General features: G+C 71.5%; 101 protein-coding genes, 2 pseudogenes and 1 riboswitch (1 of these 104 running past the window's edge). Of the genes and pseudogenes, 45 read left to right on the top strand and 58 right to left on the bottom strand.

Annotation, left to right across the window (positions count from 1 at the left end):
* Positions 1-253: the 5' end (the start) of a PH domain-containing protein gene (locus IG78_RS0113270; protein ID WP_030562544.1), read on the bottom strand. The gene continues 530 nt to the left of window position 1, outside the view; only the first 253 of its 783 coding nucleotides appear in the window; the start codon lies at positions 251-253; its stop codon lies beyond the left edge, outside the window.
* A gap of 122 nt (positions 254-375) precedes the next feature.
* Here IG78_RS0113270 and IG78_RS0113265 point away from each other — a divergent pair, with 122 nt between their 5' ends.
* The 4 genes from IG78_RS0113265 to IG78_RS0113250 all read left to right on the top strand — a co-directional run bounded on the left by IG78_RS0113265 (position 376) and on the right by IG78_RS0113250 (position 6,469).
* Entirely contained in the window at positions 376-2,709 is a 2,334-nt protein-coding gene (locus tag IG78_RS0113265; protein ID WP_078965455.1) for a glycosyl hydrolase family 18 protein, read from the top strand.
* A gap of 442 nt (positions 2,710-3,151) precedes the next feature.
* A complete protein-coding gene (gene deoC / locus IG78_RS0113260) occupies positions 3,152-4,135 on the top strand; it encodes a deoxyribose-phosphate aldolase (protein ID WP_051852601.1) in 984 nt (327 codons plus the stop codon).
* A 5-nt stretch (positions 4,136-4,140) separates the two neighbouring features.
* Positions 4,141-5,577, top strand: coding sequence for an aldehyde dehydrogenase family protein (locus IG78_RS0113255; protein WP_030562538.1), 1,437 nt, complete (start codon positions 4,141-4,143; stop codon positions 5,575-5,577).
* Entirely contained in the window at positions 5,570-6,469 is a 900-nt protein-coding gene (locus IG78_RS0113250) for an aldehyde dehydrogenase family protein (protein WP_030562536.1), read from the top strand. The genes IG78_RS0113255 and IG78_RS0113250 overlap by 8 nt, the downstream gene beginning before the upstream one ends.
* 49 nt (positions 6,470-6,518) lie before the next feature.
* Here IG78_RS0113250 and IG78_RS0113245 read toward each other — a convergent pair whose 3' ends face one another.
* Positions 6,519-6,968, bottom strand: coding sequence for a hypothetical protein (locus IG78_RS0113245; protein WP_030562534.1), 450 nt, complete (start codon positions 6,966-6,968; stop codon positions 6,519-6,521).
* 278 nt (positions 6,969-7,246) lie between these two features.
* On the opposite strand from IG78_RS0113245, the gene IG78_RS0113240 reads away from it, so the two are divergent.
* Complete coding sequence (locus tag IG78_RS0113240) at positions 7,247-7,885, top strand: uridine kinase family protein (protein ID WP_037686046.1); 639 nt, start codon at positions 7,247-7,249, stop codon at positions 7,883-7,885.
* Between the two features lie 271 nt (positions 7,886-8,156).
* Here IG78_RS0113240 and IG78_RS0113235 read toward each other — a convergent pair whose 3' ends face one another.
* Positions 8,157-8,933, bottom strand: a complete 777-nt coding sequence (locus IG78_RS0113235) for a SigE family RNA polymerase sigma factor (protein ID WP_030562530.1) — start codon at positions 8,931-8,933, stop codon at positions 8,157-8,159.
* 211 nt (positions 8,934-9,144) lie between these two features.
* Between IG78_RS0113235 and afsQ1 the strand changes: the two genes are divergently transcribed.
* The 5 genes from afsQ1 to IG78_RS0113210 all read left to right on the top strand — a co-directional run bounded on the left by afsQ1 (position 9,145) and on the right by IG78_RS0113210 (position 13,002).
* Positions 9,145-9,822 carry a two-component system response regulator AfsQ1 gene (afsQ1, locus tag IG78_RS0113230; RefSeq protein WP_030562528.1) on the top strand — a complete coding sequence of 226 codons (678 nt, stop codon included), beginning with the start codon at positions 9,145-9,147 and terminating at the stop codon, positions 9,820-9,822.
* Positions 9,819-11,426, top strand: a complete 1,608-nt coding sequence (locus IG78_RS0113225; protein ID WP_030562526.1) for a sensor histidine kinase — start codon at positions 9,819-9,821, stop codon at positions 11,424-11,426. The genes afsQ1 and IG78_RS0113225 overlap by 4 nt, the downstream gene beginning before the upstream one ends.
* Entirely contained in the window at positions 11,423-12,031 is a 609-nt protein-coding gene (locus IG78_RS0113220; protein ID WP_030562524.1) for a hypothetical protein, read from the top strand. The genes IG78_RS0113225 and IG78_RS0113220 overlap by 4 nt, the downstream gene beginning before the upstream one ends.
* A gap of 121 nt (positions 12,032-12,152) precedes the next feature.
* The gene (locus tag IG78_RS0113215; protein WP_225882199.1) at positions 12,153-12,662 is read left to right on the top strand and encodes a VanZ family protein; all 510 of its coding nucleotides are present in this window, start codon (positions 12,153-12,155) and stop codon (positions 12,660-12,662) included.
* Between the two features lie 139 nt (positions 12,663-12,801).
* The gene (locus IG78_RS0113210; RefSeq protein WP_030562520.1) at positions 12,802-13,002 is read left to right on the top strand and encodes a PspC domain-containing protein; all 201 of its coding nucleotides are present in this window, start codon (positions 12,802-12,804) and stop codon (positions 13,000-13,002) included.
* Positions 13,003-13,097: 95 nt separating this feature from the next.
* Here IG78_RS0113210 and IG78_RS0113205 read toward each other — a convergent pair whose 3' ends face one another.
* Positions 13,098-13,571, bottom strand: coding sequence for a hypothetical protein (locus IG78_RS0113205; RefSeq protein ID WP_030562518.1), 474 nt, complete (start codon positions 13,569-13,571; stop codon positions 13,098-13,100).
* A 132-nt stretch (positions 13,572-13,703) separates the two neighbouring features.
* On the bottom strand, positions 13,704-14,897 hold the full coding sequence (locus tag IG78_RS0113200) for an adenosine deaminase (protein ID WP_037686043.1): 1,194 nt from the start codon (positions 14,895-14,897) through the stop codon (positions 13,704-13,706).
* A 102-nt stretch (positions 14,898-14,999) separates the two neighbouring features.
* Here IG78_RS0113200 and IG78_RS0113195 point away from each other — a divergent pair, with 102 nt between their 5' ends.
* Complete coding sequence (locus IG78_RS0113195; RefSeq protein ID WP_030562514.1) at positions 15,000-15,761, top strand: alpha/beta hydrolase; 762 nt, start codon at positions 15,000-15,002, stop codon at positions 15,759-15,761.
* Positions 15,762-15,861: 100 nt separating this feature from the next.
* Here IG78_RS0113195 and IG78_RS0113190 read toward each other — a convergent pair whose 3' ends face one another.
* The 4 genes from IG78_RS0113190 to IG78_RS47990 form a co-directional block, all read right to left on the bottom strand.
* Complete coding sequence (locus tag IG78_RS0113190; protein WP_030562512.1) at positions 15,862-16,317, bottom strand: lasso peptide biosynthesis B2 protein; 456 nt, start codon at positions 16,315-16,317, stop codon at positions 15,862-15,864.
* Entirely contained in the window at positions 16,314-16,577 is a 264-nt protein-coding gene (locus IG78_RS0113185) for a lasso peptide biosynthesis PqqD family chaperone (RefSeq protein ID WP_030562510.1), read from the bottom strand. Before IG78_RS0113185 ends, IG78_RS0113190 begins: the two co-directional genes overlap by 4 nt.
* Positions 16,574-18,475, bottom strand: coding sequence for an asparagine synthase-related protein (locus IG78_RS0113180; RefSeq protein WP_037686039.1), 1,902 nt, complete (start codon positions 18,473-18,475; stop codon positions 16,574-16,576). The genes IG78_RS0113185 and IG78_RS0113180 overlap by 4 nt, the downstream gene beginning before the upstream one ends.
* Positions 18,476-18,540: 65 nt before the next feature.
* Positions 18,541-18,678: a lasso RiPP family leader peptide-containing protein gene (locus tag IG78_RS47990; protein WP_107054895.1), complete on the bottom strand. Its 138-nt coding sequence runs from the start codon at positions 18,676-18,678 to the stop codon at positions 18,541-18,543.
* 316 nt (positions 18,679-18,994) lie between these two features.
* Here IG78_RS47990 and IG78_RS0113170 point away from each other — a divergent pair, with 316 nt between their 5' ends.
* Positions 18,995-19,366: an STAS domain-containing protein gene (locus tag IG78_RS0113170; protein WP_225882198.1), complete on the top strand. Its 372-nt coding sequence runs from the start codon at positions 18,995-18,997 to the stop codon at positions 19,364-19,366.
* On the opposite strand, the gene IG78_RS0113165 is transcribed toward IG78_RS0113170, so the two are convergent.
* Complete coding sequence (locus tag IG78_RS0113165; protein ID WP_030562504.1) at positions 19,277-20,254, bottom strand: sigma-70 family RNA polymerase sigma factor; 978 nt, start codon at positions 20,252-20,254, stop codon at positions 19,277-19,279. The genes IG78_RS0113170 and IG78_RS0113165 overlap by 90 nt on opposite strands.
* Before the next feature lie 143 nt (positions 20,255-20,397).
* Entirely contained in the window at positions 20,398-21,714 is a 1,317-nt protein-coding gene (locus IG78_RS0113160; RefSeq protein ID WP_030562502.1) for an MFS transporter, read from the bottom strand.
* Positions 21,715-21,776: 62 nt separating this feature from the next.
* Here IG78_RS0113160 and IG78_RS0113155 point away from each other — a divergent pair, with 62 nt between their 5' ends.
* A complete protein-coding gene (locus IG78_RS0113155; RefSeq protein ID WP_030562500.1) occupies positions 21,777-22,739 on the top strand; it encodes a LysR family transcriptional regulator in 963 nt (320 codons plus the stop codon).
* Positions 22,740-22,988: 249 nt separating this feature from the next.
* Here the strand turns inward: IG78_RS0113155 and IG78_RS0113150 are convergent, their stop codons facing one another.
* The 12 genes from IG78_RS0113150 to IG78_RS0113095 all read right to left on the bottom strand — a co-directional run bounded on the left by IG78_RS0113150 (position 22,989) and on the right by IG78_RS0113095 (position 39,334).
* Positions 22,989-24,269, bottom strand: coding sequence for a thymidine phosphorylase (locus IG78_RS0113150; protein ID WP_030562499.1), 1,281 nt, complete (start codon positions 24,267-24,269; stop codon positions 22,989-22,991).
* Between the two features lie 143 nt (positions 24,270-24,412).
* Positions 24,413-24,811: a cytidine deaminase gene (locus IG78_RS0113145; RefSeq protein ID WP_030562497.1), complete on the bottom strand. Its 399-nt coding sequence runs from the start codon at positions 24,809-24,811 to the stop codon at positions 24,413-24,415.
* Complete coding sequence (locus IG78_RS0113140; protein WP_030562495.1) at positions 24,808-26,070, bottom strand: ABC transporter permease; 1,263 nt, start codon at positions 26,068-26,070, stop codon at positions 24,808-24,810. The genes IG78_RS0113145 and IG78_RS0113140 overlap by 4 nt, the downstream gene beginning before the upstream one ends.
* Positions 26,067-27,206 (bottom strand): ABC transporter permease, encoded by a 1,140-nt coding sequence (locus IG78_RS0113135; protein WP_030562493.1) that lies wholly within the window; start codon positions 27,204-27,206, stop codon positions 26,067-26,069. Before IG78_RS0113135 ends, IG78_RS0113140 begins: the two co-directional genes overlap by 4 nt.
* A complete protein-coding gene (locus IG78_RS0113130) occupies positions 27,203-28,918 on the bottom strand; it encodes an ABC transporter ATP-binding protein (protein WP_051852598.1) in 1,716 nt (571 codons plus the stop codon). Before IG78_RS0113130 ends, IG78_RS0113135 begins: the two co-directional genes overlap by 4 nt.
* A gap of 279 nt (positions 28,919-29,197) precedes the next feature.
* Positions 29,198-30,250 (bottom strand): BMP family lipoprotein, encoded by a 1,053-nt coding sequence (locus tag IG78_RS0113125; protein WP_030562489.1) that lies wholly within the window; start codon positions 30,248-30,250, stop codon positions 29,198-29,200.
* A 318-nt stretch (positions 30,251-30,568) separates the two neighbouring features.
* Positions 30,569-31,615, bottom strand: coding sequence for a BMP family lipoprotein (locus IG78_RS0113120; RefSeq protein ID WP_051852597.1), 1,047 nt, complete (start codon positions 31,613-31,615; stop codon positions 30,569-30,571).
* A 278-nt stretch (positions 31,616-31,893) separates the two neighbouring features.
* The gene (locus IG78_RS0113115) at positions 31,894-33,150 is read right to left on the bottom strand and encodes an amidohydrolase (protein ID WP_030562484.1); all 1,257 of its coding nucleotides are present in this window, start codon (positions 33,148-33,150) and stop codon (positions 31,894-31,896) included.
* A gap of 415 nt (positions 33,151-33,565) precedes the next feature.
* On the bottom strand, positions 33,566-34,855 hold the full coding sequence (locus tag IG78_RS0113110; protein ID WP_037686036.1) for a hypothetical protein: 1,290 nt from the start codon (positions 34,853-34,855) through the stop codon (positions 33,566-33,568).
* A 663-nt stretch (positions 34,856-35,518) separates the two neighbouring features.
* The gene (locus tag IG78_RS0113105; protein WP_030562480.1) at positions 35,519-36,454 is read right to left on the bottom strand and encodes an N-acetylneuraminate synthase family protein; all 936 of its coding nucleotides are present in this window, start codon (positions 36,452-36,454) and stop codon (positions 35,519-35,521) included.
* Between the two features lie 13 nt (positions 36,455-36,467).
* Positions 36,468-37,778, bottom strand: coding sequence for an N-acylneuraminate cytidylyltransferase (locus IG78_RS0113100; RefSeq protein WP_030562478.1), 1,311 nt, complete (start codon positions 37,776-37,778; stop codon positions 36,468-36,470).
* Between the two features lie 155 nt (positions 37,779-37,933).
* On the bottom strand, positions 37,934-39,334 hold the full coding sequence (locus IG78_RS0113095; RefSeq protein ID WP_030562476.1) for a DUF6716 putative glycosyltransferase: 1,401 nt from the start codon (positions 39,332-39,334) through the stop codon (positions 37,934-37,936).
* A 198-nt stretch (positions 39,335-39,532) separates the two neighbouring features.
* Here IG78_RS0113095 and IG78_RS0113090 point away from each other — a divergent pair, with 198 nt between their 5' ends.
* From IG78_RS0113090 to IG78_RS0113070, 5 genes are all read left to right on the top strand, one after another.
* On the top strand, positions 39,533-40,513 hold the full coding sequence (locus tag IG78_RS0113090; protein ID WP_030562474.1) for a glycosyltransferase family 2 protein: 981 nt from the start codon (positions 39,533-39,535) through the stop codon (positions 40,511-40,513).
* 71 nt (positions 40,514-40,584) lie between these two features.
* Entirely contained in the window at positions 40,585-41,991 is a 1,407-nt protein-coding gene (locus IG78_RS0113085) for an alpha-2,8-polysialyltransferase family protein (RefSeq protein ID WP_051852588.1), read from the top strand.
* Between the two features lie 235 nt (positions 41,992-42,226).
* Positions 42,227-43,159 carry a class I SAM-dependent methyltransferase gene (locus IG78_RS0113080; protein ID WP_030562469.1) on the top strand — a complete coding sequence of 311 codons (933 nt, stop codon included), beginning with the start codon at positions 42,227-42,229 and terminating at the stop codon, positions 43,157-43,159.
* Between the two features lie 92 nt (positions 43,160-43,251).
* Positions 43,252-43,794, top strand: a complete 543-nt coding sequence (locus IG78_RS0113075; RefSeq protein WP_078965453.1) for a MarR family winged helix-turn-helix transcriptional regulator — start codon at positions 43,252-43,254, stop codon at positions 43,792-43,794.
* A gap of 107 nt (positions 43,795-43,901) precedes the next feature.
* Positions 43,902-44,876, top strand: coding sequence for a L,D-transpeptidase family protein (locus IG78_RS0113070; RefSeq protein ID WP_225882197.1), 975 nt, complete (start codon positions 43,902-43,904; stop codon positions 44,874-44,876).
* A 326-nt stretch (positions 44,877-45,202) separates the two neighbouring features.
* On the opposite strand, the gene IG78_RS49160 is transcribed toward IG78_RS0113070, so the two are convergent.
* The 10 genes and pseudogenes from IG78_RS49160 to IG78_RS0113020 all read right to left on the bottom strand — a co-directional run bounded on the left by IG78_RS49160 (position 45,203) and on the right by IG78_RS0113020 (position 57,286).
* Positions 45,203-46,783 (bottom strand): hypothetical protein, encoded by a 1,581-nt coding sequence (locus IG78_RS49160; RefSeq protein ID WP_157855787.1) that lies wholly within the window; start codon positions 46,781-46,783, stop codon positions 45,203-45,205.
* On the bottom strand, positions 46,783-47,454 hold the full coding sequence (locus IG78_RS0113060; protein ID WP_030562462.1) for an RNA polymerase sigma factor: 672 nt from the start codon (positions 47,452-47,454) through the stop codon (positions 46,783-46,785). Before IG78_RS0113060 ends, IG78_RS49160 begins: the two co-directional genes overlap by 1 nt.
* A gap of 920 nt (positions 47,455-48,374) precedes the next feature.
* Positions 48,375-49,043 carry a class I SAM-dependent DNA methyltransferase gene (locus IG78_RS0113055; protein ID WP_030562458.1) on the bottom strand — a complete coding sequence of 223 codons (669 nt, stop codon included), beginning with the start codon at positions 49,041-49,043 and terminating at the stop codon, positions 48,375-48,377.
* 72 nt (positions 49,044-49,115) lie between these two features.
* Positions 49,116-49,628 (bottom strand): hypothetical protein, encoded by a 513-nt coding sequence (locus IG78_RS0113050; RefSeq protein WP_030562456.1) that lies wholly within the window; start codon positions 49,626-49,628, stop codon positions 49,116-49,118.
* A gap of 429 nt (positions 49,629-50,057) precedes the next feature.
* The gene (locus IG78_RS0113045) at positions 50,058-51,266 is read right to left on the bottom strand and encodes a helix-turn-helix domain-containing protein (protein ID WP_030562454.1); all 1,209 of its coding nucleotides are present in this window, start codon (positions 51,264-51,266) and stop codon (positions 50,058-50,060) included.
* 306 nt (positions 51,267-51,572) lie between these two features.
* Positions 51,573-52,346 carry a hypothetical protein gene (locus tag IG78_RS0113040; protein ID WP_030562452.1) on the bottom strand — a complete coding sequence of 258 codons (774 nt, stop codon included), beginning with the start codon at positions 52,344-52,346 and terminating at the stop codon, positions 51,573-51,575.
* A gap of 563 nt (positions 52,347-52,909) precedes the next feature.
* Positions 52,910-53,287, bottom strand: a pseudogene (locus tag IG78_RS42065) (hypothetical protein); the annotation flags it as partial.
* 687 nt (positions 53,288-53,974) lie between these two features.
* Positions 53,975-54,478, bottom strand: a complete 504-nt coding sequence (locus IG78_RS0113030; RefSeq protein ID WP_030562444.1) for a hypothetical protein — start codon at positions 54,476-54,478, stop codon at positions 53,975-53,977.
* Positions 54,479-54,654: 176 nt separating this feature from the next.
* Entirely contained in the window at positions 54,655-55,422 is a 768-nt protein-coding gene (locus IG78_RS0113025) for a DUF4328 domain-containing protein (protein WP_030562442.1), read from the bottom strand.
* Positions 55,423-55,549: 127 nt separating this feature from the next.
* A complete protein-coding gene (locus tag IG78_RS0113020; protein ID WP_078965449.1) occupies positions 55,550-57,286 on the bottom strand; it encodes a beta-N-acetylhexosaminidase in 1,737 nt (578 codons plus the stop codon).
* Between the two features lie 401 nt (positions 57,287-57,687).
* Between IG78_RS0113020 and IG78_RS0113015 the strand changes: the two genes are divergently transcribed.
* The 6 genes and pseudogenes from IG78_RS0113015 to IG78_RS45690 form a co-directional block, all read left to right on the top strand.
* On the top strand, positions 57,688-58,272 hold the full coding sequence (locus tag IG78_RS0113015; RefSeq protein WP_078965458.1) for a 2-oxo-4-hydroxy-4-carboxy-5-ureidoimidazoline decarboxylase: 585 nt from the start codon (positions 57,688-57,690) through the stop codon (positions 58,270-58,272).
* 148 nt (positions 58,273-58,420) lie between these two features.
* The gene (gene sdhC / locus IG78_RS0113010) at positions 58,421-58,801 is read left to right on the top strand and encodes a succinate dehydrogenase, cytochrome b556 subunit (protein WP_078965447.1); all 381 of its coding nucleotides are present in this window, start codon (positions 58,421-58,423) and stop codon (positions 58,799-58,801) included.
* Positions 58,802-58,809: 8 nt separating this feature from the next.
* A complete protein-coding gene (locus tag IG78_RS0113005) occupies positions 58,810-59,304 on the top strand; it encodes a succinate dehydrogenase hydrophobic membrane anchor subunit (protein WP_030562433.1) in 495 nt (164 codons plus the stop codon).
* A 25-nt stretch (positions 59,305-59,329) separates the two neighbouring features.
* The gene (sdhA, locus tag IG78_RS0113000; protein WP_030562432.1) at positions 59,330-61,084 is read left to right on the top strand and encodes a succinate dehydrogenase flavoprotein subunit; all 1,755 of its coding nucleotides are present in this window, start codon (positions 59,330-59,332) and stop codon (positions 61,082-61,084) included.
* On the top strand, positions 61,084-61,854 hold the full coding sequence (locus tag IG78_RS0112995; protein WP_030562427.1) for a succinate dehydrogenase iron-sulfur subunit: 771 nt from the start codon (positions 61,084-61,086) through the stop codon (positions 61,852-61,854). Before sdhA ends, IG78_RS0112995 begins: the two co-directional genes overlap by 1 nt.
* A gap of 197 nt (positions 61,855-62,051) precedes the next feature.
* A pseudogene (locus tag IG78_RS45690) lies at positions 62,052-62,273 on the top strand (Uma2 family endonuclease); the annotation flags it as partial.
* On the opposite strand, the gene narI reads toward IG78_RS45690, so the two are convergent.
* From narI to IG78_RS0112975, 4 genes are read right to left on the bottom strand one after another with little or no spacing between them, the layout of a single operon-like run.
* Positions 62,270-62,986, bottom strand: a complete 717-nt coding sequence (gene narI / locus IG78_RS0112990; protein WP_030562421.1) for a respiratory nitrate reductase subunit gamma — start codon at positions 62,984-62,986, stop codon at positions 62,270-62,272. The pseudogene IG78_RS45690 and the gene narI sit on opposite strands and share 4 nt — an antisense overlap.
* A complete protein-coding gene (gene narJ / locus IG78_RS0112985) occupies positions 62,986-63,573 on the bottom strand; it encodes a nitrate reductase molybdenum cofactor assembly chaperone (RefSeq protein ID WP_030562416.1) in 588 nt (195 codons plus the stop codon). The genes narI and narJ overlap by 1 nt, the downstream gene beginning before the upstream one ends.
* Positions 63,570-65,315, bottom strand: coding sequence for a nitrate reductase subunit beta (gene narH, locus IG78_RS0112980; RefSeq protein WP_225882196.1), 1,746 nt, complete (start codon positions 65,313-65,315; stop codon positions 63,570-63,572). The genes narJ and narH overlap by 4 nt, the downstream gene beginning before the upstream one ends.
* 2 nt (positions 65,316-65,317) lie before the next feature.
* Entirely contained in the window at positions 65,318-69,019 is a 3,702-nt protein-coding gene (locus IG78_RS0112975; protein ID WP_107054893.1) for a nitrate reductase subunit alpha, read from the bottom strand.
* Between the two features lie 118 nt (positions 69,020-69,137).
* Here IG78_RS0112975 and IG78_RS0112970 point away from each other — a divergent pair, with 118 nt between their 5' ends.
* Positions 69,138-70,151 carry a tellurite resistance/C4-dicarboxylate transporter family protein gene (locus IG78_RS0112970; protein ID WP_078965445.1) on the top strand — a complete coding sequence of 338 codons (1,014 nt, stop codon included), beginning with the start codon at positions 69,138-69,140 and terminating at the stop codon, positions 70,149-70,151.
* A gap of 21 nt (positions 70,152-70,172) precedes the next feature.
* On the opposite strand, the gene IG78_RS0112965 is transcribed toward IG78_RS0112970, so the two are convergent.
* A complete protein-coding gene (locus IG78_RS0112965) occupies positions 70,173-70,508 on the bottom strand; it encodes a cupin domain-containing protein (protein WP_030562409.1) in 336 nt (111 codons plus the stop codon).
* Between the two features lie 125 nt (positions 70,509-70,633).
* Here IG78_RS0112965 and IG78_RS0112960 point away from each other — a divergent pair, with 125 nt between their 5' ends.
* On the top strand, positions 70,634-71,050 hold the full coding sequence (locus IG78_RS0112960; RefSeq protein ID WP_030562407.1) for a VOC family protein: 417 nt from the start codon (positions 70,634-70,636) through the stop codon (positions 71,048-71,050).
* A gap of 224 nt (positions 71,051-71,274) precedes the next feature.
* Here IG78_RS0112960 and IG78_RS47980 read toward each other — a convergent pair whose 3' ends face one another.
* On the bottom strand, positions 71,275-71,700 hold the full coding sequence (locus tag IG78_RS47980) for a hypothetical protein (RefSeq protein ID WP_030562406.1): 426 nt from the start codon (positions 71,698-71,700) through the stop codon (positions 71,275-71,277).
* Between the two features lie 280 nt (positions 71,701-71,980).
* Here IG78_RS47980 and IG78_RS0112950 point away from each other — a divergent pair, with 280 nt between their 5' ends.
* Positions 71,981-72,754 carry a response regulator transcription factor gene (locus IG78_RS0112950; RefSeq protein ID WP_078965442.1) on the top strand — a complete coding sequence of 258 codons (774 nt, stop codon included), beginning with the start codon at positions 71,981-71,983 and terminating at the stop codon, positions 72,752-72,754.
* Positions 72,755-72,840: 86 nt separating this feature from the next.
* Positions 72,841-74,355: a sensor histidine kinase gene (locus IG78_RS0112945; protein ID WP_404827725.1), complete on the top strand. Its 1,515-nt coding sequence runs from the start codon at positions 72,841-72,843 to the stop codon at positions 74,353-74,355.
* Here the strand turns inward: IG78_RS0112945 and IG78_RS0112940 are convergent.
* Entirely contained in the window at positions 74,321-75,646 is a 1,326-nt protein-coding gene (locus IG78_RS0112940; RefSeq protein WP_030562395.1) for a metallophosphoesterase, read from the bottom strand. The two genes, IG78_RS0112945 and IG78_RS0112940, sit on opposite strands and share 35 nt — an antisense overlap.
* Before the next feature lie 2 nt (positions 75,647-75,648).
* Positions 75,649-75,891 (bottom strand): SCO4848 family membrane protein, encoded by a 243-nt coding sequence (locus IG78_RS0112935; RefSeq protein WP_030562393.1) that lies wholly within the window; start codon positions 75,889-75,891, stop codon positions 75,649-75,651.
* A gap of 115 nt (positions 75,892-76,006) precedes the next feature.
* On the opposite strand from IG78_RS0112935, the gene IG78_RS0112930 reads away from it, so the two are divergent.
* Positions 76,007-77,245 carry a D-alanyl-D-alanine carboxypeptidase family protein gene (locus tag IG78_RS0112930; RefSeq protein ID WP_030562391.1) on the top strand — a complete coding sequence of 413 codons (1,239 nt, stop codon included), beginning with the start codon at positions 76,007-76,009 and terminating at the stop codon, positions 77,243-77,245.
* Here the strand turns inward: IG78_RS0112930 and IG78_RS0112925 are convergent.
* Genes IG78_RS0112925 through IG78_RS0112910 form a run of 4 tightly spaced genes read right to left on the bottom strand, consistent with a single transcriptional unit; the run spans position 77,214 to position 80,182 of the window.
* The gene (locus tag IG78_RS0112925) at positions 77,214-78,173 is read right to left on the bottom strand and encodes a YihY/virulence factor BrkB family protein (protein ID WP_037686033.1); all 960 of its coding nucleotides are present in this window, start codon (positions 78,171-78,173) and stop codon (positions 77,214-77,216) included. The two genes, IG78_RS0112930 and IG78_RS0112925, sit on opposite strands and share 32 nt — an antisense overlap.
* The gene (locus IG78_RS0112920) at positions 78,161-78,646 is read right to left on the bottom strand and encodes a GtrA family protein (protein ID WP_404827724.1); all 486 of its coding nucleotides are present in this window, start codon (positions 78,644-78,646) and stop codon (positions 78,161-78,163) included. Before IG78_RS0112920 ends, IG78_RS0112925 begins: the two co-directional genes overlap by 13 nt.
* Positions 78,647-78,648: 2 nt before the next feature.
* Positions 78,649-79,638, bottom strand: a complete 990-nt coding sequence (locus tag IG78_RS0112915) for a decaprenyl-phosphate phosphoribosyltransferase (protein ID WP_030562386.1) — start codon at positions 79,636-79,638, stop codon at positions 78,649-78,651.
* Positions 79,631-80,182 (bottom strand): phosphatase PAP2 family protein, encoded by a 552-nt coding sequence (locus IG78_RS0112910; protein WP_225882194.1) that lies wholly within the window; start codon positions 80,180-80,182, stop codon positions 79,631-79,633. Before IG78_RS0112910 ends, IG78_RS0112915 begins: the two co-directional genes overlap by 8 nt.
* A gap of 142 nt (positions 80,183-80,324) precedes the next feature.
* Between IG78_RS0112910 and dprE1 the strand changes: the two genes are divergently transcribed.
* Positions 80,325-81,704: a decaprenylphosphoryl-beta-D-ribose oxidase gene (gene dprE1 / locus IG78_RS0112905; protein ID WP_030562382.1), complete on the top strand. Its 1,380-nt coding sequence runs from the start codon at positions 80,325-80,327 to the stop codon at positions 81,702-81,704.
* Positions 81,705-81,778: 74 nt separating this feature from the next.
* A complete protein-coding gene (dprE2, locus tag IG78_RS0112900; protein WP_030562380.1) occupies positions 81,779-82,534 on the top strand; it encodes a decaprenylphospho-beta-D-erythro-pentofuranosid-2-ulose 2-reductase in 756 nt (251 codons plus the stop codon).
* 104 nt (positions 82,535-82,638) lie between these two features.
* On the opposite strand, the gene IG78_RS0112895 is transcribed toward dprE2, so the two are convergent.
* Positions 82,639-83,220, bottom strand: coding sequence for a 2'-5' RNA ligase family protein (locus tag IG78_RS0112895; protein WP_030562379.1), 582 nt, complete (start codon positions 83,218-83,220; stop codon positions 82,639-82,641).
* A gap of 185 nt (positions 83,221-83,405) precedes the next feature.
* On the bottom strand, positions 83,406-84,443 hold the full coding sequence (gene trpS, locus IG78_RS0112890) for a tryptophan--tRNA ligase (protein WP_030562377.1): 1,038 nt from the start codon (positions 84,441-84,443) through the stop codon (positions 83,406-83,408).
* Positions 84,444-84,616: 173 nt separating this feature from the next.
* Between trpS and IG78_RS0112885 the strand changes: the two genes are divergently transcribed.
* Together IG78_RS0112885 and IG78_RS0112880 are read left to right on the top strand one after the other, a co-directional pair.
* Complete coding sequence (locus IG78_RS0112885) at positions 84,617-85,183, top strand: RNA polymerase sigma factor (RefSeq protein WP_030562376.1); 567 nt, start codon at positions 84,617-84,619, stop codon at positions 85,181-85,183.
* Positions 85,184-85,805: 622 nt separating this feature from the next.
* Positions 85,806-86,633, top strand: a complete 828-nt coding sequence (locus IG78_RS0112880) for a hypothetical protein (RefSeq protein WP_318657879.1) — start codon at positions 85,806-85,808, stop codon at positions 86,631-86,633.
* Here IG78_RS0112880 and IG78_RS49155 read toward each other — a convergent pair.
* Positions 86,630-86,803 (bottom strand): hypothetical protein, encoded by a 174-nt coding sequence (locus IG78_RS49155; RefSeq protein WP_157855786.1) that lies wholly within the window; start codon positions 86,801-86,803, stop codon positions 86,630-86,632. The genes IG78_RS0112880 and IG78_RS49155 overlap by 4 nt on opposite strands.
* Before the next feature lie 275 nt (positions 86,804-87,078).
* Between IG78_RS49155 and IG78_RS42060 the strand changes: the two genes are divergently transcribed.
* Complete coding sequence (locus IG78_RS42060) at positions 87,079-87,771, top strand: hypothetical protein (RefSeq protein WP_051852584.1); 693 nt, start codon at positions 87,079-87,081, stop codon at positions 87,769-87,771.
* A gap of 29 nt (positions 87,772-87,800) precedes the next feature.
* Here the strand turns inward: IG78_RS42060 and IG78_RS0112870 are convergent, their stop codons facing one another.
* Positions 87,801-89,069: a serine hydroxymethyltransferase gene (locus IG78_RS0112870; protein ID WP_030562372.1), complete on the bottom strand. Its 1,269-nt coding sequence runs from the start codon at positions 89,067-89,069 to the stop codon at positions 87,801-87,803.
* A gap of 41 nt (positions 89,070-89,110) precedes the next feature.
* Positions 89,111-89,201: riboswitch (ZMP/ZTP riboswitch) on the bottom strand.
* A gap of 241 nt (positions 89,202-89,442) precedes the next feature.
* Here IG78_RS0112870 and rocD point away from each other — a divergent pair.
* Positions 89,443-90,645, top strand: a complete 1,203-nt coding sequence (rocD, locus tag IG78_RS0112865; protein WP_030562369.1) for an ornithine--oxo-acid transaminase — start codon at positions 89,443-89,445, stop codon at positions 90,643-90,645.
* A 218-nt stretch (positions 90,646-90,863) separates the two neighbouring features.
* Here the strand turns inward: rocD and IG78_RS0112860 are convergent, their stop codons facing one another.
* The gene (locus IG78_RS0112860) at positions 90,864-94,484 is read right to left on the bottom strand and encodes a BTAD domain-containing putative transcriptional regulator (RefSeq protein ID WP_051852583.1); all 3,621 of its coding nucleotides are present in this window, start codon (positions 94,482-94,484) and stop codon (positions 90,864-90,866) included.
* A 177-nt stretch (positions 94,485-94,661) separates the two neighbouring features.
* Between IG78_RS0112860 and IG78_RS0112855 the strand changes: the two genes are divergently transcribed.
* From IG78_RS0112855 to IG78_RS0112845, 3 genes are all read left to right on the top strand, one after another.
* On the top strand, positions 94,662-95,681 hold the full coding sequence (locus tag IG78_RS0112855; protein WP_030562364.1) for an NADP-dependent oxidoreductase: 1,020 nt from the start codon (positions 94,662-94,664) through the stop codon (positions 95,679-95,681).
* Complete coding sequence (locus tag IG78_RS0112850) at positions 95,681-96,277, top strand: NAD(P)H oxidoreductase (RefSeq protein WP_225882193.1); 597 nt, start codon at positions 95,681-95,683, stop codon at positions 96,275-96,277. Before IG78_RS0112855 ends, IG78_RS0112850 begins: the two co-directional genes overlap by 1 nt.
* Before the next feature lie 129 nt (positions 96,278-96,406).
* Positions 96,407-97,273, top strand: a complete 867-nt coding sequence (locus tag IG78_RS0112845; RefSeq protein ID WP_030562360.1) for a polysaccharide deacetylase family protein — start codon at positions 96,407-96,409, stop codon at positions 97,271-97,273.
* A gap of 67 nt (positions 97,274-97,340) precedes the next feature.
* Here the strand turns inward: IG78_RS0112845 and IG78_RS0112840 are convergent, their stop codons facing one another.
* Positions 97,341-97,745 carry an ATP-binding protein gene (locus tag IG78_RS0112840; RefSeq protein WP_051852582.1) on the bottom strand — a complete coding sequence of 135 codons (405 nt, stop codon included), beginning with the start codon at positions 97,743-97,745 and terminating at the stop codon, positions 97,341-97,343.
* Between the two features lie 148 nt (positions 97,746-97,893).
* Between IG78_RS0112840 and IG78_RS0112835 the strand changes: the two genes are divergently transcribed.
* From IG78_RS0112835 to IG78_RS0112820, 4 genes are all read left to right on the top strand, one after another.
* On the top strand, positions 97,894-98,730 hold the full coding sequence (locus tag IG78_RS0112835; RefSeq protein ID WP_030562356.1) for a helix-turn-helix domain-containing protein: 837 nt from the start codon (positions 97,894-97,896) through the stop codon (positions 98,728-98,730).
* Positions 98,727-98,900 (top strand): DUF397 domain-containing protein, encoded by a 174-nt coding sequence (locus IG78_RS44885; RefSeq protein ID WP_063760744.1) that lies wholly within the window; start codon positions 98,727-98,729, stop codon positions 98,898-98,900. Before IG78_RS0112835 ends, IG78_RS44885 begins: the two co-directional genes overlap by 4 nt.
* A gap of 192 nt (positions 98,901-99,092) precedes the next feature.
* Positions 99,093-99,434, top strand: a complete 342-nt coding sequence (locus IG78_RS0112825) for a hypothetical protein (RefSeq protein WP_030562354.1) — start codon at positions 99,093-99,095, stop codon at positions 99,432-99,434.
* A 168-nt stretch (positions 99,435-99,602) separates the two neighbouring features.
* Positions 99,603-99,953: a hypothetical protein gene (locus IG78_RS0112820; RefSeq protein WP_157855785.1), complete on the top strand. Its 351-nt coding sequence runs from the start codon at positions 99,603-99,605 to the stop codon at positions 99,951-99,953.
* Here IG78_RS0112820 and IG78_RS0112815 read toward each other — a convergent pair.
* On the bottom strand, positions 99,941-100,891 hold the full coding sequence (locus IG78_RS0112815) for a LysR family transcriptional regulator (RefSeq protein ID WP_030562350.1): 951 nt from the start codon (positions 100,889-100,891) through the stop codon (positions 99,941-99,943). The genes IG78_RS0112820 and IG78_RS0112815 overlap by 13 nt on opposite strands.
* A gap of 375 nt (positions 100,892-101,266) precedes the next feature.
* On the opposite strand from IG78_RS0112815, the gene IG78_RS0112810 reads away from it, so the two are divergent.
* On the top strand, positions 101,267-101,611 hold the full coding sequence (locus IG78_RS0112810) for a hypothetical protein (protein ID WP_030562348.1): 345 nt from the start codon (positions 101,267-101,269) through the stop codon (positions 101,609-101,611).
* 822 nt (positions 101,612-102,433) lie between these two features.
* On the opposite strand, the gene pdxR is transcribed toward IG78_RS0112810, so the two are convergent.
* Complete coding sequence (pdxR, locus tag IG78_RS0112805; protein ID WP_030562346.1) at positions 102,434-103,855, bottom strand: MocR-like pyridoxine biosynthesis transcription factor PdxR; 1,422 nt, start codon at positions 103,853-103,855, stop codon at positions 102,434-102,436.
* A 47-nt stretch (positions 103,856-103,902) separates the two neighbouring features.
* Between pdxR and IG78_RS0112800 the strand changes: the two genes are divergently transcribed.
* Positions 103,903-104,442 (top strand): carboxymuconolactone decarboxylase family protein, encoded by a 540-nt coding sequence (locus IG78_RS0112800; protein ID WP_078965439.1) that lies wholly within the window; start codon positions 103,903-103,905, stop codon positions 104,440-104,442.
* Positions 104,439-105,173 carry an isocitrate lyase/PEP mutase family protein gene (locus IG78_RS0112795; protein WP_030562342.1) on the top strand — a complete coding sequence of 245 codons (735 nt, stop codon included), beginning with the start codon at positions 104,439-104,441 and terminating at the stop codon, positions 105,171-105,173. Before IG78_RS0112800 ends, IG78_RS0112795 begins: the two co-directional genes overlap by 4 nt.
* A gap of 162 nt (positions 105,174-105,335) precedes the next feature.
* On the opposite strand, the gene IG78_RS0112790 is transcribed toward IG78_RS0112795, so the two are convergent.
* From IG78_RS0112790 to IG78_RS0112770, 5 genes are all read right to left on the bottom strand, one after another.
* Positions 105,336-106,301: an ABC transporter substrate-binding protein gene (locus IG78_RS0112790; protein WP_030562340.1), complete on the bottom strand. Its 966-nt coding sequence runs from the start codon at positions 106,299-106,301 to the stop codon at positions 105,336-105,338.
* Position 106,302: 1 nt separating this feature from the next.
* The gene (locus tag IG78_RS0112785) at positions 106,303-108,279 is read right to left on the bottom strand and encodes an ABC transporter permease (RefSeq protein WP_030562338.1); all 1,977 of its coding nucleotides are present in this window, start codon (positions 108,277-108,279) and stop codon (positions 106,303-106,305) included.
* On the bottom strand, positions 108,279-109,427 hold the full coding sequence (locus tag IG78_RS0112780; protein ID WP_078965437.1) for a quaternary amine ABC transporter ATP-binding protein: 1,149 nt from the start codon (positions 109,425-109,427) through the stop codon (positions 108,279-108,281). The genes IG78_RS0112785 and IG78_RS0112780 overlap by 1 nt, the downstream gene beginning before the upstream one ends.
* Positions 109,424-110,959, bottom strand: coding sequence for a GMC family oxidoreductase (locus tag IG78_RS0112775; RefSeq protein WP_030562327.1), 1,536 nt, complete (start codon positions 110,957-110,959; stop codon positions 109,424-109,426). Before IG78_RS0112775 ends, IG78_RS0112780 begins: the two co-directional genes overlap by 4 nt.
* 257 nt (positions 110,960-111,216) lie before the next feature.
* Entirely contained in the window at positions 111,217-112,746 is a 1,530-nt protein-coding gene (locus tag IG78_RS0112770) for an aldehyde dehydrogenase family protein (protein ID WP_107054891.1), read from the bottom strand.
* Positions 112,747-112,822 lie beyond the last annotated feature (76 nt).

The raw sequence follows: 112,822 nt of genomic DNA, 5'->3' as shown, positions 1-112,822 counted from the left end.
CGCCGAACCAGACACCGATCGCGAGCAGCAGCACGCCACCGGCGATGGCTGCGGGGGAACGGTGCACTCGGTCCTTGTACGCGGGGTCCTGGTGCGCGGTGTCCTTCTGCACGGCGTCCGGGTGCGCGGCGTCCGGGTGCGCGAGGTCCTGGTGCGCGGAGTCCTGCTGCGCGGAGTCCTGCTGCGCGGAGTCCTGCTGCGCGGGGTCCGCCGAGCCCTGCTCCGGCGGTGTGGGCTGCGGGTCGCTCGTCATGGGGCCGATTCTGCCTGACGTACCGGCCGGGACCCCGCGCGCGGCGGGGGTATGGGGATTGGTCCAGACCTAGTACGGTCGAGGGTTGTCATGTACGCCTAATCTCTCACCCCTGGAGAGTCATGACCCGCACCGGAAGAGGAACCAGGAACCAACCAGGACTCTTACGAAGAGTGGCCACAGCCCTGCGCGGCCGGACCGCCGTGCTGTGCGCGGCCCTGCTGCTCCCCGCCTCCCTGCTCACCGCCCTGACCGCGAGCGCGGCCCCCGCGGCGGGCACCCTCACCGCTGCCTTCAGTACGGAGGGCAGCGGCTCGTCCTGGCAGGGCAAGTACGTCGTCCGCAACAGCGGCTCCGCCGCCGCCTCCGGCTGGACCCTGGAGTTCGACCTGCCCGCGGGCGTCACCGTCGGCGGCCACACGCACGGCGAGGCCACCGTCTCGGGGCGCCACGTCACCGTGAAGAACGCGTACTACAACGGACGGGTCCCCGCGGGCGGCACGACCGAGCCGTACAGCTACTTCTTCACGGGCAACGGGCCGATCGGCGCGCCCACGGGGTGCACGATCAACGGCGACAAGTGCGACGGCTCGCCCGACAAGCCGCCGTCCGCCCCCGGCGCCCCGACCGTCACCACCGCCACCTCCCGCACCATCTCCCTGACCTGGCCCCCTGCCGGCGCGGGCGACTATCCCGTGACCACGTACGAGGTCCTCAGCGGTGACCGCGTGGTCGCCTCCTCCGCGACCAACGGCGCCACCGTCACCGACCTGACCCCCGCCACCCGCTACACCTTCACCGTCCGCGCCAAGGACCGGCGCGGCAACACCAGTCCCCTGAGTCCCGCGGTCACCGCGACCACCGTCGACCCCGCGACCGACCCGGCCCCACCGAGTGCGCCCGGCGCCCTGCGCGCCACCGGCAAGACACAGGTCTCGGCGACGCTGGCCTGGGAGAAGTCCACGGACAACGTGGCCGTCGCCGCCTACGACATCTACCGCGGCGGCACGTTGGCCAAGACCGTGCCCGCCTCGGCCACCACCGCCACCGTCGAGGGGCTCACCCCCGCCACCGCCTACACCTTCACCGTGAAGGCGCGTGACACCGCCGACAACGAATCGCCCGCCTCCAACGCCGTGAAGGTCACCACGGACGACGCCGCCGGGCCCGGCAACCACCTCGCGGTGGGCTACTTCTCGCAGTGGGGCATCTACGGCCGCCAGTACTTCGTGAAGAACCTGGACACGTCCGGTGCCGCCGCCAAACTCGACGTCATCAACTACGCCTTCGAGAACGTCGACCCGGTCAACCACACCTGCCTGGCCGGAGTGACCAAGGGCGGCTCGGGCAATCCCCAGGACCCCGACGAGGGCACCGGCGCGGGGGACGCCGAGGCCGACTACGGCCGCGCCTTCTCCGCCGCCCAGTCCGTGGACGGCGTCGCGGACGACGGCTGGGGCAAGCTGCGCGGCAACTTCAACCAGCTCAAGAAGCTCAAGGCCAAGCATCCGCACCTGAAGGTCGTCGTCTCGCTCGGTGGCTGGACGTTCTCCAAGTTCTTCTCCGACGCGGCGGCGACGCCCGCGTCCCGGGCGAAGTTCGTCAAGTCCTGCGTCGACACCTGGATCAAGGGGGACCTGCCCGTCGCCGGTGGCGCGGGGGGTCCCGGGACGGGGGCCGGTGTCTTCGACGGCATCGACATCGACTGGGAGTGGCCCGGGGCGGAGGGCCACCCCGGCAACCACTACGGGGCGGCCGACAAGGACAACCTGACGGCGCTGCTCGCCGAGTTCCGCAAGCAGTTGGACGCCACCGGTGGGGCGCACAAGCTGCTCACCGCCTTCACCCCCGCCGACCCCGCGAAGATCGAGGCCGGGTGGGACATCAAGAAGATCTTCGACTATCTGGACTTCGCCAATGTCCAGGGCTACGACTTCCACGGCTCCGGCAGCGACAACTCCTGGGAGCCCAAGCGCACCGGGCACCAGGCGAATCTGCACCGTGACGCCCAGGACCCGTACGCCTTCGACTTCAGCGTCGAGCGGGCCGTCCAGACGTACCTGGACGCGGGGGTCAATCCGCGCAAGCTCACCATCGGCTTCCCGTTCTACGGGCGTGGCTGGAAGGAGGTCGCCGACGGGGGCGCCAAGGGCGAGTGGCAGGCCGCCAACGGGGCGGCTCCCGGGCAGTTCCCGGAGGAGTCCGGGATCAGGGGCTATCACAATATGATGGTGAATGTTCCTAATCTCACCATTCATCATGATGAGCAGTCCATCTCCACCTATGGCTACACCGGCAACGGCGGGCAGTGGTGGAGCTTCGACGACGCCTGGTCGATCGGCAAGAAGACCGCGTGGCTCAAGTCGAAGGGGTTGCTCGGCGGCATGGTCTGGGAAATGTCCGGCGACACCCCTACGGGGACGTTGATGACGGCCCTGGACAACGGGCTGAAGTGACGCCCCTGCCTTGATACTCCCCGTCGCCTGCACTGACGGTTTTCGCCTTTCCGTTTGTGGGGGTGGCGGGGTCGTGGCGGGATGGCCGTGCTCGCGTAGTGGACACTGCCTCGTTCACCGCACCGTAAGTGTGTCGCTTGGCACGCTGCGCTCGGTCATCCCGCCACGACCCCTCCGGCCGCGACAGCGTCTGCGGCCCGGTGGATCTTGCGGCTTCCGCCGCCCCCTCGCCCCCCTTCTGTGGGCAACTGGTCCGCCAGGGGCGAGGGGGGTACCTCCCTGCTCGAGCGGAGCCGAGAGCTTGGGGGAGGGTGGGCACAGCCCAAACCGCCGGGCTCCCGTTATGCAGGGAGAAGGGCACAGCCCCACCGCTGAGTGCCAGGGGCAAGCAAAGGCACCCTGTACAAGCCGCTACGCGCGTAGATATGCTCCCCTCGTGACCATGCGGACGACTCCATCCACAGAGACAGACGAGGCCGGCGGGGCCACCCCCCGCACCCTCGCCGACGTGCCCACGTCGGCGAGCACGCTGCGCCGCTTCCTGCACGGCCTGCCGGGCGTGGACGCGGTGGGCCTGGAGGCCCGTGCCGCCTCGCTCGGGACGCGTTCGATCAAGACCACGGCGAAGGCGTACGCCATCGACCTGGCCATCTCCATGATCGACCTGACGACCCTGGAAGGCGCCGACACCGCGGGCAAGGTCCGCGCGCTCGGTGCCAAGGCCGTCCACCCGGACCCGACGGACCGCTCCACGCCGCGCACGGCGGCGGTCTGTGTGTACCCGGACATGGTCGCCACCGCCAAGGAGGCCGTCGCCGGCAGTGGCGTCAAGGTCGCCTCGGTCGCCACCGCCTTCCCCGCGGGCCGCGCCGCCCTTGGCGTGAAGCTCGCCGACGTACGCGACGCCGTCGCCGCCGGAGCGGACGAGATCGACATGGTCATCGACCGCGGCGCCTTCCTCGCGGGCGACTACATGAAGGTGTACGAGGAGATCGTCGCCGTGAAGGAGGCCTCGGGGCCCGCCCGCCTGAAGGTCATCTTCGAGACCGGCGAGCTGTCCACGTACGACAACATCCGGCGCGCCAGTTGGATCGGCATGCTCGCCGGCGCGGACTTCATCAAGACCTCGACCGGCAAGGTCGGAGTGAACGCGACCCCCGCGAACACCCTGCTCATGCTCGAAGCCGTCCGCGACTTCCGCGCGCAGACCGGCGTCCAGGTGGGCGTGAAGCCCGCGGGCGGCATCCGTACCGCCAAGGACGCCCTCAAGTTCCTGGTCCTGGTCAACGAGACCGCGGGCGCGGACTGGCTGGACAACCACTGGTTCCGCTTCGGCGCCTCCAGCCTGCTCAACGACCTGCTGATGCAGCGCCAGAAGCTGGCAACCGGACGCTACTCCGGACCTGACTACGTGACGGTGGACTGATCATCATGGCATCGATTTTTGAGTACGCGCCCGCGCCCGAGTCCCGTTCGGTCGTCGACATCGCTCCGTCCTACGGCCTGTTCATCGACGGTGAGTTCGCCGACGCCGCCGACGGGAAGGTCTTCAAGTCCGTCTCCCCGGCCACCGAGGAAGTTCTCTCCGAGGTCGCCCAGGCAGGTGAGGCCGACGTCGACCGTGCGGTGCAGGCCGCCCGCAAGGCCTTCGAGAAGTGGTCCGCCCTGCCGGGTGCCGAGCGCGGCAAGTATCTGTTCCGGATCGCCCGCATCATCCAGGAACGCAGTCGCGAGCTCGCCGTCCTGGAGACCCTCGACAACGGCAAGCCCATCAAGGAGACCCGCGACGCGGACCTCCCCCTGGTCGCCGCCCACTTCTTCTACTACGCGGGCTGGGCCGACAAGCTCGACCACGCGGGGTACGGGGCCGATCCGCGGGCGCTCGGCGTTGCCGGGCAGGTCATCCCGTGGAACTTTCCGCTCCTTATGCTGGCCTGGAAGATCGCTCCCGCGCTCGCCACCGGTAACACCGTGGTGCTGAAGCCCGCCGAGACCACTCCGCTGTCCGCGCTCTTCTTCGCCGACATCTGCCGTCAGGCGGGACTCCCCAAGGGCGTCGTCAACATCCTGCCGGGGTACGGGGACGCGGGCGCCGCTCTCGTCGCCCACTCGGACGTGAACAAGGTCGCCTTCACCGGCTCCACCGCCGTCGGCAAGCAGATCGCCCGCACGGTCGCCGGCACCGACAAGAAGCTCACCCTGGAGCTCGGCGGCAAGGGCGCCAACATCGTCTTCGACGACGCCCCCATCGACCAGGCCGTCGAAGGCATCGTCACCGGCATCTTCTTCAACCAGGGACAGGTCTGCTGCGCCGGTTCGCGGCTCCTTGTGCAGGAGTCCGTTCAGGACGAGGTGCTCGATGCTCTGAAGCGGCGGCTCACCACGCTGCGGCTCGGTGATCCGTTGGACAAGAACACCGACATCGGCGCCATCAACTCCGCCGAGCAGCTCGCCCGCATCACCGCCCTCGCCGACACCGGCGAGGCCGAGGGCGCCGAGCGCTGGAGCGCCCCTTGTGAGCTGCCGAGCTCCGGCTACTGGTTCGCGCCCACCCTGTTCACCAATGTCACCCAGGCGCACACCGTCGCCCGGGACGAGATCTTCGGCCCCGTGCTCTCGGTCCTGACGTTCCGTACGCCCGACGAAGCCGTCGCCAAGGCCAACAACACGCAGTACGGGCTCTCGGCCGGTATCTGGACGGAGAAGGGCTCGCGCATTCTCGCCGTCGCGAACAAGCTCCGCGCCGGGGTCGTCTGGGCCAACACGTTCAACAAGTTCGACCCGACCTCGCCCTTCGGCGGCTACAAGGAGTCGGGCTTCGGCCGCGAGGGCGGTCGCCACGGCCTGGAGGCTTACCTCGATGTCTGACGCGCGTCTCAGTGTTCTGAAGACCTACAAGCTGTACGTGGGCGGCAAGTTCCCGCGGTCCGAGAGTGGACGGGTGTACGAGGTGACCGACCTCAAGGGCAAGTGGCTCGCCAATGCTCCGCTGTCCTCCCGCAAGGACGCCCGTGACGCGGTTGTCGCCGCGCGCAAGGCGTTCGGCGGGTGGGCGGGTGCGACCGCCTACAACCGCGGTCAGGTGCTCTACCGCGTCGCGGAGATGCTGGAGGGCCGCCGCGAGCAGTTCGTCCGCGAGGTCGCCGACGCGGAGGGCCTCTCGAAGTCCAAGGCCGCCGCGGTCGTCGACGCGGCCGTGGACCGCTGGGTCTGGTACGCGGGCTGGACCGACAAGATCGCTCAGGTGGTGGGAGGGGCGAACCCGGTCGCGGGCCCGTTCTTCAATCTGTCCACGCCCGAGCCGACCGGTGTCGTCGCCGTCGTGGCGCCCCGGGAGTCGTCCTTCCTGGGCCTGGTGTCGGTCGTGGCCCCCGTGATCGCGGCCGGTAACACGGCCGTCGTCATCGCCTCCGAGAAGGCACCGCTGCCCGCTCTCAGCCTTGGCGAGGTCCTGGCCACGTCCGACCTGCCGGGCGGCGTCGTCAACGTACTCAGTGGCAGGGCCGCCGAACTCGCGCTGCCGCTGGCCGCCCACCAGGACGTGAACGGCATCGACCTGGCCGGTGCGGACGCCGACCTGGCGAAGGAGCTGGAAGTCGCCGCGGCCGACAACCTGAAGCGCGTGCTGCGTCCACAGGCTGTGGACAGCGACGCGGACTTCACCGCCGCGCCCGGCACCCGGCGCCTGACGTTCTTCCTGGAGACCAAGACGGTCTGGCACCCGACCGGCTCTCTCGGCGCCTCGGGCTCCGCGTACTGAGCACGCTGCCGCGGGGCCCCGTCCCCGCGGCAGCAGTCTTTCGCCCGGACTATTCGGGCAGCGTCCCGGTGACCCGGTCCACCACCGGCAGCTCCGCGAGCGAGCTGCCCCGCGTCAGCGGCTTCGTCACCGTGGCGGTGGACACCGGCTTGAAGTCGGCGATCTGTGTGCCCACGGAGTTGTCGAGCGGATCCGTGTCGGTGCCGGCCAGCGGGTTGAGCCGTAGGTCCTTGACGGGCCCGAGGCCACCGACCGTGGCCCGCTGCAATCCGTTGAGCAGCGCGTTCCCGGCTGTGGCCACGCCCGCCACACCCGCGTCACCGGCCACCGTCTCCAGCCCCCGGGCCGGTGGCGCCGCGGCGCTCGCAGCCGTCGCCCCGAGGCCGATGGCCGCCCCCGCCGCCGACACCGTGAGTCCTGCGCGCAGCAGCGCCCGGGACGCGGAGAAACTCTTCGGCGCCGAATGCCGCGCCGCTTGCCGTGCAGGGTTTCGAACCATCAGACCGCCTCAAAGAAACATACTTAAGTAATCGAGCGTGCGCGAAGAGTAGTGGACGTGGGGTGTCCGTATCAAAGACCCGCTTCGCTCGTGCACCCCTCTTCGCGCGTGCCCTGTCCGGCCTGCCCCCGCCCGCGGGCATTCGCGCCGCCCCGGGTCTGGGCACCCCGGGGGCCCCGGTTGATAATGTCCCGGACCACCGCCGACGAGCGGCGTCGGGAGAAGCGCCAGCGACCTCCGACCCATCGGCATTACCCCTGGTGAGAAGGTTCACAGCTTTGGGTTCCCATCCCGCGATACCCACCCGCGTCGTGCTGCTCGCCGGCCCCTCAGGCTCGGGCAAGTCGTCGTTCGCGGCCCGCTCGGGGCTGCCCGTGCTGTGCCTCGACGACTTCTACAAGGAGTGCACCGACCCGTCGCTCCCCCAGGTCCCCGGCACGTCGGACATCGACTGGGACTCGCCGCTGTCCTGGGACGCGGACGTCGCCCTCGCCGCGATCGGCGAGCTGTGCCGTACGGGCCGTACCCGCGTCCCGGTGTACGACATCGCGACGAGCTCACGAGTCGGCGAGGAGGCGCTCGACATCGAGCGCACGCCGTTGTTCATCGCGGAGGGCATCTTCGCCGCCGACATCGTGGAGCGCTGCCGTGAGATGGGTGTCCTCGCGGACGCGATCTGTCTGCGCGGCCGTCCCTCGACGACGTTCCGCCGTCGGCTCCTGCGCGATCTGCGTGAGGGCCGCAAGTCCGTGCCGTTCCTGCTGCGCCGCGGCTGGCGCCTGATGCGCGCGGAGCGCTCCATCGTGGCCCGCCAGACGGCGCTCGGCGCGCACCCCTGCGGCAAGGACGAGGCCCTCGGCCGCCTCACGGACGCCGCCGCCGGGCGCTGCGTCAAGGCCCGCGCGGCGGCCGCCTGACCCGGGCGCCTGACCCGGGCGCCCGGCCCGGGCACGTCACTCGTACCCGTACCCGTACTCGACCCAGCCCGGCCCGGCACACGCCCGGCACGCCCACAGCGAGCACAACAAAAACAGCGGGCCCGGAAAGACCCCCCGGCCCTCCGGTCCCGCTGCCCGTGCCCCCGTGCTCCCCCCGTGTCCCCCCTCGTGCGAGGCCCCGAACCCCCCGGTTCCCCCGGGCCTCGCTCCTGCTTCCGCCGCTTCCCCCGAAGCGGCGGTCCCCCCGTCCTCAGGCCACCAGCTCGCCGAAGGACTCCTCCTGGTCACGGCCGAAGCTGAGGACCTCGTCCTCGCGCAGCCGGCGGAGCGACCGCCAGATGCTGGACTTCACCGTGCCCACGCTGATGTCGAGGATGTCCGCGATCTCCGGGTCCGTGCGGCCCTCGTAGTAGCGGAGGACCAGCATGGTGCGCTGGAGCTCGGGCAGCCGGGCCAGGGCCTGCCACAGGACCGCGCGCAGCTCGGTGCCGCGCATCGCGTCCGTGTCGCCCACCGTCTCCGGCAGTTCCTCGGTCGGGTACTCGTTGAGCTTGCGGCGCCGCCAGGCGCTGATGTGCAGGTTCGTCATCGTGCGCCGCAGATAGCCGCCGACGGCGGCCTTGTCGCTGATGCGGTCCCAGGCCCGGTAGGTCGAGAACAGCGCGCTCTGCAGCAGGTCCTCGGCGTCGAACCGGTCACCGGTCAGGTGGTAGGCGGTTGCGTACAGAGAGGCACGGCGCTCCTGGACGTATGCGGTGAACGCCGCTTCGGCGTCCTCGCTGCCCGTCCGGGGCTGCGCCCGCTCCCCCGAGGCCTCCCTGTACGCGGCTCCCCCGTGAGCTCCCCCGTCACCGCCGCCCTTGAGTGCGTCAACCACCGTCATGTACGTGGTGTGCTGACGCCCGGTGCCGCGAGCGCACCCCCGCCCGCTCACGGCACCGGACTTCTCGTACTTCTCAGAACTCCTGCCGACGTCGTGCAGACGCGTGACAACTGCGCTTGAGCTGGTGCTGTGCAGCGTGTTCATCTCGCGCCCCCCGTCGTAGAGTCTGGGATTTCCGTGTGACCAGAACTCTGCCGGAGCCACTTCATGGCGTTGTCCGCCGACTGTCACAGGCCTGCAACAGGGCTCGTGGCGCGCTCGTGGGCCGGTGGAGCGCCGCTGACTCGTGTGGGTGCGGTGTGAGACGCCGGCCAACAGTCGAACTGGGCCCGCACCATGGGACAGAATGACGTTTGTGCCTTCCCTGTTGCTGATCGAGGACGACGACGCCATCCGGACGGCCCTGGAGCTTTCGCTGACGCGCCAGGGCCACCGGGTGGCCACCGCTGCCACCGGCGAGGACGGTCTGAAGCTGCTCAGTGAGCAGCGTCCTGACCTGATCGTGCTGGATGTGATGCTGCCCGGCATCGACGGTTTCGAGGTGTGCCGCCGCATCCGGCGCACCGACCAGTTGCCGATCATCCTGTTGACCGCGCGCAGCGACGACATCGACGTGGTGGTCGGCCTGGAGTCCGGCGCCGACGACTATGTGGTCAAGCCCGTGCAGGGGCGGGTGCTCGACGCTCGTATCCGCGCGGTGCTCCGCCGTGGCGAGCGGGAGGCCAACGACGCCGCGACGTTCGGTTCGCTGGTGATCGACCGGGCCGCGATGACGGTGACGAAGAACGGTGAGGACCTGCAACTGACGCCGACCGAGCTGCGGCTGCTCCTGGAGCTGAGCCGCAGGCCGGGCCAGGCCCTGTCCCGCCAGCAGTTGCTCCGCCTGGTGTGGGAGCACGACTACCTCGGTGACTCGCGGCTCGTCGACGCCTGTGTGCAGCGGCTGCGCGCGAAGGTGGAGGACGTGCCGTCCTCGCCGACGCTGATCCGTACGGTGCGCGGTGTGGGATACCGGCTGGACACGCCTCAGTGACCAAAGCGCACGACAAGCTCCACGGCCTGCCCGCGGCCCGCAAGGCGATCCTGTCCGGGCTGCGCTTCACCAGCCTGCGGCTGCGTCTGGTGGTCGTCTTCGCCCTGGTGGCGCTGACCGCGGCCGTGTCCGCGTCCGGCATCGCGTACTGGCTCAACCGCGAGGCCGTCCTCACGCGCGCCCAGGACGCGGCGCTCAAGGACTTCCGGCAGCAGTTGCAGGCCCGCGCGGGCGCCCTCCCGCCCCATGCCACGCAGGACGAACTACAGGTCGCCGCCGGTCAGATGGCGACGAGCAGCCAGCGCTACAGCGTGCTCCTGATCGGTGAGGACGCCTCGGGGAAGCGGGTGTACGGGTACTCCGACCTGGACGGCTTCACCCTCGCCAAGGTGCCGAAGGCCCTGCGGGACGCGGTCAAGAAGCAGCAGGCGGTCTCCTCCGGCAACCGGAGCCCGTACCACCTGTACTGGCAGCGCAGCACGGACCACGGCACGCCGTACCTGGTGGGCGGGGCGAAGGTGATCGGCGGCGGGCCCACGGGCTACATGCTCAAGTCGCTCGAACCGGAGGCCAAGGACCTCAGCTCCCTCGGCTGGTCCCTGGCGATCGCCACAGCCCTCGCCCTCGTCGGCGCCGCGCTGCTCGCGCAGGCGGCCGCCACGACCGTACTGAAGCCCGTGCACCGCCTCGGGGTCGCCGCGCGCAGGCTCGGCGAGGGCAAGCTGGACACCCGCCTGCGGGTGTCGGGCACCGACGAACTCGCGGATCTGTCCCGGACGTTCAACCGCACCGCGGAGAACCTGGAGAAGAGGATCGCGGACATGAGTGCCCGCGACGAGGCGAGCCGTCGCTTCGTGGCGGACATGTCGCACGAGCTGCGCACCCCGCTGACCGCGATCACCGCGGTGACGGAGGTCCTGGAGGAGGAGCTGGACGCGGAGACCGGCTCCGTCGACCCGATGATCGAGCCCGCCGTGCGCCTCGTGGTCAGCGAGACCCGGCGCCTGAACGACCTGGTCGAGAATCTGATGGAGGTCACCCGCTTCGACGCGGGCACCGCGAGGCTCGTCCTGGACGACGTCGACATCGCCGACCAGATCACCGCGTGCATCGACGCCCGCGCCTGGCTCGACGCCGTCGAGCTCGACGCCGAGCGCGGCAGCACCGTCCGCCTCGACCCACGCCGTCTCGACGTCATCCTCGCCAACCTCATCGGCAACGCCCTCAAGCACGGCGGCTCCCCGGTGAAGGTGTCGGTACGCCTGGACGGCGAGAGCCTGCTCATCGCCGTACGGGACGGGGGTCCGGGCATTCCCGAGGACGTCCTGCCGCACGTCTTCGACCGCTTCTACAAGGCCAGCGCGTCCCGGCCGCGCTCGGAGGGCAGCGGGCTCGGGCTCTCCATCGCCCTGGAGAACGCCCACATCCACGGCGGCGAGATCACCGCCGCGAACTCGCCGGGCGGGGGCGCGGTGTTCACGCTGTGCCTGCCCCGGGACCCCTCGCCGCTGACGGCCGATCCCGGACCGGACGGGGACGCCGACCCGGAGGCCGACGGGGGCCCGGACGGGGACCGCCCCGAGGAAGGCAGGGAGAAGTCATGACCGGGCGACGGCTGAGTGCCGCGCTTGCCACCACGGTGCTCATGGCCGCGCTCGGCGGCTGCGGCATCCGCTCCACGGAGGTGCCGACGGACTTCGGCCCCGCGCCCTCGCGGGTGCCGTGCGTGGCGTCGGGCTCGGGCATCTCGGCGCGGGACGAGGCCACGGGCGTACCCGTACAGATCTTCCTGGTGTGCGCGTCCCAGCTCGTGACCGTCGACCGGACGGTGCGGATTCCCCATGAGAAGGCCACGACGGACCGGGTCCGCATCGCGCAGACGCTCCTCGACGAGCTGTCCACGCCGCCGTCCCAGGCCGCCAAACAGGCCGGGTACGCCACCGACGTACGCCGCGGCATCACCGTCTCTGGGCCCCAGCGCAGCGACCCGGACGTGGCGCTGCGACTGAGCTCCCGCCCCGAGGACCTGTCGTCCCTGGCGCTCGCGCAGATCGTGTGCACCTACGCGGACGGCGCGGTCGCGGACAGCGACGGCACGGTCGTCATCGGCGGCCCCGCCGGCACCCCGCTGCTGCGCTACGAGTGCACACAGGCGGTGCGCTCCCGTCCGGGCACGGTGCCGCCGCCGTCGCAGACGGTGGAGCGGTAGCCGAACGGGCTCCTTCCACAAGCGGACGCACCGTTGCGGAACCGATCCCGCCGCGCCCGGCGTCTTGGGGGGCGTGCGTCAAGGCTCGGGCGGGCGCGGAGCCGCCATTCGCTTTCGCGCGGTGGGAGGGATCCTCCTCGCCGCGCACTTCCTGGTCGTCGCGTGGATCACGCTGCGCCCGCTCGACGTGCCCTGGGTGAGCGCGGCGAACCTGGAACCCCTCGCCGGCATCAAGGCGGACCTGGAGCGCGGCCCGGAGCAGGCGGCCCGGCAGATCGGCGGGGCACTGCTGCTCCTGGCGCCGCTCGGGGTGCTGCTGCCGCTGGCCGGGGGGCGGCTCACCGTCTCCCCGCTGGCTTCGCTCGCGCGCACGGTCGCCGTGGGCGCGCTGCTCTCGCTGGGCATCGAGCTGTTGCAGACCGGGGTGCCGGGACAGGTGGTCGACGTCGACTCGCTGCTGTTGAACACCCTCGGCGTCGCACTGGCACATCTGGCCGTGGTGCCCGCCGTGCGGGCCCAACTGCGGCGCCGCCGGGGCGGAGGCGGACGGTCGCCGACCGTTGCCCGCCGCAGCCAGGAGCCCTCTCAGGGGCCGACCCCGAAGATTCCCAGGGTCGGCGTCGCCCCCTAGCCTGACGCTTTGCCCGTTTCGCGCGCCTACCGTGGAGTCATCGGGGCGTCGGACGAGCCGCCGCTCCGGCCCACCATCGCGCACGGTCCTGGAATCGTGAACGGCCCCGGGATCGTCGACGGTCCACGAAGGAGTCCCCATGTCCGCCCTTGCCCGCCCCACCGACGGCCGCATGATCGGCGGTGTGTGCGCCGCCCTCTCCCGCCGCTTCGGCATGTCCGCCACGACCGTGCGCGTGCTGTTCGTCGTGTCCTGTCTGCTGCCGGGACCGCAGTTCCTGCTCTACATCGCCCTGTGGATCCTGCTGCCCACCGAGAACCGGACGAAGACGGCCTGGTGACGGCGGCGCGGCCTGGCCTGCGCCGGGCCCGTCGTGGTACGCCGACGGGGCGCGTCCCCGTGCGGGTGCGCCCCGTCGTGCGTGTGCGGTGCGGCTCAGCCGAGCGGGAGACCGCCCGTCGGCAGGGCTTGCAGCGGCAGAGCCTTGAGGGGCATGCCGCCCGTCGGCAGGGAGTTGTTGGCCAGGGCCTGCTTGACCGGGAGGCCGCCGAGGAGGCCGGAGAGCGGGTCCGCGGCGGGCTGGGGGGCGGGCTTGGTGCTCCTGGCTGCCTTGTCGGCGGCGCCGCCGTTCTCGCCCTCGTCGTCGCCCAGCGGCACCATCCGGTCGACGGTGGGCTGTACGGCGGTCAGGCCGGTGTTGAGCGCGCTCTGGCCGGCGGCGAGGGACTGGGGTGCGCCGTCGGGCAGGGTCTCGGCTAGCTCGCCGACCGGTGCCGCCGAGGTGACCGAGGCAACGGTCCCCGCGGCGTCCGGCACGGCCGAGGCCGCGTTCGCCGCACCGGCGCCCGTGGCGGCGAAGGCGGCACCGAGGGCGGCGACACCGAGGGTCTTGGCAGCAGACTGCTTCATCTTCAATGCGTCCTTGATGACGGGGGCGTTGAGCGGTGCTCGACCGTAAACACCCTCAAGGTCACCCCGCAAACAACCGAAAACGGCCGGGGATTCATGTCCCCGGCCGTCCCTTTGGCGCAGTCCCGCCGGTCAGGAGGCGGGAGATCCGCTGGTCGAAGTGGTCTGACGGAACAGCCACTCGGACTTCAGTTCGGCATAACCGGGCTTGATGACGTCATTGATCATGGCCAGCCTTTCATCGAAAGGAATGAACGCCGACTTCATCGCATTGACGGTGAACCACTGCATGTCGTCGAGCGTGTAGCCGAAAGTGTCGACCAGGTGCTCGAACTCGCGGCTCATGCTGGTGCCTGACATCAGCCGGTTGTCGGTGTTCACCGTCGCCCGGAAGTGCAGCTTGCGCAGCAGGCCGATGGGGTGGTTCTCGTACGAGGCCGCCGCACCGGTCTGCAGGTTGGAGCTGGGGCACAGCTCCAGCGGGATGCGCTTGTCGCGTACGTAGGACGCGAGCCGGCCGAGCTGGACCGTGCCGTCCTCGCCGACCTTGATGTCGTCGATGATGCGCACGCCGTGGCCGAGCCGGTCGGCGCCGCACCACTGGAGGGCCTGCCAGATCGAGGGCAGGCCGAAGGCCTCACCGGCGTGGATGGTGAAGTGGTTGTTCTCCCGCTTCAGATACTCGAAGGCGTCGAGGTGGCGGGTGGGAGGGAAGCCTGCCTCGGCCCCCGCGATGTCGAATCCGACGACGCCCAGATCACGGTAGCGGTTGGCGAGTTCGGCGATCTCCAGGGCGCGGGCGGCGTGCCGCATGGCGGTGAGCAGCGCGCCCACGCGGATGCGGTGGCCGTTCTCGCGGGCGCGGCGCTCGCCCTCGCGGAAGCCCTCGTTCACGGCCTCGACGACCTCTTCGAGGGTGAGTCCCGCCTCCAGGTGCTGCTCGGGGGCGTAGCGGATCTCGGCGTAGACGACGCCGTCCTCCGCCAGGTCCTCGGCGCACTCGGCGGCGACGCGGAAGAGGGCGTCGCGGGTCTGCATGACGGCGCAGGTGTGGGCGAAGGTCTCCAGATACCGCTCCAGGGAGCCCGAGTCGGCCGCCTCGCGGAACCAGACGCCGAGCTTGTCGGGGTCGGTCTCGGGCAGGCCCTCGTAGCCGCATTCCCGGGCCAGGTCGACGATGGTGCCGGGGCGCAGGCCGCCGTCGAGGTGGTCGTGCAGGAGGACCTTCGGGGCGCGCCGGATCTGCTCCGGTCCGGGGGTGCCGGGGTGACTCGGGCGGCTCGTGGGGCCGCCCGCTGCGCTGATCTTGCTGGTCTGGCTCGTCATTTCGGCACTGTAGCGCCTACGCGCGTAGATCTCACTGGTCGATATGTAACAGTGACCCTGCGGACGGGTGGCACGCACCATGACTTCTGACACTGTTCTGCCATGGCACAGCAAGCGACGTCCCGTCCCGTGCGTACGGCCAGGCTCGGGCGTGTGGTGGGCACGCGCCCCTCGGCGGTGAGCGCGGTGGCGCTCCTGTTGCCCGGCGGCCACGAGACCTCCGCCCGCAAGCCTTCCTTCCTCGCCGCTGCGGCGGTCCGTTCGCTCGGGCGCGGGCTCGCCCGCGCGGGGCGCGACGACGGGCTCGCGGTGCACGCCGTGCACTATCGCGTGGGCGGCTGGAACGGCGCGGAGGCGCAGCTCGCGCGGGACGCTCAGTGGGCGGCCGACGAGGTCGTGCGCCGCTACGGGGACGTGCCCGTGTGCTTCGCCGGGGTCGACATGGGCGGGCGTGCGGCGCTGCGGGCCGCCGGTCACAGCGCGGTCGAGTCCGTGGTGGCCCTTGCCCCTTGGCTGCCCGAGGAGGATGTGGCCGCGCCGCCCGAGCCCGTGCAGCAGTTGGTGGGGCGGCGGGTGCTTGTGGTGCACGGCACCAACGATGAGCGGACCGACCCCGAGTTGTCCTTCCGGCTCGCCGCGCGGGCGAAGAAGGTGAACCGGGATGTGTGCCGGTTCGAGGTGCACTCCGATGGGCATCGGCTCAGCCAGCACCACGCGGAGGTGCTTGCCCTTGCGGCGAATTTCGTGCAGGGGTCGCTGTTCGGGCATCCGCTGGCGCGGCCGGTGGAGGACGCGTTGGCTGCGCCGCCTCCGCTGGGGTTGCGGATGCCGCTGGCTGCGGGGTTCGGTAGGTCTTTGCGCTGAGGCGGTGTTCCCTCCCGGGGGGGTGTTTCCCTGCGGGGCGGACAGCTTGCCGTCGATCGGCCTTCGGCCTCGTCCTCAAACGCCGGACGGGCTGGAAAACTCAAACGCCGGGGGGCCTGGAATCGCAAGCGCCGAAGCGGCTGTCAGTCGCCGGTACCACCAGTAGGCGGTGGTACTCCCCCGGACGGTGTGGTTCGCCTACTGGGAGGCCGTCCACCTCTACCCAGGCGTGGGCTCGGAACGGGGACGTGCGGACGCCGGTGCACCAGTCCGGCCAGGTTCCGCGCATCCGGCACAGGAGGGCGGTGGCCACGGAACGCTGGAGGCAGCCCTCGCCCGCGCAGCGGGCGCTGACGGCTACGACGGCCTCGCGGGCGGCGAGCGCCTGGGCGGTGGTGGCGGGGGCGGCACCGCGTCGGACCACGGACAGGACGCGGCGGATGCGGCGCGGCTTGAGGGTGGCGATCAGGCGGGCCGCCGCCGTGGCGAGCAGGACCGGGGGGCGGTGGCGCAGGGGCAGTTGGGCGCGGGTGGCGGCCACCATGGGCTGGCTCATCGGTTCGTCACCAGGCGGGCCGCGAGCAGTTCGCCGGTGATCGAGGCCGAGTCGGCGGCGGCGCGCTCCGCGGTGAGCCGGGGGTACGCCGCGCGCAGCACGCGGGCGGTGTCCGCGGGCCTGCCGCCGTCGAGGAGGCTGCGCAGGACGAGTGCCGCGGTGCGGTTGAGCTGCCAGTACCGGCCGGTGACCTCGTCGAGCAGCACCATGCCGTCATCTGTGTCCGTCGCGCGGACGTCGGGTCGCAGGGTCAGGGTCACGGTGCTCCTTCGGTGACCGGGGTGACCCCGGTGCTCGGTGGGCGGGGGTGCGCGGCGCGGGCGCGCAGCCAGATCTCGCTGCCCAGGCTGGAGCTGAGGGAGCGCAGTCCGTCCGGGCCCGGGTGCACCCCGAGCAGGGACGCCCGGAGCGCGGCGTCGTCGATGAGTCCGGCGGCGGCGAGCAGCGAGCCGTCGAAGAACTCGACCAGGGGGCCGCGGTTGCGGCGCAGGGCGGCGTGGAAGTCCGTGCTGTACTCGCCCTTGGTGCGGCGGCACAGTACGTCCTCGGGCACGGTGCCGCGCACCGCCTCCGCGAGCACCGGCTTGTACAGGACCGGCGTGCCGCGCTCGGCGACGCGGACGGCCAGGGCGGCCTCGATGACATGGTCGTCGAGGTAGGGCCCGGCCTGGCCCAGACCGCTCGCGGAGGTCACCTGGTCGAGCTGGCGCAGGCCGCGCCCGCCGGTCCGTACGCAGGCGAGTGCCAGGTGCTGTCCGCGCTCGGCAGCGAGGGGCCCGGCGGTGGCGGCGGCTTCCAGGAGCAGGCTCCGTACGGCCTCGGCCGCGTCCCGGGTCGCCCACGGCGGCATGCGCAGGTCCGCGCCCCACGCCGTCGAGGGGGCGCCGCGGGTCAGGGCCACGGAGGGGCGTGGTGCGGTGGTGAGGCCCCGCGCCCACGCGGTCAGCCACTGACCGTACGTGCTGCGGTCCGCGAGCTGCCGCAGGAGTTGCCCGAGCGGCCAGTGCTGGGAGGCGCGGTGCGTACGGATACGGGTGTACGCCGCGAGCGGGCGGCGGCGCGCCAAGTCGTGCAGATGCGCGGGGAACGTACCGAACAGTTCGTCCGCGCCGCCGCCCATCAGGTGCAGGCGGGAGCCGCGGCCGGTCATCAGGCGGCAGAGCGCCGCCATCCTCGCGCCGTCGCGGACCCAGGGGCCCGGCTCGTCGGTGGGGGCCGCGTCGCCGGTGAGGGTTGTCAAGTCGTCGTACCAGGACGGCCATTGTTCGGGGGCGGGTACGACGTGCTCGATGCCGGGCAGGTGGGCCACGGCCCGCGCGGCCCAGGTCGCGTCGTCGTTCTCCGGGTCGAGGCTCTGCCAGCGCAGCGTCACCAGCTTCGCCCCGGGCTGCCGGGTCCGCTCCTGTTCCCGCGCGGCCAGGAAGCACAGGCTGGTGGAGTCCATGCCGCCCGACAGGTCCGCGCTCACCGTGCCACCGCCCGCCGTGCAGGAGCCGACGGCCGCGGTCAGGGCGGCGCGTACCGCGGGCACCCCTTCCCGCCGGGGCAGTTGGGGCTCCGGCGGGGCCCACCACGGCCGGGTGCGGGCCCGTCCGTCCGCGTCGAGCAGCAGACAGTCGTAGGTCGGCAGGGCCCGCACGCCCTGCCACACGCACAGGTCGTCCAGCGGGTACGGGAGCGGTGAGGAGAGCAGATGGGCGGCCAGGACCCGTTCGTCGGGGGCCGCTCCGGTCAGGGCGGCGAGGCGGTCCGACCGGTCGGCGGCCACGGTCGTTCCGGCCACCCGGGTGTGGAAGAGGCGCCGTACCCCGGAGGCGCTGCCCCTGGCCCGGACGGTGCCGTCGATGGAGGCGAGGAGGTGGAAGCTCCCCGTCAGACCGGCGGCGATGCCCTCCATGCCGCCGCTGTCCTGGACGTCCCGCAGTTGTCCGGCCCGCGTGCACAACTCGTCGGCGGTGACCGGGCACCGCCCGATCACCGCGACTCGCCGCGCCCCTGCCCTGCCCACCGTCACCCGTCCGGCCGGCCAGCTTCCGAGCAGCCACGGCCGGCCGGAGTGGTGATCGACGGTCTCGGTGGCCCAGGGGCGCAGGAGCCGCGCCGCGGCCGCGCCCGCTTCACCGTCCGGCAGGACGGCGAACCACGCGTCACCGCTCATGGCGCATCACCTCATGTGCTGTCGGCCCCGACGACCGGCCGTTCCGATGTGCTGACGGGCTGGGATCAGTTGGGGCCGAGGTACCACTCGTAGGGAGGGAAGCCGCCCTCGTAGTGCGCGCCAAGCGCCTCACCCCGGGTCAGCTCGGTGAAGTCGCCGACTTCCACCATGGCCGGTGGTTCGTACACCTCGTCCTGCTGCATGCAGGTCCTCCTCTGCTTCCGCTGGTGGCGTGGGACCCACGCCGCTGCGGAGGCTGCCCAGGGCGTCTCGGCGTCACGCCCGACGGGCCCTCGCCCCACCCGATTCGGTGAACCGAGCGGATTCACCGCTTTCGGCGGGGGCACGGAGACGGGACCGCGTGCGCCCGTGCGCGCCCCGAGCCCGCGGGCGCCGGAGTGCGGAGAGGTCTGGGGCGCGGAAGGGGCCGGAGCAGGAAGCGAACCGGGTGCGGACAGGGCACGGGAAAAGGCCGTGGGCCTACCGATGAGTTCCGGTCGCGGGCGCGGTCCCCCTGATGTGGCAGTCTCCGAAGTGCGTGCGCCGAACCTCCTGGTCGTGACGGGGCCCGTCCGCCAGGACGACATTCCCCGGCTCGTCGCCGGCCTGTGCGCCGCCGCGCGCGCACCCGCCACCGGCGAGGTGATCTGCGACGTCGGCGGGATCACCACCGCCGACCTCGGCACCGTGGAGGCCGTGGCACGGCTGAGACTGGCCGCCCGCGGGGCGGGGGTGGGGCTGCGGTTGCGGGACCCCACCCCGGCCCTGTGGGCGCTGCTCGGGCTCGTCGGCCTCGCGGAGCTATGCGTCGAGGTGGAGCGGCACCCCGAAGAGCGGGAACCACCGCTCGGTGTCGAGGAAGCAGTGGAACCCGGCGACCCGGCCCGCTGAGATCTCGATGACCTGGATCGCCCAGGGCAGGTAGCCGCCGTTGTCCGGGTCGGGCTTGTACTGCGCGAAGCCCGGGGTGCCGTTGACCGCGACCGGGAGGAGGCGGGAGCCCGCGCAGGCCGCGCCGATGGTCGACATGAAGCCCGTGATGTCCTGCGGGCCGCGCAGCCACAGGTCGAACGGGGGCATCGTCATCACGGCGTCCTCGTGGAGGAGGGCGGTGAGGGCCGCCATGTCATAGCCCTCGAATGCCGTGACGTAGCGGTCGAGGAGCTTTTGCTGTTCGTCGTCCAGCGGGTCGGACGTCGCCGTGTCGTCGGCGGGGCGCTCGGCGAGGGTGGCGCGGGCACGCTGCAGGGCGCTGTTGACCGAGGCGACCGTCGTACCGAGCAGGTCGGCGACCTCGCTCGCCTTCCACGCGAGGACCTCGCGCAGGATGAGCACCGCCCGCTGCTTGGCGGGCAGTTGCTGGAGTGCGGCGATGAAGGCGAGGCGCACGGACTCCTTGGCGACGGCGGCCTCGGCGGGGTCGCCGACCGTGGGCAGGACCCGGCCGTCCGGTATCGGCTCCAGCCAGACGTTGTCCGCGCGGGGGGTGAGGGCCGCCTGGGCCAGGGGCGTCGAGGCGGTGAGGTCCATGGGGCGGGCGCGGCGGTTGCCCGCGTTCAGCATGTCCAGGCAGACGTTCGTCGCGATGCGATACAGCCAGGAGCGGAGGCTGGAGCGGCCCTCGAACTTGTCGAAGCTGCGCCAGGCGCGGACCATCGTGTCCTGCACGGCGTCCTCGGCCTCGAAGGCGGAGCCCAGCATCCGATAGCAGTACCCCGTCAGCTCGGTGCGGTGCTTCTCCAGGCTCGCGTCCAGCTCCACCGTCGCGCTGTCACTCATCCCAACCCACCCCTGTGCCTCTGCGTGCCCATGTGCGCCCGTGTCGTAGCGGCTACGGAAGTTCCAGCACCTCGGAAGCTACCGCAGCCCACTGACAATGGCCCGCGGAGCGGCGAAAACGGCAGTTCAGCGCGATAGTTGTGTTAAGCGGTGCGGGCCGTGAGGCGTTCCACGCGCGCCACCCGGCTCCCGTACAGCGTGATCGACACGACGCCGACAACGGCGAGGACACCGAGGCCGACCGTGCCGCCCCAGCCGCCCGCGTGGAAGGCCATGGCGCCGAGCGTGCCGCCCACGCTGGAGCCCACGTAGTAGGCGGACTGGTAGAGCGCGGAGGCCTGGGCGCGGCCGGTGGTGGCCGTGCGGCTCACCGAGGAGGACGCGACGGCGTGGCCCGCGAAGAAGCCCGCCGTGATCAGGACCAGGCCGAGCAGGACCATCACCAGGGAGTCGGACAGGGACAGGAGCAGACCGCCCGCGGTGGTGGACACGGCGAGGTAGAGGGCGCCGCGCCTGCCGAGCCGGGCCACGAGCTTTCCGGCGGCGGCCGAGGACGCCGTACCGACGAGGTAGACCAGGAAGATCGAGCCGATGACGCCCTGCGGGAGGGAGAACGGCGCCTCGCTGAGGCGGTATCCGATCACCGTGTAGACCGCGCCGAAGACGGTCATGAACAGCGCGCCGATCGCGTAGAGACGGCACAGGAGCGGGTTCGACAGGTGCGAACGGACCGTGCGGCCGAGCGACTTGGGGCTGAGGGTGCCCGGCGTGAAGTGGCGCGGGGCGGGCAGCAGCGCGCGGAAGGCGAGCACGCAGACGACCGCGAGCAGGCCGACCACGCCGACGGCCCAGCGCCAGCCCCAGGCCTGCGCGGCCCAGCCGGTGACGATACGGCCGCTCATGCCGCCGATGGAGTTGCCCGCGACGAACATGCCGATCGCGGCCACGAGCGCCTTGGGGCGCACCTCTTCCGCGAGGTAGGCCATCGCGGACGCCGGGAGCCCGGCGAGTGCGGCGCCCTGCACGGCGCGCAGCACGATCAGCGCCCCGACCGACGGTGCGAACGGTACGAGCAGGCCCACCGCGACGGCGACGCTCAGCGAGACCGTCATCAGCGTCCGCCGCCCGTACCGCTCCGACAGGGCGCTCAGCGGCAGCACGAACAGGGCGAGCGCGCCGGTCGCGGCCGACACCGTCCAACTTGCCGTGGACGCGCTCGCGCCGAAGTCGGCGGAGATCAGCGGGAGCAGAGCCTGGGTGGAGTACAGGAGCGCGAAGGCGGCCATGCCCGCGAGGAACAGCGCGAAGCTCATACGGCGAAAGCCCGGGCCTCCCGGTGCCATGCGCGTGTCGTGGGCGGCAGTGGATTCGATGGGCGCGGCGGTGGGCTGGGAATCGGGGGACGACGGGGTGCGGGCGACCGCGTGGCTCGCGGTCGCCCCGCTACTGGCAGGAGGCATGCAACGAACGTACGACCACGATTTTCATGCGTCCAATGCATGGAATCGTCATAATCGTTCCTATGCAGCATCAGCAAAGGTCAGAGGCTCGTCTGTCGCAGAACAGTGACACAGAGGACACAGATCACATTGTGCGGCTGCTCGCGCCGCGGCTCGCGTACTTCGCCGGGGTCGCCCGTACCGAGCACGTCACGCGGGCCGCGCAGGAGTTGGGGGTGCCGCAGTCGACGCTGTCGCGCGCCCTCGTCAGGCTCGAACGGGACCTGGGCGTCGACCTGTTCGCCCGGCACGGCCGCACGGTGTCGCTGACGCCGGCGGGCCGCACCTTCCTCGCGTCGGCCGAGCGGGCGCTCGCGGAGGTGGGGCGGGCCGCGGAGTCCGTTAGGGCCGACGCGGACCCGGCCACGGGGAAGGTGGCGTTCGGCTTTCTGCACACCATGGGCTCCGAGACCGTCCCCGGTCTCATCCGCGCCTTCCGCGTGGATCACCCCCGGGTCCGGTTCAGCCTCGTGCAGAACTATGGCGAGGCCATGCTCGAACGGCTGCGGGCCGGGGAACTCGACCTGTGTCTGACGTCCCCCGTCCCGGACGCGCCCGGCCTCGTCGCCCGGCGCCTCGACGAGCAGCGGCTGCGTCTCGTCGTCCCCGACGACCACCGCCTCGCCACCCGCAAGCGCGTCCGCCTCGCCGAAGCCGCGGACGAGGCGTTCGTGACGCTGGAGCCCGGGTACGGGCTGCGGCGCATCACCGACGCGCTGTGCGCCGAGGCCGGGTTCAGGCCGCGCATCGCCTTCGAGGGCGAGGAGGCCGAGACGCTGCGCGGCCTGGTGGCGGCGGGGCTCGGGGTGGCTCTGCTGCCGCCGCCCGCCGTCGCCCGGCCCGGCGTCGTCGAGCTCACCGTCACCGGGCAGCGGGCCGTCCGCGAGATCGGCGTCGCCTGGCTCGAAGGTCACCCGGACACGGCCCCGGTGGCGGCGTTCAAGAAGTTCCTGCTGGGGCGGCGGGGGCGGTTGCTGCCGGAGTGATCTTCTCCCCCACCCCCCGCCCCTCCCCGAAAACCACGGGGCTGCGCCCCCTGGACCCCCGCGGGCCCGGACCCCTGAGGCCCCGGCCCCCTCGGGCCCGGGGCACCGCCGATCGCGCTCCGCGCTCGTCCTCAAACGCCGGACGGGCTTGGACCTTGCCGCGCGGGCTGGGATCTCACCGAGGGAGGGGGCGGGTGGGTGGGGGCAAGAGGCCCGCACGGCGCTTGGCGGTGACGCGGGGGCGTGTGGTCAAAGGGAGACGCGCTCCAGGACGATCGGACGGGGCGTGAACTCCGTACCCGGCGGGGAGACGTCGTACGCGGACTCCAGGGACTTCAGGGCGTACTCGAACCGCTCGGGGGTGTCCGTGTGCAGGGTGAGAAGCGGCGCGCCCGCTTCGACGGAGTCGCCCGGCTTGGCGTGGAGTTCGACGCCGGCGCCCGCCTGCACGGGGTCCTCCTTGCGGGCCCGCCCCGCACCGAGCCGCCACGCGGCGACGCCGACGTCGTACGCGTCCAGACGGGTCAGGACCCCGGACGAGGGAGCCGTGACGACATGGGTCTCGCGGGCCACGGGCAGCGCCGCGTCCGGGTCGCCGCCCTGCGCCGCGATCATCCGGCGCCAGACGTCCATCGCGGAGCCGTCGGCGAGGGCCTTCGCCGGGTCGGCGTCCGGCAGGCCGGCGGCGGCGAGCATCTCGCGGGCGAGGGCCAGGGTCAGGTCGACGACGTCGCAGGGGCCGCCGCCCGCCAGGACCTCGACGGACTCGCGGACCTCCAGGGCGTTGCCCGCGGTCAGGCCGAGCGGCGTCGACATGTCCGTGAGCAGGGCGACCGTGCGGACGCCGTGGTCGGTGCCGAGGCCCACCATGGTGGAGGCCAGCTCGCGCGCGTCGTCGAGGGTCTTCATGAACGCGCCGGTACCGACCTTCACGTCCAGGACCAGGGAACCCGTACCCTCGGCGATCTTCTTGGACATGATGGAGGACGCGATGAGGGGGATCGCCTCCACCGTTCCCGTCACGTCACGCAGGGCGTAGAGCTTCTTGTCGGCGGGGGCCAGGCCGTCGCCCGCCGCGCAGATGACGGAGCCCGCGCCGTTCAGGACGGCCAGCATCTCCTCGTTGGAGAGCAGGGCGCGCCAGCCGGGGATCGACTCCAGCTTGTCGAGGGTGCCGCCGGTGTGGCCGAGGCCGCGCCCGGAGAGCTGCGGGACGGCCGCGCCGCAGGCCGCCACCAGGGGCGCGAGCGGAAGCGTGATCTTGTCGCCGACGCCGCCCGTGGAGTGCTTGTCGGCGGTGGGACGGGAGAGGGACGAGAAGTCCATGCGCTCGCCGGAGGCGATCATCGCCGCCGTCCAGGTGGCGATCTCGCGGCGGTTCATGCCGTTGAGCAGGATCGCCATCGCCAGGGCCGACATCTGCTCGTCGGCGACGGCGCCGCGCGTGTAGGCGTCGATGACCCAGTCGATCTGCTCGTCGCTCAGCTCGCCCCGGTCCCGCTTCGTACGGATGACGGAGATGACGTCCATGGCAGAGATCCCTTCCAGCGGTGGCGGTCGTCAGTGACCGGCGTGCGTCGATCGCGACTCTACGCGCATAGAGCGAGGGACGGGAAAGACCCCCGCCAACTCGGCGGGGGCCGTTGCCAGTTGCGGTCTGTTCGGGTGCCGGGTCAGTTCAGGTGCTCGGGCCCGAACGCGTCCGGCAGCATGTCGCCGAGGGACCGCACCCCGGACGACGTCTCCAGGAGGAGGGCCGTACCCCCGAACTCGTACAGGAGCTGTCGGCAGCGGCCGCACGGCATCAGGATGTCGCCCTTGCCGTCGACGCAGGTGAAGTGCGTCAGGCGGCCGCCGCCGGTGAGCTGGAGCTGGGAGACCAGGCCGCACTCGGCGCACAGGCCGAGGCCGTACGAGGCGTTCTCGACGTTGCAGCCGGTGACGGTGCGGCCGTCGTCGACGCGGGCCGCGGCGCCGACCGGGAAACCCGAGTAGGGCGCGTACGCACGGGACATGGCCTCGCGCGCGGCTTCCCGCAGCTCGTCCCAGTCGGCCTCCGCGGCAGTGGTCATTTCCCTTGTCCCTTCCGGTACGGCATCCCGTCCGCCTTCGGCATCCGCAACCGCTGGGCGGAGAGCGAGAGCACAAGGAGCGTCACGACGTACGGCGTCGCCGTCACGACCTGGTTCGGCACCTCGTCGGTGAGGGCGTACCAGAGGAACATCAGCGCCGAGACCGCCGCGGTGATCACCGCGGGGACATAGCGCTTGCGCCAGATCAGATAGGCCGCACCGATGACGAGAAGGATGGCGATGAGAAGCAGCAGGGCGTGGACATTCGTGCCGCCGCCCCGGAGTTTCAGGCTGTCGGTGTAACCGAACAGACCGGCACCGAGCGCGAGGCCGCCGGGCATCCAGTTGCCGAAGATCATGGCGGCGAGGCCGATGTAGCCGCGGTTGCCGGTCTGGCCCTCCAGGTAGATGTTGGAGGCCACCAGGGACAGGAACGCGCCGCCGAGGCCCGCGAGGCCACCGGAGATCACAACCGCCAGATACTTGTACTTGTAGACGTTGACGCCGAGCGACTCCGCCGCGATCGGGTTCTCGCCGCAGGAGCGCAGCCGCAGGCCGAAGGCGGTGCGCCACAGGATGAACCAGCTCAGCGGCACCATCGCGACGGCGATGAGGGTCAGCGGGGAGACGTCGGTGAGCAGCCCGCCGAGCAGGCCCGCGAGGTCGGAGACCAGGAACCAGTGCTTGTCGTTGAGGTCCTGGAGCCAGTCGGACAAGCCGGGGACCGAGAACTTGCCGAGCGAGTCGACACCCGGCGACTGCTTCGAGGTGCCGCCCTCCTCGCCCTCGAAGGCGAAGGTGGAGAGGTAGCGCGTGGTGCCGAGGGCCAGGATGTTCAGCGCCACACCGGAGACGATGTGGTTGACGTTGAAGGTGACCGTGACGATCGCGTGCAGCAGCCCGCCGAGCGCGCCGCCGAGGACACCGAAGACGATGCCGACCCACGGGCCCCACTGGAAGCCCGCCCAGGCACCGAACCAGGTGCCGAGGATCATCATGCCCTCAAGGCCGATGTTGACCACGCCCGCGCGCTCGGCCCACAGACCGCCGAGACCGGCCAGGCCGATCGGTACGGCCAGGCGCAGGGCGCCGGACACCTGGCCGGTTGAGGTGATGCCGTGGGCGTCGGTGATCAGGCGGACCACGGACGTCAGTACGAGGACGCCCGCGATGACCAGGAGCAGGACGGGCAGCGAGATGCGGCGGCGGCCCGGAGCGGGCTCGGCCGGCGCGGCCTTGGTGACGGTTGCCGTACTCATCGGGCAGCCACCTCCTTCACGGAGTCGTTGTTGCCGTTGCTTCCGCCACCGGCGGCGCGCGCCGCGGCGGCGAGTTCCGCACCGACCCGCTGCTGCTGGCGGCTCAGACCCCAGCGGCGTACGGCCTCGTAGGAGACGACGACCGCGATCACGATCAGGCCCTGCATGATGACCGCGATCTCCTTGTCGTACCCCTTGTAGTCGAGCGCCTGGGACGCCTTGACGAGGAAGGCCCAGAGCAGCGAGGCGAGGGCGATGCCGACCGGGCTGTTGCGGCCGAGCAGGGCGATGCCGATACCGGTGAAGCCGAGCCCGGTCGGGAAGCTCAGGCTGTACGTGTGGACGTCGCCGAGCAGGATCGGCATGCCCGCGAGGCCCGCGACCGCGCCGGACACGAGCATGGCGGTGAGCATCATGCGCTTGGCGTTCACACCGGAGGCCGCGGCCGCGGACGGCGATGCGCCGGTGGCGCGCAGGTCGAAGCCGAAGCGGGTGCGGTTGAGGATCAGCCAGTACAGGACGCCCGCGAGGGCGGCGATGATGACGAAGCCGTAGATCTCGCCGGACTCGCCCATGTCGATGCCGGGGAACCAGCCGGACTTGTGCATGACGCCGGTGGTGTTGTTGTTGCCGACGGGGACGCCGAAGTTCTCGTCCAGCGTGAGGTAGGCGATGACGCTCGTCGCGATGGCGTTCAGCATGATCGTCGCGACGACCTCGCTGACGCCCCGGGTCGTCTTGAGGATGCCCGCGATGCCTGCCCAGAAGGCGCCGGTGAGCATGGCGACCAGGATGAGGAGCGGGATCTGGAGCCCGGCGGGCAGCGAGATGTGTGCGCCGACGACGGCGGTGACCATCGCGGCGAGCCGGTACTGGCCGTCCACCCCGATGTTGAACAGGTTCATCCGGAAGCCGATGGCGACGGCGAGCGCCGCCAGGTAGTACATCCCGGCCTCGTTGATGATGAGCACCTGGACGTCGGAGAACGTGGCCTGCTCGAACATCAGGCTGTACGGCTCGACCGGGCTCTTGCCGGAGGCGACCAGGACGACCGAGGTCAGCACCATGGCCGCGACGAGCGCGATGACCGGTCCTGCCACCGCGAGGAGCAGGCGCTCCTTGTCGAACTTCTTCATCGGGCCTCGTCCTCCGGGGCTTCGGCTGCGTCCTTGGTCGCCGGGGCTTCGGCTGCGTCCTTGGTCGCCGGGGCTTCGGCTGCTTGCGCGGGGGCGGGAGCGTCCGCGGGGGCGTCGGGCGCGGGGGCGTCCGCGGGGTCCTCGGTGTGCTCCAGGTGGCCGGATGCCGCGCCCGTCATCGCCGAGCCGAGCTCCTCCGGCGTGACCGACGCGGGGTCGGCGTCCGCGACCAGACGGCCCCGGTAGATCACCCGCAGGGTGTCCGAGAGGCCGATCAGCTCGTCCAGGTCCGCGGAGATCAGGAGCACCGCGAGGCCTTCGCGGCGCGCCTCGCGGATCTGGTCCCAGATCTGCGCCTGCGCGCCGACGTCCACGCCGCGCGTCGGGTGGGCGGCGATGAGGAAGCGCGGCTTGTGGCTCATCTCGCGGCCGACGATCAGCTTCTGCTGGTTGCCGCCGGACAGCGAGGCCGCCGTGACGTCGATGCCGGGCGTACGGACGTCGTACTCCTCGACGATGCGCCGGGTGTCGGCCTGCGCGCCCTTGATGTCGAGGAGGAAGCCGCCCTTGCCGCGCGAGTTGGGCTTTTCGGTGACATGGCCGAGGATGCGGTTCTCCCAGAGGGGGGACTCCAGGAGCAGGCCGTGGCGGTGCCGGTCCTCGGGGATGTAGCCGACGCCGCCCTCGCGGCGCGTGCGGGTCGACCGGTCGGTGATGTCCTCGCCGGCCATCCGGATGACGCCGGAGTCGGCGCGCTTGAGGCCGATGAGGGCGTCGATGAGTTCGGTCTGGCCGTTGCCCTCCACGCCCGCGAGGCCGAGGACCTCGCCCTCGTGGATGGTGAAGGAGATGTCGTCGAGCAGCGCCCGGCCGGAGCCGCCGTCGGCGAGCAGCTTGAGGCCGTCGACCTCGATCATCGGGCGGTCGGTGACCGTCGACTCGGCGGTCTCCGGCGTCGGCAGCTCGCTGCCCACCATCAGCTCGGCGAGCTGGCGCGGGGTGGTCTTCGACGGGATCGCGGTGCCCACCGTCGTACCCCGCCGGATGACGGTGATGTCGTCGGCGACGGAGAGGACCTCACCCAGCTTGTGCGAGATGAAGATGACGGAGAGGCCCTCGGACTTGAGCTCGCGCAGGTTGTCGAAGAGCGCGTCGACCTCCTGCGGCACCAGGACGGCGGTGGGCTCGTCGAGGATGAGGGTGGTGGCGCCGCGGTAGAGGACCTTGAGGATCTCCACGCGCTGGCGGTCGGCGACGCCGAGGTCCTCGACGTAGGCGTCGGGCCGCACGCCGAGGCCGTAGCGGTCGGAGATCTCGGTGATCCGGCGGCGGGCCCTGGCACCGATGCCGTGCGGCTTCTCGCTGCCGAGCACGATGTTCTCCAGGACCGTCAACTGGTCGGCCAGCATGAAGTGCTGGTGGACCATGCCGATGCCGAGCGCGATGGCGTCGGCGGGGCTGGTGAAGGAGACCTGGGTCCCGTCGACGGCGATGGTGCCCTCGTCCGGCTTCTGCATGCCGTAGAGGATCTTCATCAGGGTCGACTTGCCGGCGCCGTTCTCGCCGACGAGGGCGTGCACGGTGCCCTTGCGGACGCTCAGATGGATGTCGTGGTTGGCCACGACGCCCGGGAACCGCTTGGTGATGCCGCTGAGTTCGACGGCACAGGCCGTCGTGCGGTCGGTGGGCGGAGGGCTGGTGGACGCGTCGATGGCGCACTCTCCTCGGACACTGAAGGAAAGGGGCCCGCGCCGCACCCGCGGTGTGGCCCTGATCTTTTCGGCTGGGGGTCGGGGAGTTGTTCCCCGGGGTCTTTTCGTCTGGAGACCGGGGAGTTGTTCCCCGGGTCCTTTTCGGCTGAGGGTCCGGGAAGACGATCCCCGGGAAGGTGCTCGCGGGCTCTGCCGCGGGAGCGGGGCGCCTCGGCCGTGCGAACGGGGCGCGAGGAAGCTTCCCTCCTCACACCCCGTTCCGCGGCCGTGGAGCCGCCGTCACAGCTTCGTCTTGACCTTGATCTTTCCGCTGGTGATGCCCTGCTCGGCCTTCTTCAGGTCGGCCTGCAGGTCCTTCATCTTCAGGAACTCGGGGTTGGAGTCGGCGAGGCCGACACCGCCGGACTTGAGGTCCGCGCGCACGATGCCGCCCTTGGCCTTGTCATCCTGGACCGCCTTCACCAGGTTGTACACCGCACCGGCGACGTCCTTGGTGGCCGAAGTGAGGATGTGCTTCTTGTACTTGGCGAGGGCCGCCTGCTTGTACTGGTCGGAGTCGACGCCGATCGCCCACACCTTCTTGGCGGCGGCGGCCTCGATGACGCCCTGACCGGAGAGGCCCGCCGCGTGGTAGACCACGTCGGCGCCGCCCTCGATCTGGCCGCTGGCCGCCTCCTTGCCCTTGTCCGGGCTGGAGAAGCCGCCGTCCTCGGGCTTGTCGGCGAGGTACTGGCGCTTGATCTTGACCGACTTGTCGGTGGCCTGCACGCCCTGGACGAAGCCCGCCTCGAACTTGCGGATCAGCGTGTTGTCGACACCGCCGACGAAGCCGACGGTCTTGGACTTGGTGGCCCTGGCGGCGGCGACACCGGCCAGGTACGAGGACTGCTCCTCGTTGAAGACCAGGTCCGAGACGTTCTTGGCGTCGATGGTGGCGTCGTCGACGATGCCAAAGGTGGTGTCGGGGTTCTTGGCCGCGACCTCCTTGACGGCGGGCGCGTAGGCGAAACCGACGCCGATCACCGGGTTGTAGCCCTGCTTGGCCAGCTCGGTGAGGCGCTGGATCTTGTCGGCGTCGGACTCGCCGTCGGTCGGCTCGACGGCCTTCTTGCCGACCTTCAGCTCCTTGGCGGCCTTGTTCATGCCGGCGGTCGCGGCGTCGTTGAAGGACTGGTCGCCCTCGCCGCCGATGTCGTACGCGAGGGCGACGCCCTTGCTCTTACCGTCGTCGCTCTTGGCGGCGTCGCTTGAGGTACCGCCACAGGCGGAGACGGACACGGCGAGGGCGGCGGTCGCGACAGACGCGAACGCGATTCGGGACACCCGGCGCATAGAGACGAACTCCTTATGTACAAGGACGTGAGTACGTACGCGACTCGTCGACCTGGGGACACGTGCTGTGCCGCATACGTGCAGTGCGCCTCACCCGGCGCTGATTTCGCCGCAGCGTAACGCGCGTAGACCTGACATAAGAACCCTTCTGTCCGCTCCGTTATCGAGCTGTGGCCACCAGGCGTCGCCCGGGTGACACCCGGGCGACGCGGCCTCGCGGGGGCCGGAGCGTTCCGGCTCAACGGGTTATACGTACGACGCCGAGGAGAAATTCAGCCCGTCCGGTGTTTGAGGACGAGGCCGAAGGCCGACAAACGGTCACGGACGCGCCGAGACCTTCACCTTTCCGCTCACGACGTCCCGCTTGGCCTGCTCGACAGCGGCGACGACATCCCTCATCTCGCGATAGGCAGGATTGGAGTCAGAGAACCCCACCCGCCCCGACCGGAGGTCGTACCGCTGGGTGCCGGTCATCGGCTTGCCCTTGACGACGGACTTGGTGAGGTCGTAGACGGCGCCGCCGACGTCCTTCAGGGCCGAGCCGAGGATGTACTTCCGGTACTTGGCGAGGGCCTTCTGCTTGTACTGGTCGGAGTCGACGCCGATCGCCCACTTCTTCTGCGAACCGGCTTCCTGGATCACGCCCTGCCCGGAGAGCCCGGCCGCGTGGTAGAGCACGTCGGCGCCCGCTTCGAGCTGACCGCTCGCGGCGTCCTGCCCCTTGTCGGGGCTGGCGAACCCGCCCTCCTCCGGTTTCTCCGTCAGATAGCGCTTCTCAATTTTGATCTTCGGGTCGACGGACTTCACGCCCTGGACGAACCCGGCCTCGAATTTATGGATGATCGGAATGTCCACCCCGCCGATGAATCCGACATGGCCGGCCTTGGTCGCCTTCGCCGCGGCGACTCCGGCGAGATAGGAACCCTGTTCCTCGTGGAATACAAGATCGGCGACGTTGTCGGCCTTGACGGTGTTGTCGTCGACGATGCCGAAGGTGGTGTCCGGGTGCTTCTTCGCCACTTCCTGAATGGCGGGCGCGTAGATGAACCCGACACCGATCACGGGGTCGTAGCCCTGCCGGGCGAGCTGTTCGATGCGCTGCACCTTGTCGGCGCTGGACTCGCCGTCGCCCGGCTCCATGTCGACGCCGCCGATCTTGAAGTCCTTGCGGGCCCGCTCGTAACCGGTGTACGCGGCGTCGTTGAACGACTGGTCGCCCTGGCCGCCGATGTCGTACGCGAGCCCGATGCCCTTGCCGTCGTAGCTGCCGGAACTTCCCTTGCCCTTGCCGCCGTTGTCGTCGTCCTTGGCGGCATCGCTGCTGGTCTCGCCGCACGCGGTGGCCAGGAGAGCGAGGGCGGCCATCGCCACGAACAGACGGGCCACTGGTTTCTCTGGACGTACTGGAAGCACTTGACGCACCCCTTACGTTCCCCAACGCACCGTCGTGGGCGCTGATTTCGGCGCACATTAACGCGCGTAGAAAGGGAGGGGAACGGGTCCGGCGGCGGCCGTTATCGATTCGTGGCGGATCGTGACGGGCGGTATTACGCCCGCGCGAGCGGGGTCACGCGGGCGCAATGAACGGGGTCCCGCATTCCGCCGAACGGGCCGGGCACGTCGGGCCGGCGCTTCCTGAGGGGTCAGACGGAACGTTCGCTCCCGTCGATGAGGGCCGCGGCGGTGAAGAGTTCGACGCCCACGGTGATCGCGTGCTCGTCGGCGTCGAAGTCGCCCTGGTGCAGGTCGCGTACGCCGCGTTCGCCCGGGGTGCGCACGCCGAGCCGGGCCATCGCGCCCGGCACGTGCTCCAGGTACCAGGAGAAGTCCTCGCCACCGAGGCTCTGCTCGGTGTCCTCGACGGAGGCGACACCGCGCCGGGCGACCATGGCGTCCCTGAGCAGGTCCGTGACGACCGGTTCGTTGACGACGGGCGGGACGCCGCGGATGTAGTTGATCTCGGACTTGGCGCGGTAGAGGTCCGCGATCTCCTGGATGGCGCCGTGTACGAGGTCGGGGGCCTGCCGCCAGGCCACGAGGTCGAGGCAGCGGACGGTGCCGGACAGCTCGGCGTGCTGCGGGATGACGTTGGGGGCGTGCCCGGACTCGATGCGTCCCCAGGTCACGGAGAGGCCGGAGCGGGCGTCGATGCGGCGGCCGACCAGGGCGGGGACGTCGGTGGCGACCCGGGCGGCGGCGGTGACGAGGTCGGTCGTCAGGTGCGGGCGCGCGGTGTGGCCGCCGGGGCCGCCGAGCGAGACCTCCAGGCGGTCGCAGGCGGAGGTGATGGGGCCGTTGCGCAGGCCGATGCGGCCCGCGTCGACGCGGGGGTCGCAGTGCACGGCGACGATCCGGCCGACACCGTCGAGGGCACCGCTGGCGACGGCGTCGGCCGCGCCGCCCGGGAGGACCTCCTCCGCGGGCTGGAAGATCAGCCGTACGGGGTGCGGGAGCTGCCCCTTGGCGGCGAGGTCGGCGAGGACCAGGCCGGCGCCGAGGACGACGGTGGTGTGCACGTCGTGGCCGCAGGCGTGGGCGCGGTCCGGGACGGTGGAACGGTACGGCACGCCCGTCTTGGTGTCCGGGATGGGCAGGGCGTCGATGTCCGCGCGCAGGGCGAGGGCGGGGCGGCCCCGCTGTGGCCCGCCGCCGATGTCACAGATGAGCCCGGTGCCGACGGGGAGCACACGGGGCGTGAGCCCGGCCCGCTCGAGCCGGGTCTTGAGCGCCGCGGTGGTGCGGAACTCCTGGTTGCCGAGCTCGGGGTGCATGTGCAAGTCACGGCGGAAGGCGATGAGTTCGGCGCGCAGCGCGTCGGGCAGCGCGCCCGGCATATCCCCCGGCTGGTCTCCGGGGGACGCGGACTCGGATTCGGCGTCGGCCTTGGGCTCGCGGGACATCAAATGGTTCACCCTGTGAAGGGTAGGGCGATCGAGGGGTCAACTAACCCTCGAACAAAAAAAGTTCAGCCAGATTGAGGTAAGAAACTAGGCCCCCGAGCGCATGCCTGGCTGGTACGGAGGGTAGAAAGGATAGTTACCCTCCGCTTGCGGAGGGGTATCTCCGCAGGTCAGCCCGGAGCTCCGGGAGGATGAGATGTCATCCTCGGGGTGGAGGGCGCTGCTGTGCACCGCCTTTGCGTCCGGGTGGACGGGACAGGGGCGGAGGCGGGGGTTCCCGCCGTTCTGCTCTTACTGCTCCTGCTGTGTCCTTGCCGGTGACCTTTTGGGGGCCCTTGCCCGGATCTCGCCTGTGGGGTCGCCATGGCGTACTGGCGCCGATGATAACCCCTTATAGGAGGATTTTGGCCGACCACTACGCCGGTGCCGTCTGCTGTCCCGCCGCTCTGGCCGCGGGCACCCCCGGCGCCTCCGGCCCTGCCGGGTCTCCCGGGGCGGTCGGGCCGTCCGGGGCCGTCGAGTCGTCCGGGGCCGTCGGGCCGCCCGGCGCGGTCGGCGGCTCCGGTGCCGTGAGCCGCTGCACGTCCCGCGCCGTCCCCGTCACCCCCGCCAGGAACCCCTGCGCCCGCGGTGACGCGGAGTCCGTGAGCCAGGCCGGGTCGATGTCCATGACGGCGACCTTGACCTCCGTGCCGGCCAGGGCGAGGGGGAGGGTGTGGACGACCGTGGAGGGGAAGCTGAGGATGGTGCTGCCGATGGGGCCGCGGCGGGCGATGAGTTCCAGGGGGAGGTCGGGGCGTACGACCTGGAGGCCGGTGTCGACGGCCAGGCGGTGCAGCTTCTCCGCGCTCTCGCGGCGGTGGGCGAAGTAGCGGGTCGCGCCGTGCGTACGGGCCAGCTTGTCCACCGCTTCCACGTAGCGGTCGAGGTCCACCACACCCGTCTCCACCAGTGAGGTGCCGACCAGGTCGGCGCCCTTGGTGATGCGGGGCGGGCCGAACCGGGCCCGGGTCCAGGCGAAGGAGTTGACCGTGAGGCTCACCCCGTCGGGCACGGACTCGATCGGCATGGACGAGAAGACCTCGACGCGGCGGTGCCCGCTCGGGCTCGGGGTGAGACGGCGGCGCGCCTTCGCCGACACCGGCATGAACACCAGGTCCCTGGCACCGGGGCGGCCGCCGCGGCGGTGCCAGCGCACCAGGCGTTCACCGCTTGCCAGTTGCGAGACGAACTCCATCGTCGCCGTGCCGTCGTCCACGACGACCAGGTCACGGGCGCGCGTGATGGTCAGGAGCAGTTGCACGTACCGCGAGAAGGGGTCGCCGATGACGATCCGGTCGGCCCTGCGCAGCGGCCCCGCGAGGCCGCCGATGGTGTGGAAGGGCGCGGAGGCCCCGCCACGCGCCTCCTCCCAGCGCACCTGGAAGCCCTCGCGGCGCGCCAGCTCGGCCATGCGGCGCAGTTGGCCGCGCGTCATGGGGTCAGTGGGCGAGAGGACGACCAGGGTCAGCTCGCCGTCCGGCGCGCCCTGTTCCGGCCCCGCTCCCCCGCCGTGGCCCCGGAACGCTTCCGCCGGGCGCCCCGACTCCCCCGCCGCGTAGGCCCATTCCAGGACATTGAGCAACTGCACCGGCGACTCCACGAACGCCAGCGTGCCGCGTCCGGTCGTCGGGGCGGCGGCGCGCCGTCCGCTTCGTACTGACATGAGTCCTCCCGTGCACAGCGGTGTGGCGGTCCCCCGTGGAACCGCCGAAGCCCCGGCCACCGGGGCCGGAGCCGACAAAGCCGCGGGCCGGTGCCCCGGGGGTCCCGGGTCACCGGCGGACCTGCGGCTGACGCCCGCCGCCCCCTGACCGGACGGCGGGCCCGGCCCCGGGTCGGGCGGTGTACCCGTCCCCGGGCCGAACCACGTTCCAGACACCGGGCCGGACGGCGAACCCGGCCCGCTGGCCGGACGACCTTCCCGGCCCCCGGGCCGAACCACGTTCCAGACACCGGGCCGGACGGCGAACCCGGCCCGCTGGCCAGACGGCCTTCCCGGCCCCCGGGCCGAACCACGTTCCCGATACCGGGCCGGACGGCGAACCCGGCCCCGGGCCGGGACGGCGTGTCCGTCCCCAGGCCGGGACGGCGTGTCCGTCCCCAGGCCGGGACGGCGTGTCCGTCCCCAGGCCGGGACGGCGTGTCCGTCCCCAGGCCGGACGGCTGCCCGTCCCCAGGCCGGACGGCTGCCCGTCCCCGGGCCGAACCGCCCGCCCTCGACAGGGCGGAGAGTGCGCCCAGCCCCGGGCGAGCAGACCGTCGCCCGGTGGTGCGGACGTCGCGTCCGGTGGGCGCCCGGGGCCGGGTCCGTGCGGTTCGGCGGGTGTCAGACGCCGGCCGGCTCGCGGTCGGCGCCCTCGGCGACGACGCCCGCGACCCGGCGGAGCTTCTTCATCGGGCCGAGCTCGGACTCGTACACCTTCTTGACGCCGTCACCGAGGGACTGCTCGATGGTGCGGATGTCGCGGACGAGGCGGGTGAGGCCCTGCGGCTCGACGGAGGCGGCCTGGTCGGAGCCCCACATCGCGCGGTCCAGGGTGATGTGGCGCTCGACGAAGGTGGCGCCGAGGGCGACCGCCGCGAGGGTGGTCTGCAGGCCCGTCTCGTGGCCGGAGTAGCCGATCGGGACGTTCGGGTACTCGGCCTGGAGGGTGTTGATGACCCGCAGGTTCAGCTCCTCGGCCTTCGCCGGGTACGTCGACGTGGCGTGGCAGAGCAGGATGTTGTCGGAGCCGAGGACCTCGACGGCGTGCCGGATCTGCTTCGGCGTCGACATGCCGGTGGACAGGACGACCGTGCGGCCGGTGGCGCGCAGGGCACGGAGCAGCTCGTCGTCCGTGAGGGAGGCGGAGGCGACCTTGTGGGCGGGGACGTCGAACTTCTCCAGGAAGGCGACGGCCTCGGTGTCCCACGGGGAAGCGAACCAGTCGATGCCGCGCTTGGCGCAGTGCTCGCTGATGGCCTGGTACTCGGACTCGCCGAACTCCACGCGGTGGCGGTAGTCGATGTACGTCATCCGGCCCCAGGGGGTGTCGCGCTCGATGTCCCACTGGTCGCGCGGCGTGCAGATCTCCGGGGTGCGCTTCTGGAACTTCACCGCGTCGCAGCCGGCGTCGGCGGCCACGTCGATGAGCGCGAAGGCGTTCTCCAGGTCGCCGTTGTGGTTGATGCCGATCTCACCCGTGATGTAGACGGGGTGGCCGGGCCCGGCGGTCTTCGAACCGAACGTGCGCAGGCGGGGGTTGGCGGCCGTGTTGCTCATGGGGGAAGCGTCCTTAACTGTTGAGGGAGGGGCCGAGGATCCAGGCGGCGATCTCTCGGATCGCGCCGTCACCGCCGGGTACGGAGGTGACCGCGCGTGCGGCGCCGCGTACGACGTCGTGGGCGCTCGCGACCGCCACGGGCCAGCCGACGAGGCCGAAGCACGGGAGGTCGTTGACGTCGTTGCCGACGTAGAGCACGCGCTCGGGAGCGATGCCCTGCTCCTCGCACCACTGCTTCAGTGCGAGGTCTTTGCGGTCGATGCCGTGCAGGACCGGGATCTTGAGCTTCCTGGCCCGGGCGGCGACGACCGGGTTCACCTCCGTGGACAGGATCAGCATCGTCAGGCCCGACCTGCGCAGGGCGGCGATGCCGAGTCCGTCACCGCGGTGCACGGTGACGAACTCCCGTCCGTCGGAGTCGATCAGCACCCGGTCGTCCGTCTGGGTGCCGTCGAAGTCGAGTACGACCGCGTCGATGTCGGCGCGGGTCGGGAGCGCCCCGTCGCGGTCCGCGTCGAAGAGCGGGGCGAGGGCGCGGGCGCGGGCGAGATCGTGCGGGTCGTCGATCTCCAGGACGCGCGCGGGGTCGGTGCGTACGGGTTCGGTGTGCCCGAAGAAGCGGTGCTTGTGCTCGCGGAAGCCGACCGCGTCCATGCCGTAGACGGCGCCGGTCTCCAGGAGGTCCTGGGGGCGGTCCTGGCGGCGGGGGCGGAAGGACTTGTCGTGGTTGACGCCGTAGCCGCCGGAGGTGGTCGAGGTGTCGGTGACGAGCTCGGTGGTGCCGCCAGCCCGGGCGGCGGTGTCCGCGCGCTCCTCGATGGCGGGCTCGTCACCGGCGTCGCGCCAGATGAAGCCGTGGAAGGGCGCGACGGTGTGCGCGGTGTCGGCGCCGCCCGCGGTGATCGCCGCGACGACGCCGTCGACGTCCTCGCGGATGATGAAGGGGCTGGTGCACTGGACGAGCAGGACCACGTCCACGGTCACGCCGTGCCGCTCCTCGTACCCGTCGAGGGCGTGCAGGACGGCGGCCTCGCTGGTCGCGGTGTCCCCGGCGATGGCCGCGGGCCGCAGCACCACTTCGGCGCCCGCGGCGCGGGCGGTCTCGGCGATCACCGTGTCGTCCGTCGACACCACGACATCGGTGACCAGCGGCGACGCCACGCAGGCACGGATGGCGCGGGCCACGAGCGGGACGCCGCCGACCGGTGCCAGATTCTTGGCCGGCACCCCCTTGGAGCCACCCCGCGCGGGGATGACGGCGAGGACGCGACGCACCGGTCCGCCCGCCGGCTCCGGCGGGCCCGCTGGGTGGGGCTTGGACATGGAGGCTCCTTCAGGGATGCCTGGTGGGGGGCTTTGCGGGGCGGGCGGCAGCACTTCGCGGCCCGGCCCCTGCGGCGGGATTCCCTGCGCCGGATTTGCCTGCGGCGGGACTCCCTGCGGTGGGATCACGGGCCCGCGGCCCGCGTCGGGCGCCGTCACAGCTCGCCCATCCGTCGGATGACCGGTGCGACCCGCTGCACACCGTGGCGGTAGGCGCCGCGGGCGGCGCTGCGGACGGCCTGGCGCACCGGTCCTGGCTCGCGGTCGGCCGCGGGGGCGCCGGGCAGCGGTGTCGCGTCCGGGCCGAGGTGGTGGCGGGCGAGGATGCCGGGGAGATAGCCGGGGGCGGTGACCTGCGTGTAGTACGGCTCGATCGGCGGCAGGTCGCCGTCGCGGGCGCGCTCGGTCAGCTCCGCGACGCGACTGCGGGCCGCGTCGAACGCCGTCTCGTACGCCCCGTCGGCGGCGACGCCCTGGCGGGCCACCCACCCGGGGTCGGGCACCGGGCTGTGCCCGGCGTCGAGCTGGTCCCAGGAGGCGAGGCAGCCGGAGCCGATGAAGGCGTGGTTGCCGAGCGCCTCGCGCACCCCGAGGTCGGTGAGGACGGCGGTGGGGATGGACCGGTGCAGCGCTTCGAGGGCCGCGGTGGAGCTGACGGTGACGAGCAGGTCGGTGCGGTCGAGGACCTCGCCCATGTGCCCGTAGACGAGTCGGAAGTTGGGCGGCGCGTCCTCGCCGCGGACCAGCTTCTGGTACGGGAGTTCCTCGATGTGCGTGGTGTGCTCGCCGGGCCTGCTGCGCAGCTTCAGGAGGACTTCGCGCTCGGGGTGGCGGCGGGCGTGCCGGATCAGGCGGGACAGCAGGTAGCTGCGGTCGGCGCGCTTCTCCGGGACGGAGGGCTGGGCGGCGAAGACGACTGTGTACGGGGTGGCCGGGGCAGCCGGGTCGGCCGGGTCCTTCGGGGCGTAGGGCGCGCCGCCGAGGAACGGCAGCGCGGCCTCCACGACACCGGAGGCGTCGGCGCCCACCCCTTCGTAGACCTCGCGGAACCGCTCCGCGTCCTGCCGGGAGTTGGCGAGGACGACGTCCGCGCCGTGCCGCAGGAGCAGGCCGTCGGCCAGCTTCTCGTAGACGACGCCGACGTAGCCGGTGACGACGACAGGGCGCCGGGGCGCGCCGTCGAAGGCGCGGGCGAGGCCGTGCAGGACGGCCTGGACGGCGCCGCCGACGAGGGCGAGGACGATGACGTCGTACGGGGCCTCGTCACCGGGCGCGTTGCGCGCACCGGGCACGTTGCCCACGTCGCCCACGTGGCCGAGGAATTCTATGGCGGTGACCTCGCGCATGGTGTCCGCGCGCACCCCCACCTCTTCGAGCTGGCGGGGGGTGGGCGTGGCCCGGCCGCGCAGGAGGTAGCCGTCGAGGTGGAAGTCCGCCGGGTTGTCCACGGCCGCGGTGGTCCGCACGAGGCGCTTCGCGGTGAGCGAGCCCCATTTCCACCGGGTGTCGGAGTCGGCGAGCACGGCGACCCGCGTCGTCTTGTTGCTTACTGGCACAGCGAAGACGCTAGGAAGGCATTCCGATGGGCGGCCCAACTCAGGTGCAACAAACGGTTAACAGCATGCCGACGAATGGCGAAGCAGGCTGGCATACGTGTGACGGGATGCCTGGTTAACCATTCCGCCACGCGTCGTTCACCTGACATACCACTGTCGGCCAAGACGAATGCCGGGCCGACACCTAACGTCTCGCACGTGGTTAAGCTCTCCGTCATCGTGCCGTTCTACAACGTGCAGCAATACGCGCCCGACACCTTGAAGTCCCTGCACGCGAACGCGCGTGACGACTTCGAATTCATTCTCGTCGACGACTGTTCGACGGACGAAACGCCGGACGTGCTCGAACGTGCCGCGCGTGAGCTCCCCGGCGCCGTCCACCTCAGACATGAACAGAACGGGGGCCTGGCCACGGCCCGCAACACGGGGCTCGACACGGCCCGCGGGGAGTACATCACCTTCCTCGACGGGGACGACTGGCTGGCGCCCGGGTACTACCCCCGGCTGCTCGCTGCCATCGAGGGCCTCGGCTGTGACTTCGTACGCACCGACCATGTGCAGTGCACGGCGCGCGCCCGCAGTGTGCACCGGGTCCCGCACGGCCTGCGCGACGTGGTGATGTCCCCGCGCGACGTGATCCTGCCCGCCGACCGCTCCACGTCCGTGGACTACGCCTTCGCGTGGGCGGGCATGTACCACCGCCGCCTGCTCGACCAGGGCGTTCTCCACTTCACCCACGGCCTTCGCACGGCCGAGGACCGGCCGTGGATCTGGCGTCTGCACCGGGAGGCGTCGTCGTTCGCCGCGGTCGGGATGCTCGGTGTGTTCTACCGGCGCGGTGTCGCGTCCTCGCTGACCCAGATCGGCGACGTACGCCAGCTCGACTTCATCAAGGCGTTCGATCAAGTGGTGCGGGAGACGGCCGAGGACCGGGACGCGGATGTGCTGCTCCCGAAGGCGGTCCGTACGTATTGCGCGATCATCTCCCACCATTTGGGATCCATCGAAAGGTTCGAGCCAGCCGTGGCCCGGAAACTCAAGGCGCTGAGCGCCGCCGCGCTCAAGCGCATGCCGCAGGGCGTCCTGGAGGAGGCCCTCGACTCCATGGACGTACAGCGCTCCACCCGCCTTCGCCGGCTGCGCCGCCGTTCGGTCGGCGCCGGGGAGGTGGCCGCGTGAGCCCCGCAGGCCGGGCCGTGCCCGAGAGCCCCGCAGGCCGGGCCGTGCCCGAAAGATCCGTAGGCCGGGCCGTGCCCGATCCGCACACGGCCGCTCTCGACGCGGCGCGCCCCGACGCGGGCCGCCGCACCACCCAGATCTTCTTCGCGTCCACGCTGTACGGCGTGGCCACGCTGGCCGCCGCCCTGGACGCCGAGCGCTTCGGCCCCGCCGACCGGCGCGTGCTGCTGATCGCCAACAACGCGGCGACGCCCGAGACCACGCCGTCCGTGGACACGATGCCCGGCTTCGAGCGGCTGCGCGCCCGCTTCGACGACGTGCTCTCGTGGAACGAGGCCATCTCGCCGTTCCACCCGGGCGGCTGGTCGCCGCGCGGCGACGATCTGCCGCTGTGGCAGCGCTATCTGCGGCTCGCCTGGGGCCTCGGGAACGACCGGATCGAACTGGCCGTGGAGTCCATCCAGGTCAACCCCGCGCTGGCGCTCACGCAGATCTTCACGGGCGCGCCCGTCGACGTCTACGCCGACGGCCTGATGAGTTACGGCCCGACCCGCAACAAGATCCCCCCGCTGGTCGGCACCCGGGTGCGGCGGCTGCTCCACCTCGACCTGGTGCCCGGTCTGGCTCCGCTGCTGCTCACCGAGTTCGGGGTCGAGCCCGAGCTGGTGCCCACGGACGTGTTCCTGAAGGTCCTCGGCGAACTCGCCGACGACCAGGCCGAGTCGGCGGCCACCGACGAGCTGCCGCAGGTCCACGAGCCGGCACTCCTGCTCGGCCAGTACCTCTCCGCCCTCAACATCCTCACCGCCGAGGAGGAAGAGGACCTGCACGCGCGGATGCTGCGCGGCGCCGCGGCGCTCGGGCACACCCGGGTGGTGTTCAAGCCGCACCCGACGGCTCCGGCGCGCTGGTCGCGGCAGTTGGAGAAGGAGGCCGAGCGGATCGGCGTGGAGCTGACCGTCCTGGACACACCGGTCCTCGCCGAGGTGCTCTACCAGCGGATGCGGCCCGCCCTTGTCGTCGGCTGCTTCTCCACCGCACTGCTCACCGCCTCGGCGTTCTACGACCTGCCGGTGGCCCGGGTCGGCACCGAGACGCTCCTGGAGCGCCTGAAGCCGTACGAGAACAGCAATCGCGTCCCGGTCACCCTGGTCGACGCGCTGCTGCCCGACCTCGGCGACCGCGAGGCCGTCACCGGGCCCCGCAGGGAGCCGGATCCGGCCGCGCTGACGGCCCTGGTGCGCGCCGTGGGCTTCGCCATGCAGCCGAAGATCTACCCGAGCCTGCGCCCGGCGACCGAGCGCTATCTCACCACCCATCTGAACGACACCACCTGGCGCTACTTCAAGCGGCGCAGGCTGACCGCGCTCGCGCTGCCGGGCGGGATCCCGGTGCAGCTCGCCTTCATTCCGCGGAACGCGGCCGTCCGCAAGGTCGCGCGGCGGGCCCGGTCGATCAAGCGCGCCGCCCTGGGGTGAGGCGGGCGCCCGTGGCCCGGGGCGGGGCGCCGGCATACCCCGGAACACGACCAAAGGTAATGTGAAAATCCGCTCGCGTTCACGGGGAATTCATTTCCCCTGACCTTGTCGGCCGTCTCGCGGACGGTTCGCGGATGTCCAAAAGCAGCATTGCGGTACGCGCCTTGACCGTGTCCGGGGTATCGCCTAGTTTCCCGGGGAACTTGCGTCCGCAACAAGAGAGCGGTTTTCCCTCATGCCTGCTGCGCACGACATATCGACGCCCCCTCAGGAGCTCGGCGATGTTCCGGGCTGGTTCCCCCCGCTCGACCAGGTGCTTTTCGAATGGTTCCTGGACCGGCAGGAGGGCCGGGGAGTACACGGTGATCTTTTGGAGATCGGCGTGTACATGGGCAAGAGCGCGATATTCCTCGGCCGTCACCTGCGGGACGGCGAGGCCTACACGGTCTGTGACCTCTTCGAGGACGACGCCCCGGACGGGGCCAACTCCGCGGAGTCCAAGAAGTCCTACCCGACCCTGACCAAGCAGGCGTTCGAACGGAACTATCTGTCCTTCCACGACACGCTGCCGCGCGTCCTGCGCGGGCCGAGCTCCGTGGTGCCGGCCGAAGTGCCGCCCGCGTCCTGCCGGTTCGTCCATGTCGACGCCTCGCACCTGTACGAGCACGTGGCCGGGGACATCACCGCGGCCAGGGACGCCCTGCTGCCGGAGGGTGGCATCGTGGTCCTCGACGACTTCCGCTCCGAACACACGCCGGGTGTGTCGATCGCGGCCTGGGAGGCGGTGCTCAACCGGGGCCTGCGACCGGTCTGCCTGAGCACACAGAAGCTGTACGGGACGTGGGACGACCCCGAAGCCGTACAGGAGGACCTGCTCGCGATGGTGCGGCAGCGCGACGACTGCCACCTGAGCGTGCAGCAGGCGGCCGGACACCGGATCGTCCGGGTCAAGTCCAAGAAGGGCATGACGCCCCCCGCCTTCCCGAGGTCACGCCACTACCGCCCACCGGCCCCGGCCCCCCGGCCCGTGGCCCCCGTAGCCCCCGTAGCCCCCGTAGCACCCACCACGGCCGCCCCTGCCCACCCGGGCCGGATCCGCGCCCGGCGACTCGCGGCCGACCTGCTGCCGCCGGTGGTGACGCGGGCGGTGCGCAAGAGGCGGTCATAGCGTCGGCTGACGCACGGGGGCCGTTCGCCGCACGAGCCGGGGCTCGCGAAGTGTTTGACCTCAAGCGGACTTGAGGTCCTACGTTCGTACACATGACGAACACGAACACGAACACGAACGCCGATGCGAACACCACTGCCACTGCGACTGCATCTGCGTCTGCGAAGAAGGCGCCCTTCGCCCCCTCCCACAGCGACGCCGACCTGGTCACCCAGCCGATCGGCTACTGGAGTTCGGCGGCCGGGAAGGCCGTGGTGCACCACATCCGCACGATGCTCGCGGAGAACGGGCTCACGCAGCCGCAGTGGTGGGTCCTGAACCAGGTCGACGGCCACCCGGAGGGCCGCGACCGCAAGGAGGTCGTCGAAGTCCTGCGCGGCTACCTGGAGTTCGGCGAGGGGCCCTTGCACCACGACATCGACGCCCTGATCCGCCGCGGGCTGCTCACGGAGGACGTGGACGGCCCGCTGCACATCACGGAGGAGGGGGCACAGTTGCGCGGGCGGGTCGCCGCGTTGCAGGGCAAGACCCGTGGGGAGACCCACGAGGGCATCGACGACGCCGAGTACGTACGGGCCCTGAAGGTGCTCCAGCGGATGATCTACAACGTGGATGGCCAGGCCTGGCACCACTGAGGGCACCCCGAGGCACCCCTGAGGGCGCCACCGAGGCAGGCTTCACAAGCATTCGCTCATGGGAAACACTTCTGGGAACGGTGTCCAGTTCCGCGACATGGTGCGACATGGGGGATGCGATGAGCAGGGGCGCGATAGCCAAGGGGCGGGCGGCGGCGGGCGCTGTCGCCGCCCTGGCCCTGGCGTGCGGGTGCACGGGGCAGGCCGTCGACACGGCCGGGAGCGATGAGAATTCGCCATCCGCCCGGACCACTTCGGACAACTCCGCACCCACTCCGCGGAGTCCCCGGAGTTCCCCGACGGAGAAGTTGAAGAAGATGAAGTCGCCCGTCTCGCGTGCGGAGTTGCCCGCGTCGCAGCGGAAGCGGCACACCCACCAGGCACCGACGACCCCGTCCTCCCCCGCGCCCCCGCCGCGTACCAGCGCGCCCTCACCGCCTCCCGAGCCGGGCCCGGTCGTCATGGCCCGGGGCGAACAGGGCAAGAAGGTGCGGGAGTTGCAGGCCCGGCTCCGGCAGATCGGCTGGTTCGGACAGCATCCGACGGGGACGTACGGGCCCGTCACGGCGACCGCGGTCGCGGGCTTCCAGGGCAAGCGGGGCCTGCTGGCCACCGGCGCGACCGACACCCGCACCTGGAAGCGGCTGCTCACGATGACGCGCGACCCCTCGCGGTACGAGCTGTACCCCGACGGAGGCATGCCGCCCGCCAAGCCGGACCGGCGCTGTCTGACCGGCCGTGTCCTGTGCATCAGCAAGGACAGCCGCACCCTGACCTGGATGATCGACGGCAAGGTCAGGTCCACGATGGACGTGCGCTTCGGCTCCGAGTACACCCCGACCCGTGAGGGCGAGTTCCGCGTCTTCTGGAAGTCCCGCCACCATGTGTCGACGCTGTACGACACCCCTATGCCGTACGCCATGTTCTTCAGTGGCGGCCAGGCCGTGCACTACTCGTCCGACTTCGCGGCGAGCGGCTACAACGGCACGTCGCACGGTTGTGTGAACGTACGCGACAAGGAGGGGATCGCCCGGCTGTTCAAGCAGGTCAAGGACGGGGACCGGGTGGTCGTCTACAAGTGAGCGGGTCGGGGCCCCGCGCGGCACCTGGGGGATCGAGGGCGCGGGCGGAATCGGGGGAACGTATCCCGCCCGCGCCATTGGCACGGAGCCGTAGGTACGGGGGGAACCCCGGCTCGTGCACAGCCGATGACCAGTCGGCTCACTTCTTACTGCGTCACCCGTTCGGGAAACGTCACACCCGGGCGGTGCGGTCTGGGTCACATTCGTGGGCGTCCGTCAGTATCCGTCGGTGGCCATCAATGTCCGTGGCCGTCCGTCAGTATCCGTCGGCGGCCTTCAATGTCCGTCGGCGTCCGTCGGCGTTCTTCAACGCCCGTCGGCGCCCTTCAGCGGACGGGCAGCGCGCTGTACGACGCTGACGGGCGCGGGAGCGGGGCGGGGAGCTTGGCGGGCGGGGCGTGGTGGCCGCCGCCCTGTCCCTGGCCGGGACCGTGCTCACCGCCTTGGTGGTCCTCGTCGTCCTTGCCACCGTTGCCGTTGCCGTTGCCGTTGCCCTGGCCGTTGCCCTGGCCGTTGTCCTTGCCGTTGTCCTTGCCGCCACCGAGGACGCGCTCGCAGAACGTGCGCACGCGGCCGGCGCCGCGGGCCGCCTCCTCCAGGCTGCGGCGCTTGTCGCCCTGGATGTCGCCGCTGCGGTAGTCGCGGCAGGCGGAGACGACGTGCTTGTACCACTTCTTGGTGTCGCCGCGGTTGTGGCCCTGGCCCTTGTCGGGCCCGGCGCCCTGGTCCTTCTCCGGCTTGTCGGCGTTCTCCTGCCCGCCGCCGGTGTCACCGTCCTCCGGGCCGTCCGGGGCTTCGGTGTTCTCGGGCGGTGCGCTGCTCTCCGGGTCCTTCGACGGCTCGTCGTCGGGGGCGGAGCTCACGTCGTCCGGCAGGTCGTCGGGCGGGGCGACGGTGTCGCCGGAGGGCGTGGACATCGGCCGCTCCGGCGTCGCCCCGGGCGAGGCGCTGGTCGCGGGCCCCTGCTCGCTCCGCTGGAACGGCGAGGGGATGACACCGGTCCCGGCGGCGACGGCGACCCCGCCGACCATGCAGGCAGCCACCGCGGCGGCCACCCCGAACCGCACGGGGCGCCCCCAGCGGACGGACCCGCGCCCCGCGGCGGCGGTGCGTCCGATGCGGACGGATTGATCACCGGGGGCCTTGGGGGTTTCCGGCTGCCGAGGGGCGGGGGGCCGGGGCAGCTCTGCCGCCGTTCGCGGGTCCGCTTCGGGGGCCGGGGTGACACTGGGCACGTCCGGGGCGACCGCGGGTCTGGTGTCCGCGGTGTCCGTGGTGTTCACGGTGTTCGCCGCGTGCCCAGGCGGGTTTACGGCTCCGGCACCATCGGGCACGGCAGTCGCACCGGCCGCAGCCGCCGCACCGGGCGTAGAAGTCACACCGGGCGTAGAAGCGACACCGGGCGTAGAAGCGACACCGGGCGCAAGGGCACCACCAGTCGCAGCCACCGCACCAGACCCAGAAGCCGCACCGCCCGCAGCCGCCGCACAGGACGCACCACCCACAGCCGCCGCCCCGGGCACAGCCCCCGCACCAGGCACACCCGCCGCCCCGGCCCCGGGCACCACCCCAGACCCGGCCGCCGCATCCGCGACGGCTGCCGCATCCGCGACGGCTGCCGCTTCCGCCGCGGCACCCGATGCCGCGCGGGCCTCGCGGGCCGCGCGGAACGCCGCCAGTGCCCCGGCCTCGCCGGGAAGCTCACCATCGCCGGGAAGCTCGCCATCGCCGGCGGGACCGGCCTGGGCGGTGGGCGCGGGGAGGACGGGCGCGCGGAGCGCGATGAGCGCCTCGGCGAGGCGTTGTGCCTGTTCGCGCTCGTGATCACCGATGCCTTCGAGCCGCTCACCGCGGAGCAGTCGCTCCGCCGCGTCACGGTCCAGCCACTTGTCCTGCTCGTCGGCCATCACATGTCCTTCTGCGTCCGCGTACGCGAATGCGTCACACAGGGGGACGGCGGCACAGCACGTCCGTGCGGGTCCGGTTGCGGGGGAACGGCACCGAGTCCCTGCCCCTGCGCGGGCGCGTCGGCGCCCATGAGTTCGGCGAGCCGCTTGAGCCCGCGATGCGCGGCGGTACGGACGGCTCCGGGGCGTTTGCCCAGCGTATCGGCGGCGCTCTTGGCGTCGAGGCCGACCACGACACGCAGCACGACGGCCTCCGCCTGGTCCTGCGGAAGCTGGGCTATGAGCGCGAGGGCCGCGTCGGTGGCGAGGGACTCGATCGCCTCGCCCGCGGTGTCGGCCTCGGCGGGCCTGCCGGTCAGCTCGGTCTCGTCGCCGCCGATCGCGGGGCGGCGGCCGCGCATCCGGATGTGGTCGAGGGCCCGATTGCGGGCGATGCGCGCGGCCCACCCGCGGAAGCGGTCCGCGTCGCCGCTGAACCGGTCGAGGTCGCGGGCGATCTGCAGCCACGCCTCGGACGCGACGTCCTCCGCGTCGAGGTCGCCGACGAGCGTACGTACGTAACCGAGCAGCCGCGGGTGCACGGCGCGGTACACAGTCCGGAAGGCGGTCTCGTCCCCGTCCTGCGCCGCGAGCACGGCGGCGGTCAGCTCAGCGTCATCCTCCCCCTGCACTGCGTGCCCCTCCGCGCCTCGGCGAGGCGCCGCTCTCACGGGTCTGTCTTCTCGCGGTCGTGCGCCGCTGTGCCGCTCGCGGTGGTCCGGTCGGCGGTCGCGTCGATGGGTCGCGACGCGGCGCGAAACTGCACGCTACGGCGTACGGCGGGTGCGCGTCCATGTTTGTACAACAAGCAACTAACGGGTGACGCGGCGCGGTGTGACAGAAAACGCACCGGGAACGCAGAAGGGAGTACGGACCGCCACGCGGTTCGTACCGTGTGACGGCCGGGGCCTCTCCTGTGGGGGGTGGCGGCCCCGGCCGTCGTACTTTTCTCTAGCGCCCTGACCAGGGAAGACGCGACTCGCGGAGATATGGCGTGACCAACAGCGTGACCAACGTGTCCGGGCGTTCGTCCGACCCTCCCCAAACCGATGCGCTCAGCGGTCCCTGAGGCGAGCTTCTTCGCTCCCTCCACTCGCGGTTTTCCGTACTGGGCCATCGTGTTCCGGGCGAGTGATGCCTCACGTTCGCGGAGACCTCCACGGGGTTCTCCCCCGCGTCCAGATCGTTCGTGACCTTGCTGTGCCGCCAGTCATGGACACGGAACCGCTCGGGAAGACCCAGCCGCGCCCTGGTGCTCCGCCACCGCGCACTGACCTGCCCGGCGTCCTGCGGCCCTCCCCGGCATGATCCCTCCTCGCGGAGCCGGTATCCGTCACGAGCGAAGACGAGTCCTTGATCCACCCAGCGCGAGCCGAGCCTTTCCCTCCACATCTCCTGACGCTCCCGCTGGACCTTGAGCACGGCCATCGGCGCCTGGTCGACGTAGCTGACGGCGTTGTCGTCGCCGTCCTTCGTGAGGCGCCGTAGAACGCTCGTCCAGATCCCCCCCGAGGAAACGGTCTGTGGCGGCGTCATCCAACGTGCCGTTGTGTCAGCTCACCACAGCACGAGCGATCAGGGTCCCGATGTGGTCAGGCTCGGGGGCGTCGAGAACCCGCACTTCCGCCTTCTCGAATCCGGCCCGCAGAAGGAGGTTTTCCCACTTTCTGGGGGTGTAGCTGTAGCGGTAGGTGAACAGTGCCTTTCCCGCGAACCCGCCCTTGTACATGCCTTGTGGTCCGTAGGCGCCCGGGATGGCGGGAGGCTGTGAGAACGCGAAGACCCCGCCGGGGGTGAGCCGCTGCGCCACCAGGGGGAAGAGTCGCGCGGGGTCGGTGAACCAGACGGCGCCGAAGATCGAATAGATCGCCTCGTACGTCTCCGGGTTCTCTCGCAGATGCTCCAGGACTTCCGCGCAGACGAACCGCGTGCCGAGCGAGCCCCACCGTTGGGTGATGTTGTCCACCATGACGGGCGAGAGATCAACGCCCGTGACCTTGACGCCTTGCTCCGCGAGGAACGCGGCGGCCCGCCCGGTACCGCATCCGATCTCAAGCGCGTTCGTTGGCTGTCCCAGCACTTCCGGCCCCGGCCCGTGCCTCTGGTACTGCGTCCAGCAGAAGACCGGGGGTGAGTCGTTGACGGAGCCTTGCACGCTCTTGCTGTTGGCGTACTGGTCCCAGAGTTCGCGTTCGTCGTCGATGTTGTGCCGTGCAGCCAACAGAGTGTCCTTTGCGCCTGGTTGCGGTTGGGCCCCCTGCCCCTTTGGGCGGGCAGGGGACTCTAGCGGGGTTCAGTGGCTGTCGGGCACCTTGTCGTCGCATGGAGAGCAGTCCGGGGCATCCATGCCCCACAGTTCGTCATCCACGGCGAACCCGTTCTCTCGGATGACGTCGGCGGTGCGGCCCACAAGCCCGTCCCTGCGGCGCTCGATGAGCGGGGCGTGGTGCTTGTACGTACCGCCGTTGTAGACCTTGCAGAGTGCGAAGTACACCGGCGTGTCGAGGATGAGCTGATGGACGCCGATGTCCACGGTCTTGCCCACGCCGATGTGCACGTCTCGGCGCTCCATGGCCGTGAGGGTGTAGGCGACTGCCTGTCCGAGGACGCGTTCCGCCATGTCACGCACCATGACGTTGTCCCGCGTCAGGAGCTTGATCTCACGCTCCCAGATGGTGACGCCCGCCGAGCCGGGGCTCTCCAGCACGTTGTACGTGTATTCCCTGACGTGCGGGCGTACCGCGTTGAGAAGTGTCACCGGGTCGCGGAGCTGTGTCCGCGTGGGGCTGTCCAGTACGACAGTCATCGCGTTTCCCTTCCTTTGGTGGTAGAGACAGCTAGACCGAATGGCCAGGCCGTACCGCACTTGCTGACCTGACGGGCCGACTCCGCCTCATAAGGCTTGCGACCGGTCGGGCCGTTGTCCCCCGTCCCTTACCGGGTCACTTCACCGGCAGGAATCGGAAACTCATGGATGCACTGAGGTGAGCTTTCCGGTTGCCGCCATGACCAGGAGAACGACGCATGTCCCCCAGGTCAGCAGGACGAATACCCCACCCCAGAACAGGCCGTCGCTTCCAGGCTGCCCTGGAGGTTTTCCCTCGTTCGCCTGTATTCGTCATGCTCAGTGCCTCCAGACCGCTGGTGATCTGGTGACTACCGTGCAGCGGAACGCGAACCAGGCCCAGGGACAGGGCGTGCGAGCACGCGAATCAGGTAGGACGCTGCGTCCTAGCTAGGTATTGATCTCCAAACGGACGGCCAACTCCCTGATGGGGGAACTGCGTCGACGCTCGCGTTCCCGCAGTTCGGCTACCAGGTGGCGTGAGGTCGAGTGGTACCGCATCCATTCCGGTGCTGTGCGCTCCGCTGCCAGCAAGGCCCTTGTCGCTGCGAGGTCTCGATTCATCTCCGCGTTGGCCAGAGCGCAGTCCAGATAGTGCCGGGCCCGCCAGGTAGGGGGGAGGCTGGCTACGTCGGCGATTCGCTTGGCACGGTTCAGAGCCTTGTCCGGCTTACCCATGTCCACCCACGCGTTGACTGCCGCGACTCCCGCATTGGTGGGGCCGAAAGGTGTGGCGTAGTCGAGCCGGTCAACACCGATGCGCGCCGCTGCCGCTGTGGCCAGTGAGAGCAGGTCCTCAGCAGTGTCGGTCCGCTCGGCTCGCACTGCGGCGCTCGCGCCTCGAAGCAAAAGAATCCCCCACAACGACAAGTCGATGGGTGCTGAACGGAACCCGGGCTCGATACGTTCTGCCATCCGCACCGCGACGTTTTCGGCATCCGCCAGCCGCCCTTGCTTGGAGAAGATCCAGGAGAGCGAGGACACCCCGATGATCTCCAAGCGCGGGTCGTCGGACCACTGAGCCGCAGCCATCGAGCGCTCAAGTGCCGTGTACGCAGCGTCCTCCTTACCGAATGCGGTGAGCGTGGTGGCGGCCACTTGGTACGCCTCAGCGAGCACTGCGTAGGCTGCCGCCCGGTCTTCCCCGGTGCACTCACGTACAGCAGCGCGGGCATCGGCCAGCAGCGTTGGCAGAAGGGCAGTGATCTTAGTCAGTTCGCCTTGGCGGCGGATCCGCTCGGTGCTTCGGATGCTGTCACGTAGCTGAGCGATCGTAGGGGCAGGCAGGTCACCCGGTTCGCCGACTCCTGGAAAATCCGAGAGAGGCGTCACCGCCTGGCGCAGGGCAAGGAGACTCGGCGGCTCTGTTCCGTTGCTCGCCTCTAACACCCTGGGCGCCCCGAGCAGAACGGATGTCTCCACGTCCAGCGCCCGCGCGAACTTATTGAGCGTGCTCATGCGAGCCGTCATGCGTTGGTTCTGCTCCAGCTTCCGGACTGTGTCCACGCTGAGATCCGCTCTCTCAGCGAGCTGTTCCTGCGTCAAGCTACGGCGCAGGCGAAGCTCAATCAGCCGTTCCCCAAGCGTTGTTGTCGCCATGGCCCTGCCCGTCGGGAGAGTGAAGCGCCTGGGACTACGGTACGCCCGCGCGGAACGGACATGAACGCCCTTCTGAGCAGACGTTGGTCACGTGACCAACGCATGACCAACAGCGGGCAGGAGCGGACAGGAACCCCTGGACAGAGACCCTACGGGCCCCATGCGGCGAGCCCCCGATCAGGCAGCAAAACACCTGATCAGGGGCCCGATTCGGCACTAGGCCAGCCAGGGGTGGCGGCCCCGGCCGCTCACTCACCCCCGAGCGCTCGGCACCGCCGGGCGGGGGACCCCCACCGGTGGTGCGGGTCAGACCTCGAAGAGGTCCGCCCCGGCCGGGCCGCCGCCGAGTTCGCTCGCGTCGACGGTCTGGGCCGCCGGCGGGGCGTGGGCCTCCACCGGCTTGCCGTAGTCGGACATCCTCATCGTGATCTCCTTGCTCCCCTCCCGCATGACGAGAGCGGATATGTAGGGCTTGCCCTCGGCTGCGACGTACATGGCGTTGGTCTCGCCCGCGCCGGGAGCCGGGTCGACGAGCGGTATGACGTGCTTGCCGTAGCGGTACGTCGCGGCTTCGGCGCGCACCTGGCCGTCGAAGGTGTGCTCCCCGCCCTCCAGCTTGCGGAGCATCGTGTCGAGGTCGCACTGCGCGCCGGGCAGCGCACGCCGTCCCGTGCCGCCGGCGCCCTCGGGCAGCTTCAGGTACTTGCCGCGGACGAGCGCGATCCGCGCCTCGACGGTTGCCAGGACCTGCGGGCCGCGGGCCCGGGCCATCGTCCGCATCGCCTCCAGCGAGTCCTCCGAGAACCGCACGTACGTCGCACCGCCCGCGATCACGATCAGTTCACCGCGCTGACCGGTCCCGGAGTCGAAGGTGCCCGTGCAGTTGCTGCGCCGGTCCAGATGCAGGTCGACCTCCTGGACGGTGGGCCTGCCTCCGGTCGGGGAGCCCTGGCTCATCTCGGTGTCTATGCGCAGCGAGTCCGCCGACTTGAGCAGGGCCATGCCCTCGGCCGCGAGGGTCTCGCCGCGCGCCCGGTCGGCGGGCAGCCTGTCGGTGAAGGTGCCGCCCTTTAGCCGCACCGGCTTCTCCCTGCCGCCGCAGGCCGTGAGCGCCGACGCGAGCGAGACAGCCGCCAGCGCGGCGGCCGCGCCCCGCGTCCATGCCCGGCCGCGGCGACCGTGTCCACCCCGAGCCCCGCGTACCACCCTCAGTCCCACAACCCCACCCGTCCCCGCGCCCCGGCCGGGCTCGTCCCGTCCCGTTCCGTCCCGCCGAAGTCCTCATGCGCCCTGACGCGTTCTCTTGCGCTCGCACGCGTTCTCATGCGTTTCTCATGAACCTCTCCATGAACCCTGCGCAACAGCCCGCCCCGTTGTCACATCCACACGGTGCGGGATACGTCACGCCCCGATCCGCCCGCCCCCGTACAACCCTTCCGTCGCCTCAGTCGTCGAGGGAGCCTGCGTAAGGCGCGTCCGGCACACCGCGGCGCATGGCCGGCCGTCGGCACCGGCGGGAGCTGGGCGGCGCGTTTCTCGGTGGGCCGTGAGATCGCCGGTACGGTCACCTCCGGCGACACGGCCGTCTCGTACGCCGATGCCACCCGACGGCACCGCGAAGCTCCACGTGGCGTCCCTGGCCCCTAGAGCCTGTCCGAGCCCGCCCGCACGCCCGACCGCCGCGACCTCGACACCACCGCCCGTAGCACCCTGCGCCCCTCCGTCGACACGTCCAGGACCTGGCGCAGGCCGCCGCTGACGGCGTCGCCGTCGGCTTCGAGGAGTTCGAGGAGTTCGAGGACCCGTATCTGGCGGCGCAGTTCGGCGGCGACCAGAGGGGTCATGCCGTCGTCACCGGCGTCCAGGAGCCGGTGTATGCGCAGCGCGGTGGCCGAGCAGGTGTCGGCCCAGGAGCGCAGGGCTCCGGCCGAGCGGGCCGCGGGTACGGCGTCGAGCATGTGCCGGGCGAGGGCGGCGGCGGTCCCGCAGGCGGAGCCGCCGGGGACGGGGTCAGGGGCGGAGCCCGGGGTGGAGTCAGGGGCCGGGCCCGGGCCAGAGCCAGGGGCCAAGCCCGGGCCGGAGCCGGGTGCGGGCACGGAGCCGAGGTCGGGGCTCCCCTCGCGCAACAGGCTCGCGTCACGCGGCAGGCTCGCCTCACGCAACAGGCTCGCGTCACGCGGCAGGCTCGCCTCACGCAACAGGCTCGCGTCACGCGGCAGGCTCGCCTCACGCAACAGGCTCGCCTCACCCGACGCGTTCACATCGCGCACCCCCTGCCGCACCCCCTGCCGCACCTCCGCCAGCGCCCCCTCCCACGCCGTGCCGTCCGCGAGGCTCACCCACAGTGGGCGGAGGACCTGGTCGGTGGAGCCGAGCAGGGGCAGGCAGCGGTCCAGGCAACCCAGGGCGCTCGCGGCGAGGGCGGTTTCGCCGGCGCGGGCGATGAGGTCGGCGAGGACCGGCTGGCCGGACTCCGCCTCCGCGGGATCTGGAACCGCGTCATCCGGCCATGCCTCGCCGGTTCCCACGTGCGGACCTGAACTGGACAAAGGGCTCGTACTCATGGCGTACGCCGTCTCCCGTCGCGGATGGGCACCTCCGCATGCCCCACTTGCCCTTACTGCGTACGGAGCGGCAGGAACGTCACTCCCACGTCAGCGCGGCCGGAATTCGACGCCGCCGCGCCACGGCTGCGACGGCCGCGACGGCTACTGCGGGAACACGCCCAGCCGGTCGAGGAGGCGGAAGAAGAGCTCTTCCGCGGACGGTTCGGGGTCCGCGGTGAGCACGTCGAGGAGCGCCGCGGACTTCACCGTCCTGCCGGACTCGGCGGCCCAGGCGACGGCGCGCTCGGCGGCGTCGCGCGGCTCCAGGAAGTAGTCCTCCACGGTCAGTTCGTCCTCGCGGAGGAACCCTGCCATCGCCTCGCGGGCCAGGCACGTGGTCCACGCGCCGCTCTCGGGGGCCGCCGCCTCGACGACGACGCAGTCGCTGTCGAGGACGTAGCCGAAGAGCGCGGGCGCGTCCGTCTCGTGGGCGAGGGTGTTCATGTTGCCGACGTCGACGCTGCCGTCGCCCGGGCACTCCCACACCTGCCAGCCGTCGGGCCGCCGGTCGAGGAGCGTGAGCCGGTCCCGTACGCCCGCCATCGCCTTGAGCTCACCGAGCGGACGCTCGCTCCGGCCCACGACGTAGTACCCCCAGTAGCCCATCTCCGTGCCCCCGTTGTGCTCGAACCGCTGTACTCGAACCGTTGTGGTCGACCCGCTGTTTTCGAACCGCTGTGCTCGAACCGTGTTTCCCGGCTTTCGGCCGAATAGACCACAAGGAGGGTGCCCGCGCCACCGAAAACGCACCGAAAGGCCCGGTGACCCGGCAGAAGCGCCCTTTAGGCCACGCCTCCTGGCCCGGACCGCGCCTTCGCGTCCTGCATCGCCGTGAGGCGGCGTACGAAGAGGATGGCGACGACGGCCGCGGCGATGTTCAGGATGTCGGAGGTCATCAGCGAGACGACGGCCCGCTTGATCTCCTCCGGCTCCTCGGCGTTGGCGTACTGGCGCGAGGCGATCTGCCCGATGATGCTGGTGCAGAGCCACAGCGTCCACCAGGCGTTGAGCAGCGTGCGCCGCGGCTGCGCCTGCGGGGCGAGGGGCTGCGGGAACCCGGCGGGCACGGCGGCGGCCGTGGCGGGAGCGCTCGCGTTCCAGATGTCGACGGCGATCCGGCGCGGGAACCAGAGGTTCACCACGGGCACGAACCAGCCGCCCACCGCCCAGCCGCGCGCCTTGGCGTGCCCGTCGGGGGCGAACACCTCGGCGTTCACGCGCACCCGGCGGAACCAGCAGATGAAGACGACGGCGGTGGCGAGCATCGCGAGGCCCTGCAGCACGCCGGAGGCACCGTAGAGCGTGTCGGCCCGGTCGGCCCGGTCCTCCGCGTCGGCGCTCCAGCCGTGGTCGATCAGATCGCTCACGACGTCGAGGACCCCGGCGCCCGCCCACAGCGAGAACACGTCGAAGGCCATGCCCACACCGAGCAGGGCCATGGTGGCGCGCGCGAGCCCGACGGGCGACTTCAGCCAGGCGGCGGGCCCCGCGGCTGCGGCGAGCGGTGGCGGTGGTGGCGCGACGGGCATGGTCGGCGGCGTGTACGACATGACGGTGTGACCCCCACGGGTTCGGCGTGCGCAAAACAGCGCCGCCCTCTGCCCTCCCCGGGCACAGGCGCGGCGCGACCTGCGAACTTACCCGATTTCCCCTACTTCTCCCGCATCTCCCCGGGGGCTACCCCAGCCTGTCCGCGAGCCGCACGAACTCCTGCCACGAGCGGGTGGGCTCGCGCTCGTCCCACAGTTTCTGCGCCGTCGCCCGCAGCGGCATACGGATGCCGCGGGCCACCTCCTCCTGGGTCTGCGCTCCGGCGAGGTCGCACCACACGGCGAAGGTGCCGCCGAGTATCTGCCGGTCGTAGGAGGCGGGGACGGGCCCGGTGCCGCGCAGCACCCGGGGGGTCCACTGCTCGTAGATCCGCTGCCCGGTGGGGTACGTGAAGTCGTTGGGCTGGCCGAGGACGTAGTAGAGGTACTCGTCGTTGTAGTTGACGACCTTCCGTCCCTCGCGCAGGTACTCGACGGGTTCGCGGGCGCCGATCTCCTTGCCGGTCCAGTACGCGACCTCGACGCGGTCGTCGACGTCGGTGACGCCGCCGCGGAAGAACCCGTCGTTCCAGGCCCGCACCTCGCGGCCGGGCCCGATCGTCTTCGCGCGGTCGTCGAGCCACGCCGTGGCCAGGTCCTGTATGCGCGCGTCCGGGCCGAGGCGGTCGCGCGCGGCGGCGGCGAGCTGCGGGTAGGAGGCCTCCGGGTCGCTGCGCGTCAGCGCCTGGTACTCGTCGGCGCCCAGGTGCCAGTGCGCGCCGGGGAACAGTTCATCGTACTCGCGCAGCAGGTCGTCGACGATCTTCGCGGCCTTCGGCTCGGAGATGTCGACGGCGCCGGGCGTCGCCACGCCGCGGGTGTCGCGCAGTTGCAGGTCGGGGTGGGCGCCGATGACCGCGCCGAGGTGTCCGGGCGAGTCGATCTCGGGGACGACGGTGATGTGCCGGCTGGCGGCGAGGCCGACGATGCGGCGGACGCGGTCCTTGCTGAGGTGGTCGTCCGAGACGACCTCGGGGTGCGAGTCGGAGGCGATGCGGAAGGCCTGGTCGTCGGAGAAGTGCAGGCCTATCTCGTTGTACTTCAGATCGCCGAGCTCACGGATCCGATCCTCGATCCATTCGGCGGAGAAGTGCTTGCGGGCAATGTCGATCATGAAGCCGCGGCGCGGTTTGGCGGGCTCGTCCCGTACGACGCCCTCCGGGGCGGTGCGGCCGTCGGCGACCTCCTGCTTGAGGGTGCGGGTGCCGTAGAAGACACCGGCGTCGGTGGGCGCGGCTATGCGTACGGTGCGGTCCTTGACGGTGAGGGTGTACGACTCGCGGTCCGCGCCGTCCTTGGCCGCCAGGTCCAGGTGGACGTCGCCCGCGCGCGGCGCGGTCTCGCCCGCGTACCGCAGGCGCAGCTCACCGGCGAGCAGCCGGGCCTCGTCCGCGAGCCGCCCGTCCCCCACGACCACGCGCCCTTTCTCCGGGGGGCGCCAGCCCGGTCCCCTGGCGGGGGTGTGGTCGCGTACGGCGGGCAGCGTGGCGGGGGTCTCGGAGAGGGCGTACGACTTGCTGGGCGTGGGCGTGGGCGTGGGAGTCGGGGTCGGGGTCGGGGTGGGCGTGGGCTTCGGTGCGGGTTCGCGCGCGGCGCCCGTGCGCTCGCTGTGTCCCGCCCCGCCGGAGCGGTCGTCCTCCGTGGGCCACAGGAGTGCCGTCAGCACGACGGCGCCGGTGACGGCGAGGGCCCCGGCGGCTGTCGCGGCGCGGCGGCGGTTCGGCGGGCGCTCGCCCGCACCCGGGCGGGAGGACTCCGGTCCACCGGACCCGGAGCCGTCCTGTCCTGCGGCCCGCCCGCCGGAGCGTTTCCCTAGGCCGCGCATGCGGGCCACCCTCGTACGGGCCACCCTCGTCCGGGCCACCCTCGTCCGGGCCACCCTCGTCCGGATGCCCCGGCGGCGGCCGGGACGGCTCCGGGCCCTGCCCCCAGAACGGCAGCGGCGGCGGGGGCCGCGACGACAGCGGCACCCGCGGTGGACAACGGCTCCTCGACCATCTCCATGTCTCCACGCTAAGCCTCGGCGGCGAGCCTGCGCGCGTCCACCTGATGCCGCCAAACTCTTCCCTTCGGATGAATTCCTGGTGCCGGGCGGTCACCCCGGTGCCCACCCCGCTAGCGTTGCCCCAGTTCCGATACCCGCCGCATCCGCCGCTCTGCGCCGAGGAGCCACCCCTGCTGCCGCCGCACCGCGCCGTACCGGACGTCAAGGACGCTCTGCACGTCATGAACACGACGTCGGCTGAGGACGCCGAGCGCGCCCTCATGACCTGCTGCGCGAGCCGTCACTGGGCGCGCCGTCTCGCCGACCACCGGCCCTACCCCGATCTGGACGCCCTGCTCGCCGCCGCCGATGAGGCGTCCTACGACCTGGGCCAGGACGACCTCGGCGAGGCCCTGGCCGCCGAACCCCCGAAGGCGGCGCTTCCGGCGGGCGGTGCCCACGGCGCCGCGGCCACCGCGCTGCGCGCCGCCACCGCCGCGTACGAGAGCCGCTTCCGCCATGCCTTCGTGATCTGCCTGGACGACATCGCACCCAGCGAGGCCCTCGACCACGTCCTGGCCTCGCTCCGCGACCGCCTGGGCAACGACCCGGAGGAGGAGCGCGCCCTCGCGGCCGAGGAACTGCGGTGCCTCGCGAGGGGCCGCCTCGCCCGGCTGCTCCGGACGGCGCCGCCGCAGCCGACGCAGGCAGCGGTACAGGCAGCGGTACAGGCCGCGGCCCAGCCCGCGGTACAGCCCACGCCGGGCACAGGTACGCGGCGACCGGGCACCGACACATGGCGTAATAGCCCGTACGTACCAGTTTGATTGCTTGTTTGATCACAGTAGAGGACCCGGAGCGAGGTCACCGACAACTCGTCGATACGATGACGAGCGGCCGGTGGACCGTACCCGGCCGGGCTCGTCCGACCGAGAAGCCGGCCGGCCCCCATCCCCGCTCCCGGAGGGTTCTTCCGTGCCGGCTGGAACGCTGTACCGCGGCCGGGAAGGCATGTGGTCATGGGTGGCTCACCGAGTCACCGGTGTCCTCATCTTCTTCTTCCTGTTCGTGCATGTCCTCGACACCGCTCTCGTCCGCGTCTCCCCGGAGGCGTACGACGATGTCGTGGCTACCTACAAGACGCCGATCGTCGCGCTCCTCGAGTACGGCCTCGTCGCTGCCATCCTCTTCCACGCACTCAACGGCCTGCGCGTCATCGCCGTCGACTTCTGGTCGAAGGGTCCGCGCTACCAGAAGCAGATGCTCTGGACCGTCGTGGGCATCTGGGTCGTGCTGATGGTCGGCGCGCTGTACCCGGTCCTCGGCCACGCCGTCCGTGAAGTCTTCGGGAGCTGAGGCGAGACATGTCCACTGACACGACCGTAGAGAAGTCCGGCGGCAGCGGCATCGGCCCCGTCGAGGGTGCCTCGCTGTACGACGCCGACAACCCGGCCCCCCTCATCGAGGCCCCGCGCAAGCGCACCACGAAGACCCCGCGGGCCACCCGCGGCAACTTCGAGATGGCCGCATGGCTGTTCATGCGTCTTTCCGGCGTCGTCCTCGTCGTCCTGGTGATCACGCACCTGCTGATCCAGCTCGTCCTGGACGGCGGCGTCTCCAAGATCGGTTTCGCGTTCGTCGCGGGCCGCTGGGCGTCCCCGTTCTGGCAGGTCTGGGACCTGCTCATGCTGTGGCTCGCGATGCTGCACGGCGCGAACGGCCTGCGTACGGTCATCAACGACTACGCGGAGCGCCCGAACACGCGGCTGTGGCTGAAGGGCCTGCTGTACACCGCCACGGTGTTCACCATCCTGCTGGGCACGCTGGTGATCTTCACCTTCGACCCGAACATCCGCTAGGCACGGGGCTGAGGTAATCCACGTCATGAAGATCCACAAGTACGACACCGTCATCGTCGGCGCGGGCGGCGCCGGCATGCGCGCCGCCATCGAGGCGACGAAGCGCAGCCGCACCGCCGTGCTCACCAAGCTCTACCCCACGCGTTCCCACACGGGCGCCGCGCAGGGCGGCATGGCCGCCGCGCTCGCCAACGTGGAGGAGGACAACTGGGAGTGGCACACCTTCGACACGATCAAGGGCGGCGACTACCTGGTCGACCAGGACGCCGCCGAGATCCTGGCGAAGGAGGCCATCGACGCGGTCCTCGACCTGGAGAAGATGGGCCTGCCGTTCAACCGCACCCCGGACGGCACCATCGACCAGCGCCGCTTCGGCGGCCACTCCCGCAACCACGGCGAGGCGCCGGTGCGCCGCTCCTGCTACGCCGCGGACCGCACGGGCCACATGATCCTGCAGACCCTCTACCAGAACTGCGTCAAGGAGGGTGTGGAGTTCTTCAACGAGTTCTACGTCCTCGACCAGCTCATCGTGGAGGAGAACGGCGTCAAGAAGAGCGCGGGCGTCGTCGCCTACGAGCTCGCCACCGGTGAGATCCACGTCTTCCAGGCGAAGGCCGTGATCTACGCGTCCGGCGGCACCGGCAAGTTCTTCAAGGTGACGTCGAACGCGCACACCCTCACCGGTGACGGCCAGGCGGCCTGCTACCGGCGCGGGATCCCGCTGGAGGACATGGAGTTCTTCCAGTTCCACCCGACCGGCATCTGGCGCATGGGCATCCTGCTGACGGAGGGCGCCCGCGGTGAGGGCGGCATCCTGCGCAACAAGGACGGCGAGCGCTTCATGGAGAAGTACGCGCCGGTCATGAAGGACCTCGCGTCCCGTGACGTCGTGTCCCGCTCCATCTACACGGAGATCCGTGAGGGCCGCGGCTGCGGTCCCGAGGGCGACCACGTCTACCTCGACCTCACGCACCTGCCGCCGGAGCAGCTCGACGCCAAGCTCCCGGACATCACCGAGTTCGCGCGCACCTACCTCGGCATCGAGCCCTACACGGACCCGATCCCGATCCAGCCGACCGCGCACTACGCCATGGGCGGCATCCCGACGAACGTCGAGGGCGAGGTCCTCGCGGACAACACGACGGTCGTCCCTGGCCTGTACGCCGCGGGCGAGGTCGCCTGCGTCTCGGTCCACGGCGCCAACCGCCTCGGCACCAACTCGCTCCTGGACATCAACGTCTTCGGCCGCCGCGCGGGCATCGCGGCCGCGGAGTACTCGGCCAAGGCCGACTTCGTGGAGCTGCCGGAGAACCCGGCGGGCCTTGTGGCCTCCCTCGTCGAGCAGCTCCGCGACTCCCAGGGCACCGAGCGCGTCTCGGACATCCGCAGGGAGCTCCAGGAGACGATGGACGCCAACGTGATGGTGTTCCGTACGGAGCAGACCATCAAGACGGCCGTCGAGAAGATCGGCGAGCTGCGCGCGCGCTACAAGAACGTCTCGGTCCAGGACAAGGGCAAGCGGTTCAACACCGACCTCCTTGAGGCCATCGAGCTGGGCAACCTGCTCGACCTGGCCGAGGTCATGGCGGTGTCGGCCCTCGCCCGCAAGGAGTCCCGCGGCGGCCACTACCGCGAGGACTTCCCGAACCGCGACGACGTCAACTTCATGCGCCACACCATGGCGTACCGCGAGGTCGCCGACGACGGCAAGGACTCGATCCGCCTCGACTACAAGCCGGTCGTGCAGACCCGCTACCAGCCGATGGAGCGTAAGTACTGATGGCTACCCCGACCCTCGACAAGGAAGACGCCAAGCCCGAGGCGGGCTTCGCCGATACCCCGTACATCACCGTCACCTTCCGGATCCGCCGCTTCAACCCGGAGGTCTCGGCGGACGCGACCTGGGAAGACTTCCAGTTCGAGATCGATCCCAAGGAGCGCGTCCTCGACGGTCTCCACAAGATCAAGTGGGATCTGGACGGTTCGCTGACGTTCCGCCGCTCCTGCGCGCACGGCATCTGCGGCTCCGACGCCATGCGCATCAACGGCAAGAACCGCCTTGCCTGCAAGACCCTGATCAAGGACATCAACCCGGCCAAGCCGATCACGGTCGAGCCCATCAAGGGCCTCACGGTCCTGAAGGACCTGGTCGTGGACATGGACCCGTTCTTCCAGGCGTACCGGGACGTCATGCCCTTCCTGGTCACCACGGGCAACGAGCCGACCCGCGAGCGCCTGCAGTCCGCCGAGGACCGTGAGCGCTTCGACGACACGACGAAGTGCATCCTCTGCGCCGCCTGCACGTCCTCGTGCCCGGTGTTCTGGAACGACGGCCAGTACTTCGGTCCTGCCGCGATCGTCAACGCCCACCGCTTCATCTTCGACTCGCGCGACGAGGCCGGTGAGCAGCGCCTGGAGATCCTGAACGACAAGGACGGCGTGTGGCGCTGCCGCACCACGTTCAACTGCACGGACGCCTGCCCGCGCGGCATCGAGGTCACCAAGGCCATCCAGGAAGTCAAGCGCGCCCTGATCACGCGCCGCTTCTGAGCCTTCCGGCTCGGCCAGGGCGAGGGCCCCGCTTCCGGTTTCGCACCGGGAGCGGGGCCCTCACTCGTTCGAGCGCAATCCGCAGCGCCGGGCACGTTCGCGTGGTGTGGCTGCGGACGATGCCCTCAGCACCGGCGTTCATGAGAGGCACGGACGATGCGCACACCGCGGATGACACTGCTTGAAGAGACCGACTTGACCTCCGCGTCAAGGTCTCCGCCTATGCCGCAGCCGGGATTCCCGTCTACGTCATCGTCGACCGCAGGCACGGGAGCCTGCACGTTCTGACCGGGCCCACGCAGGACACGTACACAGAACATCAGGTGTACGTGCCCGGCCAGACGGCCCCTCTCCCCGACTCGATCGGCGCCAAAGTGTCCCTGGACGTAGCGGCCGTCCTGGAAGCAGGAGCGGACTAGGAGTCCACCCGCTCCCACCCCCGCCGCTCCTTCCGCGGGCCCGCCCCCCTGCTCCGGTACACCACATAAGGCCGGAACAGATACTGCACCGGCGCACTGAACATATGGATCAGGCGCGTGAACGGCACCAGGGCGAACAGGAGCAGGCCGATGACGGCGTGGATCTGGAAGGTGAGGGGGACGGCCTCCATCAGGGAGGCCTCGGGCTGGAGGGTGAAGAGGGAGCGGGACCAGGGGGCGATGGTCTCGCGGTAGTCGTAGCCCTTGCTGATCGTGGAGTTCGACAGCTTGGCCCACATGCCGAGGACGATGGCCGCGAGCAGCACCGCGTACATGAGCTTGTCGTTGCGGGTGGTGGCCCGGAAGACCGGGGTGTTGGTGCGGCGGCGGTAGACGAGCAGGGCGATGCCCGCGACCGCGAGGACGCCCGCCGCGGTGCCGCCGAAGAGGGAGAGCAGATGGTAGGCGTGCTCGTCCAGGCCCGCCCCGTCGGTCCAGGACTCCGGGATGAACAGGCCCATGAGGTGGCCGACCAGGACGAAGAGGATGCCGTAGTGGAAGGCGGGGGACGCGATGTTCAACAGGCGGGACTCGTAGATCTGGGACGAGCGGGTGGTCCAGCCGAACTTGTCGTAGCGGTAGCGCCAGACGGTGCCGGCGATGAGGAGGACCGCGGCCAGGTAGGGCAGCACGCCCCAGAGGAAGAGGTGCATCAGCGGCCTCCGTGCCCGGGCGCCCCGTAACCGGGCGGGAAGTCGATGCCGACGGTCTCGGTGCGCGGGCCCGTCCGTGCCAGCGCCCGTGCCTCCAGCCTGTCCTTCGGTGTCGGACCCGGCAGGGTCCCGCACACCGCTTCCAGGATCGCCGCGTACGGCGTGCCGTCGTCGGTGAGCGCCAGACGCAGGAGTTCCAGGCCCGCGCGGTGGGCGGCGAGGAGGTCCCGGTTGCCGGTGCGTGAGGTGAACTCCAGGACGGCCGGGAGGAAGTCCGGCAGTTCCTCGCCGGTCACCGACAGGCCGTAGGCGCGGTACGTCTCCTTGAAGGCGACGAGGGACGCGCCCCTGCGGCGGGTGTCGCCGTCCAGCCACCAGCTCAGGTACAGGCTGTGCCGGTTCTTGAAGTCGAAGACGCGGACGTAGTGCTCGGCGGCGGCGGTGGGCGACCAGTGTTCGAACTCGTCGAGGAACGGGTGCAGTTCGGGCACGGCCGCCCGCACCAGGGGCAGGCGTTCGCGGACCTCGGCGTCGGGGTAGCACAGACAGTGCGCGGCCCCTTGGTACAGCACGGCGGGTTCGGTCATCGTTCCTCCTCCTCGCCGGAGTTCTCGCCGGAGTTCTCACCGGAGCTCTCGCCGGAGTTCTCACCGTGGTTCTCACCGGAGCTCTCGCGGGAGTTCACGCCGGAGTCCACGACGGAGCCCACGGCGGGCATCTCGTCCGCCGTCTGGCGGCGCCGCGACGCGTGGAAGTTCTCGATCGTGACGAGCGGCAGCTCCCCGTACGTCCCCGAGTCGTCCCCGAACGGGCCAGGACCGGGCGGGACCATCCCAGGGCCGCCGGGCCCGTCGAGGCCGCAGCCCTCGGGCACCGCCGACTCCTCCAGGCGCCGGGCGTCACCGAGCGCCGCCGTCGGGATGACGTAGCGCTCGTCGTACTTGGCGAGGGCGAGAAGGCGGTACATGTCCTCGATGCCGTCGGGGGTCATGCCGACGCGGGCAGGAACGGCGGGGTCAGCGGCGTCGGCGAGGTTGACGGCCCGCATGTACGAGCGCATCGCCGCGAGCCGCTCAAGGGCGGCGCGCACGGGGCCGACCTCCCCCGCCGTGAACAGCTCCGCCAGGTACTCAAGGGGAATCCGCAGGGTGTCGATGGCGCCGAAGAGGTTGCCCGCGTCCTCGCCGTCGTGCCCGGTGCCCGCGAGGGCCTCCACGACGGGGGACAGTGGCGGTACGTACCAGACCATCGGCAGGGTGCGGTACTCCGGGTGCAGCGGGAGCGCCACCCGGTAGGTGCTGATCAGGGCATGCACGGGTGAGCGACGGGCCGCCTCGATCCAGTCGTGCGGGACGCCGTCGCGCTCGGCGGCCCGCCGCACCCCGGGGTCGGCCGGATCGAGGAAGATCCCCAACTGGGCCTCGTACAGGTCCTTTTCCTCGGGCACCGAGGCCGCCGCCGTCACCTTGTCCGCGTCGTACAGGACCACGCCGAGATATCGCAGCCGCCCCACGCACGTCTCGGAGCAGACCGTCGGCAGGCCCACCTCCAGACGGGGGTAGCAGAGCGTGCACTTCTCGGCCTTGCCGGTGCGGTGATTGAAGTAGACCTTCTTGTACGGGCAGCCCGTCACGCACTTGCGCCAGCCCCGGCACTGGTCCTGGTCGACGAGGACGATGCCGTCCTCGGAGCGCTTGTACATCGCCCCCGACGGGCAGGCCGCCACGCACGCCGGGTTCAGGCAGTGCTCGCAGATGCGCGGCAGATAGAACATGAAGGTCTGCTCGAAGGCCGCCTTGACCTGCACGGCGGCGCGTTCGGCGGTCTCCGTGGCCCGTTGCTCGGCCTGGGCGACCATCGGGTCGGCCGCGACGCTCTGTGGTCCACCGCCGAGGTTGTCGTCCCAGTTGGAGCTCCACTCGATCTTCATGGGCTTGCCGGAGATCAGGGAGCGGGGCTCGGCGACCGGGTAGTCGTCGCCGAGGGGGGCGTCGGTGAGGTTCTTGTACTCGTACGTCCAGGGCTCGTAGTAGTCCTTGATGCCGGGGAGCACCGGGTTGGAGAAGATCGTCGCGAGGGCGTGGAAGCGGCCGCCGGACTTCAGCTTGAGCGCGCCGCGCCGGTTCAGCTCCCAGCCGCCGCGCCACTTCTCCTGGTCCTCGTAGCGGCGGGGGTAGCCCTGCCCGGGGCGGGTCTCGACGTTGTTGAACCAGACGTATTCGACGCCGGAGCGGTTGGTCCAGGTCTGTTTGCAGGTGACCGAGCAGGTGTGGCAGCCGATGCACTTGTCGAGGTTCATGACCATCGCGATCTGAGCGAGGACCCGCATGGCTAGTACGTCACCTCCTGCTCGGTCCGGCGCCTGATGACCGTGACCTCGTCGCGCTGGTTGCCGGTGGGGCCCAGGTAGTTGAAGGCCCAGGAGAGCTGCGCGTAGCCGCCGATGAGGTGGCTCGGCTTGAGGAGGAGCCGGGTCAGGGAGTTGTGGATGCCGCCGCGGCGGCCGGTGGTCTCGGTCTTCGGGACGTTCACCGTGCGCTCCTGCGCGTGGTGCATATAGACGGTTCCGGCCGGCATGCGGTGCGAGACGACGGCGCGCGCGGCCACCACGCCGTTGCGGTTGACGGCCTCGATCCAGTCGTTGTCGCGTACGCCGATGGCCGTCGCGTCGTCCGGCGACATCCAGATCACCTGGCCGCCCCGGGACAGCGACAGCATGAAGAGGTTGTCCTGGTACTCGGAGTGGATGGACCACTTGTTGTGCGGGGTGAGGTAGCGGACCGTGACCTCCCGCTCCCCGTCGGCGCCGATGCGCGGCTCCCCGAACAGGCGGTGCATGTCGAGGGGCGGCCGGTACACGGGCAGGGCCTCGCCGAGTTCGTGGATCCAGTCGTGGTCGAGGAAGAAGTGCTGGCGCCCGGTGAGGGTGTGCCAGGGCTTGAGGTGCTCGGTGTTGAGCGTGAACGCGGTGTAGCGGCGGCCGCCGGACTCGCTGCCCGACCACTCCGGCGAGGTGATCACGGGGACGGGCGCGGCCTGTGTGTCGGCGTAGCTGACGCGCTTGCCCTCGTGCTCGGCGGCGAGGTGCGCCATCTCCTGCCCGGTGCGGGCCTCAAGGGTGTGGAAGCCCTGCGTGGCGAGGCGCCCGTTGGTGGTGCCCGACAGGGCGAGGATGGTGTTGGCGGCCTTCACGGCGGTGTCCAGGCGGGGTCGGCCCGCCGCGGGCCCGCCCCGGACCACGCCGTTGAGCGCGCCAAGGGCCGCCACCTCCTCGTCGGGGCGCAGCGCGATGCCCTTGGCGGGCAGGCCGAGCTGCTCCACCAGCGGGCCGAGGGCGGCGAACTTGGCGCCGATCGCGGTGTAGTCCCGTTCGACGACGGTGAGGGCGGGCATGGTCCTGCCCGGCACGGGTTCGCACTCGCCGCGCCGCCAGTCCAGGGCCACCCCGCCGGGCTGTGCGATCTCGCCGGGGGTGTCGTGCTGGAGGGCGGTCGCCACCAGGTCGCGGCGGGTGCCGAGGTGACCGGCGGCGAGCTCGCTGAACCGGTCGGCGATGGCGTGGAAGGCGTCGAAGTCGGTACGGGCCTGCCAGGGCGGGTCCACGGCCGGAGTGAAGGCGTGCACGAAGGGGTGCATATCGGTGGTCGACAGGTCGTGCTTCTCGTACCAGGTGGCGGCGGGCAGCGTGATGTCGGACAGGAGTGTCGAGGACGTCATGCGGAAGTCCAGGGACAGGAGCAGGTCGAGCTTTCCCTCCGGGGCCCGCTCGTGCCAGGTCACGTCCCGGGGGCGGGCCTCGGGCGGCGCCTCCTCGGCACGCAGCGAGGAGTGGGTGCCGAGGAGGTGTTTGGTGAAGTACTCGGCGCCCTTCGCCGACGAGCCGAGGAGATTGGCGCGCCACAGCGTGAGCACCCGCGGCCAGTTCTCCGGCGCGTCCGGGTCCTCACCGGCGAACCTCAGCTCGCCGGTGCGCAGTTGCCGGACGGCCGACCCCACCGGGTCCTCGCCTTCGCCCAGGTCCAGCGGATTGCGGTCGAACGTCGGATACGACGGCATCCAGCCCGCTCGGGTCGCCTGCGCCAGACAGTCCGCCGCGGCCATCCCCCTGAACCGTCCCTCGCCGAGCGGTGAGGCGAGCACGTCGGCGCCGAACCGGTCGTAGCGCCACTGGTCGGTGTGCAGGAACCAGTACGCGGCGCCGATCATCTGCCGGGGCGGCCGGGACCAGTCACCGGCGCCCGCGAGGGTGGCCCAGCCGGTGGCGGGGCGGCACTTCTCCTGGCCGACGTAGTGCGCCCAGCCGCCGCCGTTGCGGCCCTGGCAGCCGGTGAGCTGGAGCAGGGCGAGGAAGGTGCGGTAGATGGTCTCCGAGTGGAACCAGTGGTTGGTGCCCGCGCCCATGAGGATCATGCAGCGGCCGCGGGACTTCTCGGCGGTCGCGGCGAACTCCCGGGCGATGCGGGCGCACTGGGCGGCGGGGACGGATGTGTGCGCCTCCTGCCAGGCGGGGGTCCCCGGCTCGGAGGCGTCGTCGTACGAGGACGGCCAGCCGCCCACCAGACCCTCGCGCCCGACGCCGTACTGCGCGAGCAGCAGATCGAAGACCGTGGTGACCAGCGGACTGCCGGGCCCTGCGAGCCGCACGGCGGGCACCCCGCGCCGCAGCACCTCGCCCCGCCCCTGCCCGTGCGCGCCGCCCTCGGTGTCGAAGCGGGGCAGGAGCACCTCCACCCCGCGCACGTCGTCCCCGTACAACGAGAGCCGAGGCCGCACATCGCCGAGGTCCAGATTCCACTTCCCCTTCCCGGACTCGGTCCAGCGGAAGCCGAGCGACCCGCCGGGAACGACGGGCTGCCCGCTGCTCTCGTCCAGGACGACGGTCTTCCACTCGGCGCCCTCGCCGTCATCGCCGAGGTCGGCGGCGCGCAGGAACTTCGCCGGTACGTACGCGCCGTCGCGCTCGGTCAGGGTGACGAGGAACGGCAGGTCGGTGAAGCGGCGTACGTAGTCGTCGAAGAACGGCACCCGTCGTTCGACGAAGCACTCGCGCAGGATCACATGCCCCATGGCGAGGGCGAGGGCGCCGTCGGTGCCGGGGTGCGGGTGCAGCCACTCGTCGGCGAACTTGGCGTTGTCGGCGTAGTCCGGGGCGACGACCACGACCTTCTGGCCCCGGTAGCGGGCCTCGGCCATCCAGTGCGCGTCGGGTGTCCGCGTGACCGGCACGTTCGAGCCCCACATCATCAGATACGCGGCGTCCCACCAGTCCCCCGACTCCGGCACGTCCGTCTGGTCGCCGAACACCTGCGGCGACGCGACCGGCAGGTCCGCGTACCAGTCGTAGAACGACAGCATGGGCGCGCCGATCAGTGACATGAAGCGGGCGCCCGCGGCGTGCGACACCATCGACATGGCGGGGATGGGAGAGAACCCCGCGACCCGGTCAGGGCCGTAGGTCTTGATGGTGTGCACATGCGCGGCCGCGATGATCTCCACGGCCTCGTCCCAGGTGGCCCGCGTGAGCCCGCCCTTGCCCCGCGCCTGCTGATAGGCGCGGCGCCGCTCGGGGTCGCCCTGGATGTCGGCCCAGGCGAGCACGGGGTCCTCGATGCGCGCCTTGGCCTCCCGGTACAGCTCCAGAAGCACGCCCCGGACGTAGGGGTGGCGGACCCGGGTCGGCGAGTAGGTGTACCAGGAGAAGGCGGCGCCGCGGGGGCAGCCGCGGGGTTCGTACTCGGGGCGGTCGGGGCCCGTGGAGGGGTAGTCGGTGGCCTGTGTCTCCCAGGTGATGACGCCGTCCTTGACGTACACCTTCCAGCGGCAGGAGCCGGTGCAGTTCACGCCGTGCGTGGAGTGCACGACCTTGTCGTGGCTCCACCGGTCCCGGTAGAAGACGTCCCCCTCCCGCCCGCCCTCGATCCTGAGACTGTGCAGATCGGGCGCGGCCTCGCCCCGGCGCAGGAAGCGGCCGGTCCGCAGGAGCAGGGCGCCGGGTTCGGCGGGAGCTTGCACACGGTCCGTCACATGGTCCATCCCATGCGCGGGCGCACGGGCCCGCAGCCTGGCCTAGGCCGAGTGGTGGCCTCCGGGACGGGGTTACGTGGCCGACCTGGCCGAAGCCGAGTGGTGGCCTCCGGGACGGCGGGGTCTTATGGCCTGTGTGAGGCAGACGTGGCGTGACGAGGTGACTCCTGCCGCCGGGGCCTGTGTGATGGCCACCGGCATCATCTCCGTGGGCCTGTACCTGACGGGGCACGACGTCCTGTCGGAGATCTTCCTGGCCGTGGCCTGTGTGCTGTGGCTGGTACTCGCCGCGGACTTCGTCGACCTCCTGGTACGCGACCGCTCCCGCTGGACGGCGGCGGCCGTCACCCCGCCCGCGCTCACCGCGGTGGCGGCGACCACCGTGGTCGGCACCCGCTTCTCCCTCCTCGGCTGGCCCGGACTCGCCATCGCCCTGCTTGTCGTCTCCGTGCTCGTGTGGCCGGTCCTGCTGCTCGCGGTCATCCGGCACTGGCTGCGGCACGGCATGCCGGGCGGGGTGTTCCTGGTGTGCGTAGCGACGCAGGGCCTGTCCGTACTCGCCGCCACCCTGTCCCTCGCGGGCGAGGGCGACTGGCTCGGCGACGCGGCCCTTGCCTGCTTCGCGCTCGGTCTTGTCCTGTACGCCGACGCGTTGCTGCGCTTCGACTTCCGGCAGGTGTGGACGGGGGCCGGGGACCAGTGGGTGGCGGGCGGCGCCCTGGCCATCTCCGCCCTGGCCGCCTCCAAGCTGACCGCGTCCCCCCTGTGGACGGGGGCGGGCCACACCTTCCTGCGCAACCTCACCTACGTCCTGCTCGCCCTCGCGCTCGCCTGGTACGCCGTCCTCGCCGCCGCCGAGGCGGCCCGGCCGCGGCCCTACTACGACGTCCGGCGGTGGGCCACCGTGTTCCCCCTCGGCATGACGGCCGCCGCCGCGCTGTCCACCGGCCTGACGACCGATGTGCCGTGGCTGCGGACGCTGGGGCGGGTGCTGTTGTGGGTGGCCGTGGGGGTGTGGGGGCTGGTGTGGGTGGGGTTCGCTTGGGCACGGGCGGGCGGGCCTCGCGGTGCGGGGCGTGTGCCGGGGCGGCAAGGCTCCAGCCCGTCCGGCGTTTGCGGGCGAGGCGCGGAGCGCCGATGACGGGGCGCCCCGCGAAGGCGCTCAAGCCGTCGCCGTCACCGCCGTCAGAAGCACCACCGAGTCCTCCACGGCAAGCAGACCGTGACGTTCCTTGGGCACCTCCCACAGCTCCCCCGCCGCAAGAAGATGATCACTACCGTCCACGGTGGTCACCCGCACCTTCCCCCGCAGGACCTGCAGACTCGCCGCAGGCGGCGTGACGTGCTCGTCGAGCGCGGACCCCGAGGTCAGCGCGATGACACTCTGCCGCAGCGCCCCGTCGTGGACGACGAGACGCGCGCTGCGGCCGTGGTCGTCGGCGCGAGCCCCGTTCAGGTGCTCCTCGACGAGGGCGTTGAGATTCTGACTTTCGTGCATGACGAGTACTCCAGACATAGGCGGAACCGACGCGGAACCGGTCGAGTACCAGGCTTCCCGGCATGAAACGCGCCGTGCGGCAACGACGCGGCCGCGCAGCCCGATCCGACCCGTATTCTGACGTTATGTCAGACAATCTGCTGTCAGCCACATGTGATCTGCTCGGGTTCGACAACGCGCTGTTCCCCGTGGGTGACCTCGACGAGTCGGTCGACTTCTACGAGCGCGCCGGTTTTCCTGTCACCCACCGCCTGGACGAGGTCGGGCTCGCCATCCTGAAGGTGGGCCCCGAGACGCCCGGGGTGCTGCTGCGCGTGGAGGACGGCATCGGCCGCCGCCCGCCGCCGTGGCCCACGCCCCGGGTCTGGCTGGAGGTGCCGGACGCCCGCGCGAAGGCCCGGGCCCTGGCGGCCGCGGGCATCCCGGTCCTGGCCGAGCCGCACTCGGTGGTGACGGGCTGGACGGTGGAGATCGCCGACCCGTGGGGGAACGTCGTCGGCTTCACGGACTACTCCAAGCGCCCGGAGCTCGGCCGCGCCTGATGGTGTACCGGTGGGAGCCTGACGCACGGCAGCGTCCACGCAGCGGTGGCCGCCCCTGTGGAAGGGCGGCCACCGTTGTGCCGGTCGGCCCGCTCGCAGTCCCCTGGTCAGGGGGCCTGGGCGCGTGTGTCCCGGCAATAGGGCCGGGGGCGGGTGCAGCTCCGCCCGCCTGGCCAGGTCCGGCGCGCGGCATCGGGTGACGCGCGCGTCAGGTCACCGCGTTCTCATCCCGCCACCGACCGCCCCGGCCGGTTCAAGGTCGTACGGCGGACCTCACGGCCGGTGCGGACCCGGGCCTCACGCCCGGTACGGGCGTCGTGGGCCGCCCGCCGTCCGACGTCCACGGGCCCGGACGGGGGTTCCGGGTCGCAGGCGTCGGCGGCGGGCGGAGTCTTGGTGGTTCCGGGCGCCGGAGTCGGGGCTGCCGGTGGCCGTGGGGTGCCGAGGGCCGCCGCGACCAGGGCCTCAAGTTCCTCCGGGGACGGTGGTTCCGCCGGTCCGGGTGCGACGGCGGGACGGAGCGAGCGGCGCTCGGGCGGGGCCGGGAAGCACCGGCCCGCCCGCCGGGCGCGGGGGACGAGGCCGCTCAGGCGTGCCAGGGCGGCGGCGAACAGCCGATGCCGCCGACTCCCCCCGTCCCTTTCCGTCATGCCGTCGCTCCTCAGCCATCAGCCGTCAGCCGTCAGTCGCCGGACACGGACGCCGGATCAGCATCCAGGTCCGTCCACGCACAGGTCCAGATCCAGGTCCACGCACAGGTCCACGCACAGGTCCAGACCCGGAACCCTCCACCGACAGAGGCGGTCGATACGGGTCTCAGGCCCCAGCATCGAGGCCCCGTACCGCCAACGGCATCTCCCGGCCGTGATTCTCAAGGAACTCCAAAGTGCGGCCGCGCACTTCGCGGGCGGCGGTACGGATACTGGGGTCATGAACCACGCCGAAGGTCACCCGGGCGCACCGGGGGGAAGAGCAGCGGGAACACCGGCCGCGGGGGCCGGTGCCGCCGGGCGCGACGACGGCCGGGGGCGCGCGACCGTCCTGGTGGTCGAGGACGAGCCGAGCATCGCCGACGTCCTCGCCATCGCCCTGCGCTACCACCACTTCGACGTGATGACCGCGGGCACGGTCCGCGAGGCGCTCGCGACGACCGCGCGGACCCGGCCCGACTGCGCCCTGCTCGACGTGATGCTGCCGGACGGCGACGGGCGGGCCCTCGGCCAGGAGTTGCGGACCCGGATGCCCGATCTCGCCCTGGTCTTCCTCACCGCGCGGGACGCGCCCGCCGAGGTGGTGGGCGCCCTCGGCTTCGGCGACGACTACATCACCAAGCCGTTCAACATCGACGAGGTCGTCGCCCGCATCGGCGCGGTCCTTCGCCGGGTACGCCCGCACGACGTGCTGCCGCAGCGCCCGCCGCTGCGCTACGGCGATCTGGAGCTCGACGAGACGACGTACGTGGTGCGGCGCGAGGGCGGCACGGTGCAGTTGACCCCGACCGAGTACGCGCTGCTCCGCTTCTTGGTCCGCAACGGCGGCCGGGTCGTTCCCAAAGAGCAACTCCTGCGCCATGTGTGGAACATCGAGCACAGCGCGGAGTCGACGGTCGTGGAGACCTACATCAGCTATCTGCGGCGCAAGCTCGACCAGGTGGGGCCGCCGCTGATCACGACGCGGCGCGGCGTCGGATACGGGCTGGCGTGACCCCCCGTGGCACCGGCCGGGTACGGTCCACGACCAAGCCCCGCAGCACCGGCCGGGTCCGGCGAAGCTGGCTCGGCACGAACTCGCTGCGCGCCAAGCTCACGCTCGTGAACGTGGCGCTGCTCGCCCTCGGCATCGTGGCCGCGACCGCCGTGAGCCTGATGGGCATGCGGCACTACCTCCTGGACAACGTCGACTCCGAACTGACCACGTCCCGCACGGCGATGCGGCAGAGCGGTCTCGTACTCGACGATCTGCGCAGCCTCGCCGACCTCGGCTCCCTGGACCAGATATCGCCGGAGGCCGTGAAGGCGAACGGGGAGTTCCCGGCCACGGAGTCCGTGTTCGTCGCCGTGAACCGGCGCGGCGATCCGGTCGGCATCGGTCCGCTGCCGACGACGGAACGCCAGCTCGCCCTCGCCGACGCGGTGGGCGACGCGGCGGAGTTCGCACGGCACACCTCGCCGCGGGGCGTGACACTGCACGGTGACTCCTACCGTGCCGTCGCGGCGCGGCTCGCCGACGGGTCGGTGCTGGTCATGGCGTCGTCGACGGAGAACGTCCAGTCGGGCGTGGCCAAGGCGCTCAAGCTCGACCTGGCCTTCGGCGCCCTGCTGCTCGGGCTGCTCGCGGTGCTCACGATGATCGCCGCGCACCAGCGCCTGCGCCCCCTGGAGGACATGGTCGAGACGGCCTCCGCGATCGCCGACGGCGACCTGAAGCGGCGGGTGCCGTCGAGCAGGGCCGCGGTGATGGAGACCGAGCAACTGCGCCTCGCCCTCAACTCCATGCTCCAGCAGGTCGAGACGGCCTTCGTCACCCGGGAGCGCAGCGAGGCGCAGTTGCGCCAGTTCGTCGCGGACGCCTCGCACGAGCTGCGCACCCCGCTGGCGGCGATCCGCGGCTACCTCCAGTTGTACGACAGGGGGATGCTGGACACCCCGGAGTCCCGCATGCGGGCCTGGGGCCGGGTGCACTCCGAGACCGACCGCATGAACCACCTGGTGGCGGAGCTGCTCACCCTGGCACGCCTGGACCAGCAGCCCGAGCTCCGCTTCCGGCCCGTGGACCTGAGCCGTCTGGTGCGGGACGCGGCGGACGATCTGCGCGCCCAGGAGCCGGACCGGCCGCTCACGGTGTGCGCGGAGGGCGCGATCCTCGTCCAGGCGGACGAGCAGCAACTGCGCAAGGTGCTTGCGAACCTGCTGGCCAACGTCCGTACGCACACGCACGCCGACACCCCCGTCCGGCTCGGTCTCGACCGGTGCGGGGACGTGGTGCGCCTGACCGTCGCCGACCGGGGCCCCGGGCTCGCCCCCGAGGACGCGGCCCGGGTCTTCGACCGTTTCTTCCGGTCGGGGCGGGGTGCGGGCAGCGGTCTCGGCATGGCGATCGTGCAGGGTGTGGTGGCGGCGCACGGTGGGCGGGTCGAGGTCCGTACCGCCCCGGGCGAGGGTCTCAGCGTCCTGGTGACCCTGCCGAGAACGCCCGTGCCGCCACGGCCCGCCGCTCCCCCGCGCCCCATGGAGCCGCCGTGCTGCGCGCCGCCGCTGCCGGCCGGGACCTTCAGGCCCGCGGCGACGCCAGCTCCACCACCGTGATGTCGGACGGCGCGCCCACCCGCACGGGCGGGCCCCAGGCTCCGGCGCCGCGCGTCACGTACAACTGGGTGTCGCCGTAGCGCTCAAGGCCCGCGAGGGTCGGGTTGGCGAGGTCGGCGACGAAGTTGTTGGGCCATAGCTGGCCGCCGTGGGTGTGGCCGGAGAGTTGCAGGTCCACGCCGTGTTCGACGGCGTCGTGGATGACCACGGGCTGGTGGGCCATGAGCACCGAGGCGCGGGTCGGGTCGCGGTCGCCGAGCGCCTTCTCGAAGTCGGGGCCCTCGCCCTCCTCTTCGCCCTGTACGTCGTTGACCCCGGCGAGGTCGAAGTACGGCAGTTCGGTACGGGCGTTCTCCAGGGGGCGCAGGCCCAGTGAGCGCACGTGGTCGACCCACTGCTCGGCGCCGGAGAAGAATTCGTGGTTGCCCGTGACAAAAAAGGCGCCGTGCCGTGCCCGAAGGTCCGCCAGCGGGCGGGCCGCCGGGGCGAGGTCGGCGACGCTGCCGTCCACCAGGTCGCCCACGACGGCGATCAGGTCGGGCTGGGTGGAGTTGATGGTGTCCACCACGCGGCGGGCGAAGCCCTCGCCGAGGACCGGGCCCAGGTGGATGTCGCTCACCACGGCGATGCGGAAGCCGTGCGCCGCGCGCGGCAGCTTCGCCAGCGGGACGGTGATTCTCTTGATCTTGGGGCCGCGGAGTACTCCGTACGTTCCGTAGCCGACCGTCGCCCCCGCCGCCGTGACCGCTGTCGCGGCGACCGCGCGGGAGACGAACAGGCGCCGGGTCAGGTCCCGGGCCGCCCCTGGTCCCGGCTCGTCGGGCTGCTGGGGCTGCGCCCCTTTCCCCGCCTCACCGGCCCTTCGGGCCTCGTCCTCAAACGCCGGACGGGCTGAGATCGCCTCCTCCGCCGGAGGGGATGGAACCTGCTCCCCCGGCACATCCGAGGAAACCGCCGAAGGGCGGGCGCGCCGCGCGAGCCACCGCATCAGCAGGGGCCGCACGACCTCCCCCACCAGCAACGCCAACAACAAATACAACGCGAACGCCAGCCACAGAAAGCCCGGCCAGGCCAAGGTCTGCTGGAGGGGGAACGGGGCCCCGCCCCGCTCCGCGCCGAGGGCGGCGAACGCGAGGACCGGGCCCGCGAAGAAGACGACCGTGCCCGTACGGCGGGCGCGGGAACGGGGCCGGGTGGTGTCGCGGACCGTGCGCCGCCACACGTACCAGAGCAGACCGGCGAACAGGGCGAACACCCCTGCCCCTATGAGCACCCCGATGACGACACGCACGGCTATGAGGTTCCGCGCAGTGCGCGGACGCCACGCAACCCGATGCCGCCCACCACCGTCCCCAAGACAAAGGAGACAACGGCGAGCGTCAGGTGCACCCAGAAGTACCCGGTCGGATCGCCCGCGTCGTCGAAGGCGAGCCCGCTGCCGTCCTTCCACAGGTTCTTGACGAAAGTGATCCAGATGAACCAGCTCCACACGCCGAAGGCGAGCAGGAACCAGGAGACGGGGCGGCTGAGCAACATGTCCTCAGTATCGCCAGCCGCCCTCACGGACCGCCTTCGGGGTGCGGAGCGCCGGACCGCGGCAGAGGTGACCTCGGCGGACGGCGGCGCGGGGCGCCCCTGTACGTTCTCGTCCGTGCCAGCGTTGAAGAAGACCGCCCTGCTCGTCGCCTCCGCGACCCTGTTGTCCCTGTCGGCCACCGGCCCCGCCCTCGCCGACGACAAGCCGGGCGGCGGTGACGGCGAGCCGAAGCCGCCCGCGTCCATGTCGACGGTGGGCGGTGCCCGCCTCGGCGAGCCGGGCACGCAGGTGAACCTGAAGGCGGGCGCGCCGGTGCTGCCGAAGGAACTGTCGGCGCGCTCCTGGATGGTCTCGGACGCCGAGTCCGGCGAGGTGCTCGCGGCGCACAACGCGCACTGGCGCCTGGCCCCGGCGAGCACCTTGAAGATGCTGTTCGCGGACACGGTGCTGCCGAAGTTCCCGAAGACGCAGAAGCACAAGGTCGAGGCCGCGGACCTGGCGGGCATCGGCGCGGGCAGCAGCCTGGTCGGCGTCAAGGAGAACGAGACGTACTCGGTCCACGACCTGTGGCTCGGTGTCTTCCTCCAGTCCGGCAACGACGCCGTGCACGTGCTGTCCTCCTTGAACGGCGGTGTGCCGCAGACCGTGAAGGACATGCAGGAGCACGCCGAGGATCTCCAGGCCCTCGACACGCATGTCGTCACGCCCGACGGCTACGACGAGAAGGGCCAGGTGTCGTCGGCGTACGACCTGTCCCTGTTCGCCCGCTCCGGCCTGCAGAAGAAGGACTTCCGCGAGTACTGCGCGACGGCGACCGCGCAGTTCCCCGGCAAGACGGAGAAGATCAAGAAGGGCAAGGACAAGGGCAGGACGAAGCGTGAGCCCTTCGGCATCCAGAACACCAACCGGCTCCTGACCGGGGCCGACGGCGTCGAGCAGTACAAGGGCATCGCGGGCGTCAAGAACGGCTCGACGACCAACGCGGGCAACACGTTCACGGGTGTCGCCGAGCGCGACGGCAAGGTCCTGCTCGTCACCGTCATGAACCCCGGCTCCGGTGAGAGCCACGCCGTCTACAAGGAGACCGCCCGCCTCCTCGACTGGGGTTTCGCGGCGAACGGCAAGGTCGAGCCCGTCGGTGAGCTGGTCGCCCCGAAGGGCGCGAACACCGGTTCGGGCAAGGGCGCGCCCGGCAAGGGGCAGGCGGGTGGCGCCGACAGCGTCGCGAACGCCACCGCCAAGGACTCGGGCAACGGCATGGGCACGGCCGTCGGCATCACCGCCGGTGTGCTCGCGCTGATCGCGGGCGGTCTGTTCCTGCTCAACCGCCGCTGGCCGCTGCGCCGCCAGTAGCGTCCGCCGCCCGCACGGCCCCTGACCCGGCCTTGTCGGGTCGGGAGGGCTCCTCGGGTTCCGGGGAGCCCTCGGTGACGGTCTTCGAGGGTGTCGCCGTCCACGCCGCGCAGAACAGCAGCAGCTTCGCGGTGAAGTTGATCCACAGGAGCAGGGCGACGGGCACACCGAAGGCGCCGTACATGCTCTTCGCGGCGACGCCCTTGATGTAGCCGCCGAGCAGCAGTTTCAGTAGCTCGAAGCCGACCGCGCCGAGCGTCGCGGCGACGACGAGGGCGCGCCGGGGCGGCTCCACGCCGGGCAGCAGCGTGAGGACGTACAGCAGGAGCAGGAAGTCCGCGCAGACGGCGATGGCGAAGGCGACGACCTGTAGGAGCACGCCGCCCGCGCCGTCCCGGTCGATGCCGAGCTGGTCGGCGGTCCAGCCGACGGCCGTCGACGCGATCGCGGAGGCGATGAGGGAGGCGAGCCCGGCGCAGCCGAGCCCGGCGAGCACACGGGCGTCCTTGAGCTTGCGGAGGAACGGGTTCTCGTCGGTGTCATCGAGATCCCAGACCGCGCGCAGGCATTCCCTTATCGAGCCGACCCAGCCCACACCGGTGAACAGCAGGAGCGCGCCCGCGACGACACCGACGGTGCCCGCGTTCGCGATCAGGGAGTCCAGGTCGAGCTGGTCGGAGATGCCGGGCACCTGCTCGGAGATCTGGTCCTTGACGCGCTTGACCTGGCCGTCGGACAGCGTGGCCGCCGCTACCGCCGCGGCCACGGTGATCAGCGGGAACAGGGCCACAAAGCTGATGAACGTCATCGCGGCGGCGAGCCGGGTCCAGTGGACCCGGTCGAGGCGTTCGTAGGAGTGCCACGCGTGGGTGCGCGTCAGCCGCTCGATGTAGGGCCCGATGCCGGGGAGTCTCTTCAACCAGTCCATGTCACTCGTCTCCCCTGCCTCACCTGTCCGGTCGGTGCACTCCGAGAACGGAACACCAAGGTCCGTGTACCCCAAAATCGCAGCACGGTGGCCAGTGCCATGCCGACTCCCGCCCCGGAGACCGTGTCGGCGCGCGGCGAGGTGAAGCCGAGGCCGTAGTGCGAGACGGCCAGGCACAGGAGTTGGACGAGCGCGCCCGCGACATTGACGGCGACGAAGATCCCATACTGCCGCAGCCGCGACACTCCACCGGACGCCACGCCCGCCGCCGTCCGGCGGTAGGTGCCGAGCGCGTTGCCCGTGTACGCCACCGTGCATCCGGCCACGAAGGACAGGGCCTTGGCGGTCAGCGGGTCCAGGCCGACGGGCCCGCGCAGCCAGACGAAGAGCCCGAGGTCGGCGGCGTACGCGCACAGACCGACCACGGCGAAGGCGGTCAGCTCGGGCCCGAGCGCCCGCAGTTGCGACACCACCCTCACCAGTCGGCGACCGCGAACCCGTACATGGCGAGCCACACCAGGCCGATCAGCGCGAGGGCGCGGTCGCGAAGGACCACGTCCTCCGGCTCGCCCGCCGTGCCGCGGTCGGCGAAGACGGCGTACCGCAGGATCGCGAGGACGAAGGCGACCACCGACAACTGCCGCCACGGCAGCAGCCCGGTGCCCTCGGTGCCGCCGCTCTCCATCGCCCACAGGCAGTACGCGAGCACGGCGACCCCGGCCGCGAGCTGCCACACGAAGCGCAGATAGCCGGTCGTGTACGAGGTGAGCAGGGCGCGGGTGGCGCCGAGCCGTTCGGTGCGCCCGGCGGCCGTCGCGGCCTGCGCGGCCTCCGTCATCTGCACGGCCTCGGAGTAGCGCTTCGCGGACACCATGAACAGCGCCCCGAACCCGGTGGTGATCAGGAACCAGCGGGACAGCGGGATGTCGAGCGCCACCCCGCCGATCATCGCCCGCATCAGGAAGCCGGTGGTGACGACGGCGAGGTCGACGACGAGGACGTGCTTGAGGCTGACGCAGTACGCGAACTGCATCACCACGTACGCGGCCAGGAGCGCGGCCGTCAGCGGGGTGCACAGGACGGCCGCGGCGGCGGGCGCGAGGACGGCGAGGAGTGCGCCCGCGGCGTACGCGAGGGGCACGGGGACCTGTCCGGCGGCGACGGGGCGGCGGCACTTGGTGGGGTGGGCGCGGTCGGCCTCGGCGTCGCGGGCGTCGTTGATGAGGTAGACGGCGGCCGCGGCGGCGGTGAACAGGCAGAAGGTGAGGGCGACTTGGAGCAGGGCGTGCCGTGAGAAGAGTTCGCCCGCGGCCGCGGGGGCGGCGATGACCAGGACGTTCTTGACCCACTGGCGGGGCCGCGCGGCCTTCAGGAGGCCCAGCGGGGTCGCCCAGGGGCCGGTTCTCGGGGGCGAGGAGGCGTCGGGCGTCTCTTCGCGGTCCAGTACGGCGGCGCGGTCAGCCATCGGTCAAACCTCCGATCCAGGTGGTGCCCGCCCGTGCGGCGAACGCGCCGAGGGCCGCGCCCGCCGCGACGTCCGACGGGTAGTGGACGCCGACGACCATGCGGGACACGCACATCGCGGCGGCCAGCGGCGGCACGACCCTGGCGCAGGCGGGGCGCAGCGCGCCGTACACGAGCGCGGCCGTGGTCGCCGACGTGGCGTGCGAGCTGGGGAAGGAGTGCCGTCCCGCCGTGCGCACGAGCGGCTCCACATGGCCGGGGCGCGGGCGCCGCACGATGCGCTTCACGCCCATGCTGGCCAGGTGCGCGGCCGCGGTGAGCGCGGTGCCGCGCAGCCAGTGGGCGCGCCGCTCGCGGTCGACGGCCGCACCGGCGAGTCCCGCGGCGAGCCAGAGGGCGCCGTGCTCGCCGCTCCTGGACAGCGCGCGGGCCGCCGCGGCCACCCGCGGGTCGGCGCCGCAGTCGCGCAGCGCCGAGAGCAGCCGGTGATCGGCTTCACGCAGGAAGCCCCTCCTGACAGCGCTCCCCGAACACTTCATATTCATCACATAACGACTCTTCTATGCAAAGTCGCAATTATTACGGCAATCTTTGATGACACTCCCTCAATCACCCATTTCGGTGAGAAGGCCGAGTGAAGTGAGTAACCGTTCTTTAGCCCCTTATAGGGGCGATACGGTCACTGCCATGTCAGCCACCCCCGCTTTCGCCCCCGCTCCCGCCCCTGAGTCCGTGTCCGTGTCGGGGTGGGGGCGCACCGCACCCAGCACCGCACGCCTGGTGCGGCCCCGCTCCCCCGAGGAGGCGGTGGCCGCGCTGGCAAGCTGCGCGGAGCGCGGCGGCATCGCGCGGGGGCTCGGGCGCGCGTACGGGGACGCCGCGCAGAACGCCGGTGGCGCGGTCCTCGACATGACGGGTCTCGACCGTGTGCACAGCATCGACGTGGACGCGGGCACCGTCGTGTGCGACGCGGGTGTGTCCCTGCACCGCCTGATGGAAGTCCTGCTGCCGCTCGGCTGGTTCGTGCCGGTGACGCCCGGCACCCGCTACGTCACCGTCGGCGGGGCCGTCGGCGCCGACATCCACGGCAAGAACCACCACGTCGCAGGCTCCTTCGCCCGCCACGTCCTGACCCTCGACCTGCTCACCGCCGACGGCACCGTGCGCACCGTCGAGCCGGGCAGCCCGCTCTTCGACGCGACGGCCGGCGGCATGGGCCTCACCGGCGTGATCCTCTCCGCCACCCTGAAGCTGCACCCCGTCGAGACGTCTCTGATGGCCGTCGACACCGAACGCGCCACGGACCTCGACGACCTGATGGCCCGCCTCACCGCGACCGACCACCGCTACCGCTACTCCGTCGCGTGGATCGACCTCCTCGCCCGCGGCGCCGCCACCGGCCGCGCCGTCCTCACCCGCGGCGACCACGCGCCCCTCGCCGCCCTGCCCGCCCGCGCGCGCACCGCCCCCCTGGCCTTCCGGCCCCGGCAACTGCCCCCCGCCCCCCGGTTCGTGCCCGAAGGACTGCTCGGCCGCCGCACGGTCGGACTCTTCAACGAGCTCTGGTACCGCAAGGCGCCCCGCTCCCGCACCGGCGAACTACAGAAGCTCCCCGCCTTCTTCCACCCCCTCGACGGCATGCCGCACTGGAACCGCGTGTACGGCCGCGGCGGCTTCGTGCAGTACCAGTTCGTCGTCGGCCACGGCCAGGAGGAGGCCCTGCGCCGCATCGTGCACCGCATCTCCGCGCACCGGTGCCCGTCCTTCCTCGCCGTCCTCAAGCGCTTCGGGGACGCGGGACCCGGCTGGCTCTCCTTCCCCATGCCCGGCTGGACCCTGGCCCTCGACATCCCCGCGAACCTGCCCGGGCTCGGTCCCCTCCTCGACGAACTCGACGAGGAGGTGGCCACCGCGGGCGGCCGCGTCTACCTCGCCAAGGACTCACGGCTGCGCCCCGAGACCCTCACCGCGATGTACCCCCGCCTCCAGGACTTCCGCGCCCTCCGCGAGGACCTGGACCCGAACTCCCTGTTCCGCTCGGACCTCTCACGCCGCCTGCACCTGTGAGGGGTTTAAGACCGTCCTGCGTTCGAGGACGAGCGCGCAGCGCGACGCATGAACCCCGACTCCGAAGGACCCCCATGAAAGACGCTTTCGGCACCCCCCAGTCCCTGCTGATCCTCGGCGGTACGTCCGAGATCGCCCTGGCCACCGCCCGCCGCCTGGTGGCACGCCGCACCCGCACGGTCCACCTGGCGGGCCGCCCGTCCCCCGCCCTGGAGAAGGCCGCGGAGCAACTGCGCGACATGGGCGCCGACGTCCGCACGGTGCCCTTCGACGCCCTGGACTCCGAGTCCCACGCCCCCACCCTCGGCAAGCTCTTCCAGCAGGGCGACATCGACATGGTGCTGCTCGCCTTCGGCATCCTCGGCGACCAGGCCCGCGACGAGGACGACCCGCTCGCCGCGGTCCGCGTGGCCCAGACGAACTACACCGGCGCCGTCTCGGCGGGCCTGGTCTGCGCCCGCGCGCTCCAGGCCCAGGGCCACGGCTCCCTCGTCGTGCTCTCCTCCGTGGCCGGTGAGCGCGCCCGCCGCTCCAACTTCATCTACGGCTCCAGCAAGGCGGGCCTCGACGCCTTCGCCCAGGGCCTCGGCGACGCCCTGCACGGCACCGGCGTACACGTCATGGTCGTGCGCCCCGGCTTCGTACGGTCGAAGATGACGGCGGGTCTCCAGGATGCGCCCATGGCCACGACGCCGGGCGCGGTGGCGGAGGCCATCGAGACGGGGCTGCGCCGCCGCTCGGAGACGGTGTGGGTGCCGGGGACGCTGCGCGTGGTGATGTCGGCGCTGCGCCACGTGCCGCGCCCGGTGTTCCGCCGCCTCCCGGTCTGACGGCCTGACGCTCCGAGCTCGCCGTCGGTCTGCCGGTCGACGTGCACGGCCTTCCAGGAGCCGCCCCTGCCCGACGCCCCCGAGCGAGGGCGCTCCGGGCCCGGTCAGCGGGCGCGCTGCGTACCCCGCGTCGCCGGGGCGCCCGCCTGCGGGGGCACCGTCGAGCCGCCGAAGGCGAACTCGCGCAGCTTGCGCCAGACGGCGTCGGGCCCCTGCTCGTACAGCGCGAAGCCCGTGCACGGCCACGCGGCCTCGTACCCCGACAGCTCCTCGTACGCCCGGTCCATGGCCTCCTCGGCGATGCCGTGGGCGACCGTGACATGCGGGTGGTACGGGAACTGCAGTTCCCGTACGAGCGGTCCCGAGGAGTCGCGGACCCGCTCCTGGAGCCAGGAGCAGGCCGAGCCGCCCTCGACGACCTGTACGAAGACGACCGGCGAAAGGGGCCGGAAGGTGCCGGTGCCGGACAGCCGCATCGGGAACGGCCTGCCCGCGGCCGCGACCGCGGACAAGTGCTGCTCGATCACGGGCAGCGCGCCGGAGTCCACCTCGGTCGGCGGCAGCAGCGTGACGTGCGTGGGGATGCCGTGCGCGGCCGGGTCCCCGAAGCCGGCGCGCAGCTCCTGGAGGAGGCTGCCGTGTGGCTCCGGGACCGCGATCGACACACCGATCGTTACGGTCCCCACGTCGTACTCCTGTCGTCGTGTCGATGGGCGGTTGACGGGCAGCGGTCGCCGCCGTGCCGTACGGCGGCTGCGGATGCTGCTCTTCCGGGTGGCCCGGACCGGGTCGGTCCGGGGTCGTTCCTGGGCAGGTCCGGGGTCGATCCGGACTCGGTCCTGGTTCGGTCCGGGGTGCGTCCGGGTCGGGCTCAGTGCTTGGCGGGCAGGAAGCCCACCTTGTCGTATGCCTGGGCCAGGGTCTCCGCCGCTACGGCACGCGCCTTCTCCGCGCCCTTGGCCAGGATCGAGTCCAGTGTCTCCGGGTCGTCCAGGTATTCCTGGGTGCGGTTGCGGAACGGGGTGACGAACTCGACCATGACCTCGGCGAGGTCGGTCTTCAGCGCACCGTAGCCCTTGCCGGTGTACTTCTGCTCCAGTTCCGCGATACCGGTGCCGGTGAGCGTGGAGTAGATGCCGAGCAGATTGCTGACGCCCGGCTTCTCCACGGGGTCGTACCTGATCACCGTGTCGGTGTCGGTGACCGCGCTCTTGACCTTCTTCGCGGTGGCCTTCGGCTCGTCCAGGAGGTTGATGAGGCCCTTCGGCGTGGACGCCGACTTGCTCATCTTGATCGCCGGGTCCTGGAGGTCGTAGATCTTCGCCGTCTCCTTGAGGATGTACGGCGCCGGGACCTTGAACGTCTCCCCGAAGCGGCCGTTGAAACGCTCGGCCAGGTCGCGGGTCAGCTCGATGTGCTGGCGCTGGTCCTCACCGACCGGCACCTCGCCCGCCTGGTACAGCAGGATGTCCGCGACCTGGAGCACCGGGTACGTGAACAGGCCCACGGTGGTGCGGTCGGCGCCCTGCTTGGCGGACTTGTCCTTGAACTGCGTCATGCGGCCGGCCTCGCCGAAGCCCGTGAGGCAGTTCATGATCCAGGCGAGCTGTGCGTGCTCGGGCACATGGCTCTGCACGAACAGCGTGCAGCGGTCCGGGTCGAGCCCGGCGGCGAGGAGCTGGGCGGCGGCGAGCCTCGTGTTCGCGCGCAGCTCGGCGGGGTCCTGCGGAACTGTGATCGCGTGCAGGTCCACGACCATGTAGAAGGCGTCGTGGGACTCCTGGAGCGCCACCCACTGGCGGACGGCACCCAGGTAGTTGCCGAGGTGGAACGAGCCTGCCGTGGGCTGGATCCCGGACAGGACGCGAGGACGGTCGCCGGGGAGAACGCGGGGACGATCAGAGGCCATGCTCAGCATTCTCTCAGGTACCGCCCGTTGGTCGGGAACTGGTGCGTGGCGGGTGGGAACCGATTCGGTCCGGGCGGTGTACCAAAGGTGTGAGTGCAGGGGGCAGGGCTTTGGAGGAGGCCCCGGGGCGGGCTGATCGGCGGGCCGCGGGGCGGACGCTGGAGGGGGACGGCATCGGCGTCGACGAGACGGCGGTCATCGCCCGGGTGCGCGCCGGCGAGCCGGAGGCGTATGCGGAGCTGGTGCGCGCCTTCACGGGCACGGCGCTGCGGGCGGCGGCCGCGCTCGGTGCGGGTCCTGACGCCGAGGACGTGGTCCAGCAGTCCTTCTTCAAGGCGTATCGCGCCCTCGGCCGGTTCCGGGACGGCGCCTCGTTCAAGCCGTGGCTGCTCGCGATCGTCGCCAATGAGACGAGGAACACAGTGCGTTCGGCGGCCCGGCAGCGCTCCGTCGCGGGCCGCGAGGCCGCCCTCACAGAAGCGCACCCCCTGATACCGGAATCGGCGGACCCCGCGGTAGCCACCCTGGACCGCGAACGCCGCGCGACCCTCCTGGCCGCCCTCGACCGCCTGGGCGACGACCATCGCCTGGTCGTGACCTACCGCTATCTCCTGGACATGGACGAGGCAGAGACATCCGAGGCCCTGGGCTGGCCCAGAGGCACGGTCAAGTCCCGGTTGAACCGGGCCCTGCGGAAACTGGAACGACTGCTGCCGGAGGGAGGTGGGAGAGGTGAGTGAGGAGATGGGCGGTGCGGGGGGCTGCGCGGGCTCGGGGGGTTGGGGTGATCAAGGTGGCCCGGGTGACCCGGGTGACCTGGGTGACCTCGGCGGTCAGTGTGACCGGGGCGGCCCTCATGACCTGGGCGGACCGTGTGACCGGGGCTGCTGTCGTGGCCCGGGCGGACCGTGTGACCGGGGCTGCCGTCGTGGCCCGGGCGGACCGTGTGACCGGGGCTGCCGTCGTTGCCCGGGCGGTCAGGACGACCGGGGCGGTTCGAGTGGGCGGGGCTACGCGGACGGCCCGGGGGGCCCGGACGGCACGGACGGCCCGGACGGCCCGGACAGCCCGGACAGCCCGGACAGCTCCGGTGGCCAGGACAGCCCGGACAGCCCGGACAGCCCGGACAGCTCCGGTGGCCAGGACAGCCCGGACAGCCCGGACAGCCCGGACGGCCCGGACAGCCCGGACAGCCCGGACAGCCCGGACAGCTCCGGTGGCCAGGACGATCGGCCTGACCAGGGCGGGCCGCCTGACCAGGGCGGGCCGGGTGCTGGTTCCGGTCGTGGGCGTGCGGGGCTTCCGGAGGAGCTGCGGGCCCTCGGGCGGGCCCTCGACCGGCCCGGGAACGGCGCGGAGACGATGGTCGAGCGGGTCCTCGCGCAGATAGTGGCCGAGGGCGGCGCCACCCCGGCGGCGGTTCCGGCGGCGGTTCCGGCGCCGGAACCGCCGCAGGGACCGTTCGCCCGCGCCCGTGGGGGCCTGCGCCGCACCCGCCGGGGCCTGCGCCGCGCTCGGCAGGGCCTGCGGGCGCGCCGCCGGGCGGTCGTCGCCTCGCTGTGCGGACTGCTGACCGTCCTGGTCCTGACCCCACCCGTGCGGGCGGCGGTGTCCGACCTGCCCGACTGGCTCGACTGGTTCGATTTCGGCGGGGTCGAGGTGCGGTACGACCCGTCGCCACCGCCCCCGACCGGGACCCGCACGCCCGGGTGCGGTACGCCGTCGGTGTCGCTCGCGCGGGCCGAGCGGGAGGCCGGGTTCCGCCCGGCCGTGCCCGCGGCGCTCGGCGCGCCGGACGCGGTGGCCGTGACGCGGGCACCGGCGGGGCGCTCCCAGATCACCCTCTGCTGGCGCGAGGACGGCAGGACGGTCCGGCTCGACGAGTTCCCGGCTCCCCTCGACCCGGGCTACACCAAGCTGGTGCCCGGCCGGCCCGAGTGGATCGACCTCGGCCACGACGCGGCGCTGTGGTTCGCCCGCCCCCACCGCCTTGAACTGTGGCTGCGCACCCCCGGCGGCGACAACTGGACGCGCACGGTGCGCCCCGCGGGCCCGACGCTGCTGTGGACGGACGGCAGGGCGCTGACACTGCGGCTCGAGGGGGTGCCGTCGAAGGAACGGGCGAGGGAGGTGGCGGAGTCGGTTCCTGGGCCGGGCGAGGGGGCGGGCCGGGGGCCGTCCGCGGGCTAGGTCGCCTCGGGCTGAGCGGCGGGCTGGGCCGCCGCGAGCCGGGCCGCCGCGAGCCGGGCCGCCGCGAGCCGGGCCGCCGCGAGCCGGGCCGCCGCGAGCCGGGCGAAAACTGCTCCGGAGAAAGAGGGAACCTGCGGGGCTCGGCCGGTGTACCAGAGGTGAGGCGGCACGGAGGGCCCGTGCCGGGGGCAGCCACAGGGGGCGGGACATGCGGAGGACAAGGCAAGGGACAAGGCAAGGGACAAGGCTAGAGGCAGGGCAAGGGGCCGGGCTCGGGGTCCGGGGCGGGGGCAGGCTCAGGCGCGAGACCCCGCGCGGGGTCGGGCAGAAGACAGGGTGGGTGGCAGGGCGGCGTGGGACGGGGCGGGCGAGTGCTTGTCGTGGGGCACTGCCCCGGCCGGGGCGCGGGTGGCGGTCGACAGCGCCGACCGGACCGGCGTCGGCGATGGCGCTGACGCTCACGGCGGTGGCGGCGGCACTGTCCCTGGTGCTGCTGACCGCGCCGAAGGCCGCGGCGGGCGGCCCGACCACGGTGCTCCTCTCCTCACCGGAAAGCGCGGAGACGGCCTCGCTGTACTACAGCCGGGCGGAGTACACCGAGTTGGAGTCCCTGCTCGGCTCGGGGACCCGGGGCGAGAGCGAGCAGCCGCCAGGCCTGAGCGTGGGCGCAACGCGCCAGATCAACGTGACGTGGTTGCTGCACGACGTGCGCCCCTGGCGCATGGACCGGGTGTATCCAGGACCGGCAGCCGCGAAGGGCGGCCCGGTGTGGATCCACACGGCGACGGACCCACGCACGATGAGGGGGTATTGGCACCGCGCCGAGAACCCCACCGCCCTGCGCTCCCTCCTGAAGGACCTGGGGCTGCTGGGCAAGAGGGCGGAAGGCGGCTCCGCGGGGATCCGCCCCTCCGAATGGGCCCGCCCCGAGGAGGACCCGTCCACCGCCGGACCCGCGGTCCCGGACGCGGGGCCGAAGCACGCCGGGGACGGCCGCGACACGGGCTGGAACCGGGGTTGGACCTGGGCGATACCGAGCGCGGCGGCGGGCGCGGCAACCGGTGCGGGCACCCTGCACCTGCTCCGCCGCCGCCCCCGGGAGGAGCAGCCTCCCGGCCAGGAGCTGATCGACGCCTGACCGGGCCCCGGGGGCGGTGGAGCCCGGGCTCAGGCCACCGGCAGGCCCGGCGCCGGGAAGGCGGCCATCAGGTCGGCCACCTCGGCGCGGATCTTCCGGAGGGCGTCCTCGTCACCGGTTCCGGCGGCGCGGACCGCGCGGTCGATCCAGTCGGCGACGGTGTCCATATGGGCGGTGCCGAGACCGCGGGAGGTGAGGGAGGGGGTGCCGATGCGGACGCCCGAGGGGTCGAACGGCTTCCTCGGGTCGTAGGGGACGGTGTTGTGGTTGACGACGATCCCGGCCCGGTCGAGGGCCTTCGCGGCGACCTTGCCGGGAACGTCCTTGGGGGTGAGGTCCATCAGGATCAGATGGTTGTCGGTGCCACCGGAGACGAGGTCGAAGCCGCGCGCGAGCAGGGCGTCGGCGAGAGCCCTGGCGTTGGCGACGACGGCGTGCGCGTAGTCGCGGAAGGAGGGCTCGGCGGCTTCGTGCAGGGCGACGGCGATGGCGGCGGTGGTCTGGTTGTGGGGGCCGCCCTGCAGGCCGGGGAAGACGGCCTTGTCGATGGCCTTGGCGTGCTCCTCGCGGGCCAGGAGCATCGCGCCGCGCGGACCGCGCAGGGTCTTGTGGGTGGTAGTGGAGATCACGTCGGCGTGCGGCACCGGCGAGGGGTGGGCGCCACCGGCGACGAGACCCGCGATGTGGGCGATGTCGGCGACGAGGACGGCCCCCGCCTCCCTGGCGATCTCGGCGAAGGCGGCGAAGTCGATGGTGCGGGGCAGGGCGGTGCCCCCGCAGAAGATCAGCTTCGGCCGCTCCTTGAGGGCGAGTTCGCGGACGGCGTCGAAGTCGACGAGACCGGTGTCCTGCCGCACTCCGTACTGCACACCGCGGAACCACTTACCGGTGGCCGAGACCCCCCAGCCGTGGGTGAGGTGGCCGCCCATGGGCAGGGCCATGCCCATCACGGTGTCGCCGGGCTCGGCGAAGGCGAGGTAGACGGCGAGGTTGGCAGGGGAGCCGGAGTAGGGCTGGACGTTGGCGTGGTCGGTGCCGAAGAGGGCCTTGGCGCGGTCGGCGGCCAGGCGCTCGACCTGGTCGATGTTCTGCTGGCCCTCGTAGTAGCGGCGGCCCGGGTAGCCCTCGCTGTACTTGTTCTGCAGGACGGTGCCGGAGGCTTCGAGGACGGCGGCGGAGACGTAGTTCTCGCTGGGGATCAGGCGGAGCGTGTCGGCCTGGAGCCGCTCCTCGGCGTCGACGAGGGCGGCGAGTTCGGGGTCGGCGGCGGTGAGGGCAGGGTGACGGGGGTGGCTCATGGCGTCCTCCGGGGCGAGCGGTGATGGTGTCCGGTCGGGTCCCGGGGTGCCCAGGCGGGCGGCACCTCGAAGGCGTTGCCTCGCACGGCTCCCTCAGGGTCGATTCCCTGTGCGCCAGTCGCCGTGCTGTCAGGGCCAGGTTAACGGCCACGCCGCTCCGGCGGCTTCCTTCGTCCAGAATGCGAGTGACGATGGGAAGGGGAGCCCGGCCCGGGCCCCGGCCCAGGAGCCCCCGCCCAGGGGTCCAGGACCGAGAACCCCGCCCAGGAGCCCCAGTCCAGAAAGCCAGGCCCACCGGCCCCGACCCCACGCCGGACCCATGTGTGCCGCAAGGAGCGTGCGACCCGTGCGCACCGCGAGAATCGGAGAACCCGTGACTGCTACGGAAGAACTCATCGCCTCGGCCGAAGCGCACAGCGCGCACAACTACCACCCCCTGCCTCTCGTGGTCGCATCGGCGGAGGGCGCGTGGATGACGGACGTCGAGGGCCGCAGGTACCTCGACATGCTCGCCGGGTACTCGGCGCTCAACTTCGGACACGGCAACCCGCGCCTGATCGACGCGGCGAAGAAGCAGCTCGACCGGGTGACGCTCACGTCGCGGGCGTTCCACCACGACCGGTTCGCGGAGTTCTGTACGCGCCTCGCGGAGCTGTGCGGCAAGGAGATGGTGCTGCCGATGAACACCGGCGCGGAGGCCGTGGAGACGGCCGTGAAGACCGCGCGCAAGTGGGGGTACCGCGTCAAGGGCGTGCCGGACGGACGCGCCAGGATCGTGGTGGCCGGGGGCAACTTCCACGGCCGCACGACGACGGTCGTCAGCTTCTCCACGGACCCCGAGGCGCGCGCGGACTACGGCCCGTACACGCCGGGCTTCGACATCGTGCCGTACGGCGACCTGGCGGCGCTGCGCGAAGCGGTCACGGACGACACGGTGGCGGTGCTCCTGGAGCCGATCCAGGGCGAGGCGGGGGTGCTCGTCCCGCCGGCCGGCTACCTCCCCGGTGTCCGTGAGCTGACGCGCGAGCGCGACGTCCTGTTCATCGCGGACGAGATCCAGTCGGGGCTCGGCCGGACGGGCCGGACGTTCGCGTGCGAGCACGAGGGTGTGGTGCCGGACGTGTATCTGCTCGGCAAGGCGCTCGGCGGCGGGGTGGTGCCGGTGTCGGCGGTGGTGGCGGACACGGACGTGCTCGGCGTGTTCAGGCCGGGTGAGCACGGGTCGACGTTCGGTGGCAATCCGCTGGCGTGCGCGGTGGGCCTCGAAGTGGTCGCGATGCTGGAGTCCGGCGAGTTCCAGCAGCGGGCCACGGAACTCGGCGAGCACCTGCACTCCGAACTGCACCTGCTCGTGGGCACGGGCAAGGTCACCCGGGTGCGCGGGCGCGGGCTGTGGGCGGGCGTCGACATCGACCCGGCGCACGGCACCGGCCGGGAGATCTCCGAGAAGCTGATGGAGCGCGGGGTCCTGGTCAAGGACACCCACGGTTCGACGATCCGCATCGCGCCGCCCCTGGTGATCAGCAAGGAGGACCTGGACTGGGGGCTCGACCAGCTCCGCTCGGTCCTCGCCTGAACGCTTCGCCGGCTGTGCGGTGCCTGTCCTGCGGGCCCGTCGTCGCCCGGAGGGCGGCCACGCGGCGTCAGGTGCGTGCTCTCGGCGTGCCGGGCGCGGGCCCTCGTACTGGACGTACTTGGGTCTGCGTCCGGTGGGGCGGAGGGGGTACCTCCCTGCTCGAGCGAAGACGAGAGCTTGGGGGAGCGTGCATGGCGTCGCGTGGCAGACGGGAATTGTCAGGCAGGCCCTGGGGCCGCCTGGCCCGCGTCGTCCCCCTTCTCGTACGCCGCCTCGAACGCGGTGGCGCCCAGGGCCGCCCGGGAGCGGGCGGTGGCGCGGTCCACGTCGGTGCGTTCGGCCGGGGGCAGCGGGGCGCCCTCGGCCTGGCGGAGGGCTGCGGCCTCACCGAGGAGGGCGGCGGCGTCCAGGTGCTCGCCCGCCAGGGAGCGGGCGCCCGCCAGGCCTTCGAGGGCCAGGGCCACGGCCCGGTTGTCGCCGGTGTCCCGGGCCGCGTCGAGGCCCTCGCGGTGCAGGGTCTCGGCGCGCGCGGCGTCGCCGCGCTGCTCGGCGACGTAGCCGAGCTGGGCGAGGACGAGGGCGGCGCCGGAGGCGACGCCGAAGCGCCGGTTGAAGTCGAGCCAGGGCAGCAGCAGGCGTTCGGCGGTGTCCAGGTCGCCGCGGTGGCGGGCGCCGAGGGCGAGGCCCGTCTCGGCGAACTGCTGCGCGGGCCGGTGGGACTGCTGACCGGCGAGGCGGGCGGCCCGCTCGTGGTACTCGTCGGCGCGGTCGGGGTCGCCGGTGAGCAGGGCGATGCGGCCGAGCCGGGAGAGCCGGAAGGAGACCTCGGTCCAGAGTTCGAGTTCCTCGGCGCCGCGCATGCCCTCGCGTTGCAGTCGGGCGGCCACGTCGTAGTCGGCGGTGATCTCGGCGAGCACACCGAGCAGTTCCGCGGACTGGAACTGCCCCCAGCGGTCCCCGAGTTCCTCGTAGAGCGCGGCGCTGCGCTCGGCGTCGCTGCGCAGGCCCGCGAGGTTGCCGCCGTAGAGGGCGCGGACCGAGCGGGTGGCGAGCGCGGCGGCCTCGCCCCAGCGGTCGCCCTCCGCGCGGAACTCCGCGAGCAGCCCCTCGATGCGCAGCGCCTCCTCCGGAGACCGGTCGTGGCCGCAGCGCGCGAAGGCGAGGAGCCAGCGGGAGCGGGGGTCCGCGCCGCTGGTGTCGAGGCCGCAGTCGGCTCCGTACGCGCACTCGTCCTCGCCCACGAGCAGGGAGAAGGCGCCGCGGGCGGTGGCGGCGGAGGCTCGGGCCCGCCCCAGGTCCGGGGCGGCCGTGCCCGGGGTGGCCGTGCCCGGGGCGGCCGTGCTCAGGTTCAGGGCGAGGAGCAGGGAGCGGATGGCTTCGGTGAGGCGGCCGCGGAGGTACCAGTACCAGGTCTGGGCGTTGACGAGGCGCAGCGCGAGGGCGGCGTCGCCGTCGGCGGCGGCCCAGTCGAGGGCGGCGCGCAGGTTCACGGTCTCGGCGTCGAGGCGGTGCAGCCAGCGGCGCTGGTCGCGGCCGTGCAGGGCGGGGGCGGCACGCTCGGCGAGGTCGGCGTAATGGTGGGCGTGACGCCGCGCGAGCTCCTTCGACTCGCCCGCCTCGCCGAGACGTTCGAGGCTGTACGCGGTGACGGACTCCAGCATGCGGTGGCGCAGCGGTGTGCCGGGCACCGGGGGCGCGGTGGCGAGCAGGGAGCGGTCGACGAGGCGCGCGACGAGGTCGAGGACGTCCTCGGCGTCCAGCTCCTCCGGAGCGGAGGCGTCGCGGGCGTCGGGGGCTCCGGCGGCTTCGCCCCGGGTGGGCCCCAGTACCGCCTCCGCGCTCTCCAGCGTGAAGCCGCCCCGGAAGACGGCGAGTCGGCGCAGGGCGCGCCGCTCCTGGGGCGTGAGCAGCTCCCAGCTCCAGTCGATCATCGCGCGGAGGGTGCGCTGGCGGGCCGGGGCGTCGCGGCGCACCTGGTTGAGGAGGCGGAAGCGGTCGTGCAGCCGGTCGGCGAGGTCGTGCACGCCGAGGGCGCGGACGCGGGTCGCCGCCAGTTCGACGGCCAGGGGTATGCCGTCCAGGCGGCGGCAGATGAGGGCGACGGCCTCGCGGTTGTCGTCGCCGAGGGCGAAGCCGGGGGCGGTGGCCGCCGCGCGCTCGGCGAAGAGGCGGACCGCCTCGTCCTCTTCGAGGGGTGCGACGGCTTCCAGGGTTTCGCCGGTCAGGGCTAGGGGCTCCTGGCTGGTGGTGAGGATGTGCAGGTGGGGGGCGTGGCGGAGGAGGTGGGTGACGAGGGGGGCGGTGGCGTCCAGGACGTGTTCGCAGTTGTCCAGGAGGAGGAGGGCGTGGTGGGGGGCGAGCGTGCGGGTCAGCCCCGCTGTGCGGGTCGGCACTCCTGTGGGGGGCGCCGACCCGGCGGGGGAGGGTTTCCCGGGAGACGGCTCCCCGGGAGACGGCTTCCCGGGAGACGGCTCCCCGGGGCGGGTGGGCCCTGCCGGGGGCTCCCCAAGCCCGCCCCTTCCCGAAACCGGGGGCTGCGCCCCCGGGCCCCCCTTTCGGCCTTCGGCCTCGTCCTCAAACGCCGGACGGGCTGAAATCTCAGGCACCGGACGGGCTGAAATCTCAGGCACCGGACGGAGGGAAAACTCCCGCTCCGGACGGAGGGAAAACTCCGGCTCCGGACGGGGTGGAAACTCCGGCTCCGGACGGGGTGAAACCTGGCCCGGCGCCTCGTCCTCGAACGCCGGACGGGCTGAAGCATCCTCCCGGATGCCCAAGGCGGCGGCCACCGCCTCCGGCACCCCCTCCCCCGTCGTCCCCGCCAGCTCCACCAGCCACACCCCGTCAGGGAAGTCCTCGGCCAGGCCCGCCGCCGCCTCCAGGGCCAGGCGGGTCTTGCCTACGCCGCCGGGGCCCGTGAGGGTCACCAGGCGTTCACGGCGTATGAGTTCGCGTACGCGGGACACGGAGTCGGCGCGGCCGACGAGACCGGCGACGGGGGCGGGGAGGTTCGTGCGCGGGGGTTCGCTGACGGCGGGCGCCACGGAGGGTGTCGTCGGTGTCGTCGGTGTCGTCGGCGGTGGGTTCAGGGCCGCTTCCTGGCGGAGCATCGCGCCGTGCAGGGCGCTGAGTTCGGGCCCGGGGTCGGTGCCGAGTTCGTCGGCGAGGCGGACGCGCAGGTCCTCGTACGCGGCGAGGGCCTCGCTCGGCCGCCCCGCCCCGTACAGCGCCCGCAGATGCGCCGCGCGCAGCCGCTCCCGCAGCGGGTGCCGGGCCACGAGGTCGGCGAGGCCATCGGCGAGGGCGGCGTGTTCGCCGAGGTCGAGGCGGAGTTCGGCGAGGGTCTCGTGGGCGGTGAGGTGCTGTTCCTCCAGGCGTGCGGCAGCCGCCCTGGCGAAGTCCGCGTCGCGGAAGTCGGCGTACGCGGGGCCGCGCCACAGGGCGAGCGCGTCGGTGAGGAGGGCGGCACGGGCGCGGGGCCCCGCGGTGGCATCGTCGTACGCGGTCGCGGTCAGAGCCGTGAAGCGGGCCGCGTCGGTGGCGTCGGCGGCGATCCGCAGCGCGTAGCCCGCCGGGCCGTACGTCACGAGGTCCCGGCCGCCGGGCTCGGCGGCGAGGGCGCGGCGCAACTGGGAGACCTTGGTCTGGAGGGAGTTGGCGGGGTTGGCGGGAATCCTCGTCCCGCCCCACAGGTCCTCGACCAGGGCGTCCACCGGGGCGGGGTGGGGGGCGCGGGCGAGCAGCGCGGCCAGGAGGGTGCGCACCTTCGCCTCCGGTACGGGGACGGGGTCGCCGTCGTCCGTACGCACCGTGAGTGGGCCGAGCACCTCGAATCGCATGGGGCAACCGTAATCGGCCCCGCGGGCAGCGCGTCGTGCGTGGACCGTCGGTGATCCGTGCGCGGGCCCCGGCATCTTGTTCCTCGTCAGCAGGGACCGCGGGGCGACCGCAACACCGCCCCGCCCCGCATCACACCGCGCACCACTCCGCACTTCAGTGAAGGAACGGAACATCTCATGCCGAGCTCCCGTGAAATCCGTCTCGCCACCCGGCCGGTCGGCTTCCCCTCCCCCTCCGACTTCGAACTGGTCACCACCGAGGTCCCGGACACCGTGACCGACGGGCAGGTCCTGGTCCGCAACACCTGGATGTCCGTGGACCCGTACATGCGGGGCCGCATGGACGACGTGCCGTCGTACATCGCGCCGTTCGAACTCGGCGCATCTCTGGAGGGCAACGCGGTCGGCGAGGTCGTCGCGTCGGGCTCGGCCGGTGTTCCGGTGGGCGCGACCGTCTCGCACTTCGCAGGCTGGCGGGAGTACGCGGTGCTCGACGCCGCCGCCGTGACGGTGATCGACACGTCGGTGGCCCCCGCGTCGGCCCATCTGGGTCCGCTGGGGGCGACGGGCCTCACGGCGTACGCGACGCTGAAGCGGATCGCGCCGGTCCGTGAGGGTGACGTGGTGTTCGTGTCGGCGGCGGCGGGCGCGGTCGGGAGTGTGGCGGGCCAGGTGGCGCGGGCGCTCGGCGCGTCCCGGGTGATCGGTTCGGCGGGCGGCCCCGAGAAGACGAAGAAGCTGCTCGACACGTTCGGGTACGACGCGGCGCTCGACTACCGCCAGGGCGCGCTCGACGAACAACTGGCGCAGGCGGCGCCCGACGGCATCGACGTCTACTTCGACAACGTCGGCGGCGACCACCTCCAGGCGGGGATCGGGGCCATCCGCCGTGACGGCCGCATCGCGCTGGTCGGCGGGCTCGGCGAGTACAACGCCACCGCTCCCGTGCCCGGCCCGAACAACCTCCTCCAGGCGGCGAAGCAGGAGGCGACCCTGCGCGGCATGCTCGTCACCAGCCACCTCGACCTGTTCCCGGAGTGGATCGCGACGGCGTCCGCCATGATCGCGGACGGGACGCTGCGCACCGAGCAGACCGTCGTCGAGGGCATCACCGCGGCGCCGGACGCCTTCCTCGGTGTCCTGCGCGGCGCCAACACCGGCAAGATGCTGGTCAAGCTCGTGGCAGGAGCCAAGTGATGGCAGCGACAGCGACGGCGAAGATGAATGTCCTGCTGGTCACGGGCCACCCCCGGGCCGACTCGCTGACCGCCCAGCTCGCCCGGCACGCCCGTGCGCGGCTGACGGCCGAGGGTCACACGGTCGACCTCATGGACCTGGAGGCCGAGGGCTTCGACCCGCGGATGACGCCGGCCGACGAACCGGACTGGGACGATCCGCACAAGGAGTACTCGCCCGAAGTCCGCGCGCACATGCGGCGGGTGGCGGACGCGGACGCGATCGTGGTCGTCTTCCCGCTGTGGTGGTTCGGTCTGCCCGCGCTCCTCAAGGGCTGGATCGACCGGGTGTGGAACAACGGTTTCGCGTACGGCCGCGAGGACAAGCTGCTCGCCGGGAAGCGGATGCTGTGGCTCGGCCTTGTCAGCTACGACGAGGCGCAGTTCGCCGACCTGGGCTGGGAGGACGCGGTGACGCGGATGCTCGGCAGGGGCATCTCGCAGTTCTGCGGGATGCGGCCGGAGCGGGTGGCGGTGCGGTACGTGTACGAGGCGCTGAGCGTGGGCGAGGGGGCGTTCAAGGTCCTTGAGGAGGCGCTCGACGACTTGACGGGTTGACGGGTTGACGAACGAATTGACCTTGCCCGCTCGATCGACCTGCCCCACTTGACCCTCACATCAATGTGAAGGTTCGAACATGTTCCCCGAGCGGCACATTCGACTTCATATTCATACGAGGTGAGCGTCATGGACAACGAGCTCTACGACTACAGCCCCATCACGGACCGGGAGCCGATCCGGTGGCCCGAGGGCAAGCGGGTCGCCTTCTACGTAGGCCTCAACGTGGAGCACTTCGAGGTCGACAAGCCCGCGACCAGCATCTTCGCGGGCACCTCGCACCTCACCCCGGACCCGCTCAACCACGGCTGGCGGGACTACGGGCCGCGGGTCGGCTTCTGGCGCACCCTGAAGACCCTGGACCGGCACGGCGTCCGCGCGAGCGCCCTCCTCAACTCCGACGTCGGCGACCGCTATCCGGGGATCGTCGAGGCGGGCCGGGAGCGGGGCTGGGCGTGGCTCGCGCACGGCAAGAACAACTCGATCTTCCAGGCGGACATGACGGAGGACGAGGAGCGGGCGTACCTGACGGATGTCGTCGGCACCATCGAGCGGACGACCGGGACACGCCCGCGCGGCTGGATGGGGCCGGGCCTCACGGAGACCTTCAACACCCCGCATCTGCTGCGTGAGCTGGGTCTCGACTACGTCCTGGACTGGACGGCCGACGACCAGCCGTTCCCCCTGAACGTGCCGGGGATGCTGAGCGTGCCGTACTCGGTCGAGCTGAACGACATCAGCCTGTTCGTCAGCAAGGACACCACGGGCCCGGACTTCGTACGGATGCTCAAGGACCAGGTCGACCAACTGGCGGCGGAGGCAGAGGCCGACGACAGCGGACGCGTGCTGCCGCTGGCCCTGCATCCCTTCGTCATCGGCCAGGCGTTCCGCGCGAAGTACCTGGACCAGGCCCTGGAGTACGTCGTGAACCACCCGGGGGTGTGGGTGACGACGTCGGACGAGATCGCGGAGCACTATCGCGCGCAGCGCGGCTGAGCCGACCGGCGGCGGGGCCTCCTCCCCTTCTGGGCCCCGCCTCCACTCCAGGCGTACGACGCCGCCGTCAGCCCTTGCCGTCCAGCTCCGCCCACACCGTCTTGAGCGGATCCGGCCCCAGCTCCACGCCCCACCGGTCCGCGAGCGCCGCGACGATCACGAGCCCCCGGCCCGACTCGGCCTCCTCGTCCGGCTCCCGCACGACGGGCAACCGGTCACTGCGCGTGTCCGCGACCTCGATACGGAGCACGCCGTCCGCCCTCCTGGTGAGCGTGAGCCGGAAGTCCCGCGCGGGGACCCTGCCGTACACGGCGGCGTTGGCCGCCAGCTCGGCGACGATGTGTTCCGCGTCCTCGTGCGGCTGTGCCCAGGCACGGAGTTGCTCGGCCGCGAGCAGCCTCGCCCTGCGGGCTCCCCTCCACGTGGAGGGCAACTGGGCGCAGAAGCGCCGCTCGGTCCTTGCGGAACGCACGGTTCGGGTGATTTCTGAGTTCACGTGACTCAGCGTGGTCGCTGGCGCTTAGCCTGAACAGTAATGAGGCCTGTGCGTACGGTGACTGTACGGTCCTGTCCCGACGCGTACCGGCCGTACCCGTGACCTGGGGAGGTCCGCCGTGAGCATGGACGACATCGGCTGGGAGGTCGACGCCGACGACGAGTCCAGCGCGATCGCCGAACTCATCGGACGGCAGATCAAGTTCTGGCGGGAGGCGGCGGGGCTGCGGGCCGTGCAGTTCGGTGAGCTGATGGGGTACGGGGAGAACCTCATCCACAAGGTGGAGCGGGGGGCGCGGATTCCCCGGCCGGAGTTTCTGGACCGGGCGGATGAAGTGCTGAATACGGGGGGTCACTTGCGGGGGTTGAAGCCTGACGCGGAGAAGGCCCGGTACCCGAGGAAGGTTCGGGATGTCGCCAAGCTGGAGGCCCAGGCGGTCGAGGTGTGCTCGTACAACAACTCCGTGGTCGACGGGCTGTTGCAGCACGAGGACTACGCGGAAGCGGTGTTCAGCAACCGGCGCCCGCCCCTCCCGCACAACGAGGTGGAACGGCGACTGCTCGCGCGCATGGACCGCCAGCAGATCCTCAAGGACGCGGTCGGGCGTACCGTCTTCAGCTTTGTGCTGTGCGAGTCGACATTGCGGCGCAATCCTGGGGGCACAATGACACTGCGCAACCAGCTCGAACACCTGTCGTCGGTCAGCGGTTTGCGGAACGTGGACATCCAGGTCCTGCCCTTGAGCCGCGAGCGGAACACAGGACTCGAAGGGCCCTTCCGCCTGACCAAGCTCAAGGACGGCACCACCGTCGGACTGATCGAGGTCCAGCTCGCCAGCCGCGTGGTCACCGACCCGAAAGAGGTCCAGATCCTCGATATGCGCTATGGCATCATCCGAGCGCAGGCCCTGACGCCAGAGGAGTCACAGGACTTCATCGAGAAGATGGAAAGAGAGTCATGACGCTGGAGTGGTTCAAGAGCAGTTACAGCACGGCGGACGGACCGTCGTGCGTCGAGGTGGCCGCAACCACCCACACCATCCACATCCGCGACTCCAAGACCCCCGAGGCCCCCCACCTCACCGTCACGCCCACCGCGTGGGCGGACTTCCTGCGCCGTACCGTCGAGTGAGCCGTACACAAAACTGCGCAGGCATCACAGAACACCGTTGCGCCACGCGCAAGCACCCCACACCCACATGGTCCAAGGCGTAACGTTTCCGCACCCATCGAACGGGTGATGCGTGTCAGCCGCACGGGGCTCCGGCGAGGGAACGCGCCATGCTGCGAGGGCTCTCCCCCTCGGCAGCAACAAGGAGTTCCCATGCGTCTTCGTCACACTGTCGGCGCCGCCTTCGGCGCCCTCGCTCTGGTCCTGACCGTGCCGACCTCGTCCCACGCGGCCAACGGCTTCTTCCAGTACCAGTACGGCGACCCGGCCAACCCGCAGTCCAAAGTGCTGAAGAACCCGGCCTCGCGGAGCTGTCACAACATCGCCGAAGTCCAGGGGAAGCGCGTGAACGCCTTCGCACCCCGCAACAAGACCGACGAGGAAGTCTCCCTCTTCGCCGAGGAGGACTGCAATGGCGATTACACGGACCTGAAGCCCGGCGCCGAGGACAACAGCAAGACGCGGACGTTCAAGTCGGTGCTCTTCAACGGGTAAGCGGCCTCCGGCCCGACTGGATGATCCCGCCGCCCTGACTCCCCGGCGAGGGAGGGGCGCATCCCGTGGCGGGAAGGGGCGCGCGGGGGAACGAGTCACTCCCGCTGGTGGGTGGGTGCGGGCCGCGCCTTCTTGTCGCGCCCGCCCCCGTTCGGGACCGTTGCGTTCATGATGAAGCGAACGACTGTGGCCCTGGCCCTCGCGGGGGCCGCCCTGCTCCTGACCCCGCTCACGGCGGGGCACGCGAGCGCGAACCCCACCGCCCCCGCCACCCGGGTCGCCGCCTGTGAGACCGGCGGCCCGCACACCGACTTCCGGGGCACCGGCATCCACATGCGCAACCGGCCCGGCGGCAGCCACGTCGGCTGGGCCAACCAGGGGGACTGCGCGTACTGGTACCAGGCCGACGCCGGGCCGCGCGTGCAGTGCCCGGACGGCAGCAACACCGTGGCCTGGCAGCTCGTACAGAACAAGCGCACCGGCGTCGTCGGATACGTCTCGGCCTGCTACCTGGGCTGAGCCCACGACGGCCGCCACGTTTCGGCGGGCTCCCCCGCTGCGCGGTCCCGCCGCGCGGCGAGGAGATGGTCGCGCAGCGCGGTGAGGCCGGGGTGCGGGTTGTCGGTGTGCCACAGCAGGCAGTGCGGGTAGACGGGCGTCGGGTCCCGTAGCGGGACGAGACGCAGGTCGTGGCCCGCGGGCCAGACGAGCGGGGTGCGCTCGCTGAGGAAGGTCGCCAGCGTGGCGGAGTCCGCGATCGTGTCGAGGAGCGACTCGATACCGAAGTGAGGACTCGGCCCGACGACGTCCACGGTGAAGCCGAACACCGCGGCCATCTCGTCGTAGTAGGCGGCCCACTCGGTCCCGGAGGTGTTGCCGGGCATCCAGATCCGATGCCCGGCGAGCTGCGCCGGGGTGATCGAGCGGGCCCCCGCGAACTCGTGGGCGGGGCCGGTGAACAAGTGCATGGGCTCGTCGAGTACGGGAACGGCCTCGATGTCGTCGGGGAGTTCACTGCCCGGCATGGTGACCGCCCGGAACGTCGCGTCGATCGCGCCCGACTGGAGCGCGGCGACCGCCGCGTCGACGCCGAAGAGGGTCACGACGTCGAGATCGGCCTCCGGGTGCGCACGGTGGAAGTCCCGCAGCAGCCCGGCCGTGGCGACCCTGCGGCCCACCACGTCGACGCGCAGCGCCCGGCTCCCCGGCTGTACGGAGGCCATCGCGCGCTCCTCGGCCTGGAGCAGCGCGCGGGCGTGGGGCAGGAACGCCTGCCCGTCGATGGTGATGCGCGCGCCCCGAGGCGTGCGGTCGAACAGCCGCACCCCCAAGTCCCGCTCCAGCGCGGCCACCCGCTTGGACACGGCCTGCTGGGTGATGCCCAGATCGACAGCGGCCTCCTGGAACTGCCCGCTGTCGGCGGCGACGACGAAGGTACGTACGGCGTTGAGATCCACCCACCAAGCTTAGCGACCTCCACACAACTGTTGGTTGCACGAGAACGCCGCCTTGTTGTTTGTGCCCTGTACTCCGTCTGGCTTTGATCCCTCAGGGACAACTCACGGTTGTCCCTGACCGGTGGTGACGGTGACGGCGGATGCGGCGAGCCATCTGCTCTCGGCGCGGCGCGACCGCGTCGCAAACGCCGGCGGACCGGGCACCCCCCGGACGCCGTAGGAAGGATCGTTTCGACGGCCCTCATTCGGGCGAAGCCGCCCCGCACAGGGGATGACGCGGCCCTCTCCGAGGCAGGTTGCGAAAGCGTCCGCATCCCGGGCCGACCGGTGCCGCATCGGCGCCGGAACCACCGCATCCCGAAAAGGAGTGCCTCCGTGCGCTTTCGCTCCTCCGTCGGCGCCGCCCTCGGCGCGCTCGCCCTCGTCCTGACCCTGCCCACCTCCGCGAGCGCCGCCGACGGGACGTTCCAGTACACCTACAGCGGGCTCGACGGCAGGCCCCAGCTCGCCACACTGGTCGACCCGGAAAGCCGCGTCTGCCACACCCTGCCGGAAGTCGCCGACGAAGACGCGTCGTCCCCTGCGCACTCTCCCCGCAACCGCACCAACGCCACTGTCACCGTCTTCACGGAGGCCGACTGCGAGGGCGCCCACTACACCCTCCGTCCCGGCGGCCAGGCCTCCGAGCGCCTGAAGATGCGCTCGGCGGTCTTCAGCTAGGACGGGCACCCGGAGCCCCCGGTGCGACCCCGTCGAGGGACCGTACCGGGGGCACCGCTCCACCGGGGCGGGCTACCGCACCGCCCACTTGATCGGCTCCTTGTCCCGCCTAGCCCATTTGTCGCCCATGCGCCCGGGGGGGGCGGGCGTCGTACGGCGGGGGGCGGGTGTCGTACGGCGGAGGGCGGGCGTCACGCGGCGGGAGGGCTGGGGCCCAGGTGCCGGAGCAGCGGGCCGTTCGGACTCGGCTCCGCTCGGCTCGGCTCCCGGGCCTGTCACCTACTTCGTGAAAGTTGCGCGAGGCGCGCGGGGGGAGTGCGAATGGCGAGGTATGCGCCCCCATCCCTGCGCATACCTGCATACCTACGTACCTGCGCAGGTGGGGAGGGCGGGGAGGGGCGTGAATTGCTGGCCGCGCGCTACCGCTGCGCGCCGCTCGCAACTTTCACAAAGTAGGTGTGCGGATGGAGGGAGCCGGTGTCCGGACGGATGGGGGGCCGGTGGCCGAGCCCACAGCCGAACCGGCGGTCAAAGGAGCGGTCGAACCGGCTGTGCCGGGCGGGAGTCGGCGACGAAAGCTGATAGCCGTCACCGGGGGGTCCCCGGGGGCCCCACCCCTGGCCGCCCGGACAACAGCACTTCGCGCTGGAGGGACGGAAGTCAAGGGTGGAGCGAAGCGGAATCGGCGTAGCCGACGCCCGCAGGGCGCCCTTTACTTCCGTCCCGGAAGCGCCACTCTGCCTACTTCCGGGCGGCCACGTTCACGCCACGGCGCAGGCCCACCCACCCAGAGCCCATGCTTTCCCGCCCAGAGCCCGTGCTTCAGGGCAGCGCCCTGCACAGGGCCTCCAGCGCCGCCGCCCACGCCCGATCCGACGGCGTCCCGTACCCCACCACCAGCGCGTCCGAAGAAGGCTCCACCGCCCGGGGGTGCCGGAACCGGGACAGCCCCTGGAGGGCCAGGCGCTGCCAGTGCGCGGCCTGCACCACCGTCTGCTCGCTGCCCGGCGGAAGGCGCAGAACGGCGTGCAGACCGGCCGCGATACCGGTCACGCGGACGTCGGGCGCACGCTCGGCCAGGGCGGCGACGAGCTGATCACGCCGGCGCCGGTAGCGCAGCCGGACGGCCCGGACGTGGCGGTCGTACGCACCGGACGTCAGGAACTCCGCGAGCGTCACCTGTTCGAGCGCGCTGCTGCCCGCCCCGTGGGCGTCCTTGAGCTCGGCGACCTCCGGGGCCAGGGCGGCGGGCAGCACCATCCAGGCGAGCCGCAGCCCGGGCGCGAGGGACTTGCTGGCCGTGCCGAGGTAGACCACGCGGTCGGGGTCGAGGCCCTGGAGCGCGCCGACCGGCTGCCGGTCGTAGCGGAACTCCCCGTCGTAGTCGTCCTCCAGGATCAGGCCGTCGGCACGGCGCGCCCAGTCGACGGCCGCCGCCCGCCGGTCGGGGTGCAGCGGCACCCCCGTCGGAAACTGGTGCGCGGGGGTCAGCAGAACCGCCCCGTGCCCGGCGAGACCGTCCGTGCGGGCACCGCGGTCGTCGACGGCGAGCGGAACGGTGCGCAGGCCCGTGCGGGCCAGGCGCTCCCAGTGGAGGTCGAGGCCGTACGACTCCACGGCGATCCGCCCGAGTCCGCGCTCGTGCAGCAGGGCGCCGAGGAGGCTAAGACCGTGGGCGATACCGGGTACGACGATGATCCGGTTGGGGTCGGCGTGGACGCCGCGGGCGCGCGAGAGGTACGCGGCGAGCGCGGTGCGCAGCTCGACACGGCCGCGCGGGTCGCCGTAGCCGAGGACGTCGTCGGGCGCGGCCGCGAGCGCGCGCCGGGCCGACTTGAGCCACTGCGTGCGCGGGAACGACGCCACGTCCGGTCTGCCCGCCATCAGGTCGTACGTGGGTGCGCCGCCCGTCCGCCGCGGGCGCGGGGAAGCCACCGGGCCCGGCACGGCGCGCTCGGCGACGCGTGTGCCGGAGCCCTGCCGTGCCGTCAGCCAGCCCTCGGCGACCAGGTCCGCGTACGCGTCGGCGACGGTGTTGCGCGCGATACCGAGGTCCGTGGCGAGGGTGCGGGACGACGGCAGGCGGGTGCCGGGGGCGAGACGGCCGCCGCGCACCGCCTCGCGCAGGGCGTCGGTGAGACCTTTGCGGACGCCGGAGGCCACCGCCGCAGGGGTGTCCAGGTGCAGGTCCACACCCAGGTCCACACCCAGGTCCACACCGGAAGTGGCCCAAGAATCCTCCATGGAAATGGACCATACCTCTGGGCTAATCGGATCGTAGCGTCGTACGTATGACGAACATGGAGAGCGGCACCGAAAGCGGCACGGTCCGCGAGGACGAGCGCCTTCCCGAGCACCTGCCCCGTCTCGACATCGCCGAGCACGCCCCCGAGGCGTACAAAGCCATGATCCGGCTCGCCACCGCCGCGAAGAAGGGCGTCGACCCGGTCCTCTTCGAACTGGTGCAGTTGCGGGCCTCGCAGATCAACCACTGCGCGTTCTGCATCGACATGCACACCAAGGACGCCCTCGCCGCGGGTGAGAGCGTCGAGCGGATCGTGCAGCTCAGCGCCTGGGAGGAGTCCAAGCACTTCTACACGGCCAAGGAGATCGCGGCCATCGAGCTGACCGAGGCCGTCACCGTCCTCACCGACGGCTTCGTGCCGGACGACGTGTACGAGCGGGCCGCGAAGCACTTCGACGACACCGAGATGGCCCACCTGATCGCGGCGATCACCCTCATCAACGGCTGGAACCGCTTCGCGGTGACCTCCCGCATGGTGCCGGGCCACTACACGCCGGGCTCGACCGCGCACCGGCCCGCCGAGTGACCGGCACGGCCGCGGCGTTCGGCGCGCTGCACCGGGACCGGGCTCCCGGCGATCCGCTCGTCCTGCCGGGACCGTGGGACGCGGCCAGCGCCCGCGTCTTCGAGGAGGCCGGGTTCCCCGCGCTCGCCACGCCAAGCGCGGGTGTCGCCGCCTCCCTCGGGTACGCCGACGGGTCCGTGCCGCCGCGGGAGATGTTCGAGGCCGTGGGGCGGATCGCGCGGGCCGTGTCGGTGCCGGTCAGCGCGGACGTCGAGGACGGGTACGGGCTTGAGGCGCGGAGGCTGGTGGGGCGGTTGCTCGACGCCGGGGTCGTCGGGTGCAACCTGGAGGACTCCTGGGGGCGCGAGGACACCCCCGTGGGGGGTCTCAAGGACGCCCAGGAGCAGGCGGATTACCTCGCGGCGGTGCGGGAGGTCGCCGGGGCGGAGCTGTTCGTCAACGCGCGCGTCGACACGTACGTCCGTGGGGTGCCGGACCTGGCGGAGACCGTCCGGCGGGCCCGGCTCTACCTGGCGGCGGGGGCCGATTCCGTGTACGTCATCATGGCGCCCGTCGACGTCATCCCCGCCTTGCGGGACGCGATCGACGCGCCGCTCAATGTGGTCCACCTTCCGGGTGGGCCGTCTCCCCGGGAGCTCGGGGAGCTGGGGGCGTCTAGGGTCACCTTCGGGCCGGGGTTGCACCGCCGGGCGATGGAAGCGCTGCGGGGGGTCGCGGAGGGGCTGGGGTAGGGGCCCTGCCGGGGGCTCCCCAATCCCGCCCCTTCCCGATCCTGGGGCTCCGCCCCAGACCCCGGTCCTCAAACGCCGGACGGGCTGAAATCTTCGCCGACGCGGCAAAGTCTCAGCCCGTCCGGCGTTTGAGGACGAGCGCGCAGCGCGATTGACGGGGGGCTACTTCGGCAGCCAGGACCGCCATTTCGACTCGTGCGAGTCGATCCACTTCTTCGCCGCGTCATCAGGCGACATCTTCTTGTCGGCGATCAGGAGGGAAACCTCGTTCTGGTCAGCCTCGGACCACCGGAAGTTGCGGAGGAACTCCGCGGCCTTGCCGCCGTTCTTCGCGAAGTCGGCGTTGAAGTACTTCTGGAGCGGCGTGTGCGGGTAGGCGCACTTGATCTTGGCGGGGTCGGCGTCGCAGCCCTCCTTGTAGGCGGGGAGCTTCACCTCCGTCATGGGTACCTTCTCGAACAGCCACTGCGGCTTGTACCAGTAGGTGAGGAAGGGCTTCTTCTGCTTGGCGAACTGTTCGATCTGGGTGATCTGGGCCGCCTCGGAGCCCGCGAAGACGACCTCGTAGTCCAGGTCCAGGTTCGCCACCAGGGCCTTGTCGTTCGTCACGTACGACGGGGAGCCGTCCATGAGCTGGCCCTTGTCGCCGCTCTCGGAGGTGCGGAACCGGTCGGCGTACTTGTTGAGGTTCTTCCAGTCCGTGACGTCCGGGTGCTTCTTGGCGAAGTACGTCGGGACGTACCAGCCGATGTGCCCGGTCACGCCGACATCGCCGCCGGGGACGATCGTCTTCTTGTCCTTGACGTAGCGCTGCTCCTGGTCCGGGTGGCCCCAGTCCTCCATGATCGCGTCGACGCGGCCCTGGCTGAGGGCGTCCCAGGCGGGCACCTCGTCGATCTGGACCTTGTCGACGCGGTAGCCCAGCTCGTTCTTGAGCAGGTACTCGGCGACGGCGACATCCGCCTGCGCGCCGACCCAGGACTGGACCGAGAGGGTCACCGTCCTGGCTCCGGCGGCGTTCGCGTACGGGGACGCCTGCTTGGTCATGTCGGCGGCACCGCAGCCGGAGAGCGCGATGAGCGCACCGGTCGCCGTGACGGCACTCATGACACGCGTACGAACGCGCATGTCACGCTCCCTTCTTCGCGCTGTGTTCCCGGCGTGTCGTGGGCTGCGTGACCCGGTCGAGCATCAGGCCGAGGCAGACGATCGCGACACCGGCCACCAGGCCCGTCGCCAGGTCGCCCTGCGCGATGCCGAACACGACGTCGTAGCCGAGCGCGCCACCGCCGACGAGGCCGCCGATGACGACGACGGCGAGGACCAGGACGACGCCCTGGTTGAGGGCGAGCATCAGGGCGGGACGGGCGAGCGGCAACTGGACCTGGCGCAGTTGCTGCCAACCGGTGGCGCCGAGCGAGCGCGAGGACTCCATCGCGGCGGCGTCGACCTGGCGCAGGCCCTGCGTGGTGATGCGGACGACGGCGGGCAGCGCGTAGACGACGGCCGCGGCGACCGCGGGGGCGCGGCCGATGCCGAAGAGGGCGACGACCGGGATCAGGTACACGAACTGCGGCATGGTCTGGAACACGTCGAGCACCGGGCGGAGCAGGCGTTCGAACCGCTTGCTGCGGGACGCCGCGATGCCGGTCGCGAAGCCGAGGACCAGCGTCACGGCGACACCGGCGAGGACCTGCGCGAGCGTGTCGAGGGACTTGTTCCATACGCCGAGGACACCGATGGCGCCCATCGCGGCGACGGCGGTCAGCGCGGTCTGCCAGGTGCCGATCAGCCAGGCGAGGGCGGCGACGATGAGGAGGACCGACCACCAGGGCAGGCCCTGGAGACCGTCGCGGACCGGGTTGAGGACCCATTCGGTGAAGTTCGCCGCCCAGTCGGCGGTGCCGCCGACGACGGGCACGCCGGTGTAGATGTGGTCGACCATCCACTCCTTGGCGGTGTTGACCGACGGGGCGATGTTGACGACCCAGTCCGTGGGCCAGTCCACGCGGTCCGCGAAGCGGGCGGCGAGCGCGGCGACGACGGTGACGGCAGCGGCGACGGACCAGCCGCGCGGGCCCCGCAGTGGCGAGTTGTCCTCCGCGTGGGCGCCGACGCGCTCACCGGCGGCACCGGTGACGCGGTCAAGGACCACGGCGAGCAGCACGATGGGGATACCGGCGGCGAGCGCCTGGCCGACGTCGACGGTGGAGAGCGCCTGGTAGACGCGGTCGCCGAGGCCGCCCGCGCCGATGACGGAGGCGATGACGGCCATGGAGAGCGCCATCATGATGGTCTGGTTGACGCCGAGCAGGAGTTCCTTGAGGGCGAGGGGCAGGCGCGCGGAGAGCAGCCGCTGGCGTCCGGTCGCGCCCAGCGAGGTCACCGCCTCCATCACGCCGCCGTCGGCGCCGCGCAGGCCGAGCGCGGTGAGCCGGGCCATGGGCGGGGCGGCGTACACCACCGTCGCGATGATGGCCGCGGGCACGCCCATGCCGAAGACGAGGGCGAACGGCAGCAGGTACGCGTACGCGGGGAGCACCTGCATGGTGTCGAGCACCGGGCGCAGGATGCGGAAGGCGCGGTCGTTGAGTCCGCCCGCGAGGCCGAGGAGCAGGCCGATCACGACCGAGGCGAGGACCGCCACGGTCATCAGGGCGAGCGTCTGCATGGTGGGCACCCACATGCCGAGCAGCCCGCACACCGCGAACGCGGTGGACGCCATGACGGCCAGCTTGACGCCCGCGACCCGCCAGGCGATCAGACCGGCGCCGATGGTCACTCCGGCCCAGCCCGCCGCGAGCAGGACGAGGTAGACGCCGCGCACGGACAGCACGATGGCGTTGGAGACGTGCCCGAGGAAGTAGGTGAACAGCCAGTGGCTGTCGCGGTTGTCGATGATCCAGTCGGTGGTCCTGCCGAGCGGCTCGGTCAGGTCGACGGTGAGGGCGTCGGGCCAGGCGCCGGAGGCCCACTTGGCGTTGAGGATCGGCACGACGACCGCGGCGGCGACGGCGAGCAGCAGGAGCTTACCGACGGCACGGTGCCGCAGGAGCGCGCCGATTCCCGTATCTCGTGCGGGAGTGGAAGCGGTGGCGGTGGCCATCAGGCGACCACCTCGCCCTTGCCGGGAGCCGGTGTCCTGGCGGGCCCTGGGGTGGCGGGCCCTGCCGTGGCGGTCCCCGCGACGACGGCGAGCAGCCCCGCGTGGTCCACCACGCCCAGGCAGCGCTTGCCGTCCATCACGCGCACCGGGAAGCCGGAGCGGGCGACGGCCTCGATGGCCTCGGTGACCTTGGCGTCGGGCGCGAGGGCGGCGCCCGGGGTCTCCTCGCCCTCGCCCACGGGGCGCATCGCGCTGCGTACGCTCATCACGTCGGCGCGGGCCACGTCGCGGACGAAGTCGCGGACGTAGTCGTCGGCCGGTGAGCCGACGATCTCCTCGGGGGTGCCGAGCTGGACGACGCGGCCGTCGCGCATCAGGGCGATGCGGTCGCCGAGCTTGAGGGCCTCGCTGAGGTCGTGGGTGATGAAGACCATCGTGCGGCCCTCCTCACGGTGCAGCCGCACGACTTCTTCCTGCATGTCGCGGCGGATCAGCGGGTCGAGCGCGCTGAACGGCTCGTCGAAGAGGAGGACTTCGGGGTCCACGGCGAGGGCGCGGGCCAGGCCCACGCGCTGCTGCTGGCCGCCGGAGAGCTGTCCGGGCTTGCGCTGCTCAAGGCCTTCGAGGCCGACCTTCTTGACGACTTCGAGGGCCTTGGCACGGCGCTCGGCCCTGCCGACCCCCTGGATCTCCAGGCCGTACGCGACGTTGTCGAGGACCGAGCGGTGCGGCAGGAGGCCGAAGTGCTGGAAGACCATCGAGGCACGGTGCCGGCGCAGTTCGCGCAGGCGGGCCCTGTCCATGGCGAGAACGTCCTCACCGTCGATCCGGATCGAACCGGACGTGGGCTCGATGAGGCGGGTCAGACAGCGTACGAGGGTGGACTTGCCGGAGCCCGACAGGCCCATGACGACGAAGACCTCGCCCTTCTTCACCTCGAAGGACACATCCCGCACGGCGGCGGTGCAGCCGGTGCGCTCGCGCAGCTCGGCCGGGTCAAGGGCTGTCAGTTCGCTGTCGCCCGGTATTCGCTCGGCTCTGGGGCCGAAGACCTTCCACAGGTTCTCGACGGCGAAGACGGGCCCGTCGCCGGGCGCCTCGCTCGTGTCCTCGCTCGTGTCCTTGCTCGTCACGACGGCCTCGCTCATCGGCCGTCACCTCCCAGGATCTCGGCACATTTCTCCCCGACCATGAGTACTCCGATCATCGGGTTCACGGCGGGCATCGTCGGGAAGACGGATGCGTCCGCGATTCGGATTCCTTCCAGGCCCCGGATTCTCAACTCGGGATCGACCACCGCGAGTTCATCACCGGAAGCTCCCATTCGGCAGGTTCCTGCCGGGTGGTAGACGGTGTGGGCCGCCTTGCGCACCAGCTCGCTGATCTCGGCGTCGTCGGTGACCTCGGGGCCGGGGAAGACCTCGCGCTTGAGCCACTTCTTGAACGGCTCGGCCTCGGCGACCCTGCGGGCCAGCTTGATGCCGTCGACGAGCGTCCGCCCGTCGTAGTCACCCTCGTCCTCGAAGTACTTGAAGTCGATGGCGGGCTTGACCTCGGGGTCAGCGGAGGTGAGGTACAGGCGGCCGCGGGCGCGGGACTTGGGGATGTTCGGGGTCATCGACACACCGTGCTCGGGGCGTTCGTAGCCGAGCCGCTCCGGGTTGTCGGTGAACGGGATCTGGTAGAAGTGGAACATCAGGTCCGGGCCCTTGTGGGCGGGGTCCCGCTTCACGAAGAGGCCCGCGTCGGAGTCCATCGCGGAGTTGCCGGGGATCGGCCCGTTCGTCTCCCAGACGATGACCGACTCGGGGTGGTCGATGAGGTTCTCGCCGACGCCCGGCAGGTCGTGCGCGACCGGGATGCCGAGGGCCTGGAGGTCCTTTGCGGGGCCGATGCCGGAGTGCATCAGGAGGCGGGGCGTGTCGATGGCGCCCGCGCAGACGAGCACCTCACGGCGGGCGGTGAGCAGTTGCTCCGCGCCGTCCCCGGTGCGGACGTGGACGCCGCGCGCGGTCTTGCCGTCGAGTTCCAGCCTGTACGCCCACGTCTCCAGGAAGAGGTGGAGGTTCGGGCGGTCGCCCGCCTCCATGTGGGGGTGCAGATAGGCGACGGAGGCGGAGGAACGCTTGTTGTTCTCCGGGTGGTAGGCCAGGTCGAAGAAGCCGACGCCCTCCTCGAAGGGCCGGTCGTTGAAGCCGACGACCTCGGGGACGTCCAAGGCGGACTTGACGGCCTCGACCCAGTCGGTGGCGATCTGGTTCTGGTCCTTCTTCGCGACGCGCACCACGTTGTTGCGCAGCTTGCCGAAGTAGGGGTCCATCGACGTGGCGTTCCAGCCGGTGGCGCCCGCCTCCTCCCACTCGTCCCAGTCGGACGGCAGCGGCTTGAAGGAGATCAGGGTGTTGTGCGAGGAGCAGCCACCGAGGACCTTGGCGCGGCTGTGCAGGATGTGCGAGTTGCCGCGCGGCTGCTCGGTGGTGGTGTATCCGTAGTCGAGTTCGCCGCCGAGGAGGCCGAGCCAGCGGCGCAGCGTCAGGACGTCGTCCCGGTCGATGTCGCTGGGGCCGCCCTCGATGACGGCGACGGAGACGTCCGGGTTCTCGGTGAGGCGGGACGCGATCACCGATCCTGCGGTGCCGCCGCCGACGATGACGTAGTCGAACTCGGTCTGGTCAGACATGCGTGAAGTGCTCCTCTTCCTGCGAGGTCGTGCAAGGTGCTCGCGCGTAATGAGCGGGGAGTGCTCGAACGTGTTACGCGCGGGGCGGTGTGTCCCGCCCCGCGCGTCTCGCTGCGTGGTGCCGGTGTTCGGCGCGTGATGCCGGTGAACGGCGCGTGGTGCCGGTGTTCGGCGCGTGATGCCGGTGAACGGCACGTGGTGCTGGTGGTCGGCGCGTCGGCGCGTGGTGCCGGTGGTCGGCGCCTGGTGAACGGTGGTCAGCCGGCGAACCAGCGGACCGGCTGCGGCGCCAGGTTCTGGTAGATGTGCTTGGCCTCGCGGTACTCGGCGAGCCCTGCGGGTCCCAGTTCGCGGCCGACGCCGCTCTTGCCGAAGCCGCCCCACTCGGCCTGCGGCAGATAGGGGTGGAAGTCGTTGATCCAGATGGTCCCGTGGCGCATCCGGCGTGCCATGCGGCGGGCGCGCCCGGAGTCGGTGGTCCACACGGCGCCCGCGAGTCCGTACTCGGTGTCGTTGGCGAGGGCGAGGGCCTCCTCCTCGGTGCGGAAGGTCTCCACGGTGAGGACCGGGCCGAAGACCTCCTCGCGGACGACCTTCATCTCGCGGTGGCACTGGTCGAGGACCGTCGGCTCGTAGAAGTAGCCGGTGGCGGGGCGCGCGTCGGTGGGCTCGGGCCGCTTGCCGCCGCACCGCAGCACGGCGCCCTCCTCCAGGGCGGATGCGACGTAGCCCTCGGTCTTCTCGCGCTGCTCCTTGGAGACGAGGGGGCCGCACTCGACGCCGTCCTCGGTGCCGCGGCCGAGGCGGATCTTCTCGGCGCGCCGGGTCAGTTCGGCGACGAAGCGCTCGCGCACCGACTCCTCGATGATGAGGCGGCCGCCGGCGGAGCAGACCTGCCCGCTGTGGATGAAGGCGGCGTTCAGCGCCTGGTCGACGGCGGTGTCGAAGCCCTCGTCGGTGGCGCAGGCGTCCGCGAAGACGACGTTCGGGTTCTTGCCGCCGAGTTCGAGGGCGACCTTCTTCACGCCGACGGCGGCGGCCTGGGCGACCTTGGTGCCGGAGACGAGCCCGCCCGTGAAGGAGACGAGGTCGACATCGGGGTGGTCGGCGAGGCGGGCGCCGACGGTGTGGCCGGGTCCTGTGACGATGTTGGCGACGCCCTTGGGCAGTCCGGCCTCGACCAGGAGCTCGATCAGGGCGACCGTCGTCAGGGGAGTGATCTCGCTCGGCTTGATGACGAAGGTGTTGCCGGCCGCGAGGGCGGGCGCGATCTTCCAGCTCGCCTGGAGCAGCGGATAGTTCCAGGGGGTGATCATCGTGCAGACGCCGATGGGCTCGTGCACGACGACGCTGTGGATGTCGTCGGACCCGGCGTCCACGACACGGCCCGCGCCCTCGCCGATCACGAGGTCGGCGAAGTACCGGAAGGCGTCGGCCACGCAGTCGACGTCGACGCGGCCCTCTTCGACGGTCTTGCCCGCGTCCCGGCTCTCCAGGAGGCCGATCTTCTCGCGGTCACGGACCAGCAGGTCTGCGACGCGGCGCAGCAGCGCGGCGCGCTCGGCGACCGGCGTGCCCGGCCAGGGGCCCTCGTCGAAGGCCCGGCGCGCGGCGGCGATGGCCGCGTCGGCGTCGTCCGTGCCGCCTTCGGCGATGATCGCGAACGGCTTGGCATCCGCGGGGTCGATGATCTCGCGGGTGGCGCCGGAAGCGGCGCCCAGCCACTCTCCCGCCACATGGATGGTCTGTTGTGCGGACACGTCCCTGTTGCCTTCCGTTCCTGGCATTTCGTCGGCATTCGCTGCCTTTTGCCCCACCTGATCACTCGTGGTAGCCGGGAGCACCTGCCCTGGTCCGGGAAAA

The organism is Streptomyces aureocirculatus (assembly GCF_000720475.1).
Classification (GTDB): domain Bacteria; phylum Actinomycetota; class Actinomycetes; order Streptomycetales; family Streptomycetaceae; genus Streptomyces; species Streptomyces aureocirculatus.
Note: the sequence above shows the minus strand (reverse complement) of the source record. Positions and strands in the feature narration are given on the sequence as shown.

Coding starts and splice junctions, on each gene's coding strand:
- IG78_RS42060 (WP_051852584.1), top strand. CDS start 87,079: ATGGCGCTGACGCTCACGGCGGTGGCGGCGGCACTGTCCCTGGTGCTG.
- IG78_RS0113005 (WP_030562433.1), top strand. CDS start 58,810: ATGTCCACTGACACGACCGTAGAGAAGTCCGGCGGCAGCGGCATCGGC.
- IG78_RS0113015 (WP_078965458.1), top strand. CDS start 57,688: ATGAACACGACGTCGGCTGAGGACGCCGAGCGCGCCCTCATGACCTGC.
- IG78_RS0113140 (WP_030562495.1), bottom strand. CDS start 26,070: ATGAGTACGGCAACCGTCACCAAGGCCGCGCCGGCCGAGCCCGCTCCG.
- IG78_RS0112970 (WP_078965445.1), top strand. CDS start 69,138: ATGGCCTGTGTGAGGCAGACGTGGCGTGACGAGGTGACTCCTGCCGCC.
- IG78_RS0112855 (WP_030562364.1), top strand. CDS start 94,662: ATGCCGAGCTCCCGTGAAATCCGTCTCGCCACCCGGCCGGTCGGCTTC.
- IG78_RS0113120 (WP_051852597.1), bottom strand. CDS start 31,615: ATGGCCGCCCTCGCTCTCCTGGCCACCGCGTGCGGCGAGACCAGCAGC.
- dprE2 (WP_030562380.1), top strand. CDS start 81,779: ATGAAAGACGCTTTCGGCACCCCCCAGTCCCTGCTGATCCTCGGCGGT.
- IG78_RS0112835 (WP_030562356.1), top strand. CDS start 97,894: ATGGACGACATCGGCTGGGAGGTCGACGCCGACGACGAGTCCAGCGCG.
- IG78_RS0113155 (WP_030562500.1), top strand. CDS start 21,777: ATGCAGCATCAGCAAAGGTCAGAGGCTCGTCTGTCGCAGAACAGTGAC.
- narI (WP_030562421.1), bottom strand. CDS start 62,986: ATGCACCTCTTCCTCTGGGGCGTGCTGCCCTACCTGGCCGCGGTCCTC.
- IG78_RS0113250 (WP_030562536.1), top strand. CDS start 5,570: ATGTCTGACGCGCGTCTCAGTGTTCTGAAGACCTACAAGCTGTACGTG.
- deoC (WP_051852601.1), top strand. CDS start 3,152: ATGCGGACGACTCCATCCACAGAGACAGACGAGGCCGGCGGGGCCACC.
- IG78_RS0113100 (WP_030562478.1), bottom strand. CDS start 37,778: ATGTCCAAGCCCCACCCAGCGGGCCCGCCGGAGCCGGCGGGCGGACCG.
- IG78_RS0112950 (WP_078965442.1), top strand. CDS start 71,981: ATGAACCACGCCGAAGGTCACCCGGGCGCACCGGGGGGAAGAGCAGCG.
- IG78_RS0113030 (WP_030562444.1), bottom strand. CDS start 54,478: ATGGGCTACTGGGGGTACTACGTCGTGGGCCGGAGCGAGCGTCCGCTC.
- trpS (WP_030562377.1), bottom strand. CDS start 84,443: ATGGCCTCTGATCGTCCCCGCGTTCTCCCCGGCGACCGTCCTCGCGTC.
- IG78_RS0113210 (WP_030562520.1), top strand. CDS start 12,802: ATGTCCGCCCTTGCCCGCCCCACCGACGGCCGCATGATCGGCGGTGTG.
- IG78_RS0113045 (WP_030562454.1), bottom strand. CDS start 51,266: ATGGCGACAACAACGCTTGGGGAACGGCTGATTGAGCTTCGCCTGCGC.
- IG78_RS0112825 (WP_030562354.1), top strand. CDS start 99,093: ATGCGTCTTCGTCACACTGTCGGCGCCGCCTTCGGCGCCCTCGCTCTG.
- IG78_RS0112935 (WP_030562393.1), bottom strand. CDS start 75,891: ATGTTGCTCAGCCGCCCCGTCTCCTGGTTCCTGCTCGCCTTCGGCGTG.
- dprE1 (WP_030562382.1), top strand. CDS start 80,325: ATGTCAGCCACCCCCGCTTTCGCCCCCGCTCCCGCCCCTGAGTCCGTG.
- IG78_RS0113145 (WP_030562497.1), bottom strand. CDS start 24,811: ATGACCACTGCCGCGGAGGCCGACTGGGACGAGCTGCGGGAAGCCGCG.
- IG78_RS47990 (WP_107054895.1), bottom strand. CDS start 18,678: ATGCAGCAGGACGAGGTGTACGAACCACCGGCCATGGTGGAAGTCGGC.
- IG78_RS0112780 (WP_078965437.1), bottom strand. CDS start 109,427: ATGAGCGAGGCCGTCGTGACGAGCAAGGACACGAGCGAGGACACGAGC.
- sdhA (WP_030562432.1), top strand. CDS start 59,330: ATGAAGATCCACAAGTACGACACCGTCATCGTCGGCGCGGGCGGCGCC.
- IG78_RS0113200 (WP_037686043.1), bottom strand. CDS start 14,897: ATGACGAGCCAGACCAGCAAGATCAGCGCAGCGGGCGGCCCCACGAGC.
- IG78_RS0113070 (WP_225882197.1), top strand. CDS start 43,902: ATGGGGGATGCGATGAGCAGGGGCGCGATAGCCAAGGGGCGGGCGGCG.
- IG78_RS0112975 (WP_107054893.1), bottom strand. CDS start 69,019: ATGGACCATGTGACGGACCGTGTGCAAGCTCCCGCCGAACCCGGCGCC.
- IG78_RS0113020 (WP_078965449.1), bottom strand. CDS start 57,286: ATGCGCGGCCTAGGGAAACGCTCCGGCGGGCGGGCCGCAGGACAGGAC.
- IG78_RS47980 (WP_030562406.1), bottom strand. CDS start 71,700: ATGACGGAAAGGGACGGGGGGAGTCGGCGGCATCGGCTGTTCGCCGCC.
- IG78_RS0112860 (WP_051852583.1), bottom strand. CDS start 94,484: ATGCGATTCGAGGTGCTCGGCCCACTCACGGTGCGTACGGACGACGGC.
- IG78_RS49160 (WP_157855787.1), bottom strand. CDS start 46,783: ATGGCCGACGAGCAGGACAAGTGGCTGGACCGTGACGCGGCGGAGCGA.
- IG78_RS0113050 (WP_030562456.1), bottom strand. CDS start 49,628: ATGACTGTCGTACTGGACAGCCCCACGCGGACACAGCTCCGCGACCCG.
- IG78_RS0112790 (WP_030562340.1), bottom strand. CDS start 106,301: ATGCGCGTTCGTACGCGTGTCATGAGTGCCGTCACGGCGACCGGTGCG.
- IG78_RS0113105 (WP_030562480.1), bottom strand. CDS start 36,454: ATGAGCAACACGGCCGCCAACCCCCGCCTGCGCACGTTCGGTTCGAAG.
- IG78_RS0113110 (WP_037686036.1), bottom strand. CDS start 34,855: ATGTCAGTACGAAGCGGACGGCGCGCCGCCGCCCCGACGACCGGACGC.
- narH (WP_225882196.1), bottom strand. CDS start 65,315: ATGCGGGTCCTCGCTCAGATCGCGATGGTCATGAACCTCGACAAGTGC.
- narJ (WP_030562416.1), bottom strand. CDS start 63,573: ATGACCGAACCCGCCGTGCTGTACCAAGGGGCCGCGCACTGTCTGTGC.
- IG78_RS0112850 (WP_225882193.1), top strand. CDS start 95,681: ATGGCAGCGACAGCGACGGCGAAGATGAATGTCCTGCTGGTCACGGGC.
- IG78_RS0113075 (WP_078965453.1), top strand. CDS start 43,252: ATGACGAACACGAACACGAACACGAACGCCGATGCGAACACCACTGCC.
- IG78_RS0112915 (WP_030562386.1), bottom strand. CDS start 79,638: ATGGCTGACCGCGCCGCCGTACTGGACCGCGAAGAGACGCCCGACGCC.
- IG78_RS0112800 (WP_078965439.1), top strand. CDS start 103,903: ATGACGAACATGGAGAGCGGCACCGAAAGCGGCACGGTCCGCGAGGAC.
- IG78_RS0112775 (WP_030562327.1), bottom strand. CDS start 110,959: ATGTCTGACCAGACCGAGTTCGACTACGTCATCGTCGGCGGCGGCACC.
- IG78_RS0113160 (WP_030562502.1), bottom strand. CDS start 21,714: ATGCCTCCTGCCAGTAGCGGGGCGACCGCGAGCCACGCGGTCGCCCGC.
- IG78_RS0113165 (WP_030562504.1), bottom strand. CDS start 20,254: ATGAGTGACAGCGCGACGGTGGAGCTGGACGCGAGCCTGGAGAAGCAC.
- pdxR (WP_030562346.1), bottom strand. CDS start 103,855: ATGGAGGATTCTTGGGCCACTTCCGGTGTGGACCTGGGTGTGGACCTG.
- IG78_RS0113115 (WP_030562484.1), bottom strand. CDS start 33,150: ATGTCCCGCGAGCCCAAGGCCGACGCCGAATCCGAGTCCGCGTCCCCC.
- IG78_RS0113190 (WP_030562512.1), bottom strand. CDS start 16,317: ATGAGCCAGCCCATGGTGGCCGCCACCCGCGCCCAACTGCCCCTGCGC.
- IG78_RS0113245 (WP_030562534.1), bottom strand. CDS start 6,968: ATGGTTCGAAACCCTGCACGGCAAGCGGCGCGGCATTCGGCGCCGAAG.
- IG78_RS0113080 (WP_030562469.1), top strand. CDS start 42,227: ATGCCTGCTGCGCACGACATATCGACGCCCCCTCAGGAGCTCGGCGAT.
- IG78_RS0113180 (WP_037686039.1), bottom strand. CDS start 18,475: ATGAGCGGTGACGCGTGGTTCGCCGTCCTGCCGGACGGTGAAGCGGGC.
- IG78_RS0113220 (WP_030562524.1), top strand. CDS start 11,423: ATGACCGGGCGACGGCTGAGTGCCGCGCTTGCCACCACGGTGCTCATG.
- IG78_RS0113195 (WP_030562514.1), top strand. CDS start 15,000: ATGGCACAGCAAGCGACGTCCCGTCCCGTGCGTACGGCCAGGCTCGGG.
- IG78_RS0112925 (WP_037686033.1), bottom strand. CDS start 78,173: ATGGACTGGTTGAAGAGACTCCCCGGCATCGGGCCCTACATCGAGCGG.
- IG78_RS0113235 (WP_030562530.1), bottom strand. CDS start 8,933: ATGAACACGCTGCACAGCACCAGCTCAAGCGCAGTTGTCACGCGTCTG.
- IG78_RS0112785 (WP_030562338.1), bottom strand. CDS start 108,279: ATGGCCACCGCCACCGCTTCCACTCCCGCACGAGATACGGGAATCGGC.
- IG78_RS0112880 (WP_318657879.1), top strand. CDS start 85,806: ATGGTCGAGCGGGTCCTCGCGCAGATAGTGGCCGAGGGCGGCGCCACC.
- IG78_RS0113135 (WP_030562493.1), bottom strand. CDS start 27,206: ATGAAGAAGTTCGACAAGGAGCGCCTGCTCCTCGCGGTGGCAGGACCG.
- IG78_RS0112960 (WP_030562407.1), top strand. CDS start 70,634: ATGTCAGACAATCTGCTGTCAGCCACATGTGATCTGCTCGGGTTCGAC.
- IG78_RS0112870 (WP_030562372.1), bottom strand. CDS start 89,069: ATGAGCCACCCCCGTCACCCTGCCCTCACCGCCGCCGACCCCGAACTC.
- IG78_RS0113025 (WP_030562442.1), bottom strand. CDS start 55,422: ATGTCGTACACGCCGCCGACCATGCCCGTCGCGCCACCACCGCCACCG.
- IG78_RS0112845 (WP_030562360.1), top strand. CDS start 96,407: ATGGACAACGAGCTCTACGACTACAGCCCCATCACGGACCGGGAGCCG.
- IG78_RS0113255 (WP_030562538.1), top strand. CDS start 4,141: ATGGCATCGATTTTTGAGTACGCGCCCGCGCCCGAGTCCCGTTCGGTC.
- IG78_RS0112820 (WP_157855785.1), top strand. CDS start 99,603: ATGATGAAGCGAACGACTGTGGCCCTGGCCCTCGCGGGGGCCGCCCTG.
- IG78_RS44885 (WP_063760744.1), top strand. CDS start 98,727: ATGACGCTGGAGTGGTTCAAGAGCAGTTACAGCACGGCGGACGGACCG.
- IG78_RS0113265 (WP_078965455.1), top strand. CDS start 376: ATGACCCGCACCGGAAGAGGAACCAGGAACCAACCAGGACTCTTACGA.
- IG78_RS0113205 (WP_030562518.1), bottom strand. CDS start 13,571: ATGAAGCAGTCTGCTGCCAAGACCCTCGGTGTCGCCGCCCTCGGTGCC.
- IG78_RS0112770 (WP_107054891.1), bottom strand. CDS start 112,746: ATGCCAGGAACGGAAGGCAACAGGGACGTGTCCGCACAACAGACCATC.
- IG78_RS0112910 (WP_225882194.1), bottom strand. CDS start 80,182: ATGAATATGAAGTGTTCGGGGAGCGCTGTCAGGAGGGGCTTCCTGCGT.
- IG78_RS0112995 (WP_030562427.1), top strand. CDS start 61,084: ATGGCTACCCCGACCCTCGACAAGGAAGACGCCAAGCCCGAGGCGGGC.
- IG78_RS0113150 (WP_030562499.1), bottom strand. CDS start 24,269: ATGGACGTCATCTCCGTCATCCGTACGAAGCGGGACCGGGGCGAGCTG.
- IG78_RS0113125 (WP_030562489.1), bottom strand. CDS start 30,250: ATGCGCCGGGTGTCCCGAATCGCGTTCGCGTCTGTCGCGACCGCCGCC.
- IG78_RS0112965 (WP_030562409.1), bottom strand. CDS start 70,508: ATGCACGAAAGTCAGAATCTCAACGCCCTCGTCGAGGAGCACCTGAAC.